Here is a 115,343-nt window from a genome sequence, read left to right as displayed (position 1 = left end):
CCACTTTCTTGATGCCTGTGATGAGCTGGGTCTCATGGTGCTCGAGGAGATTACCGGCTGGCAGCACATCGGCGACGAGTCCTGGCAGGATATAGCCGTCGACAATGTCTCTCGCATGATTCGTCGCGACTGGAACCACCCGTCGATCATCCTCTGGGGTGTGCGTATTAACGAGTCGAAGGATGATCACGACTTTTACGTGCGCACCAACGCGGCTGCACACGCCCTCGATAAAACGCGTCAGACCGGTGGCATCCGTTCCAACCTGAACTCCGAGCTTCTCGAAGAGGTCTACACGAATAACGACTTCGGTTATCCGCTGCACGCGCCCGTTGCACCGCTCTATCTCAACACTGAGTTTGTCGGCCACACCTTTCCCACGCGCTCGACCGATAACTCTGCGCGTCAGCGTGAGCACACCCTGCGGCACGCGAGAATTCACGACCAGATCGCATCCGATCCCAAATTCTCCGGGGGCATTGGCTGGTGCGCCTTCGACTACAACACGCACTTCAACTTCGGCAGCGGAGATCGCATCTGCTATCACGGTGTCTCCGACATCTTCCGCCTCCCCAAGCCCGCGGCTGGTTTCTATAAGTCCCAGTGCGATCCCGAAGAAGAGATCGTGCTTGAGCCTGCCTTCCACTGGGCACGCAACGACGAGGACACGGGATTCACCGTAGCGCTCATCTGCTCCAACTGCGATCACCTGAAGCTCTTCCTCGATAGTGGCAAAGGCTTCCAGCAGTTGGCAGAAGCCAACCCGGACCGCGATCAGTTCCCGCATCTGCGCTATGCGCCCTTCTCGATACTGCTCGACAAGAAGGCGATCCGCGATTGGGGTGATCTCCGCATCGATGGTTTCATCCAGAGCAAGCAGGTTGTCTCGAAGAGCTTCTCCGGACGCGGTGTCGATCGTCGCTTCGAACTTCTCGGCGACGATCACGAACTCATCGCTGACGGTGCCGATTGCACACGCGTTGTCCTGCGCGTCACCGACGAGTATGGCCGCATCCGTCCCATCGCCAACGATCCTATCCAGTTCGAACTCTCCGGCCCCGCCGATCTTATCGGCGACAATCCCATCTCGCTGGTCGGCGGCACAGGTGCTGTCTGGATTCGGGCGCAACAACGTTCCGGCATCGTTGTTCTCAAGGCGAAGCACCCTCGTCTCGGCACGCGCCAACTCGTGCTGACCCTGCGCGCCACTGCACCGGAGCTGGTATGAGGGAAGCCAGGCACGGTAACGAATCTCAAGGCTAAGACGATTCCATGCGACTCAATAACCCCATCCCACGCCGCGACTTCCTCCAGCTCTCTGCTGGTGCCTTCGCGTACTCCGGGCTTGCTCAGAGATTCATCGATCCTCGAGACACCGGGGCTCAAGGTGACGGTCACACCCTCAACACCAACGCTCTACAGAAAGCGATCGATCAAGCCGCTACAGCCGGAGGAGGTGTGGTCGTGATTCCTCCTGGCGACTTCCTCTCTGGTGGCCTTGTCCTTCGCAGCCACGTGACTCTTCACCTTGAGGCCGGAGCCATTCTCCGCGGCAGCCCACGCGTCGAAGACTACGAGTACAGACCCGGCCCTCCCGTCGAAGGCGACTCCAATGGCCACCACCTTCTTTTCGCTCTCGACGCCGAGGACATCGCCATCACCGGCCACGGCACCATCGACGGAGGCGGTTCTGCCTTCTGGCATCGCAAGGGCCGTCCCACTCCGCGCCCTGAAGATCTCTGGGGCGACGTCCTCGCCTGGGACTATGAGCCCGCTACTCAACGCCGGCCGTCGCCGATGATCGAACTGGCCCGCTGCCGCAATGTTCGCATCGAAGGCGTAACCCTGACGAGCGCTCCCGGCTGGACTCTTCGCCCCGTCGCCTGTGAGACCGTTCTTATCCGCGGTATCCGCGTCCGAAACCCCATCTACGCGCCTAACACCGACGGCATGGACATTACGGCCTGTCGCAACGTCTTTGTCTCCGACTGCGACATCGCTACTGGGGACGACGCCATCTGCATCAAGAGCGAGAACCCCTACGGCGAGCTGCTTCCGACAAAGAACATCACCATCACGAACTGCGTGCTCTCTACCTGCTGTAATGGCTTCAAGGTTGGCACCTCAACCCACGGCCGTGTCGAAAACATCGTCTTCAGCAACTCGGTAATCTACAACGAATCCGCTACTCCGCTCAACGAACGTGCCACGTCGGGCATCGCGCTCGAGGTCGTCGACGGCGGCAGCATGAGCGGCATCCTGATCTCGAACATCCAGATAGAGAACGCTCGTACGCCCCTATTTGTGCGCCTCGGACGCCGCAAGCCCGCGCAAGGGTCCTTTCTTCGGGGCATTCGCTTTGAGCAGATCCACGCAACCGGTGCGCTGCTCACCACCTCCATCACAGGCCTGCCCGACATGCCTGTCGAAGATGTGGTCATTGCGAACTCCAGCTTCCGCATGTCCGAACACGGAAGCGCTGCCTGGACACACGCCGAGATTCCTGAGTACGCCGAACGATATCCCGAAGCTCGCATGTTCGGACGGCTTCCCGCCTCCGGAGTCTACGTCCGCCACGCGCGGGAGGTCCGCATTAAGAACACCGAAATCAGAACTGACTTGCCAGAGGAGCGTCCCGCCATCGTCTGTGATGACGTGCACGACCTCGAGCTTTGCGGAGTTACCATGTCCGCCCCATCCTCAACGGAAGCCGTCCTTGCATTGCGCAATACGTCCGATGCCTTCATCCAGGGAGCCCGTGTCACTCAGCAGGCGGCCTCCATGCTCCATGTCTCCGGCGCGTCCTCGCGCCACATTGTCCTCTCAGCGAACGATCTTTCCCGCGTGAGTACGCCCTCGGTTTTTTCGGACGGAGCCTCCGCCGAAGCCATCGTATCGCTCTAGTTCCAGGAGATGAATCCATGCCTCGTCTGTTTGTGAAACGTCTAGCCGCTCTCGCCTCCGTGCTTCTCTGCGCGCACGTCGCCATCGCACAGTCCAGCCTCTCGCCCACGCCACCGATGGGATGGAACAGCTGGAATCATTTCTTTCAGCATGTGACCGACGCCGATGTGCGCGCCTCGGCCGACGCTATGGTCGCCAATGGTATGGGCGATGCCGGTTATGTCTACGTCAACATCGATGACGGCTGGCAGGGGACTCGCCGTCCGGACGGCACTATTCAGAGCAATGATCGCTTTCCCGATATGAAGGCGCTTGCCGACTACGTCCACGCGCGCGGTCTCAAGCTCGGTATCTACTCCTCACCTGGACCCAAGACCTGTGCGAAGTTCGAAGGCAGCTATGGTCACGAGGCCCAGGATGCGAAAACATACGCCGCCTGGGGCATCGACTACCTCAAGTACGATCTCTGCAGTTTCGGTGACAAGCTCACCGTGGCTGGTAACGGTGACCAGGCCGCCCCTGCTGCTTTCGCCGCGCAGCAGGAGGCGTACCGCAAGATGCATGACGCTCTGGTTGCGGCTGGCCGTCCCATCGTCTTCAGCCTCTGCCAGTACGGCATGAGTAACGTCTGGGAGTGGGGGCCGGAGGTCGGCGGCCACCTCTGGCGGACTACCGGCGACATCTCCGATAAGTACGATCGCATGGCTCTGATCGGCTTCTCGCAGGCCGGTCTCTCCCGCTACGCAGGCCCCGGACACTGGAACGATCCCGACATGCTTGAGGTCGGCAACGGCGGAATGACGCTCGACGAGTACAGAACCCACATGAGCCTCTGGGCTATCCTTGCCGCTCCGCTGCTCGCCGGCAACGACCTTAGCCATATGAAGCCCGAGCATCTCGCTATCCTCGAGAACAAAGACGTCATCGCAATCGACCAGGACAGCCTCGGCAAACAGGGCGATCGTGTGTCCGCGCTCGGCCCCTATGAGCTCTGGACGAAGCCCCTGTCCCACGGTCGCACGGCCATTGCACTCTTCAATCGAGGCGAGCTCGCTCACACGATGCGCGTCAATCTGCGCGAACTCGGGGTGCCACCCGGCGCACACATCCGCAACGTCTGGGGCAATGCCGATCTGCCGTTCAGCGATATCATCAACCCCATCATCCCGAAGCACGGTGTCGTGCTGCTTCTGGTTACCCGCTGACGCCTCAACATGGCCAACGAGCGATCCATCCTCAAGCAATCCTTGCGAAAGGCAGTTGTAGTGAAAACATCGATGTCGGCAGCACATCCACGCGTCCCAGGAATCCTCCTCCTTGCGCTCTCATGGAGTATTCTCCATGGCTCGTCGGCCGCTGCTCAGCAAAGCACCATCCCCCTGTGGCCCGTATCCGCGCCTCTCTCGCACGGAACTACTGCCGAAGACCAGCCTTCGATCGACGTCTATCTCCCCTCCGACAACCCTACCGCCACGGGAGTTCTCGTCATTCCTGGCGGCGGCTATCACTACCTCGCTGCGCCTGAAGGCAAGCCCGTCGCGCTCTGGCTTCAATCGCACGGCATCGCCGCCTTCGTTCTGCACTATCGCGTGGACCCCTATCGCTACCCGGCTGAGATGCTCGATGGCCTGCGTGCTGTTCGCCTGGTGCGATCCAAAGCGAAGGAGTTCGGCATCGCAGACACAAAGATCGGTGTCTGGGGCTTCTCCGCCGGTGGCCATCTCGCCTCCTACGTCATGACGCAGTCCCAGCGGACGCTCCTTCCTCCACAGGACGCGATCGACAATATCAGCGCGCGCCCGGACTTCGGCATCCTCGCTTATCCTGTCATCTCGATGCGCCCCGGCGTTACGCACCACGGCTCGCACGAGAGCCTCCTCGGCCCAGACGCCACGCCCGATTTAGAGACCCTGCTCTCGAACGAGCTGCACGTTACTGCCGACACTCCACCCGCATTCCTCTTCGCCACTACCGACGACGGTGTCGTTCCCGTACAAAACAGCGTCGCCTTTTACCAGGCTTGCATCGACCATCATGTCTCCGCGGAGATGCACCTGTTCGAGCACGGTCCTCACGGAGTTGTCCTCGCGCAGAACCTTCCTGGCCCTGACGCATGGCCCAATCTGCTGGCAACGTGGATGACCCGGCATGGCTGGATGAAGCAGTAAACATTGTTCTTGAACTCGAAAGTCTCAGAACAAAGCGATAGCTCGAGGTCTCTCTCGGGCTATCGCCTTCTATAAGGCTAAATTTATATGGCGTTGATGTTTTCAGATGTTTTGCGCTGCTCGATTGAATAAACTACATTCAGGCTCAGTCTTTCGGAGAGGTCATCTGTAGCCGAAGGAAGACATCGGCGAAACTTCATTCCCGATCTCCTCATCCTCTGTTCACGCAGAGGCAGCACCATGAGGAAATGTATGAGACGCGCCCTCAATCTGCTCTTATCTGGAATGCTACTCTCCTGTTGCAGCTTCAGTATTCTCTTTGCTCAAGTTAATACCGCTGGATTGAGTGGTCATGTTGCGGATACATCGGGCGCGGCGATGGCGGGCATCCATGTGAAGACGTTGAACCGTGCGACCGGCTATCTCCGAGAGATGAGTACAGATCGCTCTGGCTACTACACGTTTCTGAATATGCCAATTGGCAGCTACACCGTCACCGTCGAAGAAAACGGGTTTGCCACTGCTGTCGATAGCGTTGAGTTGAATGTGGGAGGGAAGTCCAGACGAGACTTCACGCTGCGACTGCAAACCGTTAACCAGGTGATCGAGGTTCGCGAAGACAACAGCAGTCTATCCCCGGATGATGGGTCCATCAGCACTCTGGTCAATCAGGATGTCATCGCCAATACACCCCTTTATCTCCGGAACTGGGACGATCTGTTGCGCGCAGTCCCAGGGGTGCAGATCAGCCGTTATACGGAGCAGGCGGGGAGCAGCGCTCCTGGACGCACCGGCGACTTCAATGTGAATGGTGTTCACTCCCTGCAGAACAACTTTATTCTTGACGGCATCGATAACAATACGTTCTCGGAGAATGTTCAGGAACTGAGCACGGAGGTCGCGCATCCATCGGTGGATGTGATCCAGCAATTCAACATCATCACGAACCCCTATTCGGCGGAGTATGGGCGGAGTCCGGGGGCAGTGGTATCGATCAATACCAAGGGCGGAACGAATGCTGTTCATGGTGCATTGTATGAATACATCCGCAATAGCTACTTCGATGCCAATGATTTTTTCTCTAACCTCTATGGGTTTAGAAGGCCGGAAAATAATCAGAACCAATTTGGGGCAAGTATCGGCGGCCCGTTTCGGCACGATAAGTTGTTCTACTTTTCGAATTATGAGGGGACACGTATCCGGGAAGGCGTCTCCCGTACGTCGACTGTCCCACTGCCCAATGAACGGATTGGAGACTTCAGCCCGGCAACGGCTGCCAGGGTAGGGGTAACCTATCCGATTATCGTCAATCCCTCTACGGGGCAGCCGTTTGCGAACAACCAGATTCCCTCAGCCGATCTCGATCCTGCGATCCAGGCGATCATGGCGCTTTTCCCTCAACCCAATGTGCCGCATCCGCAAGGGCAGAGCGATTTGAATAACTATGCGCGGAACGCTCTCACGATCGATAACAACGATAGCTACGATGAGCGCGTCGACTGGACGCCTTCTACGAACAATGTGATCTTTGGGCGCTACAACTATGCGAATCGCAGCCGCATGGTTCCGGGCTATCTCGGAGGCCTGGCGGATGGCTCAACGAATTCAGCGTGGGGACATCTATTTCTCGAATCCAACAGCTTTGTGATCGGTTGGACGCACGTCTTTCGTCCCTCTGTCCTGAACGATCTTCGCTTTGGATTTATCCGGGACCATGTCCTGAGCGAACAGCTTCCCTTCTCGCTGCCACAGACCGCGGGTGACTATATTCCCGGCATTCCTGATGTTGCTGCGGCGGGAGGCGGTTTGCCGCTGATCAAGTTCAGCAGCTCTTATGCTTTTATCGGCTCCCCGATCTATCTGCCCAAGGAGCAGGCTCCTCAACAATTTCAATATAACGACACCCTTGCAGTCGCCACGGGCAAGCATAATTTGAAATTCGGAGCGACCCTGTCAGCTCCGATGCGCAACATCTTCCAGGATGAAGCCGCAGTGCGTGGTTCGTTGGATTTTGAATCTACCTTCACTCATTTCGCTTACGCCGACGGATTGCTCGGATTAGTCAACCAGGTTCAGCTAACCAATAACGACGTCGTCGATCAGCGGCTCTGGATGGCCGCAGGATTTCTACAGGACGACTGGAAGATCCTGCCGCAGCTTACGCTGAACCTCGGTCTGCGATACGAGTTTGCAACGCCTCCTGTGGAGGGCAAGAACCGCCTTGCCAACTTTAATCCCAGCGGGGCAGGATCGCTCGTATTTGCGCACTCCGGGTCCCTTGCCGATCGCGCGCTCGTTGATCCCAATAAAAAGGACTTTGCTCCGAGGGTGGCTCTCGCCTACTCGCCTGACACGAAGACCGTGCTTCGGGTAGGGTACGGCACGTATTACACCTCGTTTGAACGTTTTGGGAGCGAAGATGAACTGGCGTTGAATCCGCCTTTTCTGCTCAACAAGGAAATCACTGCGGCGGCTGGAGTTCCAGCTCTTATTGCCAGACAGGGATTTCCCAATAACTTTCTCGATCCGAACAGCGTCAGCAACGGTAACCTGCAGAGCTTTCACATCCGCGCGGTAAGTCAGCATACGCCATCGCCTACGGTGCAGCAGTGGAGTCTTGGGTTTCAGCGCGCGATCGCCTCTTTCTGGACGTTGCAGCTTGATTACGTGGGGACAAAGTCCACTCATCTGGACCTGATCTATGACTACAATCAGCCACTGATCGTGGGTAACCACTCCACCGGAGTGGTGCCGTATCCGAACTTCGGCTACATCGAATACACGACGCCCATCGGTTATGGAAATTACAACGGTCTGCAGGGCAGTTTGGTCCGGCGGATGCAGAACGGCCTTACGCTGCGGGCCTCTTTTACCTATTCTCGAAGTCTCGACAATAGTCCGGAAGAGTTGGAGGACGACTCGGGAGGCGCTCCGAACGGGCGTGCTCCAGGCGCCTGGTATGGACCGAGCGATTTCGATGTGCCTCACCGGGTCTCCGTCAATTACATCTACGAGCCTCACTTCGGCTATATCAAGGCACCGTTTTTAAGAGGCATCCTCGAAGGCTTCCGTACCTCGGGCGTGTACACCTTCTACAGCGGAATCCCTTACCAGGTGAACGCGGGCAGCACTCTCGGCAACTCGCTCGATCCCTACGGAGCAGCGACGAATGTCCCCAACCTGATCGGCAAGCCGCATACCGTCGGGAAGGTCGATTGCTGGTTCTATGCCAGTCAAAACCAGGCGTGTCGAATCGATGCGCCTCACCTGACGGACAGCTATAGCCTTCCGAATCCCGGCTATGTTGGAGATCTTGCCAGAAATACGATGCGTGGCCCGCATACCAGTGTCTTCGACGCGGCGCTGTTGCGAGAGTTCCCGCTGGAGCGTGCCAATCTGGAGTTTCGCTGGGAAGTCTTCAATGTGGCCAATACGCCCCTCTTTGGGCAGCCAAACGGCGATTTCAGCAGCGGCGCAGCCGGTCAGATCACCACTCTCTCCGGCGATCAAAGAACGATGCAGTTCGCGCTGCGGCTTTCTTTTTGAACTGAATCTTCGAGCTGCGGAACAATTCATCCTGTGTTGACAAACTCCCCTCCTCCTTCCTGTCATTCCCAGTAAGCGTCACTCAATCGGAAATATCCGAATCACGCTGTGTACGCTGTCGATCACGTTTAGGGGCGCCTCCCAGGCTTGTCTCAAGCCTGCGCGGCTTCCTGTGTCCGCGGCGGAAAAAGATTTTCAACTAGAGGGGTCAATGGTTCAACATCGTGTAAGAAGTTTCATCCTGTCGTTTGCTTGTCTTCTTCTGCTGGCGCTCTTCGCCACGGAAGGTGCGATGGCTCAGATCGATGCAGGCGGAGTTGCGGGTACCGTTAAAGATGCATCGGGTGCAGTGGTCGGAGGCACAACGATTGTTTTGAAGAACGATCTCACCGGGGTCAGCTCCAGCGTAACCTCCACCTCTGCCGGAACCTACATCTTCACTGGAGTGAATCCTGGAACGTACAGCGCTACAGCTACACACGAAGGATTTGAAGCCCGCGTGGTTCACGGAATCGAGGTGCACGTTCAGCAGACCGACGCCATCGATATTCTCCTGGCGACCGGTAACGTGCAGCAGCAAGTGACTGTCACGGCAGCATCCCCTCTGCTGCAGACCGAAGATGCAGCCATCGGACAGACCATCGGGCACCAGACCATCAACAATCTACCGCTCGAATCCCGCAACTGGGGCTCTCTGGGCCAGTTGGCTGCCGGTGTAGCGACAGCTCCGATCGGGCAGAACGGCGGAACCCCGGAAAATGCCTTCTTCTCGGTTAACGGCGTTCAGCTCTATCAGAACGACTTCCGCCTGGACGGCATTAACAACAATATTGAATTCTTCGGCGGATCTTCAGTAGGCACCGATGCGACGGTAACTCCTCCCCCTGACGCCATCCAGGAATTCAAGATGCAGACCGGCGACTATAGCGCCGAGTTCGGGCACTCGACCGGCGGCGTCATCAATGCGGTTGTGCGCTCCGGAACCAATCAGCTCCATGGCAACCTCTGGGAGTATGTGCGGAACACTGCATTCGACGCCAATGACTACTTCTCCAACCAGCAAGGCAAGCCGAGGGCTGAGTATCACCAGAACCAGTTTGGCGGAACCGTGGGCGGGCCTGTTCTCATCCCCAAGCTCTACAACGGAAAAGACAAGACATTTTTCTTCTTCGATTACCAGGGCACGCGGGTCGTTCAGCCCACGCCGACAACTAGCACCGTCCCGACGGCCAGCATGGTGAACAGCGGTTTTACCAACCTGCAGGACCTGATCTCATTCAACAGTAAAAGTTCAACCGATGGTCTGGGGAGAGTGTTCTCCCATGGCACGGTGCTTGATCCTGCGACAACGCGCCAGGTCCAGCCCGGCCAGATAGACACCATCTCCGGCTTGCGGAACACGTCGCCCAATGCCGTTTATGTTCGCGACCCTTTTTATTCCGGGGGCAGTGTTGCAGGCATTACAAACTTCACCGGCCTGACCTCTCAGCTCAACCAGATCCCCGCGAGCCGGCTTGACCCCAATGCGGTGAAGTTGCTCAAGTTATATCCCGCGCCGACCAAGGCAGGGGCGCTTGCAAACAACTATTTCGACAACCCGAAGTTGACCGAGACCATTAACCAGTACGACCTTCGTATCGATGAAACCTTTGGTTCCAAAGACACGCTCTTTGGAGTCTTTGACGAGAGCTACTTCACCGAATTTGCTCAGGGAGCTCTGCCGGGCCAGAATGACCAGAATGAGGCTTTTCCGTCTTATGCTTTCGCTACCGGTTACACGCATATCTTTACACCTACACTCTCCAATGAGCTTCACGTAGGCTTTGGGCACAGCGAAAAAGAGCAGCTGTTGTCCAATGCAAACGTGATGGGAATTCCCGCTCAGTATGGTATTCAGGGCATTCCTCAGGTGGCGGGAAATGGCGGTCTTTCCTCCTTCAATATCAGCGGCTTGACAGGCTTAGGGCCGACCGACGATCGACCGACGATCCAGACCGTCTGGGACCTGGAGGTCACGGATAATGTGATTAAGGAACTCGGACGTCACACGATTAAGACCGGAGTCCAGGTTGACGATCTGCAGGGCAACATCATGCAGCCTCCGGCTCCAAGAGGTTTGTTCACCTTCAATGGACAATTCACTGATATTCCGAACCAGAATCAGAGCCTGAACGGCATCTCCGATATGCTGTTGACGCCAACAGCATCAACGGTTGGCGGTGTAAATAATGTAGGTGGCCTGCAAAGCTTCTCCGGCTCGAACTTCGCCGGTACGCAGTACCACCGGTGGTATACCGGAGCTTACTTCCAGGATGACTGGAGAGCTACGTCGGCACTTACCTTGAACCTTGGTGTGCGCTGGGACTACTTCACTCCCTATGCGGAGACGAACGGACGGCAAGCTAACTTTGTCCCGGTGGGTGGCAACGGAAACACGGGCACGTTCTACATCTCACAACAGGGTTGCAGTGTTCCCAGGTCGTCCACCTTCGACGCTTTATTGGCATCGAGCAACATCAATCTTGACTGCGTTTCAAGCAAGACACTTGGGGTTGCGCAAAAGACCAACTTCTCGCCTCGATTCGGTTTTGCCTATCGTGCTACTAGAACCCTCGTTGTTCGCGGAGGCTTTGGCATCTCGTATGGCGCTCTCGGTAACCTCGGTTACGGAGGAACTCTAGGCACCAACTACCCCTTCATCTATACGATTACGCAGAACGCTCCAAACTCTCAGGCTCCAATCCTGCTTTCCAACGGGCAAGCGGCCACGATAGAGAATACTTTCTCCACCATCAATCTCTCTGACCCGACCCAGGTCAATGGCGCTAACGTCAATCTTTATGGCCGTCAATATAACTACCAGACGCCCTATGTCCAGACCTTCAACCTGACTGTTCAGGATCAATTTACTAATCACGACTCCTTGCAGATCGCTTATGTAGGCACCTTAGGGCGTCATCTGGACGTGCTGGGCAACAATAACTCGCCCTCCGAGATCCTGCCGGTCGGCACCAACATCTCGCAGATACCTTCTGCCGCTAATAACAACCAGAGCTTTATTCCTTTCCCCAACTTTGCTCCCAACGCAATCTACGAAACGACGAATGCGGGCAGCGAATATAACTCGATGCAGACTACCTTCGAGCACCAGACCAGCTTCGGTCTCCAGCTTCTGGCCAACTACACGTACAGCAAGTGCTTCAGCAATCAGAGAACGCAAGGCACGGCGACCTCGGCGTATCGTGCACAGTGGCTTCCAGGATTCGGAATCTCGGGGGACTTCGGCCTCTGCGATACGGATGCTACCAATGTGGCCCACGTCTCAGGCACCTACGCTCTGCCCATCGGGCGTGACAAGACTTACCTTGGCAGCATCAACCGCATTGCCGATGCGTTTATTGGAGGATGGTCCGCGAACTACATCTATACCTACCAAAGCGGCCAGCCTCTAACGGTTAGCTGTGCTACGGCGACTACGTCCGGTTTTGGTTGCTTTGCTCCCGTAAACCCAGGAGTCAACTTGTACGCGGGACCGCACAATCCAACCCAATGGCTCAATCCGAGTGCTTTTGCCCAGCCGGCTGCCGCCACGCAGATCGGACAAACTGACTACTCCGTGCTTGGTGGAAGTCCGCAGCAGGCACGGGGCCCAAGTTGGTACAACCTCGATGCCTCGATCTTCAAGGAGTTTCAGATCTATCACGAGACCAGACTGCAGTTCCGGGCGGAATCCTTCAACACCCTCAACAATCCGCAGTTCGGGCAGCCTGGCAATCTGAACTACCTGAATCCTGTCAACTTTGCTTCCATTACAACCTTGCGCAATAGTCCGCGTGAGCTGCAATTCGCTCTGAAGCTCTCGTTCTAGAGCTGGACACTCCTGGACAAGCCGGGTCGTGTCCCCGAGTATTTCGGAGACACGACCCGGCCAATTCCATCTTGAATTCCTTGTCAGGGCTCAGGATGTACGAAATTAAAGTTCCGTAAACAATACTTCTCGTTAGAGGGCCACATCGGATGGCCGATATGATGTTAAAAGAGCTTATTTCAGAGATACTCTCAATCTTTTGAACTCTCCTGTACCGTGCCGGCTCAACCGGCAGAGACACTCTGGCTGATGGAATCCCGAATCGCGAAAAACTCCAGTAACCTCCCTCAAGGGACAGAATGTGCGTCTTCGGATGAGCACTCTGGAGTACTCGTTCTGGAGGACGTAGCCGAGTTTTATAGCGCCCGCCGGCAGAGCTTGTTTGGACAGGCTTTTGCCATGGTCCGGAATCGAGCTCTCGCCGAAGACCTCACCCAGGAGACCTTCGCCCGGCTGGTTGTCGAAGTCAAAAGCGGGAGTGCCATTCAGAGCGCGGCGAGATGGACAAGCACTGTCCTGCGCAACCTGGCACTCAATTACATCGAGCATCGCAAGGTCGCTTCCAGTATCGTGGAGCCTGATTCCCAGTCCCATGTAGAGACAGCTCCAGACGGCACTCCATCTGCTGAAGAAGCGTATATGGCTAAGGAATCCAGAAAGCGTCTCAAGAGCAGCCTGCTGCAACTTGCTCCTCTTGAGAGACAATGCGTTCTAATGTTTGCTGAAGGCTGCAGCTACAAAGAAATCGCTCTAAAAAAAGATTTGACCTATAGGGTCGCAGTTGATGTTGTTCGCCGTTCTCTTCGGAAACTTCGTAAAGGGATTCCGGCGAAACAAGGATAAAGACCCATGCTTTTCAAACACCACCCCTCGGAAGCACTGATCCTTTCGGTTCTCAACGGCACGGCCCCCGCAGCCGAACAGAAGCTTGTCTCGGACCATGTTGCCCGTTGCCCTCGTTGCCAAAGTGTCTCAGCGCACAAGAGGGTGCTTCTCCAGGAGCTGGGCGAACTCAGCCGCTCCTCTTCCCGCAACCGGGAAACTCTTTCACCTTCCAACACGCTTGTCTTCCCCCAGCGCAGGAGCTCGAAAATCTTTGCTCCCCGAATCGTCTGGGGAGCGATCGCGGCCGCACTCGTCATTGGGATCTTTGCCTGGCCCAGGCATATACAGTCGGTCAGTGCGGCGGAACTCCTCTCACGCGCGGAGGCGACAGAGGTCGACGCCGCCGCCAGCCAGCACTTCTATCGTCTGCATGTCGGCACAGCCACATGCGAAACGTCCGATCCCTATTGGGAGCAGCCCTCCGGTCCGGGTGACAGCCCCTGTGAGCGCGTGCATGGACAGCTCCTGCAGGCTCGCTGGGATGACCGCCAGATGCTGTCTGCGCACAGCTACCGGCAGTGGCATGACGGGCTTTTGAGTCATCGTGACTCCGTTCTGCACGAGGAGCCCTATTGGACGATCAAAACGGATACCGATCAGGGGCTGCTTCGGTCTGCGAGCCTTCGTGTTCGTTCTTCGGATTACCGTCCGGTCGAGCTTACGTTGATCTTTGCAGCATTGGAACCTGTCTCTGTGATGGAGGACATTCCTCAGAAGCGGCGTATCTCTGTACCGTCGGCAGCCTCGGAAAAGCTGACGAAGGACGAAGATCTCCAGCATGTCGATGAGCCCGGAGACGCGATCGAAGTGCAGGCCTGGAATCTTCTGCGCACGCTGGGCGCCGACTCCGGATGGGAAGCTACGATCACCCGTAAGGGCGGGGAAGTGCGCGTGGTCGGTCTCATCAGGGATAAAGCCCGGCAGGAGAAGTTCGACACCGCCTTCTCAAATCTCCAGGGAGTAACCACGGCTCTCGATCAGCCTGCATTGCTGCCGCAGCGCGGTGGCGATGGAGAGGGACAGCCCCTGGCCGAGAACCTGCTGGAGACGCTGATTCCCGATGCGCACGAACGCGGAGAGCGGGTCACTGAGATCTCCGATGCTTCGCGGGCCGTCGTAGGCAAAGCCTATCTGCATGACCTTTTGGTCGGCCGCCGCCATGCCTTACAGGGCAGCCCTTCCGCCTCTGGGCTGAACACTCTGATCGACGAGGAACAAGGCGATCTCCTCGCAGCCACGGCACGATTGTCCGATCTCCTCGACCCACTGATTGAGACGAAGGCCAGCCACGGCCTCCATGAACCGCTTAGCTATGCTCAGGCCCGTAAACTCGATGCAGCGGTTCTCTTGCTCGTCAATGCGGCTCCAAGGCAGTCGGCGAGCCTTGAGGAGACCAGGGGGATTGTGCGCACTCTGTTATCGAAGAACTAATTCATTGCACATTGACACAATCGGCGCGGCTGCTCTGTCTTGCAATATACGGAGTAGTTCGCGCCGGTGTGCACTTGATTAAAGCATTCTGAGCCATCCTGCATCAGGATGCCCGTGCTGACAGGCTGCTGCGAAGTACTTAGGAAGAATTGGCAAGTTCAAACGAGTGGAGAAAAAGAATGCGCAGTATGTTGGTCAGGTTATTTGCTGTAGGTCCTAAGCTCACCAGAGCCTTTGGAGTAGTTGTAAGTACTGTCTTGCTCGCGTGTTTCTGTGCCGGAAGCTGTGTCTATGCGCAGCAGGGAAAGCCCGATCTGGTATTGCGCGGAACAGTTACTTACGCAGATCGCCAGACGTATCTCGAACTGCCATTCACCGTAGGACCGGATGTGACTCGGGTAGCAGTAGAACTTTCCTACACGGAGCACGACAAGCACACCAACATCGATCTTGGTGTCTTCGATAGCGAGCGATTCCGCGGCTGGAGCGGAGGCAACAAAAACTACTTCACGATCTCGGAGACGGACGCCACCCCTTCCTATCTTCCCGGCGTCATCGTGCCGGGCCAGTGGAAGCTTATCCTCGGCGTCCCCAATATCGAGGAGGGCGTGAGCTCCAACTACGAAGCAAATATTTATTTCTCGCATCGGGCGGATCTTCTCGAGACTTCAACCTTTAGCCAGAAGCCGCTGCGTGATGGCGCTGCCTGGTATAGAGGAGACCTGCACATGCATAATGCGCATAGTGACGGCTCCTGTCTCAGCCAGTCGGGAGCAAAGGTGCCTTGCCCGCTCTATAAGACGGTCGAGGCAGCCGTAGCCAGGAAACTGGATTTCATTGCCATTACGGATCACAACACGATCTCGCAATATAACGACATGCGGGAGCTCCAGCCGTACTTCGACCATCTTCTTCTGATGCCCGGCCGCGAAATTACGACCTTTCAGGGCCATGCCAACGTCTTTGGCACGACGGCCTTCATTGACTTCAGGCTGACCAGCCCCCATGTTCCACATATCAATGATCTGTTGCAACAGGTGCAGGACCTGCATGGTCTCATCTCCATCAACCATCCGGGCTCGCCGTCCGGCGCTGCCTGTATGGGTTGTGGATGGACCGTTCCCGACACTGACTATAGCCGCGTGAATGCGATCGAAGCGATTAATGGTGGTTCCCTTGATGGTCCCCGATCCGGCATTCCCTTCTGGCAGGACAAGCTGAACAAAGGCTATCGGCTCACCGGAGTTGGCGGAAGCGACAACCACGACGCTGACTACCCTCCGCAGACACGGTCGGCGGTCGGGCATCCGACCACGGTCGTCTATGCTCAGAACCTCTCTGAAGTTGAGATCCTGAAAGCTATTCGCGCTGGTCATGTCTTCATCGATCTTGAAGGCACAGCCGACCGCACGCTCGAATTCTCTGCTCATGCAGGCGCAAACATCGCGTCGATGGGAGACGATATCTCTTCCCCTGCAGGACAGGTTGTGCACTTCACCCTCAGGATGCTCGCTTTGCAAAATGCGCACCCTGAGATCATTCGCGATGGTGAACTAACCACTCTCGTTGAGGCCGCCCCGATACAAAATAAAGAGGAAGTGCGCAGCTTCGATTATCCCAGCGACGGAAAGCGGCATTGGCTTCGCGTCAATCTCCGATCTGCCGATGGAACATTGTTGGTCGCAGGCAATCCCATTTATTTGAACTTCTAGGGACGATCTCTGGGCTCAGTCCTTCGGTCTCTTTGAAGGAACCTCACTGCCAGCAATTCGGCGATGATCCAACTCTCGGATCATCGCCGAATGCTGGCACATCTACTGCAGTTCCGCTGTCCTTAAAAAGTTGAAGCTCCCCCCGGGATCCAGTTTCACGTTTGTCAGCCGGGCTGAATGGACGACCTCGTTGTTCGGATACCACAGCGGAATTCCCGGCAGATCGTTCGCGAGGATCTGTTGCACCTCAACATAAGCGCGCCGTTGTGCGGCTTGATCGGTTTCGGCGCTGGCTGCTTGTAGAAGAGCGTCTATGCGCGGATTGGAGTAGCGTCCGCGGTTGCCGCCCTTTGGTGGGAAGCTGGCTGTTGCATACGCATAGCGGAAGATGTCCGGGTCTTCGTTCGAGCCGATCCAGCGCAGGATGTACATCTGGAATGCGCCCTTGGTGATGTCCGAATAGAAGGTGCCGAACTCCGCCGAACGCAGTGTCAATTCGATGCCTGCTTCGTGCAACTCCTGCTGGATGGCCTGAGATACAAGCCGCGTAGTCTCGTCAGTGGAGGTCTTCAGTGTGAAGCGCAGGCGGATGCCGTTCTTGTCCGGCTTCAGTCCGGCTTCGTCCAGCAGTCGCACAGCCCGCGCAACATCGTGCGGATACAGCGGTAGTTGCGAGTCGCTCGCCTGGGCCCAGTGATCCGTCGGCAAAAATGTATTGGCGGGGCGGGCTTCACCACGCCACAAGGCAGCAATCAGAGCAGGGCGGTCGAGGGCGCAGGCGATGGCCTGGCGTACGCGCCGATCACGCAGCGCGGGGTCGTTCACGTTGAAGTTGGCATAGATGACGATCGAGCCCGGTCCGGATTCTGTGCGCAGGTTGGGGAGTCCGCGCAGCGCGTGCACCATGTCCAGCGTGATGTCGCTGCTCTCGGCGTCGCCGGAGCCCTTCTTCATCTCGAGTGCCATGGTGATAGCGTCGGGGACGACGTCGAAGCGTATGTGTTCGATCTTAGGAGCGCCGGCCCAATAGCTGGGATTGCGTTCGACAACAACTTCCTTGTCCTGCAACTGGCTGACGAATTTGAATGGTCCGGTGCCGATGGGATGCAGCCCTTCTTCACGTCCCGCGCCTTTTTCAACGACACCGAAGAGACCGTCGCTGAGGTTGAAGAGCAGGCTTGCATTCGCTTGATGCGTGTGAACGACCAGGGTCAGGGGATCGCGCACTTCGATGGAGACTATATCGGCAAACGCTCCGCCTTTTGCGGTGATCAAAGCCCCATTCGTCATGCTGCGGATCGACCATGCGACGTCGTCGGCGGTGAGCGGCTTGCCATCGTGAAAGCGAACGCCGCTGCGCAGATGAAAGATCCAGGTCAGCGGATCGGGGCGCTCCCAGCTTGTGGCGAGCCATGGCTGCAGGTTGAAGTGGTCGTCTTTTTCCACGAGGGCATCATAGATCAGCGCGCCGACACGCTCGGACTGTGCGTCGGTGCCCTGGCGCAGATCGAGATTGTTTGGTGAGCTTGCGATGAGGAAGTGCAGGATGCCGCGCTCTGTGGCCGTAGGTTGGTTGCAGGCGGCCAGAGGTAGCAGTGCGCCTAATGCCAACAGACAGCCAAGCCTTCTCATGCGAGCGAGATCTTTCCCAGCACCACGGGACGTGTTGCCCCTGTGGCTGAAGGCACATTGCCCGGCAGGCCATGCCATGTAAGCCAGCCCATCAGCGCGAAGGCAGCAGCCTCTTTCGCTTCGGTCGCAACGCCTGCTTCTTCGGTGGTGGTGACACGTACGCCGAGCGTGGAGAAGCCCTCGTGCAGTCGTTGCATCAGGGTCGCGTTGCGTGTGCCGCCACCTGCGGCGAACAACTCTGTCGTGCGTGCACGCTGTCCGAGATGCGGCAGGCAGAAGCGCCGGTACGCGTCGAGGATCGTCTCCGTTGTGAAGGCTATCGCGGTTGCGAGGATGTCCTGCTTGCGTGCACCTTCTCCCTCGCACAGCGCGATAAAGCGTGTGACGAAGGCTTCTCCGAATTCTTCGCGGCCGCAGGACTTTGGCGGCAGGGCGGAGAAGTAGCTCGACTGCATCAGCTTTGCGACTACGCCGTCGAGCACCTTGCCGCGTGCCGCGATGGCACCGTCTTGATCGAAGCGACGACCGTAGAGCCGCTTCATGCAGACGTCGGCGATCATATTTGCCGGGCCGGTGTCGAAGGCCAGCACTTCGTCTACAGAACAACCTGCCGGGAGCACCGCAACGTTTGCAATGCCGCCGAGGTTCAGCAGCAGCCGATTCTTCGTTGCGTGGCGAAACAGGCAGAAATCGAGCATCGGCACTAGCGGTGCGGCCTGACCACCAGCAGCCATGTCGGCTGGACGGAGGTCGCTGATGACGGGGACACGCAGGCGCTCTGCGATCAACGCAGCCTCGCCGATCTGCCACGTGCAGCGCACCGGCTGGCCAAGGTAGGGTAGTGCCGTTGCCTGGTGATAGATCGTCTGTCCGTGGCAGGCGACAAGCTGCGGCTTCAACTTCAGTTCGTGCGCCGTGATCTCGACGCACTCTGCGTATACCGCGCCCAGTCGCCAGGAGAGCCGTGCGAGTTCGGCTGTGCTGGTTTGTTTGGCATCCATCGAAGCGAGTACGGCAGCACGCAGTTTGGAATCGTAAGCGAACGAGCGATACCCGAGCACCTTGACGCGCGGCGCGCCCTTGGGCAGAGCAGGAGACACGCGACAGATTGCGACATCCACGCCATCGGCGGAGGTGCCGCTCATCACGCCTGCAACGAGCATCGGTTTTGGCTTGCCGGTATTCATGCGCTCCCTTTCAGCTCGCGTTGCAGCTCTGCCAGCAATTGCAACGCCTCACGCGGTGTCAGGCCATCGACATCCGTTTGTTCGATGCGATCGACGATGCGCTGCGAGAGTGGCGTGAACATCGTCATCTGCATTGAGGCTTCACGCTCCGCGACGGGAGCCGCTTCGCGTATCTGCTGCGACTCGGCTCGCTCATGCACTCGCAGTACGGCGCGTGCTCGTTCGATGACAGCCCCGGGAAGCCCTGCCAGCCGTGCGACTTCGATGCCGTAGCTCTTGTTGGCGGCGCCTGCTTCGACCGTATGCAGAAAGACGATGCCGCCGCCGCTCTCCCGCACGGTGACGCGAACGTTCTGAAGGCGTGCCAGCCGATCGGCCAGCAGGGTGAGCTCGTGATAGTGCGTGGCGAACAGTGTGCGTGCACCGATGTCGTTGTGCAGATGCTCGACCGTCGCCCAGGCGAGCGAGAGGCCGTCGTAGGTGGCGGTGCCGCGCCCCATCTCGTCCAGCAGCACGAGCGACCGGGCTGTGGCCGTGTTCAGGATGGCGGCGGTTTCGGTCATCTCGACCATGAAGGTCGAACGCCCGCGCGCCACATTATCGCTGGCGCCGATGCGGGTATAGACGCGATCGACCAACCCCAGCCGCATGCGCTCTGCGGGTACAAAGCAGCCGCACTGCGCCATGATGACCAGCAGCGCGGCCTGGCGGAGGTAGGTGCTCTTACCGCCCATGTTGGGGCCGGTGATGAGCAGCAGGGAAGGGCCGTTGGCCTCTCCGCCTGCGGCTTCGAGATACAGCGAGTTGGGGATAAAACGTCCGCCGCCGCTCTCTTCGAGACGCTGTTCGACGACCGGATGACGTGCGGAGACGAACTCCAGCACCTCGCTGGCATCGACCTGCGGCTTTACCCAGCCCCGCATCGCAGCGAGATGCGCGAAGCAGCCGAGGAGATCGATCTCGGCTACGCGGCGTGCGGTCTCGCGCACTCGTACAGCATTGGTCAGCAACTGGCGGCGGAGTTCGGAGAAGATTCTGCGCTCGATCTCGCCGGAGCGCTCCTGCGCGGTGAGGATCTTTGTCTCCAGTTCTTTCAGCTCAGGTGTAGTGAAACGTTCAGCATTCACCAGTGTTTGTTTACGCTCGTAGTCGGCGGGCACAGACTTCGCGTTGGCCTTGGTGACTTCGAGGTAGTAGCCGAAGACCGAGTTGAATCGCACCTTCAGCGAGCCGATGCCGGTGCGTGCCCGCTCGCGTTCTTCGATGGCGGCGATGCGTTGCCGGCCGCTGGTCGAGAGACCGCGCAGTTCGTCCAGTTCGGCGTCGATGCCCTCGCGAATCGCTCCACTGTCGCTCAGTGAGATCGGCGGCTCTTCAACCAGGGTGCGTGCAATCATCTCGTTCAAATCGTCAAGCGTATCGAGCTTGGTTGCGAGGAAAGCCCATCGGCCCGAAGGAGAGGTCGCGGCAAACTCCGCGACCGCGACGCGCAGCCCAGGCAGACGTGCCAGCGTGGCTCCAAGCCCGACCACCTCACGCGGTCCGGCAGAGTCAAGCGAGACCCGGCCCAGCAGACGCTCCAGGTCGAGCAAGCTATCCATCGCGCGGCGCAGGCCCTCGCGGCGGCGGATGTCCCCGGCGGCTTCCCCAACTGCGGCAAGCCGTTCGTTGATCTCGGCGAGCGACTGCATGGGACGCAGCAACTGTGCGCGCAGCAGGCGCTTGCCCATGGGGGTGCAGCAGGCGTCGAGCGTGTAGAAGAGCGTAGTCTTCGGGCCTTCGCTGCTGAAGAGCGGGTCGACGAGTTCGAGGTTGCGCACGCTGACGGCGTCGAGTTCCAGACTGTCGCGCTTCTCGTAGTAGCGCAGGGTATCGAGATGCTCGAGCGCGCCCTGCTTGGTCGTGCGCAGATAATGCACGATCGCGCCCGCGGCGACTGCTGCGGCGGCGTGGTTGCCGAGTCCCAGGCCATCGAGGGAGTGCACTCGAAGCTGCTGCCGCAGCAGGGGAACGGCATACTCTTCGTTGAAGACCCACTCTTCAACTTCGGTCCGTGCGCCGCCGATGTCCGCTGGCGCCGACTCCTCTTTGGTCTCGGTCTCGTCGGGGGCATCGGATTCCCGTAGCGACGTCTGACGGACGCTCTGCGTGGTCTTTGCGCCAAAGCCTCCGGGGCCTCGGGAGAAGATCAACTCTGCGGGCCGCAGCCGTGCGAGTTCGTCGAGCGCTAACGCCCAGGCGTTTGCGCCGGTGAACTCGGTCGCGCGAAACTCGCCGGTCGAGAGGTCGATGGCTGCCACTCCTACGCAGGCCGCCGCAGCCGCGCCGACTCCGGCGACGCTCGCCAGCCATTGGCTCTCGCTGGCGGCTAGTGACGGGTCGAGTGCCGTGCCGGGGGTGAGCACGCGGGTGACCTCGCGGCGCACGATGGTCTTGGTGGCCTTCGGGTCCTCCATCTGCTCGCACAGCGCCACGCGATAGCCCAGCCGCAGCAGGCGTTGCAGGTACGGTCCCGCCGAGTGGTACGGCACGCCGCACATGGGCACGGATTTGCTCTTGTCGCGCGCGGTCAGGGTGAGCTGAAGTTCGCGCGCGGCGACAATGGCGTCGTCGTAGAAGAGTTCGTAGAAGTCGCCCATCCGGAAGAAGAGCAGGGCGTCGGGGTGGGCATCCTTAGCGGTGCGGAACTGCCGCATTACGGGAGTCAGTCCTGCTTCGTTCGTGATTTCGTTTGTCGTTGCCATCGTTTAATGCAAGAAAGGTCAGGATACCGGATACGGGGCCATTGCAAATCCTCACCTGATCCGGCCCGCAAGAATTCAAAGAGCAAAAGGAGGGTGCCCATTTCGCTCTTTGCGTCTACACTGGCAAGAATGATCCAGATTCCCATGTCCGACGCGCAATATGCCGCCGCCACCGTACGCCTCCGTGATAACGACATTGAGCTGACGGGAACGTCCGGCACCCTCACCAAAGACGGCATTACCGCGACGTATGCCCATGAGGATGGCGTGTTGACCATCGAGATCATCGACCGGCCAAGCCTGCTGCCGCTCAGCCTCATCGAGGGCAAGCTGCAGTCCTATCTGGACCAGAGTGTGGCGTACGACAATAGCCGATCGAACGGTTGAGCCGGGCCCGGCTCGATTCCTGGCCATGAGCGCAGGATGATACTGAAAGACCAAACGAAGACATAGGACGCGTTCCTGCCAGCTATACTGGATCATTGTGGCGAATCCTTCGCCGTGCATGGTCGAATGTCCCTTCTCTGGCTCCGAGTCGCGGTTCTTCTCTACGGCATTGCCGCGCTCGCGGTGCTGCCCGCGGCCCTCTATAGTCGTCCGCGCTGGCGGCATGTTGCTGTTCCTGCGGCACTTGCAGGAGTTTTCTTCCATTTTGTAGCCCTTGTCGAGATCCTCTACGCCGCCCACCGTGCCCTGCCGGTCGACACCCACGAGACGCTCTCGATGCTTGGCTTGCTGCTGGCCGCCGCGTTCCTGGTGCTGGCCGCGAAGTACCGGACGGTCTCCTTCGGTATCTTCCTGCTCCCCATCGCAGTGTTGCTGACGATTGTGCCCGCCTTCCGGCCCGGACACGAGACGATCGCCTACCCCTTCGTCGGCACCCTCTGGCTGTTCCTGCATGTGGCGCTGCTGCTGGCGGCGTATGCGGCGCTGTTTCTCTCCCTGATTGCGAGCCTGCTCTACCTCATTCAGGAGCGCCGGTTGAAGCAGAAGCGTGCCGGGCAGCCCCGTACGTGGTTGCCGCCGCTTGAAACCACCGACCAGATCGCGCTGAGGTCGCTGCTCTTTGGCTTGCCGTGCATGACGGCCGGCCTGCTGATCGGTTCGGTCATCGCTCTGCAGACCATCGGCCCCGCGTTCTTTGCCGACCCCAAGGTGCTGCTCTCCTTCGCGATGTGGATCGCGTACATGTTGATGATCTTTATCCGCCGCCACAGCGGTCTGCGTGGACGCAGGGCGGTCTATCTTTCCAGCTTCGTCTTCCTGGTGGTGCTTGCGGTATGGGCGGCCAACCAGCTCTCTGCCGTGCACAGGTTCAAGGCCCCATGAGCGAACTCAAGACAAACTCGGGGTCCATTCTGCTGCTCGGTGTGAATCACACGACCGCGCCGCTCGATGTGCGCGAACGGCTTGCGATTCCCGTCTCGCGGCTGGCCGATGCCACGCGGACGCTGGCCCATCAGCCCGGTGTGCGCGAGGCGCTGATTCTTTCTACCTGCAACCGTGTCGAGCTGCTGACCGTGCAGGACGCTCCGCAGTCGTCGTCCGTGCCGCCCATGGGCATGCTGCGTTTTCTGCACGACTACCTGAATTTGCCTGCCAATGAGATCGAGCCGCATGTCTACGAGTTCCGCGAACGCGAGGCGATCCGGCACCTGTTTCGCGTGGCCAGCTCATTGGACTCGATGGTGGTGGGGGAGCCGCAGATTCTTGGCCAGGTCAAGCAGTCCTGGACCGTGGCTCGTGAGGTTGGCGCGGTCCGCTCGACGCTCGACCCCTTGTTGCAGCGTGCGTTCTCCGTCGCGAAGAAAGTGCGCACCGAGACGCAGATCGGAAGCTCCACGGTCTCCATCGCTTCGGTCGCAGCCGAGCTGGCTCGTAAAATCTTCGGCTCACTGAACGGCAAGACGGTGCTGATCGTCGGTGCAGGGAAGATGAGTGACCTCGCCGCGCGGCACCTGATCCAGCAGGGCGCCACGACGCTGTTGGTTTCGAACCGCACCGAGGCCCGGGCTGAGAAGATCGCCGACTCGTTGCGTACGCCCTCGATTACAACCGGGGTGATTCCGTTCGACCAGCTCCACGAGCAGTCGCACCGCGCCGATATCGTGATTACGAGCACGGGAGCCGGGCATGTCTTTACCCCGGACCGTGCGCGGGCGCTGCTGCAACGCCGTCGCAACCGGCCTGTGTTCTTTATCGATATCGCCGTGCCGCGCGATGTTGCGCCTGAGATCAACAAGCTCGAAGGCTGCTTCGTCTACGACATGGACGATTTACAGCAGGTCGCTGCGCAGAACCAGGCAGTTCGCAGCCGCGAGGCCGAGGCTGCGGAGTCCATCGTGAGCCGCGAGGTTGAGCTTTACGGAGAGCGTCTAGCCCAGGAGCCCGCGGCTCAGGCCATCAAGCAGCTCATGCTTGAAGCCGAAGCACTGCGCCAACAGGAGCTTGCTCGTACCGCACAGCGGTTATCTCCCCAGCCGCTTACGCCGGAACAGCAGGCTGCGATTGAGGCGTTGACGAAGTCGTTGACCGCCAAGCTGTTGCATCCGCAGATTGCGGCCCTGCGTGGAGCAGCGAACCCCTCTGAGTCCGACGAGTAGACGATTCTCCTCTGTGTGCAGCGTCGTTGCCTGTTTTTCGTCGTCATCCTGAAGCGCAGCTGAAGGACCCCGCATTCGGACCATCTAAGGTGCAAGCACCCACCAAAGTCGCTCGCGCACGATCTCGTGGTTTTCCCCTGTGCTTCGGTGCCACCACCAATGCGGGGGTCCTTCGCCTACGGCTCAGGATGACGACGAAAAACAAACAACGACATCGCTCATCTCTGTAGTGCAGCGGCCTGAATATCCCGCGTCTCCAGCACTTTCTTCGGATATCCGCTCCGAGCCACGCCGATCATGGCGCAGCCGAGCTCTTCTGTGCTCGTCACCAGGCCTGCAGCGACGCGCCGCAGCAGGGGATAGGTCCACGACAGCGTCGTATAGATCGCGTTGTACCAACCGACCTTTGAGCGGATGCCGTGCAGGGGCTGGATGTATCCGGGGCGGAAGCAGAAGACGTTCGGCAGGGGGAGACGCATCAGGGCGTTTTCGGTGGCGCCTTTTACGCGTGCCCACATGCTGCTGCCCTTCTCTGTGCTGTCGGTACCCGAGCCTGAGACATAGACGAAGGTCTTCAGGCTCCCGCGTGAGATCAGCATCTCCGCGACACTTAGTGTGAGATCGTACGTAATTCGGCTGTAGCTGGCCGCGCTCATGCCGACGGATGAAACTCCCAGGCAGAAGAAGCAGGTATCGTAGCCATCGAAATGCTCTTCAGCGCCGGTCCAGTCGAAGAAGTTGTCGTGTACCAGTTCCTCGACTTTGGGTGAGACCAGGCCAGTGGACTTGCGCACCACAAGCAGTACTCGTTCGACTTCGGCATCCTCGATGCACTGGCGCAAAACGCCCTGACCCACCATGCCGGTACCGCCGAAAAGAATTACACGCATGCATGTATCGTATTCCACTGCACTGATGCGGCGTATCCTAGACCTGTGACTACACCCACCATTCGAATAGGCTCGCGCGGCTCGCAGCTCGCGCTCTGGCAGGCAAACCATATCGCTGCGCAGCTTCGTGAACGCGGCCACGCGGTTGAGATCGAAGTCATCCGCACGGTTGGGGATCGCATGCAGGACCCCGGCTTCGTCGCTCCGGCCACCTTTCCCGACGGCACCTCGCTCGACGCCAAAGGCATCTTCATCAAGGAGATCGAAGACGCGCTTGCCGTGGGCAAGATCGATCTCGCCGTCCATTCGCTCAAGGACCTCCCCACCACGCTCGACCCGCGCTTTACCCTGGCGGCGATTCCTGTCCGTGCCGACGCTCGCGACGCCTTCGTCTGCGAGAGCTACTGGGGCTTGCACATGCTGCCCTCAGGGGCTCGCATCGGCACGACCAGCCCGCGTCGCCAGGCGATGCTGCTGGCCCTGCGTCCCGATCTGGAGTTCGTCGAGATGCGCGGCAATATCGATACGCGCCTGCGCAAGTGGAGCGAAGGCCAGGCCGAAGCCCTGGTGCTCGCCAGCGCCGGGCTCGACCGCATCGGCCGTGCCGAAAATGTGCATCAGCGCTTCTCGGTCGATGAGTTGACCCCGGCCCCCGGCCAGGGAGCGCTTGCGCTCGAAACCCGATGTCCGCGTCACCCGCTGGATACCGAAGATCCCAGCCGCGATCCCGCTATCTATGCGGCTATCCGCGAGCTCAACGATTCCGCGGCAGAATATGCTGTTCAGGCCGAACGTACGGTGCTCGCCGTTCTGGGGGGAGGCTGCCAGCTTCCGCTGGGCGCCTTCTGTCATGCCGTGGACGACCAGTGGCACCTGCATGCGATGGTCGTCTCGCCGGACGGAGAGCAAGTGGCGCATGTCGTGCAGAAAGTTCCGTTTGGCACGCCAGCCTGCGAGCTCGGATCTGCCGTTGCCTCTGAGCTGACGGCTCGCGGTGCGTTGGAACTTCTTCAAGTTCAGCCTGTTGCGTAATTCTTTTGTAATGCCGTTGCCATGATTGCGTGAAGGCCGCGTCCATTCAGAGGCAACGCCTTTGGGGCCGTAGCGTCCAATGGACTACGAGTTAACCCGGAGAGCAAACATGGCAGACAAGAACAGCATCAACGGCAGCAGCCCGAAGCCCAGCACCCCAAAACCGAGTACCCAGGTTCTAACCACGAATCAGGGTCGTCCCGTCGGAGACAATCAGAACTCTGTCACCGCCGGCCGGCGTGGGCCCATCACACTTGACGACTTCCAGCTCTTCGAGAAGATGGCACAGTTCAACCGCGAACGCATCCCCGAGCGCGTGGTGCATGCCAAGGGCTCCGGCGCGCACGGTAACTTCCTCGTGACACACGACATCACCAGGTACACCTCCGCCAGGCTCTTTTCGAAGATCGGCAACACCTGCCCTTTGTTCATCCGCTTCTCGACCGTTGGTGGAGAGAAGGGCTCGGCCGATACCGCTCGCGACCCGCGCGGTTTTGCGATCAAGTTTTACACCGAGGAGGGGAACTGGGACATGGTCGGCAACAATACGCCGGTGTTTTTTATCCGTGATCCTCTCAAGTTCGGCGACTTCATCCACACGCAGAAGCGTGAGCCGGGTTCGAACCTGAAGTCCGCCACGATGATGTGGGACTTCTGGAGCCTGTCTCCCGAGAGCCTGCATCAGGTTACGATCCTGTTCTCCGACCGCGGCATTCCTGATGGCTATCGCCACATGAACGGCTATTCGTCGCACACCTTCTCGCTGATCAATGCGGCGGGCGAACTGCACTACGTCAAGTGGCACTTCAAGACCATCCAGGGCATCAAGAACCTGCCGGTGGAAGAAGCCGAGAAGCTTGCCGGTAGCGATCCCGACTACTCTCAGCGTGACCTGCACCACGCCATTGAGCGCGGCGAGTTCCCGTCGTGGAGCGTGCAGATCCAGGTGATGCCGGAGAGTGAGATCGACAAATTCAAGTACAACCCCTTCGACCTCACCAAGGTCTGGCCGCACGCGGACTATCCGATGATCGACGTCGGGGTGATGACGCTCGACCGCATGCCCGGCAATTACTTTGCCGAGACCGAGCAGGCTGCCTTCAACCCGTCTAACATCGTGCCGGGCATGGGCTACTCGCCGGACAAGATGTTGCAGGGCCGTTTGCTCAGCTATCCTGACGCGCATCGCTATCGTATCGGCACGAACTATGACCTGCTGCCGATTAATGCCCGCAAGAACGCTGGCGCCAACTACAACCGCGATGGCGCGATGCGCTTCGACGGCAACTACGGTTCACTGCCGAACTACGAGCCCAACAGCTTCGGCGGTCCCGCACAGGACCCCCGGTACACCGAGCGTCCCTACACCACCAGCACGACGTTGGAGAAGATCGCTCGCTACGACCATCACGAGAACAACGACGACTACACGCAGGCAGGCGATCTCTGGCGGCTGTTCGACGAAGGTCAGAAGAACCGCACGGCGAAGGCCATCGCGGACTCGCTGGGCCAGACGCCGCTGCACATCCAGAGGCTGCAGCTCTCGCACTTCAAGAAGGCCGACCCCGAGTACGCCTCGAAGGTCGCCTCCCTGCTGGGCAAGGATCAGCACCCTGAGTATCTCCACGGGCCGGATGCGGCGGAACTTCCGGCTGCCGCGCGACTGCCGGAGAAATAGGCTCGAAACTCGCGTCTCGAAGCTGGACGCAAACACACGAAGGGCTGCCATGAGGCAGCCCTTCGTGGTTGATTTATCTAAGGTCCCCACCTATGCCGTGGTCTTCGGGCATTATGGCGGGCCGTTTTTATTTGGCAGCAGGTAGCCAGAAGTTTGGCGTGCTGTGCGCGATGGCGATCTCTTCTTCCGTCATATCGACCGAAATGTCCGCGAAGAGCGGGGTACTGAGGTAGCGTTCGCCGGTATCGGGCAGCATGCAGAGGATTGTCGATCCCTTCGGCGCCTTTTCCGCAATGCGCAGAGCTGCGGCGAACGTTCCACCGGAAGAGATGCCGACGAAGATGCCTTCCTGCGTGGCGAGTTCGCGGCTCCGCTTCATCGCTTCAGCGCCGGGTACCCGGACAACCTCACGAATGAAGTTCATGCCTTGTGCCTCGCCCATGAGTCTGGAGAGAAAGTTGGGATTCCAGCCCTGGAAGGGATGAGGGTTCCACGCGGGGTGACCTGCCGATGCGATCCCTTCGGCGTCTCGTTCCTGCGGGAGTCCGCTGGAGAGCATGGGGGCTTCGTCGGGTTCAGCGACGATGACCTGCGTCTCAGGGCGTTGCTTTGCGAGCACGCGGCCGACGCCGTTGAGGGTGCCGCCGGTTCCATAGCCTGTGACAAAGTAGTCGAGACGTTCTCCGGCGAAGTCTTCGAGGATTTCAACGGCGGTGGTACGCTCGTGCATCTCAGCGTTGGCTTCGTTATCGAACTGGCGAGTCATAAACCAGCCGTGCTTTTCGGCGAGTTCCTTTGCTTTCTCTCCTGCGCCGGTGGCGCGGCTCGATGAGGGCGTGAGAATGACCTTTGCGCCAAGGAAACGCATGAGCTTGCGGCGCTCGACGCTGAAGTTTTCACCGAGCACAAGGACGAGCGGGTAGCCTTTCTGCGCGCAGACCATGGCGAGTCCGATGCCAGTGTTGCCGCTGGTCGACTCGATGACGGTCTGTCCTGGCTTCAGTTCTCCGCGACGCTCGGCATCTTCGATCACTCCGAGGGCCAGGCGATCCTTTACGGAGCCGAGTGGGTTGAAGGCTTCGACCTTGACGTAAAGATTGATATCCGGCGGCGCGAGTTTGTTGATTCGTACGACCGGAGTGTGGCCGACTGTCTCGAGGATATTGTTGTAGCGATGTCCCACGGAACTGGTGCTCCTTTAAGCGCACGGGCGCTGTACCTAGATCTTAGACACAGTGGGATGGAGTTTCGTTGCGAGACGATGGGTGGAACATCGTGAGTCTCATGAGCACCTACAGTTTGGCTGCCTGTTTCGATGTTAGATCTTCCCAGAGTCTGAAGCCGCCTTTGACAGCGTTTTCGTTGGAGCCCACTACGATATGCGGTGGAAGCTTCTTCATGAGCTTCGCGTTGCCTCCGCCTAGCAGGACGTTGTCGCAGACCATGGCCTTTTGCAGGCGCTCGATAATATCGAGCACTGATCTGCGCCAACGCTTCTCTCCGCGATGCTCCAGGCCGGCGACGCCGATGTACTCCTCGTAGGTGAGGCCCTTTTTGTAGGGAAGGTGCGCCAACTCCAGCGGCACGACAAAGCCATCCAGGATCATGGCCGATCCCAGCCCTGTTCCGGTGCCGAGAAACAGCATGCGTCCGCTCTTGTAGCCACCCAGAGCCTGCATCGCTGCGTCGTTGATAAAGCGGAGCGGTTTGCCGAAGGCCTTGTCGTAGTTGAAGCCTACCCATCCCTCGCCAAGGTTGTGCGGCTCGGCGATAGGGCGATGGTTCACCACAGGGCCGGGGTAGCCGATCGAGATGCGGTCATAGCGCCAGCCCTTTGTCGCGGCGAGCACCTGGGTGCACATGCTCTTCGCTGTCATCGTTGGCCCGGAGGGGATCTTGATGGGGACCGGGGTGTCGGTGGATGCCACCTTTACGTTTGTGCCGCCTATATCGATTACCAAAACTCTCATGTGGGGGAAATGTTACCAGCTACCAGAGCAAGTCTTCTGTTGTTGGGAGGCCGAATTGGGCGCGAAGTGTTGTTTTTGGGGGAAGAATGGCCTTTAGATACCGTGGGTTCGCTATACATTTAAAGAAAAGTTGCTTTAGCGTTGGTCAAACTGTGTCCGAGCTTCCTGAAACCTTCCTACACTTTTTGCCACCCAGGTCCATAGCGGCTCGACGTGGTCCAGCATTTCGATAGCAATCGGCGTGATCGCGTACTCGACGCGGGGCGGCACCTCGGCGAACATCTTTCGCGTCACCAGGCCATCGCGCTCGAGCTGTCGCAGCGTCTTGGTCAGCGACTTCTGGCTGATCCCCTCTACCTGCTCCATTACGCGTGAGAAGCGCAGCGGCTCGCCGGCTTCCGCCAGTACGCTCATCACCCACAGCGTCCACTTGTCGGCGAGACCGGTTACGATCTCCCGCGTCAGTGTGTCCTGGTCTTCGGAGAGTCCATCGCAGAGTGCCGTAGCCTCTTCCCATTTTGTTTTTGTGGTTTTCTTCATTTGTTACCTCAAGGTAAGTACGCGCAAGAAAGGTGCCTTATTGCCAAAAGAAACTAATGGAAGAATACTGCATTTATGACGACGAAACGGAACACCCCATGGACGGCAGACAAGGTTGGCTCGCAGCAGGGAAGGCGGGTTGTGATCACGGGAGCGAACAGCGGCATCGGCTGGGAGGCGGCGCTGGAGCTCGCCCGCAACGGGGCTGAGATCGTTCTACCTGCCCGCACACAGGCCAAGGCCGAGGATGCCATTGCGCGCATTCGCCGCATCGTGCCGCAGGCGAAGCTCATCCCTGAGATTCTCGACCTTGCCGACCTGAGTTCGGTGCGAGCCTTTGCGGGGCGCTATGTCGAGCGCTTTCCGGGAGCGTCGCTCGATCTGTTGATTAACAACGCCGGGGTGATGGGTTTGCCCACGCGTGAGCTGACCGTTGACGGCTTTGAGCGCCAGTTCGGTACGAACTATCTGGGGCCCTTCGCGCTGACGGCGTTGCTGCTGCCGTCGATCAAGCCGCAGCACGGCTCACGGGTGGTGACGGTCTCCAGTTCCGCCAGCAAATGGGGCAAGATCGACTTCAGCAACCTGCAGGGTGAACGTGTGTATAAACCGATGCTTCAGGCCTATGGTCAGTCCAAGCTGGCGGACTCGGTCTTTGCGCTTGAACTCCAGCGGCGGCTTACGGCGATTGGTTCGCCGATCCTCAGTACGGCTGCGCATCCGGGATATGCTCTTACGAACCTGCAGACGAGTGGGCCGGGCGATTCTAGCGGTCTGGTTCTACGAATGCTCTCGGCAATCCTCAAGCCGATTGCTTCGCAGGACTCCGCGCATGGTGCGCTGCCTACGCTCTTTGCGGCTGTCGCTCCGGAGGCTACGCCGGGCGGATATTACGGTCCCGATCGCTTCTCGGAGATGAAGGGGCATCCGGTGGCTGTCCCGATCGCGAAGGCGGCGAAGGATGTTGCGGTGGCTAAGCGTCTGTGGGAGGAGTCCGAGCGGCTTACCGGGGTTAGCTTTGGGGTGCTGTCGGCGGTGGGGTAGTTATAGGGTGGGGTTATTACGAGCGCTACTACGAGGGAGAATGATTCGGCTTTCAGAGGAGTCTGTGGCCAGATGAAGGAGAGCGGTCGTGCTTCGCACGATACCCCACCCTGCCGCGCAAAAAACGCGCGTCGAGGATGGGGCACCCGGTCTGGGGATGGGGCACCCGGTCTGGGGATGGGGTGTCCGGTTGGCGGTTTATTCTCCGTACGGTACCCAGATGTTCTTGATCTGTGTGGCGTGGCGCAGGAAGTAGCGGCCCTCGGCCTTGGTGGTATCGAACCAATCGATGCTGCGGCCTTCGTTGGTCCACACCTGCTTGAGATTGCCGATGGAGCCTAGCTTCACCATCGCGCTTGCGGCCTCATCGCGGAAGCTCCAGATGGCGTCGATGTCGTCGTGCTCGGCGAGCGTCTTGCCTAGTTCGCTGGCTTTGCCCGCTACGATGTTGACGACTCCTCCGGGCAGGTCGCTGGTGTCGAAGACCTGGTATAGGTCGCTCATCAGCGTGGCGCAGCGCTCGCTTGGCACGGCAACGACGGCGTTCCCCATGGCGATGGCGGGAAGCACGAGCGAGAGGAAGCCGAGCAGCGGCGCGTCGTCGGGGCAGAGGATTCCTACCGTGCCGATGGCCTCCTTCATAGCGAGCGTCACCATCCGCATGGGCGGATTGTGCACGGAGCCCTCGAACTTGTCGGCCCAGGCCGCATAGGCGAAGGTGCGCTCCACACCGTAGTCGAGTTCAATCGCTGCCTGTTCCGGGCCGACGAACGCGGCTAGCTTGGCGACGATCTCTGCACGGCGCTGCACCATGTTTTCGGCGATGTAGTAGAGGATCTGCGCGCGGCCATGGGCGGTGGTCTTGGCCCACTTTGCCGAGATATTGCGCGCGGCTTCGACGGCGTTGCGAATGTCCTTGCGATTGCCGAGAGGTGCCTCGCCGACAAGCTGGCCGTCACGGTCATAGACGGGATAGCTATAGCCCGAGTCCGGCCGCGCCTGCTTGCCGCCGATGTACAGCTTCACTGTGCGGTCGATGCCGAACTCGACGGCCGCGCTGCGTTCTTCATCGAAGCCCTCCGGCTGGTCGATCACCGGTTCCGGCAGTGTCTTCGCGGCGGTTTTTCGTTCAGCGTGCACGGGGACGAGGTACTCGTACATCCCTTCCTTGCCGCCCTCGCGGCCATAGCCACTCTCGCGGTAGCCGCCGAAGCCGCATGCTGCGTCGAAGAGGTTGGTCGCGTTCACCCAGACCACGCCGGCCTTTACCTGTGCGGCCACATCGAGCGCGACGTTGATGTTCTCGCTCCAAATGCACGCTGCCAGGCCATAGGTGGTGTTGTTGGCGAGCTCCACGGCCTCAGCAGGAGTGCGGAAGGTCATGGAGACGAGTACCGGGCCAAAGATCTCCTCCTGGGCCACGGTCGAGGAGGGGTGCACGTTGGTCAGGAGTGTCGGCTTGAAGAAGAGGCCCTTCTCCGGCATGGTGACCTCGGGCTGCCAGCAGGTGGCGCCCTCTTTCACGCCTGTCTCGACGAGGCCCTTGATGCGGTCGTACTGGACCTGGTCGACGATGGCGCCGATGTCGATGGCTTTATCCAGCGGCGAGCCGACGCGCAGGGTTTCCATGCGGGCGCGAATCTTGTCGTAGAGCTTTTCGGCGACGCGCTCCTGCACCAACAGCCGCGATCCCGCGCAGCAGACCTGTCCCTGGTTGAACCAGATGCCATCGACGAGACCTTCGACTGCGGAGTCGAGATCGGCATCGTCGAAGACGATGAAGGGGCTCTTGCCGCCGAGTTCGAGGCTCAGCTTCTTGCTGGTCTTTGCGGTGGCCTTGCGGATGATGCGGCCTACCTCGGTCGATCCGGTGAAGGCGATCTTGTCGATGTCTGCGTGCTCCACGATCGCCGCTCCGGTCTTGCCGTCGCCGTTGATGACGTTGAGCACACCTTTGGGCAGGCCGATCTCATGGGCGATCTCAGCCAAGGCCAGCGCGCTGAGCGGGGTAAACTCGGCCGGTTTGATGACGACGGTATTGCCCGCGGCCAGTGCCGGTGCGACTTTCCAGGCGAACATCAGCAGTGGGAAGTTCCAGGGGATGATCTGGCCGACGACGCCTACGCTTGTGTAACCGGGGAACTCCTCATCGAGCAGTTGTGCCCAGCCAGCGTGGTGGTAGAAGTGCCGCGCAACCAGCGGGATATCAATGTCGCGCGACTCGCGGATTGACTTGCCGTTATCCAGCGTCTCCAGCACGGCGAGCCTGCGCGCGTGCTTCTGTACCTGCCGGGCAAACGCGTAGAGATAGCGCGCGCGCTGATGTCCCGTGAGCGCCTGCCATCCTGGCAGGGCAGCGCGGGCGGCCTTTACGGCGCGGTCTACGTCGCTGGCATCGGCGGTTGCGATCTTTGCCAGCACCTCGCCGGTTGCGGGGTTCCTGGTCTCGAAGCTGGAGCCGCTGACCTGCGTCCACGCGCCGTCGATGTAGTGTCCGAAGCTGCGCTTGTGGGCGTCGAGCCACTTGTTTACTTCGCTCGCGTCTTCGGGCGCCGGACCGTATTCCATGCTGTAGAACTTCTCCACAATGCTGCTTGCCATGCTGAACTCTCCTTGCGGCTGAGGCGGTTGAGGAAATGGTCCCTCAGGGGCTAAAGCCCATCTCTTGCCTGACCTGAACGGCACGGCTGAAGCCGTGCCCTTAACGAAACAACTTGTGCAGTAGAGGACCTTTACGCAATCGGATGCCGGTACGCCGCCGAGTACCTGCCGTTCACGTGGTGCTCCAACTGTCGTTCAATGTCCCCGAGCATCGAGCTCGCGCCATAGCGGAATAGCGTCGGCTCAAGCCATGGACGCCCAAGCTCATCCTTCATGGTCGCCATCCAGTCCAGCGCCTGCTTTGCGGTTTTGATGCCGCCCGCCGGTTTGAATCCGACGGCCATGCCGGTGCGTTCGGCGTAATCGCGGATTGCCCGCACCATGACCAGCGAGACGGGGAGGGTAGCGTTCACGGCTTCCTTGCCGGTGCTGGTTTTGATGAAGTCCGCGCCGGCCATCATGGCAACCCAGCTTGCGCGGGCGACATTGCGCAGGGTTAGCAGATCGCCGGTGCCGAGGATCGCCTTCATGTGGGCCTGCCCGCAGGCTTCTTTGAAGGCCGCGACCTCGTCGTACAGGGCGTTCCATTCTCCGTTGAAGACATGGGCGCGCGTGATAACGATGTCGATTTCGCTGGCGCCTGCTTCCACGCTGCGCCGAATCTCCTCGACGCGCTCGGCCAGAGGCGAAAGTCCGGCGGGGAAGCCGGTCGACACGGCGGCGACGGGAATGTTCGTGCCTTCGAGCGCCTTGACGGCCGTCTCGACGAACGCGTGGTACACGCAGACAGCGCCCGTGGTCAGGTGCAGCTCCTCAATGCCGAGCGCCTTCACCAGGTGGTCCTGGAGGGGACGCCGGGCCTTCGCGCACAGCCGTTTGACCCTCTCCGCGCTGTCGTCGCCGCTGAGCGTCGTCAGGTCCATGCAGGCGATGGCGCGCAGCAGCCATGCGGCCTGCCAGTCCTTTTTGACCGAACGCCGGGCGGGGATGGTCGCGGCACGCCGCTCGACGGCGCTGGTGTTCACCCGCACCTCCTCGACCCAGTCCAGGTTGAGCGGAATGCGCTGGTTCGGAACCAGCTCCCGCCCATGCAGCGTGACGGGAACGTTCGCGTGTCCTTCAGATTTTTTTTGTAGCTCTTCCTGCTTCACAGCCATGTCTCTGCTCCACTCGAATTCAAGCAATCAGGCCCGCCAATATGGTCCGGCAGGCCTGAAACGAGATGCGAATAGGAAGTGTATACCCAGCGCGGCAGGGAATACACTTCGGACCGGCGAGCCGGGAGGCTTTGTGAAGATCGTTCCCATTTGCTAATCTCCCCCCATGCGTCTTTGTGTTTTTCCGCTCGCCGTTCTGCTTTCCGCCGCGCTGCTTCCAGCCCAGTCCTTCACCCCGATCAGGGAGCTGAAGAACCTTTCTCCTGGTGCGCTCGACAAGCTGCACACCCTCGAAACCCTGGACGCATTGCCTCCCGGCGATTGGCGTTTCCATGCCGGTGACCTCCCGCACGGAGAGTCTCCAACCCTCGACGACTCCTCCTGGCCACTGGTTCACGGCCACAGCAAGGCCCCCAAGGACGCGGTCTGGTATCGCCGCGAGATCGAGGTCCCCAAGACCCTCAACGGCTATGACATTACCGGCGCACGTGTCTGGTTCCAGTTCCAGGCCGATGCCAACGGTCCCATGCCTCAGATCATCTACTTCAACGGCAAGCGTGTCGCGCTTGGCGATGACCTCGAGCCTATCGTCCTCTTTGAGCCTGCCAAGCCTGGCGACAAGATTCTCGTTGCGGTGAAGCTTCTCCACACCGTCGACGATAAGACTTTCCGTGGTGTGACCCTGCGCGTCGAACCCAGCTCCTCAGGCCAGCGCCCCGATCCGGACGATATTCGCGTGCAGTGCATTGCTGCCTCCAACCTTCTGCCGGAGCTCAAGACCCCCCGCCCGGACCTGCTGCCCAAAGTCGAGGCCGCTGTTGCTGCGATTGATATGAAGGCCCTTGCTGCCGCCGATCAGACCGCCTTCGACGCTTCGCTGCGCAAGGCTCAGGGCATTCTCAGCGAACTGCACCCGATGCTTTCGGAGGCGAAGGTCGATCTCGCCGGCAACGCGCACATCGACGCTGCCTGGCTCTGGCCTCGCACTGAGACCGTCGATGCCGTAAAGCGTACCTTCTCGACCGCGCTGCAGTTGATGAACGAGTATCCCGACTACACCTACAGCCAGTCCGCCGCACAGTACACCGAGTGGATGGCCGAGAAGTACCCCGACCTCAATGCGCAGATCAAGCAGCGCGTCAAAGAGGGCCGCTGGGAGATCGTCGGCGGTATGTGGGTCGAGCCTGATCTGAACATGCCGGATGGAGAGTCGCTGGTGCGCCAGCTGCTCGTTGGCCAGCGCTACTTCCAGGAGCAGTATGGCGTGACCGCGCGCATCGGCTGGAATCCCGATTCTTTCGGCTACAACTGGCAGCTGCCGCAGATCTACAAGCGCTCCGGCCTGGATTACTTCGTCACGCAGAAGATGCACTGGAACGATACCAACCAGCTTCCGTTCCGGCTCTTCTGGTGGGAGTCGCCCGATGGCAGCAAGGTTCTCACGTACTTCCCAACCGACTATGTCCACGACAACGTAAACCCCACGCGCATCTCGGCTGATTTTGCCGAATCCGCCCAGCGCAACCCCGGCACCTCTGAGATGCTCGACCTCTATGGCATCGGCGACCACGGCGGCGGACCCACGCGCTCCATGCTCGACCAGGCCGATCATTGGATCGCGGGAGGGAAGACTGACGCTGTGCCGACGATGCGCTACAGCACCGCACAGAAGTACTTCGACAACGTCGAGAAGAACCTGAACCCGGACTCTCCCACCTGGAACTACGACAGCATTGCCAAGGGCTATACGGCGCCTCCGGCCACTGCTGCCGGTGCAGTTGGTCTGCCTACCTGGAAGGATGAGCTTTATCTCGAGTTCCACCGCGGCGTCTTCACCACCCAGGCCCAGCACAAGGCCAATATGAGGAACAGCGAAGTCGCGACTCTCGATGCTGAGAAGCTCGCGTCGTTCGCCTGGCTGGATGGCAAGACCTATCCTGCCGCCGAGCTTACCGAAGACTGGAAGAAGATCACCTTCAACCAGTTCCACGATCTCGCAGCGGGATCGGGCATCGGCATCATCTACAAGGACGCGCAGCGCGACTACACGGAGGTCTTCCACTCCGACCGCGAGATCAGCGATGCTGCGATCAACACGCTCTCGGCCACGGTTGATACCCACGTAACCTCGGGTGTTCCGGTCATGGTCTTCAACGCGATGGCCTGGCCGCGCAGTGAGACCGTCAACCTCAACGTGCAGCTGCCCGAGGACGCGAAGTCCGTTCGCCTGCTCGATGCGCACGGCCAGCTGGTTCCTTCGCAGGTCGTCTCTCAGGATGCCGCGACGCACCAGTTCACGCTGATCGCTCGCGTCAAGGATGTGCCCTCGCTGGGCTACACCGTGCTGCACGCTGAAGCTGTTACCGGCAACGCCAAGGCTTCAGCAGAGAACGATCTTCGCCTCGACGAGAAGTCGGACGCGATTACTCTCTCGAATGCTCACCTGAAGCTCGTTCTCGACCGCAAGACAGGCTGCATTACCAGCCTGGTCTCGCTGCCCGCGAACACGGAGTTCCTCGCTCCCAAGGCCTGCGGCAACGAGTTCCAGACCTTCAAGGACACGCCAAAGCAGTATGACGCCTGGAACGTTGATCCCGGCACCTTCGATCACTACACGCCCATCTCATCGGTGGATGCGGTAACCGTGCTTACGCATGGTTCGCTGCGCGACACGATCCGGGTTACCCGCACGTGGCAGAAGTCGCACTTTACGCAGGACATCTCGCTCGATGCCGGAGCAGACCAGGTCGAAGTCGCCAACGACATCGACTGGCAGGAGCAGCACGTGCTCCTGAAGGCTGCCTTCCCCCTGGCGGCTTCCAGCGCCAAGGCTACGTACGAGATTCCGTATGGCTCCATCGAGCGGCCTACTACCCGCAGCAACTCGTGGGAGAAGGCGCGGTTTGAAGTTCCTGCGATGCGCTGGGCCGATCTTGGCGACGCACATCAGGGCGTCTCTCTGATCAACGACTCCAAGTATGGCTACGATGCCGTGGACAACATGCTGCGCCTCACGCTGCTGCGTTCGGCCACTTGGCCCGATCCCGATGCTGACCGTGGCCGCCAGCGCTTTACCTATGCAATCTATCCGCACGCTGGGGACTGGAAGCAGGCACTTACCGTTCATCGCGGCTTTGAGCTGAACGACCCGCTCAAGGCTCAGCAGGTCTTCAGCCACACCGGCGCGCTACCCACAGAGCACTCCTGGGGTGCGGTGGACAACGCGAACGTCACGCTCACGGCTGTGAAGAAGGCCGAGGACTCCAACGCCCTCGTCTTCCGCATGTACGAGTGGGCAGGGAAGGCGAGCGAGGTGAAGCTGCACGTGCCGCGCGGCGCGCAGTACGCGGTGGAGAGCAACCTGATGGAGAAGGTCGAAGGCTCGCATCTGGTACTCACGGGAGATGTCGTGACGGTGCCGATCAAGCCTTACGAGATTCTTACCGTGCAGGTCTTCTACCCAGCCGCGAAGTAGCGCCGACCTCAACAACCGTTGGCGGTATGTATTTTCGTCGACATCCTGAGCTAACGACGAAGGACCCCGCATTGGTGGAGACACCAATGCGGGCTTTTGTTTTAAGCCGATCCCAAAATATCTGCCGAAGGTTGAAGCGGAGGCGTAGCCAGAGCGACTGAATTGTTTTTTAGTGCGGCCAAGACTGTGCGAGGCACGCCAGGGATGCGTGGCTCGTGTGGGCAGTTTCGCCACGACCAAAGAAGGCAATTCAGTCGTTGCGGCTACGCCTTCACTGGGGCCTTCGGCAGAGCGGAAAGGGATTTAAACGCTGCCTTTGCGGCATGGCTGAAGCCATGCCCTTCCGATCCTTGCCGTAACCCATTGTTTGCACAGTTCGACTTTGTTCCAGAAGCAATTGGATGGCACGCCCTGGTAGCATCCAGGTCGGCAGGCCGTTGATCTTTCCCTTGGTGATGGCGCCCGGCCATCTGATTCCTTCTGCTGACCGTGCGAAACGCTCCCGTGCAGTCTTGCGGCTTGTGGTTGACTGCTGCTGCCTCACGCGGTTTCAAGAGAACCTCTACCCCTGACATCTTCCCCTTTCGCCCCACACGTCTGCGGCTTGAAAGATGAGTTTCCTCTGTAACCTTGCCGAGGGGAAAGCGTCTAAAATTTCAATCAATTCAAATCGTATAAAAACGTTAAGGTGAAACCGTGACCATCATGAAAGCAACTTGCCTCGTTCTTCCTGCTCGCCTCCGCCAGTGTGTGATTGCTCTAGCTATTGCGCTTGCCGCGCCACTCGTCGCTCATGCTCAGCAGTCGGCTGTGGACAGGTTTATTGCGAACTATCAGGCCCGCGTCACCGCCACCCAGAATGAGCAGCCACACTGGGTCACGCCTCTGGTCACCGTCACTCCGCGCCTTGAGCAGGAGTTCCGTACCGATTTCGTCCACCAGTACAACCCCGCGGGCAAGGATGTGTGGAACTACGGCAACGGCAAGGGATTGGAGTTGATCCCTGAGCGCCACACCGAGATCATCGTCAACCTTCCGCCCTTCTTCGACCGCAGCAATGGCGAGGCGGATGGCTTCGGCGACATCTCGTTTCTGGCCAAGGAGCGCCTCTTCTCCCGCAATGAAGAGCACGGCAATGCCATCGTCACAGTCTTCCTGGCCGGCTCCATTCCAACGGGCAAGAACGCCAATGGAAGCTGCTGCGCCGTGGTCACGCCGACGCTGGCTGTAGGCAAAGGCTTTGGTCAGCTCGCCCTCACATCCACCGCCGGGGGCACGCTGCCTGTGTCCAACGTCAAAGGCCTGGGGCGCACTATTGTGTGGAATAACACCTTCCAATATCGCGCTGCAAAAACCGGGGTAGCGCGCCTCTTCTGGCCGGAGCTCGAGTTCAACTCCACGTTCTACAAGGGCGGTGCCAACGACGGTAAGGTCGCAACCTTTGCCACCCCCGGCATGATCATCGGCCGCATTCCTCTCACGCACAAGCCGGATGGAACCCCCGGACGCCTCGGCCTGACCTTCGGCGCCGGACAGCAGATCGCCGTCACCCACTTTCACACCTTCAATCACGCCACGGTCATCACGGCACGACTGCCGTTCTAGGGTGTGTCATCCAATTACTATTTCGGGTTGAAAATTGAGCCGTGCAAATCGCATCGCGAGGCACGACCCAAGACTGTGCAGGGCTCACGAAGGCTGTATCAGTGGGTTGGGGCGCAGCTTCGCAGCTTGTTTCGCCACGACAAAAGAAAGCAATTCAGTCGTTCCGGCTGCGCCTCCACTCCGGCGTTACCACCCAGCGAGCAAAAGCGACTCGCCGGGGCCCGGTTCTTCGGCAGAGAGGTAGGCTCCTGCGGAGCGTCTTTTGCGGCAGGGTTGAAACCCTGCCCTTCCGCTCCGTGCCTCAACGAACTATTTGCACCGTTCGATTTCGCTCAAGAGGTAAAGGGTGCAGAGGGAAGCGGCCACGTACTTCAGGACAGGCAGGCAAGTCCTCTTTGACAGAAGATGAAATACTCACAGGGCATCCTAGAGAAAGTCGCCGTATCTCGATGACTCACCCCCGCGTCCTCATCACCCGTGCTCCCCATCAGGTCTCGGAACTCGCCGAGAGCCTCCGTGCGGCTGGGATCGAGCCCATCCTCATCCCCGCCATTGAGACCGTTGAGCCCACCAGCTTTGCTCCGCTCGATGCTGCGCTCTCGGGCATCGATACCTTCCACTGGCTGCTCTTCACCAGCGCCAATGCCGTGGAAGCCTTCAATCGACGCCTCGGTGTTTTGAAGGGGGTGGGCAGACCTTCCGTTCATAGTTTCCACGCAGGAACGACTGGCTTGAAGGTGGCCGCTATCGGCCCAGCCACTGCCCGTGCCGTCGAGGTGGCCGGCCTTCAGGTCGATCTCACGCCCACCCAGGCCGTCGCCGAGTCCCTGGCTGCCGCGCTCCTGCCCCACGCTCGCCAGCCCGACGGCACTCCCACACGCTTCCTGCTCGTCCGCGCCGAGCAGGCTCGTGATCATCTCCCCGATACCCTTTGTGCGGCCGGAGCTGAGGTAACCATCGCTCCGGCCTATCGAACCGTTATTCCTGAAAGCTCAATCCCCACAATCCGGGAGCTGTTCGTCCGTCCTGAGAATTATCCGGAGGCCATTACGTTTACGAGTTCGTCCACGGCGCACAACTTAGTAGCGCTGCTGGAGGCTGCGGGGCTGGTTCTTCCGCCGGATATCCTGCGAGCTTCCATTGGGCCGATTACTTCGCAGACGCTAGTCCAGCTAGGCTTTCCGCCTCACGTCGAGGCGAAAGAGCCGAGTGTGCCTTCGCTGGTTGCGGCCATTGTTGGGCACTTTAAATCGGCCCGCAGATAGAGGCGCGCCATGATGGTGGTTCTGGACCAGTTTTAGTGCGAACTCCACGTTTTATCCGCAGAGTTACACAGCTTTTCCAGACTGCAATCCACACATTTGGGCTTGCGTGCGATGCAGACCTGACGTCCGTGATGGATCAGTTCGTGCGAGAACTGAATCCAGCGATCCTGTGGAATGACCTTTTGCAGGTCCTGTTCGACCTTGACCGGTTCGGTCGCCTGTGTGAGCTCCAGGCGCCGCGAGATGCGCAGCACGTGCGTATCGACCACGACTCCTGAGGGTATTCCGAACCAGGAGCCCAGGACGACGTTCGCCGTCTTCCGTGCGACGCCGGGGAGCTGGATCATCTCCTCGATGGTCTTCGGGACCTGGCTGTTGAACTTCTCCACGAGCACCTGTGCGGCGCCCTTGATGTTCCTGGCCTTCGCCCGGTAGAAGCCGGTTGTGTGGATGATCCGCTCGATCTCCAGCAGGGGAGCTTCGGCCAAAGCCTTCGGTGTCGGAAACATCTTGAACAGCTCTGGGGTGACCTTGTTCACAGTCACATCGGTGGTCTGGGCCGAGAGTGCGGTGGCGATGGTGAGCTCGAAGGCGTTGCGATGTGTCAGAGCGCAGACCACGTTCGGGTAGGTCTTCCGCAGAGCGTCGAGGATCTCGGCAACGCGCTCCGGCGCCAGTGGCTTCGCGGTCTTGCCGCGTTTGGCCTTTGGCGCAACCGGTTCTTTGGCCGCAATCTTCCGAGCTTTTGCTGCCGGAACGCCTTCAATGGCAGCCTTCCGCGCAGCGGGTTTTAACCGCTGCGGCGGAGGCAGAGGCTTCGTTAGCTTGCTGCCCTGGGCTCGCTTCGCTTTGACGGAGATTGCTTTCGCGGTTGTCATGTGTCGTCGCTTTTGCCTTTCTGGTTGTCATTCCGAGCGGAGCGAGCGAACCTGCTGCCTCCTGCTTTTCGTCAGTGCCGCAACAAACGTTATGAGCTGGCACAAAGCAGGTTCTTCCCGTTCGGAGCTATATGCTTTCTGGGTAGTACGAGCGAAGAACGGGAGAAAGCAGGTTCGCTCGCTGCGCTCGGAATGACAACCAGAAAAGCAAAAGCAAAAGCAGCAGATAGCTGCTGACTCGCTGACTTGCTCATCCCAACCGGTCCAGCATCTCCATCGGCTTCAGGCGCACGCAGCTGAAGATCGGAGTGTCCTTGAGGGTGTACAGGCTGGCCTCGGTCTCACGAAGCTGCTGCACGAGGTCGAGGAAGTCCTCGGGGAAGTTGGTCTCGAAGGCGACGACGAACTCCTGGTCGTCGATGCCGAACGAGTAGGTGGTGTTCAGCTTGACGCGCGGGTAGAGCAGGCCGACGCGGATGTGCTCGTCCATCAGGCGCTTGCGCTCGGTCAGGGAGAGCAGGTACCAGGGCCGTGTCTTCCAGAACGGATAGATGAAGATGTACTTCTGTCCGCCGGGACGAATCGCTCCGCGGCCTTCGCCTTCGCTCTCGTCTTCGCGGTCGATCTGGTACTGCGAGCGCTTGGTCATGGCGAGGAAGTTGTGCGGCGATTCGAGATAGCCGCCAAGCGGGGTAGCCATCAGCTCCGAGCGCATCTTGTTCAACTCGTCGATGGCATAGCCGATCGACCAGACGCACATATCGACGTCTCCGCGCGTTCCGATGGTCGAGTAGGTGAGGGAAAGGAACTCGCCGGGCTTGTTCCAACGGGCCAGTACATCGGCGAACGCAGTCTTGTGTGCGGCCTTTTCGGCGGCGGGAAGTCTGCGCCACTCGGGCAGCAGCTTGTAGAAGCTGAAGCAGACGATCTGACGTTTGACCGGAGGTCCGCCATGAGCGGGGGGAGCGCCATAGCCGCCGGTCTGGGGCTTGGCGGGGGCGGAGTTTTCGGGAGTGCTGGGGGTGACTGCTTCGGGTGCTTTTACGACTTCGGACATAGGGCAATCGTAGCAAATGTGGTTGGCTCGACCTAGAAATTGATCAGCCCCTGTAAGTTGGGTGCCCCATCCTCGACGCGCGGTTTTATCGTGCGGCAGGGTGGGGTATAGACGGCAAGCGAGCCCCACTGATCTTCGAAGCGCGCTCTGCGTCGGGGGTATCGTTTGTGGTAGCAAACGACCGCACTCCTCCATTCAGGCATCGTTTCCACTACGAGCAAAAGACGGTCGTGCTTTGCACGATACCCCACCCTGCCGCGCAAAATCGCGCGTCGAGGATGGGGCACCCGGTCGCGATATACTGCACAGGAATGTCAGAGAAACTCATTGCAATCCTGGTGGCCTTCATCAGCGCGGGAGGTTATGCCGGCGTTGTCCTGCTCATGGCGATTCAATCAGCCTGCATTCCCATTCCGTCTGAGGTCATCATGCCCTTCGCGGGGTATGCGCTGGCCCACTCGCAGATGCAGCTCATCCTCCTGGCGACCCTTGCATCCCTGGCTTCCAATCTGGGGTCGATTCCGGCTTACTGGATCGGCGCTAAGGGCGGCCGTCCGATGGTCGAGCGTTTTGGCCGGTACCTGCTGCTCAGCAAGCGCGATCTGGACATGGCCGAGCACTTCTTCGCCCGCTTCGGCTCCATCACCGTGCTGATCGGCAGGATGCTGCCGATCGTTCGGACGTTCATTGCGTTCCCGGCGGGAATGGCGAAGATGAACCAGTTCCGCTTTCATCTCTACACGTTTATTGGTTCCTGGCCCTGGTGCTATGTCCTGGCCTATGTGGGTATGAAGCTGGGCAAACGCTTCCAGACTGATCCGCGTTTCAAGGCGGTCTTCGATAAGTTCCACCATGGCGTGGAGTTGGTTCTGCTCGTTGGAGTCGTGTGGTTTGTCTGGACCCATTGGAAGAATCGCATGGGTGCCTCTGAAGCTGAAACCGCCTCCTAAAAAGGAGAGCCGGGTGGTAATGACTCATCCCTCCGTTTTTCTTGTGCAACCCCGGTATGGCTGTATCCCATCTGACTGTCCTGAGGCGGCAGAAATTATAAATAGCCGCAAACTCGCTATTGAAAGGCAATGCGATGAAGAAAGTTAGCGTAGTCCTTTGTGCCCTGGTGATGTCGGCTGGTTTGATTCCTGTACATGCACATGCGCAGGATGCGAAGTTGACGGATCGTTTGAACGCGGCGGCAGACGTAATCGATGAAGTGATGGCGACGCCGGATCGGGGAATTCCTCAGTCCATTCTGGCGGGTGCTCATTGTGTGGTGGTCATTCCGGCCTATAAAAAAGGTGCTTTCATTGTGGGCGGTCAGTACGGTCAGGGGGCGGCAACGTGCCGCACGCCGCGTGGCTGGAGCGCTCCGGTGTTCGTACAGTTGGCTGGTGGCAGCTTCGGCTGGCAGATCGGTGGACAGTCCACGGATCTCATACTGGTCGCGATGAATAAGAATGGTCTTCAGGACATGCTGAAGTCCAAGTTCAAGATCGGCGGCGATGCTGCTGCCACAGCCGGTCCCGTGGGCCGCAATGCACAGGCAGGTACGGACTGGAAGCTGAATGCTGAATTCCTGACCTACTCGCGCAGCAAGGGACTCTTTGCCGGTATCGATCTGGACGGCACGGTGCTCTCGCAAAATGGCGATGACACTCGCGCTGAATATGGCGCAGACATCCCTTTCGAGGGTGTGCTGCACGGCAACTCGCCGACACCCCAGAACGCACGTCGCTTTGTCCACACCGTTGCGAAGTACTTCATCGTCTCGCAGGACAACCACTAAACCAACCAGGCAGTATGCAGGCAAAGAAGGGCGGCTCCGGCCGCCCTTTCTGCTTGTCTGGAGAGACTGGAATCTCTGCATTGCGTACACTGAGTTCTTGGCCGCTATCTCGCAGACCTCATTGCCGGTGACACCCTCCTTTCGGGAGAACGTGGAGTATTGGGCTCTGCGCGGATTGGTAGGAGCCATAGGCCTGCTGCCAAGATCGATAGCCCGGGGAACGGGTGCGGCGATTGGCTGGGTGTGCTGGAAAGGACTTGGTGGCCTGCGGCGGACAGGCCTGCGAAATCTCAAGCTGGCCTTTCCGGAGAAGACCGAAGAAGAGCGCCGCGAGATTCTTCACAAGCTCTACATCCGGCTGGGCTGGCAGATAGCGGAGTTCTGCAAGATGCGCGGCTACACGCTGGAGAGCGCCTCAAAGTTTGTTCGCTATGAAGGGCTGGAGAATTACCTCCAGGCTCGTGAGAAGGGCCGGGGCGTGCTGGTCCTGACTGGACACCTGGGCGCGTGGGAGCTGTCGAGCTTTTATCACTCGCTGCGGGGCTATCCCATGTCTCTGGTCATCCGCAGACTCGATAACCCAAGGGTGGACGCGTTCGTCAACGAAATACGCTGCCTGCATGGCAATCGCGTCGTTCATAAAGACGACTTCGCCCGCGGCTTGCTGTCGGCGATGCAGCGCGGCGAGACGGTCGGCATCCTGATGGATACGAATATGACTCCGCCACAAGGGGTCTTCGTGCCGTTCTTCGGCGTTGAGGCCTGTACGGCGTCCGGACTGGCGCGGGTCGCGCTGAAGACCGGCGCGGCGGTGCTACCGGGATTTCTCCTATGGGAGGAGAGCGAAAGACGCTACGTGCTGCACTTCGGTGAAGAGCTCAACCTGGTGCGCACGGAAGATACGCAGGCGGACATCCTGGCGAATACGGCACTCTTCACGTCAACGATCGAATCCTATGTTCGCCGCTATCCGGAGCAGTGGCTCTGGGTGCATCGCCGCTGGAAGACCAGGCCCGAAGGCGAAGGGAGCCTTTACAGATGAGTGCGATTCGCAGAACGGCAACGGAGATTGCCGCGCTTTTGGGGGTTGAAACGGCATCACAGGCCATTCTCTCGCATGTCGCGGAGATCGAGGGCGCAGAGGCGGAGGCCCTGGTCTTTGCCCAGGACGAAACGACGCTGCGAGCGGCACTGGCATCGCAGGCTGGATTGATCCTTGCGCGGCGCGGTGCCCTGGAGAGCGACGACACTCGTGTGCTCTGGGTGCGCGACCCGAAGTATGCGTTCGCCGTAGTCGCGAAAGAGCTCGTGGTACCTGACGAGAGCCCGCTCCATCATCCGGCTGCCATCATCGATGCCTCTGCTGTTCTGGGTACGCGGACGCGGGTGGGAGCGGGTGCGGTGATCGAAGCGAATGTTGTGATCGGAGCGGACTGCAATATCGGCAGCCGAGCGACGATCTGCAAGGGGGCGACGCTCGGGGATCGCGTCGTCGTGCAGTCCGGGGCGGTGCTGGGTGCGACAGGGTTCGGCTATGTACGCAACTCCGGGACTGGCGAGTACCTTTTGTTCCCTCAGCAAGGCCGTCTGGTCGTCGAGGATGACGTAGAGATCGGCGCGAACACCACCATCGATCGTGGAGCGCTGGGCGAGACGCGGATCGGCCGGGGCGCGAAGATCGACAACCTGGTGCACATTGGGCACAACTGCAACATCGGCCGCCATGTGGTGATCGCCGCCCAAGTGGGTATCTCCGGCTCAACGACAGTAGGGGATGGGGCTGTGCTGGCCGGTCAGGTAGGGCTTGGCGACCACGTCAATGTGGGCCCGGGGGTCATTCTTGGGGGGCAGGGAGGCATCTTTCCGGGCAAGACGGTGACAGGGCCCGGTGAGATGTTTGCGGGAACTCCTGCCGAGCCTGTGAAGGATTATTTGAAGTCTCTGGCGCGGGTGCGGCGGCTCAAATAGGGTTCGAGTTTAGGGTGTGTCATCCAATCCCCCTAGAGCGTGTCATCAAATTGCTGTTTTGGGGTTGAAACTTGAGGCGTGCAAATCGCATCGTGAGGCAAGCCCCGGAAGGGCCTGGCTTCAGCCAGGCCGCAAAAGCTGTGCAACTATTACCACTCTGCCGAAGGCCGGAGTGAAGGCGTAGCCGGAGCGACTGAATTGCTTTTTTTGGTACAGCCAAGACTGTGCAGGGCTGGCCAGGGAGGGATTCGTGGCTCGGGTGGGCGGTTTCGCCACAACCAAAGAAGGCAATTCAGTCGTTATGCCCTACGGGCTTCACTCCGGCCTTCGGCAGAGCGGTACGTGCCTTTGGCCCGGCGTATTACGGCACGGTTGAAACCGTGCCCTTCCGATTTGTGGCTCAGCAAAATGTTTACACCGTTCGATAGGGGGTTCTTTTCAACGTTACTCTAGATGCTTTGTACCGGCAGCATCATCAGGTCCTGCACTGCGCCGACTTCCTTCTGCACAAAGGGTTCAGCGTAGCGAACCCCGGCGAGAAGACCATAGTGGCGCGCTGTCGCAAACATGCGTTCGCGGATATCGCTTTCGGGAACAAAGAGGCCCGCTCCTGCGTGCTGCTCGCCATACTGGGAGCGATAGGCCAGCAACGATTGCAACCGAGTCTCGATGTGCTCCGTGATGTCGACGACGAACGTAGGGCGCACATCGGAGTACAGCGAGGCGTAGAGGATCTTGTAGGGCCGATGCGGCGCGCCGTGTTCCGCAGGCAGGTCGAGCCGCGACAGGCCTGCGGCAAAGCAGGCCTCGTAGCCAAGGGTCGCTGAGGTGTAGTGGTCCGGATGGCGGCCCTGCCAGTAGGGAAGGATCACTACGCGTGGCCGCAGACGGCGCAGGACCGCGGCGATCTTCAGACGGTTTTCGAGGGTGTTCTGCACGTTGCCATCGGGCAGATCGAGCGCCTCACGGTGTGAGACATGCAGAATGCGTGCGGCGGCTTCGGCTTCCGCGGCTCGTTCGGCGGCAGTGCCGCGGGTGCCGCTCTCTCCTCGTGTGAGATCGAGGATGCCCGTACGCCAGCCTAACGAGTGCTGCACAAGCAGCGTGCCACCACAGGTCTGCTCTACGTCATCGCGATGAGCTGCGATGGCGAGTACATCGACCTGTGGTGGCGTAGAGCTTGTGCCAGGCATAGAAGAGATGATTAGTTGGCGGAGTTGGTCAACGCGTCCATATAGGCAACGTCGAGTACGGTGCCCTGAACGGTGATGAGGGAGTTGTCGATTTCACTGTCATCTACGGTTGAGAAGGCGTGAATCTGGCCGCCGTAGGCCGAATAGACCTTGTTGTAGTTCTGAACCCAGCAGATGCCGTTCAGATCGCCGTAGTACATCTCGTTCAGGTTGGTATTGACGTACTGAACGGTGATATTCGTGTTGGTTTTGTTGTTGGGGGTGACTGCGGGAACGATCTCCACCGGGCTGACAGCGCCCAGATTGACCCAGGTAACGCCACCATCGGTGGTTCCCTGATCGATTCCTGTTTGCCAGGTGGGAGCGCTTCCACCCGACGTGCCGGCCGTCAGTGCGTACTCGACGTTCGTGCCATCGGAGACCTTCTGGCCGATCGTATAGTTGGTGCCGGCAGTCCATGAAGGAAGAACAGTGTTGCCGCCTGTGACGAAGCGCGTGAGGCAGTTGTAATTGGCTGCCTGGGTGAGGCCCCCACTAGTGGCAAGTGCCGCACGAGGTCCGTTGGCACAGCTTTGCGATCCGATCCACAGCGTGTTGTTATCGGCAAACAACATCCTCGAGTGGGTGCCGTCGGAGATGCTGTAGGTGGTCGGCTGCAGGGTGTAGTTGGCCAGGTTCAGAAGCGAAAGATTTCCGCCGAAAAGACCGTTGCCCTGGAGACTCTGTCCCGCAAGATAAAGAGTTGTGCCGTCGGAGAGTGCTGTCGTGACCCCGCCTGGAACAGGGATGGGATTCGGCACGGAGATGTTCTGCAGCGGAGACGGGTAAGTTGAGCTCGTTGGGGGAGTGTCGGCGGCGAGGGCAGCAGCAGATAGAACCGTAACGCTCGACTGCTGGCCGCCGCATTCGGGGCCGCAGTTCAGGATGTAGACGCTGCTCGCATCGAGCGAGAAGGAGGCATCTACAGGACGATCATAGGTTCCCGGTACGGGTACGACACAGTACACCGGGAGCAACAGCGGCTGGCAGTCGATGGCGCCGGGAGGGTTGACGGGGTTCACAGACGCAGCCAGCTTGACCACGCGATAGAGCGAGTTGGAGTTGCGAACCATCGCCAGAATAATTGTGTTGCCTGGATCGATCGCTACTTTATCGACGTTTGGAAGGTTGAGGTTGTAAGTTGCGCCACTGTCGGAGACCTGCAGGATTCCGATGGTCTCCGCAGCTTCGGCAAAACGTGTACCCGCAGTGGTCGCCGCTGCGGAAGGGGAGTTGGCAAATCCGAAACTCGACGGGAAAGCGCCATTGCTCTTTTCGGCGCCATAGTTGATCTGCTGGAGTGTGCCATCGGTAAACGAACGGACGTATCCAGTGAGTTGTTCCGGGTAGTTGATGATCTGTACCGGTTCTGCGGCAGAGAAGCCGGAGATGGTGAAGGCTGGGATCGTGTCCTGAATATTCGTACGAATGTCGCGCAGACCATCCAGAATCTCGAGGCCGCCCTGCGCGCCGTTGACGGTGTAAGCCGCCAGAACACGCTGCAGAATCTGGCTTGGAGGGATGGGGCGGCCAGCGAAGTTGTTGGCTGGAAATACGTAGAGGCGATTGCACGCGGTAAGCGCGAGCGTGACAACTGCAAGGAGCAAGCCCGAAACGACCTGTGCGGGGAGACTTCTATTCTTCAACGTAAACTACTCCAAACCGTCGCGAGACCACAGCAATTTGCTGCATTTATTAGTTCCGAGTATAGCAAAGGGGAACGCCGCCTCACGCGTTTTGCTTCCTTCGTGACGTTATACGATGGAGGATGCACGAGGAACACGGGAGACGAATGGCGGTTGGGATCGATAGGCTTTTTGCCGGCGGCACGATATTGTGCGACGGTGCGATGGGCACCATGCTTTATAGCTGTGGTGTTTTTATCAACCGTTGCTACGACGAATTGAATCTGTCACAGCCCGAAATGGTCCGCTCCGTGCATCAGCAGTATCTGCAGGCGGGTGCAGAGGTCATTGAAACCAACACCTTCGGCGCGAATTCCTTCCGGCTGGAGCGCTTCGCGCTGCGCGAGAAGGTGCGGGAGTTCAACCTGGCCGGGGCTGCGATTGCCCGCCAGAGCGTCGATGCGATTCGCGAAAAACAGGGCACGGAAGCCTTTGTCGCCGGCGCCGTAGGGCCTCTGGGGGTGCGGCTGGAGCCTCTGGGCAAGCTCAGCCTGGAGGAGGCTCGCGAGGCCTTTGCCGAGCAGATCTCCGCCCTGGCCGAGGGGGGCGTCGACCTGATCATCATTGAGACGATGATGTCGATCGACGAGGCAGAGCAGGCCGTGCTGGCAGCTCGCCAGGTAGCTCCGCACCTGAAGGTCGCCGTGATGGTGACGGTCGACGAGGACGGCAACTGTCTTGACGGAACCAGTCCTGAGATCGCTGCCGAGCGATTGACCGCCGTTGGTGCGGACGCTATTGGCTGCAACTGTAGCTCAGGGCCGGCAACGGTGCTCACCGTGATCGAGCGCATGCGCGAGGCGACCGCGCTGCCGCTGCTGGCGATGCCCAATGCGGGTATGCCGCGCAACGTGGAAGGCCGCAACATCTATCTCACCTCGCCGGAGTACATGGCCAGCTTTGTGCGTAAGGCGGTGCGGGCAGGAGCGTCCTGGGTCGGTGGATGCTGCGGCACGACCCCGGCACACATTCGTGCGATGCGCAGCGCCCTACGCGCGATGGGTGCGCAGGAGTCTGGCGAGAAGTCTACCGAACATACGCCGCATGTCGTGCACGCCAGCGAGAGCGAGCATCGTGTGGAGCCGCGGCCGCTCGGCGAGCGTTCGCGTATCGGCCGGATGATTGCGGACGGTGAGTTTGTCACGATGGTGGAGATCGTTCCGCCGAAGGGCTTCGACTGCTCGAAGGAGCTTGCCGGCGCGCTGCTGATGAAGAAGCGGGGCGTGCATGTGATCAACGTGCCGGACTCTCCGAGAGCCAGCGCGCGCATGGGAGCGCAGAGTCTCTGCGTGCAGATTCAGCAGCAGGTCGGTATCGAGACGATCCTGCACTACACGTGCCGCGATCGCAATGTGCTGAGCATGCAGAGTGACTTGCTGGGAGCGTCGTCGATTGGGCTGAAGAACATCCTGTGTCTCACGGGCGACCCGCCGAAGATGGGCAACTATCCCGATGCGACCGCGGTGTTCGACGTGGATGCTATTGGCCTGGTGAATATCGTCCATGGCCTTAATCAGGGCCTGGATATCGGGCGCAATCCGATCGGGGGATCGGCTGGTTTTACGATCTCTGTTGCCGCGAACCCAGGGGTGCCCGATATCGAGCACGAGGTACGGCGCTTTGCCTACAAGGTTGAGGCTGGAGCAGAGTTCTGCATTACGCAGCCGGTCTTCGACCTGCGTTTGCTGGAGGACTTCCTGCGCCGCATTGAGGGCTTCCGCATTCCTGTGATTGCGGGCATCTGGCCGCTCACCAGCCTGCGCAACGCGGAGTTCATGAAAAACGATCTGCGGGTTGCGATGCCGGACGAGATCTTTGTGCGCATGGCCGCGGCTGGCGGTAAAGAGGAAGCACTGGCGGAAGGTCTCAAGATCGCTCAGGAGATGCTGGCGAGTGTGCGTGGTTCAGTACAGGGCGTGCAGGTGAGCGCTCCCTTCGGCAAGTACACGGCCGCAGCCGAGGTTCTTGGACTGACAGAGGAGATTGCATGATGGCGAGCTTTGAGGATCAGTTAGCGGAGTTGGAGAAGGTCGTCGAGCAGCTTGAGCGCGGCGACTTGTCGCTGGATGAGAGCGTCAGCCTGTTCGAGCGCGGCGTGCATCTGTCGAACGCCTGCAAGTCCCAGCTCTCGAGTGCGGAGAGCCGGATTCAGGTGCTGCTGGAGCCGTCGGAATCAGGACCGGTACGGGTGGAGGAGTTGGCCCTGGCGGTGGCGGATGAAGAGGGCGATGAGGATGACGAGGAAGTGGACGAGGAGTAGAGTAAAGCCGCTATGGATCCGGACGTAGATATTCAGAAGTTCGCTGAGAAGCTTGTAAAAGCCGGCCGTGAGGGTGTGGCCTGGGAACGAAAGAAGCTCGAGTGGATTCTTGAAGAGAAAGAAAAGCAACAGTCTGAAGAGAAGACACAGCCTGCTAAAGGCTAGGGCGTGTCATCAGACTTTATTTCAGATTTAGCTAGATCTCTTGCTTTGAAGGAACGGGACTTCACAGGCCACGGAGAAGTCTCCATTTGATCTTTAGGGCCAAGGGCCCGTTTCATACCAGCCTGGGGCAAAGCGAATCCGGGGCAACACGCGATAGCGTGGTGGCTCGGGGAGCGACGCCCCAGGTTAGCGCAGGAGTAAAAGTTGAGGGCTGTAAGCCCGACTCATCGTGCAGCACGATGAATCGGGCTTACAGCCCTCTGCTTTCGAGGTGATCCTGTACTTGGGGCTACGCTTGCAGCGAGCTATAAACCGCTCGCTGCTGCGCTCCACCCCAGGCTGGGATGAAACGGGCCCTTGGCCCTAAAGATCAAGACGCTCTTCACTATCAGGAGCTTTTCGCAGCCTGTGAACACCTGCCCCTTCAACGCAAAACTTGCGCTTTGACCTCACCCTTGATTCATGGCTTGAACATGTGAGTTTGACGACAGGCCTTCGGTCTCGGCAACTGTTGCAGGATCGAAGGCCTGGGGAAAGACACCACGGAAGTTTTCAAAAGCCTGGCAGCGAAATTGTTCTATCGAATGTAAAGAAAGCTGCGCCGGGCTTCGGCCAGCTTTTGTAGGTTGCGCTTTGCTTTGTGTTGCAGCCGAAGGGTTTCGAATCGAGTTTCAAATTCCTGGCTTCTGCCCAGAGAGTGCATCAAGGCTGCTGCTTTTTCCAGCAAATGAATTGCTGGTTCGTAGCGACTGTTGTCTACTCTGGCAACAGCTTTCTCCCCATGGCTTAGATAGATTGCCGCGGAGTCTGCGGGATGTGTCTTTTCGCGCTGCTCTGCCAACTGCAGCCAGAGCTTATTGCGGCATCCGCCAGCCTGGGCCTCCTGCCAGGCTTCTTCAATCTTGTGCTCATACAGAAAGACTTCGACGAGCAAAGAATGGCCGTACTTCCAATCCCACAAAGATTCGAACTCGGCTGTGGAACCGCTCTTTGTCGAGGATTGCTCCGCAGCCACGCGGCGAAGATGTCTAAGCGCCCGATCGCGCCAGTCTTCCCAGTCATCGGCTGAACGGGCAAAGCCCTCCAGCAGTTTGTAGTTTTCCAGACCTGGATTTGCCCGAAATTCAGACCATAAAAGGTGCAAGGCGTCGGCATGGCGTTCAGCGTGCTGGTATTCTTCGGCTGCGAATAATCTGAGAGGTACGCCTTGAAAGTCGGGATAGCATGCCATGCCGCGTTCAACCCACTGGAGCGCTTTCTCTCGATTGCCCGCTTCACGATAGATGCCGGCGATGCGGAGATATTGATTGGGAAAAGAGAGATCTCGTTCGAAGATAGCGACGAGTTGTTCTATATCGCCTGATTGGCGAGCGAGCGACTCCATCATGTGTGTAAGGGAGTAGTAATTTTCAGTGCTGTCATGGCCGCCTCTCGATGTTCGCGTCGGGACGTTTTCCCACTCCTTGAGGGCTGCCTCACGGAATGCGGCCAGACCTTTGTCTCCAAGAAGGTGGGCATACCTTTCAGCCACACCGCTCCACTGGCTGTATCCGCCGTCTAGTTCCAGGATGAAGAGCCGGGCACCCAGCGATTCAGGATCGGGTTTCGCCTGTTCGCACGCAAGCAGATGCAACTCTGCGACACGCCCCATCAAATGCATGCCTTCACCGTTGGAGTCGTCGATCTTTTCAACGGCAATTTCGAGCCACTGCATAGCGTCTTCGCACAGATCGATGGCCGCTGTGGCCTGTTTCATCTGCAGGAGAGTTTCAATCCCTTCAAGAGCCGATGAAACCTGGGCTGCATAGACAGGCGCTTGATCGTAATCCCGATAACCGCGAATTTTGATGGCCTTTTCAAGATCCTTGCGAACCTGGGCGACCAGGGTTTCTGAACCCTTCTCGAGACTGGCAAGCCGATTGAGTCTCTGTCTAAGGCTCTTATCCTGCTCCGACCACTCGATTAGCCAGTTGATGAGGGTCTCCTTATCCTGAGCGTTGAGCGCTTCCTGAATGTCTTTTGTCGTGATGGGCGCAGATCGTCCGCTCTTCTGGTCGACGAAGGTGACGGTCTGGCCGGTGAGCCATGTGAGGGCGGTGGCGACACAATGTTTACAGAACCCGCCGCCTTCGCCGATGGGGCATTCGCAGGTGTATTTGAACTTCTGCCCATTGGCAGAAAGCCTTACCGCATACTGTTCGGTTCCGTGCGCTATGGCTTCTATGCTGTCGCCGGACTGCAGAAGGGAGTCGACCAATCCACGTCGAAAGTAATCGACACCACGCTCGTAATAGCGGTCGCCGGCCAGGGTTCGAATGAAGGAGTCCGAGAGAATGGCATGAAGATGGCCAGGAGCGTTCATAGGGGATGATCGGCGCTCTTCGAAGAGAGACGGCTCAGCGGGTTACCGGTCGCGTGTCGTAACGAACCCTGGAACCCACAGCAGAGCGCGCTTGTAGTCGCTCTCCGGCAGGTCCGCGATGGATTGCCGTGCTGCCTCAGCGTAGGCGCAGGCGGTGTCCATGGCATAGGCCAGCGACTCGTGGCGTTGCAGAATCTCAAGGATGTCCGCGTGCGCGACGCGGGCGAAGCTACGGTCGGCGAGCACCGTGCGGATGGCCTCGCGGTCGGCTCCCGTGCCGCGTTCCAGCGCGTGAATGACGGCCAGGGTCGCCTTGCCTTCGCGCAGGTCGGAGGCGGTGGGCTTGCCGAGGACGTCGTCCTGCGCCGTGAGATCCAGCACATCGTCGACGATCTGGAAGGCCAGGCCAAGGTTGCGGCCATACTCGCCCAGTGCTTCTTCAAAGGGAGCGGCATTGGGCGTGGTTGGAGGCACCGCTATCACCGCGCCGAGCTGCATCGATACCTTGAACAGGCAGGCGGTCTTGCGATAGATCAGGTCGAAGTACTCTTCTTCGTTGATGAGATGGCCGAGTTTCTCCATCTGCAGCAGCTCGCCTTCGACCATCTGCTGGGTGAGCGAGATGAGCAGGTCGAGGATGCGGAAGTTGCGCTCGGCCAGTGCCGTCTGGAACGACTGCATGTAGAGCCAGTCACCCGCGAGCACGCACTTGGCATTGCCCCAGGTGGTGTTCGACGAAGGCCGCCCGCGGCGCGTGCTGGCCTCGTCGATGATGTCATCGTGCACCAGCGTCGCCGTGTGCAGCATCTCCACGACGGCGCCCAGGCGAATACGTGCCTCCGACTCGCAACCGACGGCCCTTGCGGAGAGCAGCAGCATCATCGGCCGGATACGTTTACCGCCGCCGGCGATCAGGTACTGCGCAATGTCGGTAACGACTTCGACGGGAGAGTCGGACTGGTGGGCGAACTCGCTCTCGATGGCAGCAAGGTCGTCACGCAGGAGGTCGAATACCTCGGTAGCGGTCGCGATGGAAAGGGAACTCACGCTGGAATTAAGAGTAGCAGGAACATGGACTTCCGGTTGTTGAACTTATTTTTAGTTTGAGCGGAAGTTGGTGAACTGCAGATCGACTCCGAAGTCCTTGCCGCGCAGCATACCCATGATTTCCTGAAGAGTATCGCGATCTTTGCTGGTCACACGGACGGTATCGCCCTGGATGGAGGCCTGCGCTTTTTTCTTCGATTCCTTGATCAGGGCGACGATTTTCTTGGCCGGCTCGGACGCGATGCCCTGCTTCAGCTTGATCTTCTGGCGCACGGAGGAGTTCGAGGCGGGCTCAATCTTCTCGTATTCGAGGTTCTTGAGCGAGACGCCGCGCTTGACCAGCTTCTGCGAGAGGATCTCGATGACGGCCTTGATGGTGTACTCGTCCTGGCTGGCGAGCTGGACGGTCTCGTCGCCTTCGAGGGCGATGGTGGACTTCGAGTTCTTGAGGTCGAAGCGGGCGTTTACTTCTTTGGTCGCCTGGTCGATGGCGTTCTTTACTTCCTGGATCTCTACTTTGCTGACGACGTCGAAACTTTGATCTGCTGGCATGTTGGTGTCCTGTTCGCTTGTTGCGAAGCTATGTCTATGATGCGGTGTTTATTCTATGCCGCGCGTTGGCGGGAAGAGTTCGTAAAAGTTTTTAGTGGTCTGTGCGGCCACTTCTTCATAAGATGCGCCGCGCAGACCGGCGAGATACCGGGCCGTGTGGGCGACGTTAGCGGGCTCGTTGGTCTGGCCGCGGAGGGGAATCGGCGCGAGAAACGGCGCGTCCGTCTCGACCAGGATGCGGTCGGCGGGGGCGGACTTTGCGACGGCCTGGATCGTCGTCGACTTCGGGTAGGTGAGGTTTCCGGCGAAGGAGAGATAGAAGCCCGCCGTGAGCGAACGCGCGGCCTGGTCCTCGTTGCCGGAGAAGCAGTGCATGATGCCGGGCAGACCGCTGGGCGTCCAGTGCTCGGCGATGAGGGAGAGCAGGTCCTCCCAGGCGTCGGCGGGCTCGTACTTCTGCCTGGCCGCGGGGATGGCCAGTTCGGACGTCCGGCAGTGGATGAGGATCGGTTTGCGTGCGGCCACGGCGATCTTCATCTGGGCGACGAAGGCGGCCTGCTGCGTGGCGATATCCGGATTGTCGAGGTGGTAGTAGTCGAGGCCGATCTCGCCCACGGCGATGCAGCGCGGGTCCTCGACGAGGCTGGAGAGCTTCGCGAGGTGCTCGGGCGTCGCCTGGTGGGCCTCCTGCGGATGGATGCCGGCGGAGGCGAAGATGTGCTCGTGCTCACGTGCCAGATTGAGCGCGCGGTGCATCGTGTCGGGGCCATTGCCTATCCCGATGGCCAGCAACTTCGCCACGCCCGCTTCCCGCGCGTTGGCGAGCACCTGGGGAAGGTTGTCGTAGTCGTCGAGATGGCAGTGTGAGTCGATCAGGTACATGGTCTCTTCCAGATTACAGGCTTGCGCCTTGTGGCGAGTGTGTGGACGCGAAGGATAGTATGTCTGGCATGGCGGTGAGTCTGTCTTGAGGTCTTTCGGAGAGCCATTGAAGAGCGATGAGATAAAAGCTGTTGGCCTGGGCAGTGAGTCACGGGTGTTCTCGTTTGGAAGCCTGCCGGTCCGCACAGGAGCCAACGGTAGCGAGGGGCGCGACGTGCTTCATGGCGCGGTCGTTACCGGGGAGCCTGTGGCCTTGCACGAGTCCATGCAGCCTGCCGGGGCGAAGCCCAATCCGGAGCACCGGATCGAGCACACCGAGGTGATCTGCGTTCGCGAAGGCACCCTGGAGTTCGATCACGATGGCCGTACCGAGCGCGTGGACGCTGGTGGCGTGATCTTTGTTGCCAAAGGAACGATGCATACCCTTCGCAATGTCGGCGACGGGGCGGCGGCATACTTTGTCTTCGCGATCGGTGGGGACATCAACACGTAAGGGGAGAAACCTATGGAAACGATGAATCGCAGGGATCTGTGTGCGGCCATGGCTGCGTTCGCCTTTTTGGGGTGCGGGTTTTCGGAGGCCCAATCGGCGGTAGCGAGTGAGGATAGTGCCCTGGCGCAATCCAAGGTCTTTCGCTTCAGCGATCTGCCCGTCAAGCAGAACGAGAATGGCGGCTGGGGGCGCCAGGTCATGCAGGGAACGCTGCCGACCGGCGAGTTTGTAGAGGTGCATGAAACGATGCTGCCCCCTGGCAAGATGCCGCACCCGCCGCATAAGCACCGGAACACGGAGTTTGTGCTCATCCGTCAGGGCAAGCTGGAGTTCCTGAATGAAGGCAAGCCGGAACCGGTGGGCGTGGGGGATGTGATCTATACGGCATCGAACAGGATGCACGGCCTGACCAATGTCGGTGACTCACCGGCGCTGTACTTTGTCGTCTCGGTGAGCCACGGACAGGCGTAGCGGTCTTTATTTCAGTCTTGAGCCCAGAGCAATCTCTTCCCCGAACGTAGCCAGCACAGGCTTGCCGCCCTCGCCTTCGGAGGCTGCGAGCAGCATGCCGTGCGACTCCAGCCCACGCATCTTGCGCGGAGCGAGGTTGGTGATGACCACGATGCGGCGGCCGATGAGGTCTTCGGGCGTGTACCACTCGGCGATGCCGGAGAGAATCTGCCGCTTCTCGTGGCCGAGATCGACTTCGAGGCGGAGGAGCTTGTCGGCCTTGGGAATGCGCTCGGCGACGAGGATCTGCGCGACGCGGAGCTCGATCTTCGCGAAGTCGTCGATGGTGATGGTAGGCGCGGCATCGGCTGGGCCGGCGGTGATGGGCGTCTGGGAGGCGACCGAGGCGAAGGGGCCGCTGGCGGGAGCGTCAGTGTGCGAGGGTGTTGGCCCGTTGTGGGTCGTCGTGGAGCCGCTGCCGCCGACTGGCAGGGAGCCGGAGGGTTCGCCGAGTGAGCTGGTACGCGGGGCTGCGGCGGGATGGGTGCTGTCAGTCGGTACAGGCTGGGCGGGCGCAGGAGTGGCGGCGGCCTTAAGTGGAGCCTCGGGGCGGGTCTCGGTGGGCGTGGGGTTTTCCATGTCGGTCATGATCTGTACGAGTCCTTTGTCGGCGCGGGGGAAGATGGGGGCCAGCGGGCCGAGTTTTGTTCCGGGTTTAAGTCCGCCACGTTGCAGGTTATTCAGTTCACCGTCTGCAGCCGCTTGTTCTATCGATTTCTCGAAGCCAAATTGTTTCCATACTTTGGCGGTGGTGCTTGGGAGGATGGGATAGAGCTGAGCTGTTATGACGCGAATACTGTCAGCGACAGCATAAAGAAACTGCTGTAAGAATCGTATGTCATCGTTGCTGTCGGACTTAGCGAGCTTCCATGGCGCGTTAGAGGTGAGTAGTCCGTCCAGTGCGGCGATTTTGCGGGCGGCCCGATTTAAGCCGGAAGCAAAGTCGAAGGATTCTAGTTCGTCTTCATTTTGTAGAATCAGATTCCACGTGTCGCTGAAGTCGCTCGGAAACTCGGTGTTTTCAGGCTGCGGAATCCGCGCATCACAAAATTGGCCGATCATGTTCAGCGTTCGGCTGACAAGATTTCCATACCCATTCGCGAGATCGGCGTTGTAGCGCGTGATGAGCGCATCGAAGCTGAAACTGCCATCCTGCCCAAACGGAATCTCGCGCAGCAGGAAATAGCGCAGAACATCGGAAGCAAACAGATCACGCTCGGCCTTGGTGCTGTCGGGGAACTGCTTGCCGTAGACCTCATCGCCAAACGCATCGAGGATTGTCTCTGTGCGGACGATATTGCCCTTGGACTTCGACATCTTGGAATTGTCGAAGAGCAGCCAGCCGTGGGCGGTGACGGCCTTGGGCAGCGGCAGATCGGCTGCCAGTAGGAAAGCGGGCCAGTAGATGCAGTGCTGGCGCGTGATCTCCTTGGCCATGATGTGCACATCGGCGGGCCAGTAGTGGTTGAACTCGGTGATGTCTTTCGGATCGTCGCTGCCATAGCCGATGGCGGTCATGTAGTTGGCCAGGGCGTCGAGCCAGACGTACATCACGTGCTTCTTGTCGGTGGCGCTGGCGGCGGGTTCGGGGACCGGGATGCCCCAGGTGAAGCTCGAACGCGAGACGGAGAGGTCGCGCAATGCGCCCTTTACATAGGGTGCGCCAGCGTTGGAGTTTTCGATCTCCAGACCGGCTGCGCGACCTTCGACTACGTTGCCGCGCAGGAAGCTCAGGACCTCGTTCTTGCGGGCTTCGGGTGTGATCGCCAGCGTGTCGGACTCGATGAGGTCGAGCAGCGGACGCTGGTACTCGCTCAGGCGGAAGAAGAAGTTTTCTTCGGTAACGGTCTCGGTCGGTTTGCCGTCGGGGCCGATGGTGCCGGGAGGGCCTTCGACGAAGATCTCTTCTCCGACGCTGTACTGTCCGGTGTAGGAACTGAGGTAGATCTGGCCGCGCTCGTAGAGGTCCGCGAAGAGCTTCTGCGCGCCGCGCTTGTGCTTCGCGTCGGTGGTGCGGATGTAGCGATCGTAGGTGAGCCCCATGCGGTCCCAGAGGTTGCGGAACTGGATGGAGACCTGGTCGGCGAACTGCTGCGGTGCTATGCCCGCGACGGCGGCGGAGCGCTCGATCTTCTGGCCGTGCTCGTCGGTGCCGGTGAGGAAGAAGGTGTCGTCGCCCAGCAGGCGGTGGCGGCGGGCGAGAACGTCGGCGACGATGGTCGTGTAGGCATGGCCAATGTGCGGTCGTGCGTTGACGTAGTAGATCGGAGTTGTGAGATAGAACTTTTTGCGATTGGCTGACATCGGTTAACTGCCAGTTTACAGTTAGTTGCGGTTGGAGAACATCGCGGCGGCGGGGCACTCGCAGCTGCAATTGAGGCAGCCGTGCGTGGCGCAGGCGCCGCAGGTGCGCAGCAGGGCGCGTTTCAGGGCGGCGCGGGCGCGGTGGGCTCGGACGGCGGCGTTGCCGGCGGTGATGCCGTGGCGATGAGCGAAGTCGGTGAGCGAAGCCTCGTCCAGATCGACCTCGCGGATGAGCTGGGCGTAGTTCGGAGTCAGAGACGGCAGCACGGCTTCAATGCAGTGACAGACGAAGCTGAAGGTTGCCGGATCGTGCGGAGCCAGGGCCGAGGCCTCTTCGGGGCCGGCTCCCAGCTCTGTTGCCCAGCGGTCGAGGGTGGCGTTTTCGGAGCCGCGATGACGGTAGTGGTCGATGACCGCGTTGCGCAGGATGCGATAAAACCAGGCCACGATGGACTCGTCCTGCCGCAGACCGCTGGAGTGCTCGACCGCACGCAGGTAGGCCGATTGCAGGATGTCTTCGGCGATAGCGGGATCGGACACACGGCGGCGGACGAAGCCGAGGAAGTCGCGGCGACGGTCCAGCAGTGCGGAGATGGTCTCGGTGGGCATAGAAGAACAACGCAACTCTGAAGAGATAGATGCCGGGGGAGGAAGGTTCGCTTCATCCCCCGGCTGGTATTAGCAGGAGCAGTTGCATCCACAGTCTTTGCAGTCCGGGCAGGTGCAGAGCGGGCCACAGGGGCAGGTGCATTTGGTCGTCATGGTGTCGTTTCCTTTCCGGCCGTTTGTAGCGGCTACACATGCTGACGGAAGGACAAGAAAAGTATTACACCCAAAGTTCAAAGGACATGATCGCAGTCATGTCCCTTGAAATGGCGCTCTCTGGTGATCAGGCGGCGCTGAGGGGAAGCTCCGGCTCGGAAGGAGCTCCGAGGCGTGGAACGAGGACCTGGAAGATCAGCAGGGAGACGAGGTAGGCTCCGGCTGCCATCTCGAAGACCAGTAGCGGGTGCAGCGAGAGATTGTGTTTGACGACCCAGGTAAAGCCCGCGCCACCAGCGGCTCCGGCAGCTCCACCGATGCCGACGACCGTGGAGACGGCTGTCGAGGGAAACATGTCCGTGGGGGTAGAGAAGAGGTTTGCCGACCAGCCCTGATGGGCCGCCGCAGCCAGCGCAATCAACAGCGTGGCAGGCCACGGGTTGTTGGGAAAGAGTGTGCCCATGTGCGGGACGAAGACCAGGGGGAGCACGCAGACGGCCATCAGCAGCATGGCGATCTTGCGGCCGCTGTTGACGGAGTGTCCCCGGCCCATCAGCCAGCCGGAGAGAGTGCCTCCGCCGATGGAACCGACCGACGAGATGACGTAGACGGTGACGATAAACCAGTAGGCATGGGACAGATCAAGGCCGTAGTTGCGATTGAGAAACTGGGGAAGATAGAAGAGGTAGAACCACCAGACGCCGTCTGTAAGTCCCTTGCCGATAGCGAAGGCGTAGGTTCCCCGGTTGGTGAGGATCTTGCCGAGGACGGAGCCGCCGGCAACGACGGGTTCGAGATTGCGCTGCGTGGTGGTGGAACCACGGCGGAGCTTGTTGTAGGGAAAGCTCAGCCAGAGGACCAGCCAGACCATTCCCATGGAGCCGGTGGCGAGGAAGGCCGAACGCCAGCCCCAGCGCGAGGTGACGAAGGTGATGAGCAGCGGCGCGATGAAGAACGAGACGTTGGAGCCGGAGTTGAAGATGCCGACGGCCTTGGCGCGCTCTTTGGCGGGAAACCACTCGGTGGTGGCCTTGATGGCGGCAGGGAAGTTGCCGCACTCGCCGAGGCCGAGAAAGACACGAGCGATGCAGAAACCCATGACCGAGGTGACCAGCGAGTGGCTCATGGAGGCCGCGCCCCAGATGAGAATGGCGAGGGCATAACCGGTCTTGGTGCCGAGTTTGTCGATGATGCGGCCGGCGAGAAGGAAGCCGATGCCGTAGGCGATCTGGAAGTAGATGATGACGTTGCCGAAGTTGTTATCGAAGACGGGCTGGTGATGCGCGTCCGCGGCGAAGTTCCAGCCCATGAAGGGGGCGTTGTGCAGCAACGGCTCGATAAAGGAGAAGACCGAACGGTCCATGTAGTTGATCGTCGTCGCCATGAACAGCAGGGCGCAGACGAACCAGCGTACGTTGGAGCCGGTAGGAGCTTCTGAGGTAAAGCCGGAGTCGTAGGACTCGGAGGTTGCTGCGGACATAGGTCGGGCTCCTGAGGGATCGAGTGCGGCGCAAAATGTGGGTTTTTCGTTGTGCGCCCGCCGATGTCGGACAAAACGCGTCGCCACTGAGCATAGCTTGGCGATAGCGGTAAGTGTCAAGAAAGCGGCCAGACAGGTTTTCTGGAAATCTTAGCGGGCAGTGCTGAACCACAGAAAATAGGGGTACAGCAGGAAGAAGAGCAGCAGCGCAAGTGCCATGAGATCCATATAGATACAGAGCAGAACGCCGCCGTGATACAGGCTCCAGCGGCGCTGAATACAGCGCACGGTTTCGGCTGTTCCGACCATCGCGACGAGTGCCGGAAAAATGAGCAGCAGCGTCGGGCGAATGTGGGGGAAGTGCGATATCGGGATGGCGGCGAACACGCTGCCCAGCACCAGAACATTGCCTCGTGCGAGGGAGCGGGTGCGCGGGTTGAAGAATCTATGGGGCAAGGTTTAATGGGGGGCCGGTGTTGCTGATGGGGTTATAGGGGCACTGTGCGCGGGAGCCGTGGTGGGGGCCGCTGCGGGTTGTGGGTATACGGGCGGAGCGAGGAGGCTGACGCTCGAAAGGGGGAACTCCACGACGCCAATCCGGTTCGAGGGCACGTCCCGGATGCCGATTCGCAGGTAGGCCTCCCGCCCGGCTTGCGAACTCACCTCAAGATGGGCCGCAAGGGGTTCCTGCATGAACCGGTTATAGGTCTCCGGCTTCAGCTCTAAGTGGAGGAGGCTGCCGGCGGCGTTCAGCAGCTTTCCATCAGGATCATATACGTAGGCTTTGAACTCGATCGAACCGCTATAGAGGCCGTTGCTCAGCTTCGTGAACTGGAAGTCGTTCGGCAGCGCGACGAAATCCACGTCGAAGCGCTGGAAGGGGCCTTTCATGGGGATGTAAGGATCGAGCTGGTTGCCCTTGGCTACGGTATCTTCGGTAGCGGTGGACGCGGGCAGCACCCGTACTTTGAAGAGGATTCCTACAGGGGCCGGAGATCCCCGGCGCATTGCGGCGACGATAGAGGCCGTATCCGGATTTGTGGCGGGGGCAGCAGGGGAAGGGGTAGCGGTTGCCACCGCGCGGGTGGGATCTGCCGCCTTGCCTGGCTGGTTCGGATCGTCCGCGTAGTAACCCTGACGGTAGGAGAGCTTAAGCCCCTGAGAGGCCGGAGCTCCGGCCAGGCTGACGCGGATATCGCGATGCTCTCCCTGTCCTTTGGGATTCGACGGGATGTAGGCCAGGGTGTAGTAGTCCGATCCCGCCGCCATGATTTTGGATACGGTGTCGAAGAGCCCGTTGGTGTTCTCGAAGACGCGGCCTCCGGTACTGTCTGCCAGGTGGTTCATCGCTGTGCGATCGGCGGACGGTGTGCTGCCTGGGGTTGGCGCACTAATGGCCACAGGGTAAACAGCTACCTGTGCCTGTGTGAGCAGGTCTGCTGTCTCGTGCAGTTCCTTGCTGTCCAGTTCCGTACCGGCGGCGGTGTTTTTGCGCGTGGGATCGGGAAAAAGATCCAGGGGAAAAGCGCCGGAGAACCAGATCAGGTTTTTGCGGCCGGGAAAGCCTGCAAGATAGTGCGCCAGTTGGTTGAAGGCGTCCAGGGTGTATTGCGGATGGAGCCGCATCTGGAGGGACTTCTGTTCGGCTTCGAACTCCTGCAGGTTGGTGGCTGTCTGCTCCATTCCTTGATTGACCGCGTTCTCCATGGGATGGTCCAGCAGGATAGCGGCACGCGGGATGAGTTTGTGCTCAACCGCGTCTTTCAGTGTCTCCGGATCGGAGGTGAAGCCCTGCAGGATGGTGAGATGATTCGCGAGTCCGAGGATGGCGATATGCGTACCGGGAGCGACGTTCTTCACGTACTGCTGCAGTTGCGTGCGGAGGAGGGGCAAGTCCTTCGTCGGTGTGTTGAGAGCATCCAGCAATAGGATGTTCAGCGTTCCATGGGGAGGCACGGGCGTGTAGTTGGTGAACGTGCCGGGAGGCATTTTGCCAAACTCAAGGGCGCGTCCCTGGGGGGCCGAGGCGACATGCTCCTCGAAGAGGCGGAGCTGCTGGGGAGTCTTGCTCTCGAGTAGTTGGAAGTTTTCTTTGGTGAGGCCGTGGACCGGATGGCCGTTCGGGTCCTGGACGACGACATCGACTGCGACTGGCTGCAGGCTGCTGGTGTTGCCTGGGTGGGGTTGCGCGCCGGCGCTTTGCGCGACGGCACACCCGCCCAGGCAACAGGAAAGGAGAACTCCCAGCAAGAATTGGCGCATCATCTGACTCCGAGTCTTCAGTGGAGATACTAGCCATTAGACGCGGGCTGTCGCCAGCAAGTTCCTTTGCTTGTTTTTGCCAGCGTGATGAGCCGTTAGTTCGTGTAAGAAGCCGTGTGGCTACTCATAGCGCGAAGCGCATTTCCTGATGCTTTAGCGTCAGGGAGTCGGAGGGAGCCGTAGCCTTCAGGCTATGGAAATAGAGGCTTAGGAAAGAGGTGGCCTTTAGGCCCGGGCCTTCTTTCGGCTGCGAACAAAAGGCCCGGGGCCAGGTAGTGTCTGACGAATCGGAGATAGTGATTTAGAGCGAAATCAAGATCGCTGCATTGATACGCTTTTGTTTTATGCTTCCCCACGGAAGCGTCATCCTGAGCGGAGCGTCCCAGCTTTTGGGGACGCTCCGCTCAGGATGACGTCTCTGTGGGAAGAACAAAATAGGTGATGTGTTGTTGTCCCCGATTCGTCAGACACGAACTAAAAGGCCAAGCGATGCTAAAGCGTCACGGTTTGCGCTTCGCGCTGTGGTGCACAGGCCGTCATTGTTCAACGAATTTAACTATTCATCACACAAGAAAGAGTGGTGATATCGATGGGTCGCCCCTTCAGGGCTCTACCTTCTCTGGGCGTTAACCCAGGGTTGCGGCGACACGGCGAGCAAAAAACGCTCGCCAGCCGCCTCCACCCTGGGCTGGGATATATCGCCCCTTTGGGGCTTGGGGGAGTCGCCTGTCTCTAACAGAACTACCCTCCATTCGGTGTCTGGAGGGTAGTTCTGTTTTCCGGCTGAGGTCGCCTTCGAGAGAAAGGCCTAATTTACGCCCTTTTGTGCCATTGCCTTGATTGACTCGTTGAAGGGCGCGCGCAGCACACCGCGTTCGGTGATGATCGCGGTGATGTACTTCGCGGGGGTCACGTCGAACGCAGGGTTTTCGATGCCCACGCCGTCCGGGGTCATCTGCTTGCCGTTGGAGTGGGTTACCTCGCGGGCGTCGCGCTGCTCGATAGGAATGTCGTTGCCGTGCGCCGTCGCGAGGTCGATGGTGTTGAACGGCGCCGCTACGTAGAAGGGAATCCCGTGCTCTTTGGCGAGGATGGAGACGCCGTAGGTGCCAATCTTGTTGGCGGTGTCGCCGTTGGCGGCGATGCGGTCCGCACCGACGATGACAGCCTGGATGCGTCCTTTGCTCATCAGGTGCGCGCTCATGTTGTCGCAGAGAACGGTGGTGGGGATGTTGTCCTTCATCAGCTCCCACGCGGTGAGGCGAGCGCCCTGCAGGAAGGGGCGGGTCTCGTCGGCCAACACGTCGATCTTGTGGCCGGCCTCGATGGCACCGCGAATCACGCCGAGTGCCGATCCGTAGCCGCAGGTTGCGAGCGCACCGGCGTTGCAATGCGTCAGCACGGTGCCTTCCTTCGGCATCAGCGCGGCACCGTGGGCTCCCATCCGTTTGCAGGCGGCGATGTCTTCGTCGTACAGCCGCTGGCCCAACGCTACGACGGCGGCCTTGATCTCCGGGATCGGCGTGTTCTTCGCGGCGAGCTCGTTGTAGAGATCGCGCACCTGGGCGATGCCCCAGAAGAGATTGACTGCGGTGGGGCGGGTCTTTGCGAGGGTCTCGCAGATGACGGCGACCTCTTCGTTGAGGGCGGGAATGGTGGTGGCGGTGCTACGGTCGATGCCGATGGCTACGCCCATGGCGGCGGAGACGCCGATGGCAGGAGCGCCGCGCACGATCATGTCGCGGATCACGGTGGCGACTTGCTTGTAGTCGGTGGCGAGAACGTAGGTCTCTTCGAGGGGGAGCTTGGTCTGGTCGAGGAAGTTAACGCCTTCAGGCGTCCATTCAAGGGTAGGAATCATGTCCCTTCCAGTTTATCGCGGACGAGGGTGTGCGGTTGTCGTGCAAGCCGTGAGATAGGTCGTCGAGATGACGGTGTCGGGAGTTGACACCCAAACTCTACATATGTAGAGTTTGGGCTATGCAGCTGCGCCGCACACCTCAGACCGTTCAAGTGCTTCGCGAGTTTCTGGAAACTCCATTGGAGTGGCGGCATGGCTATGATCTCAGCCGTAGTTCTGGCCTCAAGTCCGGAACTCTCTACCCCATCCTGATCCGGCTTACCGAAAATCACCTGCTTGAAACGAGGTGGGAAGCCTCGGAAACCGGGAAGCCGCCACGCCACATGTACCGGCTTACACAGGCAGGCAAGCGTTTTGCTCGTGAGTGTGTGGCGGAAGTGCGAAACACAGCTATCGAAGAACCCGCCTTTGGAGTGTGAAACGCCATGAGCTTCGTTCGTAAAGCGGCAGACAGGATCGCAGGTTTGGTAGTTCGATACGCTTCGCCCGGCTCGAAGGAGTGGGCGCAAGCGATCGAAAGCGAACTCCTCTATATCGAAAGTGACTGGCGAGCACTGGGATGGGCTCTCAGTGGAATGCGGGTGCTGTTTGATACTCAGCCAGCCCCCTTACGCACGCTTGCGGACCTCGACGCTGAAGCCCAGAAGCATGCCGAGCGGCGTCGCCATGCTGTGAATAACGGTTGGCTTGTAACGAACGTGCCTTTATTCGTGCCTTTGGTCTTTGCGCTGGAATCACTCGTTGACATTGCTCTTGGACGCCACATCTTCAGCAATACAGTTCTGTTGTTGGGCTTGCTACTTCTAGCTCCAATGCTTTACCTGCGCAGCCGGGAGCCTAACGTTCCGGACAGGGATGATCCAACCGGACTGGTCCGATTCTATGTCGACGAGCTTTCCGCCACATCCAGCAATTCGCTGACGTTCTGGATGTTTGTTGTGGGCGCCTCGTTCATGGTTGTTGGGTTTGAGCTGGCGACAGGGTTCGGATGGCAAAGCGTGATACCACTTCTTCTGTTGCTTCCGGCGCTGGCGCTATTGCTTGCGAAGCACCGCAAGAACCGCAGGCGGCTCGCTCAGGTGGAAGCGTTGCTCGACACGATGTCTAATTCGTCTTTCTAAGTCGGCTCACCCGACATGTAAAGGATGTCTAGATAACAGGTGTAAAGGATGTCATGGAACTTGGCACCGCTTTTGTTCGCTGGGTGGTAACGCCAGAGTGAAGCCCGCAGGGCGCAACGACTGAATTGCCTTCTTTGGCCGTGGTGAAACAGGCCGTCCCCACCACGAATATCCTTGGTGGACCCTGTATAGGATTGGCGGCAGCAAGGAAAGCAATTCAGTCGTTACGGCTGCGCCTTCACTTCGGCCTTCGGCAGAGTGGTATAAGCCTTCAGTCCGACCCTTGTGCAGCCTGGGAGATAGGTAACAGTTTAGACCTGGGAGATGGGTAACACTTTTGCTTTGGCAGTTATGGTTTTAGACATGGTTTTCAGTCTTATCTAGTAGTGGTGGGGCGGTGGGAATCTGGGAATTCCGGTATTTTGGAATTTCCAGATTTCCATCGTCCTGTTGGGGATCTGGGAGATTTCCGACGTCCAGAGTGGCAGCGTCGAAGTAGGCGATGGGGAAAGCGGCGAAGTAAACGCACCAATAGCGTTCGTCGATCTGTTCGAGCCCGATCCGTTCTCCGGCGAGGACTTTACTGAGGAACACGTTGTGTCCCTTCCAGAAGAACTGTCCATGGGGGTAGACGCTGCGCACCAGAAGGCCGCTGTCGTACTCCGGGTTCGGGAGCCGTTCGGGATAAGGGCGCGGACTGGGGGTGTAGACCGTACCCGGAGGGCGTTGGCCCAGAGCTTCGTGGGGGCGCTGCTGGTTATACTCCTCGCGAAAGCGGTCAAAGGCCTGCTGCTGGCGGCGCCGGTTGGCCTCTGCTGGAGAGGCCGTCTCGGCCTTCAACGTTCGGTGCATCCGTTCATGGCGTCCGTTCTGCTCGGGGTGTCCGGGTTGGATCCGCTCCGGGACAATCCCCAGCTTCATCCAATAGAGCGCCAGCCGTGACAGCCCGGCGATAGCGCAGGAAGCAAACGGAGCTCCGTTGTCGCTGCGTATGGCGTGTGGCAGACCATACTCCCGGAACGCTGCCTCACAGAGGGAAGTCACGGCTGCGGTATCGGTCTTGGCCACGGTCTGGCAGCGCAGCAGGTAACGGCTGTAGGCGTCGGTCATCGTGAAGGGATCAATGCGGTCTCCATCCCGGGTACGGAACCAGCCCTTGAAATCGACACACCAGACCTGGTTGGAACCATCGGCATGCGCAAAGGGCTGGGTGTGCGGCGGGGTACGACGCCGTTGCCGCCGCGGATGCGCCAGCCCTTCCCGTTTCAGCAACTCGCCGATCGTGCTGGCGGCCGGCCACTGCTGTTGAGGTCGATGCGTCATCAGCCAACCGCGCAGCTTGCGCGGCCCCCAGCTCATGTGCGCACGCCGCAACTCCAGCACCTGCTGCTGAAGCCCCTCCGCCGTCTGGTTCGGATGATGCAACGGCGCTTGGCTCTGGTCGGCTAGACCTTTTGCTCCTCGCTCTTGCCACCGCGTCAGGATCTTGTATCCCGTCTTCCGCGCTATCCCGTAATGACGGCACAGTTCCGCCATCGTCCACTCCCCGCTCTCGTACTCCACTACAAATCGAGTCCGCTCTTCCAACACTCCGCTCTCTCTCCAAGGCATGAAAAACTTCTACACGCCTCCGCTAAGCCGCGCGAAAGTGTTACCTATGTCCCCGGTCTAAACTGTTACCCATCCTCCCGGTCTGTACCACTTGTATGGCCCGGCTGAAGCCGTGCCCTTCCGATTCTTGTCACAAGAAGTTATTTGCGCCGCTCGAATAGTAATTCGACGACACGACCTAGTTCTTGCCCTGATCAACGCAAGGATTCACGGCTCCGGGGAGCTGCGTGTCAAAGGTCGCGCGGCCGTGGATGCGGTCAAGGATCAGGGCGAGTGCGGCCTGGAGCTGATCTGCCCACCCGGCGGCTTGCAGTTCGCGCCAGGCATGCTCATTGAGGCCGCCAAGGGTCGAGTAGTCCGCGCTGAGTCTGGTGAAAGATTCTGCCGAACGATTTCTCGCAGCCGAGGCCAGGTTGAAGAACAACTCGCCCACATAGGCGCGTGAGGCTTCCGGCTTGAACCCACGTTCGATCAGCCAATCGTCCACGGTCCCCATCATGCCGAAGTATGTGCCCATGAGCGAGGTGACCGCGCTGATCAGATCGAGGTGGGTCTCATCTTCAATGCGAATCAGGCTTCCCAATCCGTCGAATAGCCGCAGGATCTCCGCGGATTGTGTGTAGAGAGCCAGCGGCCCCTGTCGCTCCGCAATCGGCGGCAGCGGAATAGCGCGGGAGATCTCATTCGCCGGAGCCACCAGCGACGACAACCGCTGGACGCTGAAGGTTGCGATCAGGCTGACGATCTGCTGATCGGGCCGGAAGCGCAGGGCTCCGAGGACCTCTTCGGTCACCTGCGGACGCACGGCGAGCACGACGATTTCGCTCTCGTCCACGACAGCCTGGTTATCGGCGGCGACCTTGACGTTGGGGTACCGGAGTGCAAGCCGGCGCGAGAGGGTGTCGTTTCGAGGAGAGAGAAGTATCTCCGCACGCTGGTCGTCGAACGCGCACAGCCCCATCGTCAGGGCCTCCGCGATGGTACCCACTCCGATGATGCCAACCTTGGGCACCACGTTGAGATCGAGAGGGTCGCCGGTGGGCTGTGAGGGGTGCCTCTGATACATCGGATACCTTTACGCCTTAGATATGTCGGACTTCTTTAGTAAGTAAATCAGTTTTCTGTTGGCTTCGTGATGTGGTCGACCACAAGATTGGGCACGGACTCGTGTACCGCTTCGAGCTTGAGCCCGAGCTGTTCCTGTATCGCGGTGAAGATCGACGGCCAGCTGTCCGGATCGTGCGCGGACCACTCGCGGCCAAACTGAAGCGTGTAATTGTAAGTGCCGAGGAGACCGGTCTTGTCGACGACGGGCGCTTCTACCATCGAACTCAGGGCGCCGGAGATAGCCCGCATGGAGGAATTCGATCCTACGAACTCGAGACCGTGCTGTGATCCATGCGCCTGGACGTTGGCGGGTGGCGGCGTGGCCGGCGTTTCGCCATCAGGCGGCGGGGGCACAACCTGTAGCTTCGATCCGCCTTTACCCAGAACGAGGTTGTAGATGGAGCTATTGCGAGTTTCAAGATGCGTCTTCAGGGCCAGGCGGTCGGTCAACAACACGCGAATCGCGTTCCGCTTTTCCAGCCGGACCTCGTTCGCGGTGAGCTTGGCGAGCCTGGCGTCGGTGGCTTCGTCCGAGCGGGCCTGGATGTTGTAAAACGTGTTCGTGACCCAGTCCGGTGCCCCGACAACCGGGGCATCGAAGCCGTAAGCAATCTGGAGAAGGGTCTTGATCGTGAGGTTCGTGGCTTCGAAACGGCTGGAGTGCGGCGGGCTGGAGACGGATACGTGGAAGTTGGCGTCCGGCGGCGGTGCAAGACGGATGGTGGCCACGTCAAAGGTGAGCGTGGGCGTATAGTTCGGTTCTTCCACGATGGGGGTCTGCGCGTGTGCACAGAGGGCAGGCACGAAGACGAGAAGGGCCGCGAGCAAACCAATATGTCGCTGAATGATGCGGAACATGGGCATAGGACTCCTTGTGGGAATCATACGGGGGAACGAACGGTCCGGTTCCAGGATTTACACGATCACGACGAAACGAAACAACAGATATCGGCGTCTCCGTTGAGAAGGCTTTAGGTAGGTCTGACGAATGGGAGATAGCGGTTTTTGTTTTTGTCTTTGCTTCTGAGATAGGTCCGGGCTTTAGCCCGGACATTCAAGACAGTCGGTATAGGGGGCTTCAGCCCTTGGGATAGGCTCTCCTTTCCATAGGCAGAGATGCCAAGAGATAGGAAGGCTTGTCCCAAGGGCTGAAGCCCCCTTCGTATTGGTTCCGTAATGCCCGGGCTAAAGCCCGGGCCTATCTCAGAGACAACAGCAAGAGCGTAGTCCTCGATTCGTCAGACACTACCTAGCCGTGGAGGGTTCTTGGCCAAGCGAGCATTCCCTCCGTGGCTAAAGCCACACGAACAATCGTGCAGAGACGGAGGGACTGAAGTCCCTCCCCTTCAAAGCAAAGGCACTCGCCGAGGCAAAGGCGACAACAAAAGCAACCATAAGGACAAAAGCCGGTAGTTCCGATTCGCCAGACACGACCTACTGCCACATCGACTTCTTCAGAGCTGAACGCTAAACAAGTTTGCATCGAACCGGGTGACCTATTTGGGGAGTACCGTGCCTGCTGACCAGGGTGGCACGATGCCGTTCATGCGGGCGTAGGCGATCAGCTGGCCCATGTGCTCGTTATCGTGACAGATGATCCGCAGGTACATCCCGTCTACGTTCACGGGTTCGCCATAGATCTTCACTTTGCGTTGTAGATCGCCAGGCTTCAGTTGGGCACGCGCTGCCTTCACTGCCTCAAGAGACCGCCGCAGGTAGGCCACTACCTCCGGCTTGGACACGATCTTTTTCTCTACATCGTTGGACGCAAGCTCGGGCGGCATCTTCGGCCCGGTTACGCTGAGCAGGTAGTAGTTCGATTGGGCGATGTGCATGAGCACTTCACTCACCGAGCGCACTCCCGGCTCCGGCCGCCAGCCATACTTGTCGGCCGGAATCGCCTCTGCCATCGAAACCAGCAGGCGTGAAACGTACCGCCATTCGCCATCGTAGCCTTGCCAGATTCCCTCGTTGGCAGCCGCCTCGGCAGGGGTTTGGGCGTGCAGGGTGTAGGCGCCTAAAAGAAGAGCAACGAAAACCAGTCTCTTGAGCATGCCCACACTTTAGAGCAAACCTCTTGTTATTGCGAAGTGGGATCGGGCGCCGCAGATGCCATAGCTTAGACTCAGACCACATGCTCAACCGGGGCTATGCCTACACGACAATCATCAGCAGGAAATCCCGTGGACAAACCCTGCTCTCCCACCTGGCAAGTCTTTACCCCCACTCAACCCCACAGGCCTGGCAACAAAATCTGGACAACGGCGAAGTCACTCTCAACGGCATCACCGCTACCGGAAGCGAATCGATCACTTTAGGCCAGACCCTTGTCTGGGAGCGTCCACCCTGGATCGAACCAGACTCTCCTCAGCACTTCGAAGTCCTGTGGGATGACCCCCATCTGTTGGCCGTCAACAAACCTGGCGGGCTACCCACCCTCCCGGGCGGCGGCTTCCTGGAAAACACACTCCTGCGCCTGGTGCAAAAGCAAATCCCCAATGCAAACCCTGTCCACCGGTTGGGTCGCGCTACTACCGGCATCGTCCTCTTCGCCAAAACACCGCAGGCGGCCTCTCAACTATCCTCAAACTGGAACACACCCAGAATTCAAAAGATCTACCGAGCGCTGGCTCAAGGCGTTGCACAGCATGACGCCTACGAGATTCTCACCCCCATCGGCCTTGTACCGCACCCGCTCATCGGTTCCGTGTGGGCCGCCAACCCCAGCGGCAAACCGTCGAAGTCATTGGCAAAGGTGATCTCACGCACTACGAGCACCACAACCTTTGAGGTAAGCCTGCATTCGGGCCGCCCTCATCAAATCAGAATCCATCTGGCCTCCATCGGCCATCCCCTGGTAGGCGATCCTCTGTATGGCTTAACCGGCCAACCTCTTGAAGATCTCCCCGGCCTCCCAGGCGATGGAGGATATTTCCTGCACGCCCAATTTCTGAGATTCCACCACCCTATCACCGGAGAACAAATCAATCTTGAGGCAGCTTTGCCGTCTGGATTCTGATTGCATCAGTAGGTTGCGGCGGGACTCAAATCGGGGTGGCCGTTGAATCTGCGCGATCCCGCCATTCCGAATCTGAACGAAACGTGGTGAATAACACTTCGATATTGCTGGTTAAGTAAACACGCGCGCCGATCTTTTCCACGCTGCACGGATAGATTCCCTGAAGTTGGCTTCTCGTCGGGCAATGATCACTGACGGGAATCGCATTCAGGGGAACTAATCGACCTGAGGAGAGCTTGCATTCGCGACCTCAAGAGTCTGCTGTGACGAAAGCTACTTGAAGTGGCAGTCCTTCACAATCGGAATATCGAGGTTCTTCGTCTTGCGTGCGTCTTCAACAGCTTTTTTCTGCTCCGCGAGGCTGGCGATACAGAAGGCATGTCGCAGGCTGTCCGGCACCAGAGAATCGTCATACGGCTGCAATGTATCTCCCTCACCCTTCGCTGCAGCCTTTACGCGTAACTCTCCGTCAGGTACTGCGAGCCGAAGATCTGGCCACGCCCAATGGATTGTAGATAGCGATCCAGCGTCAGTGTGGCCAAGTTCTGCGACGACAGATCGCCCAAGCCGACAGCGCGAATCGCGAGCACGTGAGCCATCAAATAGTCGTCAGATTGCTGCCCATGCTGGAACAAGATGGCTGCATAGCGGAAGTCATGCGCAGTCTGAAGGCTGCCGTTTTCCAGAAGCGTTTTCACCTGCTTCAACCGCCCTACATCGCGCAAGCCAAAATCCTGAGAGTGGTCCGGAAGCTTATCTGCTTCAGCTTTCGGCAGCATGTGCACAGCGTCGTCCGCGTATGGGAGGCCACGGTCGCGCTGATCTTCGACAAAGAGCGCACGAATTGAGGAGTTGTCCTGCGCCTGAACGGCGCGGGTCGCAAAGAGGCAGCAGAGTATCACGAGAAATATCCGCATAAAATTATCGTAATGTGAGCTTTATCGGGGAGTAGTCCTAATAAGTAAGCTTTTCGTGATTGATCCGGTGCATGACGGATGATGGTCCACGGATTTCGTAATATCTCGTAATTTTGCGTGCTTAATCTACTGCCGGTTTCTGCGCCGCATCCACGACCAGTGTCTCCACCGGCCCCTTGTTTGGAAGCAGCTTCAGCCCCAACTGCTCCTGCACCGCAGAGAAGACCGACGGCGCATCGGCGTTATCGTCGTTGCCAGCCTCTGCCTCTTCCGGGCGAAAGTGGAGTTCGATGTCATACAGACCTGTAAGTCCCGTTGCGTCGTGCACCGGCTTACCCAGCACGTTCCCCAATTGGCCTGCCAGTGCTCGCACCTGCACGCCCGAGCCCTCGTACGTTCCGGGACCCATCATCATGGAGCCCTTCTTGTACTTCTCAGGATTCGCCTTCCTCTCTTCGTCCGAAGGCGCCTCGATGGCCGTCGACACCTTCAGCTTTGACCCGCTCTTGTCGACAACGAGGTCATAGATCGGCAGCGTCTTCGTCTCCATGTGGACCTTCAATTGAAAGCGCTCCGTCAGCAGCTTCTGCAGCATCTTCTGGCGCTGCGCCGTGTTCAGCTTTTTGTAGGCGGCTACGTCGTCTCCACTCACCTTGGCGGTCAGGTCAAACGTGCTACTTTTCATCCATCCGCTTAACCCGGACATCTGATACGGCTTCACGTCCCACGCGCTGCAGATCATCATCTCCAGCGGCAGGTTTATCAAGCTCAGTCCATCCGCCGTCATCTGCCACATCATCGAGTGATCCTCGGCAGGATGCGGTTTTATTACAGCCACGTCCCACTCCGGTAGCGGGCCCGCTGCTGGAGTGTCGGTACCTCGGTCCACGTCCGACATCGTCGGTAACTGCGCCCGTATCGGCAGCGCCAGCAACATAAGAGCCACCACGATTGCAGCGGCAGGTCCCCAGGGACACTTCGTCATATCCTCACTCCTAAACAACGCCGTTCGTTATCGGAAATCCAGGTTGACCCTTGTACACGCCGTATCTTCCGGCGCGAAACGAAACTGTCTTCGTGAGATTCCATAGTAACTGGTCGCATGCGGAGGACCGCTATCGATAGGTTGGCTGCTCGTGACTGATCTCGCCGGCACGATCTACACTTGTAGGCCAAAGGGATGCTCATGATCTACCTTGAACGTCGGCCGGTTCTCCCGCTTGCGTATTTTGTAGATCGCCTCTGGTACTGCCGGGCGCCTGACCTGCCTCATGCCCGGGAGCGGGTGCTTCCTACGGGAAGGATGCAGATTCTCTTCAACCTGGCATCGGATGCACTCACCGACTGCTGTGCGCAGACCGGCGAGGAGATCGGCAGGCTTTCTCCCTCATTACTGGTGGGCCCACGGAGTCAATACGAGTTGATTGATTCTCGAGACCTGCTGGAATTGGTCGGTATCCTGTTTCATCCGGGGGGTGCCGCACCTCTCCTGCGGGAGGATGCCGGAGCTCTCTTTGAGCGGTTCATTCCCCTGAAGGATTTGTATTCAGGGACGGATCTGCGAGACCGCCTGCGCGAGTTGCCCGATCCTGTTGAGAAGCTGGCGGCTGTTGAGCAGTGGCTGCTCTCACTTACGAGCCACGGGAGCGCTACGCGAAAGCCTGTGGTCGTTGAGGGACTGAAGCTGCTTCGCCAGCACAGCGTACAGCAGGTGGCGTGCTCGCTGGGCGTTAGTGAGCGGCGACTACATCAAGTATTCAAGACGGAGGTCGGTCTGTCGCCCAAGCAGTGGGCCAGCACGGCACGTTTCCAGAGAGCGATTCGGCTTCTGCACGCTGGACAAATCCCACGCTGGGACAAACTCGCGCTGGACTGCGGTTATTACGACCAGTCGCATTTTTGCAGAGAGTTCAAGGCGTTCTCCGGTATCGACCCGTCAACCTATGTAGTGTCCGTTGGTGAGTGGGCGAACCATGTTCGGCAGGGCTAGAGGATTTTTCTGTTTTGCGTCTCCGTGGACTTCCGATTTTTACAAGACTTTGGAGCGCTGTAGATGGAGGATGAAGCTATGAAAAGCCTTGGCAACATACGCGTGACTACTATCCCGGCCATTCGATACGTGGACCCCGACCAGGCGATTCAATGGCTCAAGACAGCGCTTGGTTTTACCGAGAAGGCGGTATACCGAAGCCCGGCCGGCATCGTCGAACATGCTGAACTCGTTCTGGGCAACGGCATGGTCATGATCGGAACGGCCGGGCACAACCAGCAATCCGCGCACTGGTTTGTTCAGCCGCACTCGGTGGGCGCTGTTACCTCTTCGGTGTACCTGATCGTGCCGGACTGCGGTCCCGTCTATGCCTCGGCAAAGGCAGCGGGAGCCGAGTTTCTGCAGGAGATGGAAACCAAGGGCTATGGCGGAAGCTCTTTTATTGTCCGTGATCCCGAAGGACAGATATGGTCGCTGGGCGAGTACGATCCGTGGTCGAAGGAAACTACCTCTGAGTGAGTTCAATCTTCAGAGACTCGCCTTCGCGTCGAATCGAGACATCGCGAAAATCACGGATGAGAGGCTGGTAGCGCAACTCCTGGGCTGAGAACGTCGTCAAGAGACCCACTACCTGCATGCCGGCGCTCAGGCCCGCATCGATACCGGGGCGTGTGTCTTCAAAGACGATGCACTCTTCCGGTGCTACGCCCAACTGTTCAGCCGCGAGAAGAAAGCCTTCCGGATCGGGTTTGCCGTTGCGGATCTCATCCGCAGGAACGATCACTCTGGGCAGAGGCAGGCCTGCGCCGACGACACGGGCCTCAGCCAGCGTCCTCCAGGCGGAGGTCACGATCGCCCAGGGGTGGTTCTGTTTCTGGAGCGCCTGCACAACCTCTGCGGCTCCTGGCACCGCCAGGATTCCTTCCGTCTGTGTCTCTTCGGAATGCTCAAGCTCCGCCAGTTCCTCCGCATGGTCTCGTCCGGGGAGAAACTGCTCAAGAGTGGCTATCCCCGGACGCCCGTGGGAGAACAACAGCACCTCTTCAAGAGAGAGGTTGTGTCGCGCCGCCCACCATTTCCATGTGCGTTCCACGACCTGTGTGGAATCGACGAGCGTTCCATCCATATCGAACAGCACGGCTTTGCCTTTTAGGCTGACTAGTTCACTCATGCTGTTTATCGTCGCATAGGTGTTATGGGATGGCTTATGTAACTACGATCTGATCGGTGTAAATTTCGGCTACGTGGCCGGCAAGGATATGCCAGGAAGGCATGTGGAGCATACTTTCGCCGTGGACTTTTATGTAGCGAGCTTTGACAGGCGCCGTTAGGGCGGCTCGGAATGATTGGAGCGGAACCTTGGCAATATCCGGATTTTCCTTGGGGTTTGGATTATTCGGGTTGACGATCTTGATCTCGTTGTCGAAGTCTTTTCCATTGGCCGACAGGGCGTAGGTGACATAGGTAGGCAGCACCATGATGTTCCATTCAGGCTGGGCCTGGGCATTGAGAAAGTCCATGCTGATGGATTGAACATCCGTGACCTCTCCAAGATCCAGGACGAAATCCATGTGTTTCCCCTTGTAATACACCCAATGAACATCGGGCGAGCTCCAGGACTCCCAGGACCCGAAGATGCCGTCCGTCAGCTTTGGCAAGGCAGCCTCTCCCCCTTCAGGAAGAGTTACAGGAGTGATTGTTTTCTTGAAAGATTTGTTCTGAGAGATCTCGTCCATCTTGCGGAAGACCCGGTCATAGGAGGCCTGGTAGTCATCCGGCGTTGTGCTTCTTTCTCGTACCTTCGTCACTCCATCTTCTTTGCACAAGCTTACAAAGGGATAGACCAGTACCTTCATCGCTGGCTTTACGAACGGCCTGCCATCCGCGGTATGCGCGAACATGCTTCGCGGCGTATCGACTTCGTTGCGGCCGATCTGGATCTCCGCATAGACGATAGGCAGTCGCGCGATCTTTACCCGCGTAAGTAGCTCCGAGTTTGTTTGAACGGCCTTTTCTGCCTGGTCAAATAACGACTGATACACCTTCAGCATGTCCACGGACAGATAAGCGTCTTTCGCAGCTTCCGGGCTGCCGAAGATGTCGAGCTTGAAGCCGGTGGCAAGCAGCGACTCGCGCATCCTGTCGATGTACTGACGAATGTAAGGCCCGGCCGCGCCGTAGTAGCCCTTCAGGAATTCATCGATAATCGCGTTGTCATCCGCGTCCGGGTTCCACATCAATTCGGCGATGAGATAGGCTCTCAGCACGGCCATCTCGCCGCCAACCTGGCCGTTCGTCTGCATGTAGAGCGAATTTACGTGGTGCTCGGTAAAAAACTTGATGTTGGGTTTGATGGTGTGGAGATTTGGAAAGGGACTTACCAGATTCGTGAACTGGATATCGTAATCCCAGATAAGAATATTGCTGGCGATCTTATTCCAGGCCAGGAACTCCTGGGTAAAGCGAGGATCTGTCTCGTAGACCGGAGCGTGCCGTCGGCTTTCGATATTGCACAGCATGATGTTGACGTTGGGCTCGGCCTGTATGTTCTGAGGCGGAGTCCTGGAGTACCAGTAAGCCAGGGTTGAAATTGTTTTGTCAGGAAAGGCTTTGGCTACATCGTTGACGAAGTACAGGATCGATCCGCTGGGTACATTGCCATACTGGGTATTGAGCGTCGTGCAGGGGCCGCAGCGGCAGTACTGATCGTTGTCGTTCTGACTGACCGACCAATAGGTGGCGCTGGGGTTCGCGGCGATCTTCGCTCGTAAGTTGGTAATCACGATCTGGAGAACTTCGGGATTGGAAAGGCATAGCTGCGCGCCCGGCTGTCGATGGCCGTCGATCAGAGAAAAGTATTCGGGATGCGTCTTGCCGTACTGGTCCGGGGGAAGGAGTTCGTTGAAGGTGTGAACGAACAATCCCCATGCGTCTCGTGAAGAGAGCCTGTGCCAGTCTGTATATTCCGGGGTGAGAGTATCCGGGTAAGAGGTGGTGCGGTATCCCACCACCGGAACGACCACTACGTCATGGATCGGAAGGCTTACCGAGGTTACGTTAGGAACCTGGATCACCGTGGACTTGTACATCCTGAAGCCCCAGAGCTCCAGCAGGCCATAGATGCCGTACAGCGCTCCCTTGCCTGAGCCGCCGGCAACGATCAGTTTTTTCCCGGCAGGGTAATACGCAAATCCATCTTCTTTGAGTTGCTTGAGGTCGACCTTCTGTGCCTTTGCATAGCGTGTTTGACCGATAAAGAAGGCGGGGCCGCTCCGATAGTCGCCTTCCTGCCTGATCGCTGGGCTCTGCTGCGCGATCTCACCCAGATAGTGTTGCAGCTTCTCGGCGGCTTGCTGTTCTACAGCGCTTGCCTGGCTGGGCACAACAATCTGATACTCGGCCAGCTCTCCCGTGCTCACCTGCTTGCTGCCCTGGGGTTTGTTGATCGTCGCCCATGTGGTGTGCGGCAGAAAGGTAAAGCCTGCTGCGATCAAGCCTGAATTTCTTAGGAAGTCGAACCGGGTCATTGTTGTGTGCAATTTCATAACTTTGTGGGTTGATGCTAGCAGATAGACATTCATCAGCGGTAATAATGTTTCATTACCGAATCTGTTAGCCTGCAATCAGAAGTTTCGAAAGAGGAGAATGCGAGCGAGATGGATCACATCAGTCGTCGGAGTATGCTGGTTGGCACTGGGGCTGCGTTAGCGAGCGCAGTGATGGGCGTGGACGCTCAGACGAAAGCAACGAGTGCGCCTCAAGCATGCCCGGCACCCCCTGCGCACGCCTCTTCTCCTGCACCGACGGCCGACCAGATTCGCCGGTTGAAGTGGTGGAAGGAGGCGCGGTATGGACTCTTTATTCACTACGGTCTCTATAGCCTTCACGGCCGCCAGGAGTGGGCGGTAGAGAAAGAAGCGATTCCGTGGTCTGAGTATGAGAGCCTGGCTCGCAGATTTTCACCCAAGCCTGGGGTCGCCAAAGAGTGGGTCAGGATTGCGCAAGCAGCCGGCGCCCGATACATGGTGGTCACGGCAAAGCATCACGAAGGCTTCTGTAACTTCGATACGAAGCTCACTGACTTCAACTCCATGAAGCAGGGGCCTAAACGAGATCTCGTTCGCGAGTATGTAGAAGCTGCTCGCGCAGCGGGGATGCCGGTAGGCATCTATTACTCCCTGATGGATTGGCATCATCCTGACGGGGAACGAAGCTCTGTGGATGAAGCCGCGCGAAAGCGCTTCATCGAATACACCTTCGGTCTGATTCGGGAGCTGCTCACGAACTACGGCAAGATCGACATCCTCTGGTACGACGGTGGAATGCCTCTGGAGGCCGAGGGTTGGGAAGCCGAGCGCATGAACAAGATGGTCTTTGCGCTGCAACCGGATATCGTGGTGAACGGACGCAATCATGCGGCTGGGGACTTCTCCACTCCAGAGCAGAGCATTATCGCAGCCAACAATGGACGAGCCTGGGAGAGCTGCATGACCCTGAATGAAAGCTGGGGTTACGATGCGGCGGATGATGAGTGGAAGTCGCCCCGCACGCACCTGCGGAATCTGATTACCTGCGCTCGGGATCAGGGCAATTTTCTGATCAACGTCGGTCCTAGGGCAGACGGCACGTTTCCAGAACCGGCGGTGCGGATCCTGACCGAGGTTGGAGATTGGCTGAAGGGCAACGGGGAAGCGATCTTCAACACCGACCCTTGCCAGCCGTGGCGGCCTTCGTATGCGATGTTTACGCGACGCGCGAACACGCTTTATATGCACGTTCACTTCTGGCCGGGCAGCGATGTTTCGCTTTCGGGGCTGCAGACGAAGGTGAAGTCGGTGCGTCTGCTGAAGAGCTCTACCTCCCTTGCGTTCACACAGGATGCCTGGAGGGTGCATATCACAGGGCTCCCGGTGGAGGTTCCGGACCATCCGATAACGACGCTCGTTCTGGAATGTGAGAGTGAGCCGCGGATGAACCTGGATCACGAGCTGCGTCTCGCGAAACCCCGGCTCGGCGTAAACGTGACGCTTTAGTTCATGTGGTGAGTTTTTAGTTCATTGAAGAACCAGGGTTATCCCTATAGCGCGAAGTGCAAACCGCGACGCTTCAGCGTCGCAGGACGGAGGGGGCCGTACGGAAACAAGGGGCAGGCAAGAATTGGGCTTTCGGTCGTGTCTGACGAATCGGGGACAACAACGAATCACATATCTTGTTCCCCACAGAGACGTCATCCTGAGCGTAGCGCCTCGCGTTTTTTGCGAGGTGCGGAGTCGAAGGACCCCGAAGGACTTGATGTCGCCCAGAGGGTCGGGACCTTTTCCCGCACGAGAGTCCAGGCTCGGGGGCGAAAAGGGACGAAGAGTATCGGCGAGAGGTCAACCCTCGGGGTCCTTCGACTCCGTGTCCCCAAAGGCTGGGACACTCCGCTCAGGATGACGATTCTGTGGGGAAACGCAAGATAAAAGCTATGCGTGCAGAGAGCTTAATTCGCTCTAAGGTCGTATCGGACGTACATCACATCCTTCATTGGGCTGGTGAAGCGTATAGCCGTGTTTGAACAGCTATGCATCCAATTTGAGTGAGGTTGCTTATGAAAACTCCTGTCACACTCTTATTTCTATTGCCACTGGCTTTTAGTCTTGTTGCCGTCGGCCAGAACTCCCCTCAGCCTCAGACTCCGCAATCTCAACCTGCTCCCGCGGCCCAGCCACAAAAACATAAACGTAGCGCTGGAGGGGATATTGGCAGCGGCAGCGGCGACATTGGCAAAGGCGCAGGCAAGGGGGCCGAGGGCGTCGGCAAGGGAGCCGGCGACCTGGTCACGCTGCATCCTGTGGGGGCGGTCGGGAATGTCGGTAAAGGTGCTGGAGAGGCTGGCGTAGGCGCTGCCAAGGGAGCCGGCAAGATCGGCAAAGGCACCGGACGGTTGATCGCGAAGCCGTTCCACCATTCAAAGAAGGCTGGAAGCACGGACACGCCTCAACCCTAAGGGTGTTCATGCCAGGGCAACAAAGTACAGGAATTGAACCCTGCCGCTTTTCAGCGGGACAGATTTTAGGAAGCCTTGCCTGGCGGCACAATCGGCAGACCTGCTGCGTGCCATGCATGGAATCCGCCCACCATATCCGTCGCACGCCAGAGCCCGAGATCCTGCAGAGACGCGGCCGCGAGGCTTGAGGTATAGCCTTCGGAGCAGAACACAATTACCTGAAGATCATGATCGGTTGCGACCGGCAGCCGAGCGCTGGATGCAGGGTCGAACCGCCACTCGAGCACGTTACGCTCGACGATCAACGCCCCCGGAATAATACCCTCGATCGCGCGCTGGCCTTCGGGCCGGATATCGACGAGGATTGCCCCTGTTCTGGCCACCGCCTCATGGGCCTCCCCCGGAGATAGCCGTCGGAATCGAGCACGTGCTGCTGCAAGCATCTGCTCAATGCTCAAGGCGCCAGCTGGTTTTGTGGGTTTCGGGTTCTGCACGTGTCGCTCCTGAGTCAGTGTCTCAGCCCGTTCTGAGGCGCTTTCGCGCGGAACCAGCTGATTCCCATCCAGCTCGTACTCGTTCATATCCGTAAGCGGAGGCGAATAGGCGTGAATACTGATGGCCGGCGCGAGGGAGGCATTACGGACATCATGCGCGTACTCGGAACCGAAGGCGCGCGGCTGGCCCGGATATATCACGCGGGATTGCTCACCAGGACGATGCTCCTCAAGAACGCCGGTCGCTACGACGAAGGCTCCCGCGGACTCACCGTGGTCGTGGAAGCCGGTGGATTGCCCGGGCATCCAGCTGATCACCCAGATGTCGTGGTCGGAGCCGTGGTATAGCCGCTCATACCAGCGATCGCCGGCGCGCAGCCGCACACGGTCTAGCCAGCCATCTGACGATGCGAACTGCGAGACGATGCCGGCGAGTTCTTCGGGCGTTCTCGGCACTGCGTAGCTTTGGCTTTCCGCTGTCCATGAAGTGATGATGTCGTGTGCGAATTGTTCCTGTGCTGCGAGTTGCATGGGATATCTCCAGAGCTGAACCGTCGCCATCGAGCCCAGGCATGGATGCCGGCTTGTGGACGGAACTATTGAACCAAGGATGAGTTCTGGATGAGCTTTGGAGAGGGAATTTCAGGAGTCTCTGAGACTGTCGCAGCTCACCCAGCGAGGGGCTGGTGGCAGCGACAACAAGGATGCAGAGGAAACGCCATGTTCTGACGCTAGCATGGGCTGGAGAATTGGGTCAATGCAAACGGTTTGTTGAAGGACGAACCGGAAGGGCCGCAAAAGCGGCTCCGCAGGAGCGTAGTCGAAGGACCCGGAGTGGAGGAGCAGCCGGAACAACTAAACTGCTTTCTTTGGTTGCTGCGAGACGCGTAGCAACATCCACGAAGGTGTCCAGGTTGTTCCTTATGCCATCTGGGCGACACGAAGGAAGGCAATTTAGTCGTTCCGGCTGCGCCTCCACTCCGGCCTTCGGCAGAAAGGTATGGCCTTTGGCCTGTTATTTACGGCATGGCTGAAGCCATGCCCTTAACGAAACCGTGCCGCCGCTTGCTATTTACACAGTCCGGCTTCACTCCAAAAGCAATTGGGTGACACACCCTAAGCAAAAGCTGCCGTCCGCGATAATGCAGCTCAGATCGTCGGACGGCAGGTGATGGCCCACGAGTTTAGTAGCGGTCTCGTAATCGGGCCGCAGGGTGTTTTAAGACGGCTTAGAGGCCATCCGGTAGATGAAGGTGCGCCTGGATGAAGCTGCGCTATTTCTTTTCGCTCAACCCCACGAAGGAAAAGAACCGATACTGACAATCTGTACAGCGATAGGGCCTATACAGGAACAGAAGGTGCTCAATTGGTCTTCTGCGGGACCGGAGTACTTCTTTTGAACCACAACGGGGGCACGTACGCAAAACTGCCATGCGAAGTACCTCCGCCCCAGTGTAGGCTATCGCGGCGTGAAAACTTTATAAAACCGCTATGAATTCAATCGTTCGAGGTGGCGATAACCGCCTGTAGAGAAAAGAGCTATGGCGAAGATCGTCAGATTGTAGGTGGCGTGCATGAGAGTCGAGCAGGCCACGGAGTGTGTCCGGACGCGTACGTACGAGAAGATCAGGCTCACGGTATAGATCACGCCGACCGCGCCCCAGTTGTGCGAGAGCTGTCCTGCGTGCAGCAGCGCGAACGGGATGCTGGAAAAGATGGCCGCGAAGATCACGGCGGAGCGGGTGTGACCGGAGGAGTTTTCCCAGCGGCTCAGGCCCGCAGGAGTGCGCTCCAGGGAGAGCCAGTCGTACGCCGTGGCGAAGGCGGGAAGCAGGAAGCCACGGAAGGCGATCTCTTCTCCCAGCGGTGCGAGCAGAACCCCGAAGATCGTGACGGCCCACGCGCCGAGGGAGGTGTGCATGATCTCGGTGATGGGGTCGCTGATTGGGGAGGGCGGCAGAAAGCGATCCATGCCCTGCGAGGCAAAGCTCACCGCGATGGCTGCCGGAACGATCCACATCCAGCGCCGGTGGGCGGCGAGGACGTTCCACTGAATGCCGTGCAGAAAGGAGCGCTCCCACAGGCGGGGGAAGAGCCAGAAGGAGGTGAGCAGCGTAAGCAGGTAGCCCAGGGCCTGGGCGGCGAGTCCGAGGGCGGGGTGCTGGCGCGCAGCCTCATCCGTCTGGATGTGTGCGGCGGCGGCAAAGCCAAGGGCGCAGAAGGCCAGCCAGGTCGAGGCGAGCGAGAAGAACAGGAGGGCGTGTCCAAGGTGCGGAATCCGCTTCGCCGGCCCGTGGTCCTTCGCGGGATCGGTGTCGTGCTGGATGTCGAGCGCTTCGTCGCGTACAGGTTCGATGATGGGAGAGTTGTTCATGGAAGACAGTCGGTAATGGGCCGTGCGGTGTAGCGGCGTTGAGTTTAGCCCTGGGAAGCTCTTAAGTGGGGGGCGGTATTCCCTCCGCGGCTAAAGCCGCACGAATTTCAGGAGTCTTACGGCGGTACTAAAATACCGCCCTTTCAAAGCCAGACACTTGTTCAGAGGTTACTTAGAGCCTTTTTTTATTGCGGTCTTCTTGGTGGCGGTTTTCTTTGCGGACAGTTTCTTCTGCGCGTCCGACTCCGGTTTTGTCTTCGAGGCTGTCGGTACGCCGGTCTTTTTCTCCGGCGCGATCCACTTCGGTTTGGCTGGCTTCTTCTGCAGGTCGGGCAGCTCTATCGGCGGCAGATGTTTGCTGGCCGTAAGAGTTCCTGCGCTCTCATAATAGCGCGCAAGAAACTGTCCGGTGTAAGAGCGCGGTTCGCGGGCGACCAGTTCGGGCGGTCCCTGTGCGACGATGGTGCCGCCGCCCTCGCCGCCCTCCGGGCCCATGTCGATGAGGTAGTCGGCGTTGCGGATGATGTCGAGGTTGTGCTCGATGATCATGACGGTGTTGCCGAGGTCGGTGAGGCGATGCAGCACTTCGAGCAGGCGGCGCACGTCGTCGAAGTGGAGGCCGGTGGTGGGCTCGTCGAGCAGGTAAAGGGTGCGTCCGGTCTGGCGTTTGCTGAGTTCGCGCGCGAGCTTCATGCGCTGCGCCTCGCCGCCGGAGAGCGTGGTCGCCGACTGGCCGAGGTGGATGTAGCCGAGGCCGACGTCTACCAGCGTTTGTAGCTTCTGGTTGACCGCCGGAATGTCTTTCAGGACAGGCAGGGCCTCTTCGATGGGCAGGTCGAGGATGTCGGCAATGGAGTAGCCGTTGAACTTTACGGCGAGCGTCTCCTGGTTGTAGCGGCGTCCGTTGCAGACGTCGCACAGGACGTAGACGTCGGGCAGGAAGTTCATCTCGATGCGGCGCTGGCCTTCGCCCTGGCAGGCCTCGCAACGGCCACCCATCACGTTGAAGCTGAAGCGACCGGGCTTGTAGCCGCGCTCGCGCGAGTCCGGCAGCATGGCGAAGAGGTCGCGGATGGCGGTAAAGACGCCGGTGTAGGTGGCGGGGTTGGAGCGTGGCGTGCGGCCGATGGGGGACTGGTCGATCTGGATGACCTTGTCGAGCTGCGCCGCGCCGTGGATGGCCTTGTGTTCGCCGGGCTCTTCGCGCGAGCCGTAGAGCTCCTTGGCCAGCGAGCGGTACAGGATGTCGTTGACCAGCGTGCTCTTGCCCGAGCCGCTGACGCCGGTGATGACGGTCATCACGCCGAGAGGGAAGTGAGCCGTGACGTTCTGCAGATTGTGGGAGCGAGCGTCCTCGACCGAGAGCCACTTGCCGGTGACGGGGCGCGGAGCCTTGTCCGGCGTGGGTCGGGTGATGATGTCGATCTTGCCGCTGAGGTACAGGCCGGTAACGGAGTTGGGATTCGCCATGATCTCGGCGGGCGTGCCCGAGGCCATGAGAAAGCCGCCGTTCTTACCCGCGCCGGGACCGAGGTCGAGGATGTAGTCGGCCTTGCGCATGGTGTCTTCGTCGTGCTCGACGACGAGGACGGTGTTGCCGATGTCGCGCAGGTTTTCAAGCGCGGAGATGAGCCGCTGGTTGTCGCGCTGGTGCAGCCCGATTGAGGGTTCGTCGAGCACGTAGAGCACACCGCGAAGCCGCGAGCCGATCTGTGTGGCGAGGCGGATGCGCTGGCCTTCTCCGCCGGAGAGCGTTGCGGCGGAACGGCTGAGAGAGAGATAGCCCAGGCCTACGGCATTGAGGAACTCGAGGCGCTCGATGATCTCGCGCTGCAAGCGGTCGGCGATGAGGCGGTCGCGCCCACTGAAGTGCATGGACCGTGCGCCGAGCAGAGCCCGTTCAAGCGAGAGCGAGGTGAAGTCGGCGATGGAGGCATCGCGCCGCGCGTCGGAGCTTTCGAGGGGCTCGGTCTCGTCCTTCGTTGAGGGCGGATGGGCCGCGGCGTCGGCCAAGGGGATGGTGACGGCGAGAGATTCGGGGCGAAGGCGTTTGCCGTGGCACTGAGGGCACTCGGTCGCGGACATGTACTGCATCATGTAGTCGCGATAGCCCTCGGATTTGGTGTCTTCGAGGGTGTCGCGCAGCCAGGCGAAGATGCCGTGGAAGCCGGTGCGGCCGGCCTCATTGCGTGGCGGGCCGTAGAGCAGCAGGTCCTGGTGCTCCTTGCTCAGATCGGAGAAGGGCTGCTTCAGGTTGATCTTGTATTTGTCGGCGGCCAGTTTGATGAGCTTGAGCAGGTATTGCGAGGCTGAGCCGGGGCCCATGGCACCGTCGAGCAGCGGCTTCGACCAGTCGGTGATGGTCTTGGCGGGATCGAAGTCGTAGATGGAGCCGAGGCCGTGGCACTCCGGGCAGGCGCCGTAGGTGGAGTTGAACGAGAAGCTGCGCGGCTCGAGCTTGGGGACGTTGATGCCGCAGTCGGGGCAGGCCATCGAGGAGCTGTAGAGCGTCTCGTTGTAGGTGCCGCCGGGGGCCTGCAGGCCGATGAGCACGAGCCCGTTGGCCAGTTGCAGCGCGGTGGTTACGGCGACGGCGAGGCGGCGGGTGTCGAAGGTGGTTTGGCCTTCTTCATCGACGGTTGGCTTCAGGATGATGCGGTCGACGATGGCTTCGACGGTGTGGTTCTTGCGCTTTTCGAGGCGCATGCCCTCTTCGACTTCGGTCATCTCGCCGTCGATGCGGACGCGGTAGCCCTTTTTGTCCAGCGCTTCGAGCTCTTCGCGGAACTCACCCTTGCGTCCGCGCACGACCGGCGCCAGGACGGTGATGCGCTCGCCGGGGGAGTCGGTGCGGTTGCGCTCGACGATCTGGGCGACGATCTGCTCGGCGGACTGGCGCGAGATGGGCCGGTGGCAGTTGGGGCAGTGGGGCTGGCCTACGGAGGCGTAGAGCAGGCGCAGATAGTCGTAGATCTCGGTGATGGTGCCGACGGTGGAGCGCGGCGAGCGGGAGGTGGTCTTCTGCTCGATCGAGATGGCGGGGGAGAGGCCGTCGATGGAGTCGACGTCGGGGCGCTCCATCTGGTCGAGGAACTGGCGGGCGTAGGCCGAAAGGGTTTCGACGTAGCGGCGCTGGCCCTCGGCGTAGATGGTGTCGAAGGCGAGCGAGCTCTTGCCGGAACCGGACAGGCCGGTGACAACCGTCAGAGTGTTGCGCGGGATGGAGACAGAGACGTCCCGCAGGTTGTGCTGGCGGGCGCCGCGGACGTTGATGTGAGTAAGGCTCATGCGATGTCAAATACCGAAAGCGGCCAAAACTTTAGGATACAAGGTTCTGGGCCGGAAGGGGTTTCAGGCGCGGACAGGGAAATGTTCCCTGATGGTCAACAGTTCTTAAAATTTTCACCGTGCAGGGACTAAAAGTTGCATCAGAATGGCATGGGGCGGAGAAATCCGTGTCCATTCATCCTTTATTGAGGACTTCGGGATTAATCTTTTCGGGAGTCGTGTTTAGGATTGTCAGTTTCAACTCTGCTGGAGGCGGATGTGATCAGTTCCCTGATGTTGGTGTGTGCCGTGGCTGCGTCGTTGGCGTTGGGTGTCCTTTTGACCTACGGCATCTGCCAGATCATGTTTCGCATCTTCCGCATGCACGCGATGGCGGCTGCGAAGGAACGCGTATCGAGTCCTGCCGTGCATGTTGCGATTGAAGGGTAGAACGATCATCCACGTCATGTGACCGTTGGAGCTTCGTCCAGATTACTTGCCTGCCTTAACAAAGAGCCCGGGCCTAAAGGCCAATTCTCGTGGAGCCCTTATTCCGTAGCCTGAAGGCTACGGCTCCCTCCGTCTCCGCGACGCTAAAGCGTCACGGAACGCGCTTCGTGCTGTGACCCATCATTCAAGCTGCGACGACCATCCCAGCTATGACGGCGATTCAAGCTATGACGACCGTTCAAATGCTTATTGCGGGGTTGCCGGCGGCGTAGTCGGTGCAGGCGTTGTGTTCTGCTGTTGCTTCTGCAGTTGTTGCAACTGCTGGTAGATCTGTTCCGGTGTCTTGGCACCGTTGGAAGACGTGCCTGTCGTGCTGTCGGGGGGCGGCGGATTGGGGGCGTCTACGATGCCGGAGGTGGACGGCGTAGTCGACGGAGTGGGGACGGCGTCGGTTGGCACAGAGTTCGTTACAGGCAAGGTCGAGGCGGTCGGGGAGGTGTTCGAGGGACTCCCATTCACATTGTTTGCAGGTTGGGGAATGCTCTGCGGGCCGCTGGCTGGCTGCGTGGCTTGTGGCTGAGAGCCAGCCTGCGGGAAGCCGGGCCGCGTTGGCAGAAGCCTGGGTGGCACGGGTTGCGAGACGTTCTGGGTCTCACCGCCGTCGGCACCGTCGTCAAAACCAGGAGCGTTTGGGTTCGGAGGGGTTGGGCCTCCGTTGCGCGGGGTAAGGACCAGCTCCGTTGGTGAGTTGGTGTCGGACTCGCGTAACAGGATGTTGCTTCCCGTGCCGCCCAGAAGCGTTGCCAGAATCGTTGAGGGCTCTGCCGGGCCGTAGTTGCCGAAGACCCGTTCGTCGACCACGCCGCCGGTAATCTTCATCCCGGTGAGGCGGCTGATCTCGCGCAGAATCTGGTTCAGGCTGGAGTTGTCTGCCCGTACATTGAGCATGCCGGCGGCGTAGGTGACGGTCGCGCGATGGGCAGGTGTGGTGGGTGTGACCGGGTTTGCCGCGATCGGCGTGGGCAGCGCTGTAGGGGAGTTTGCCGGCAGCGTAGAGGCTTGAGGCGTTGCCCCAGGGAGTGCCTGCGCGCTGAGGCTGCCTGCGGCAAAGCTGAAGGCGGCGAACGCAGACACTGCAATCTGCCGGAGGCGCGAGTTGGAATAGGAAGTCATCTCTTTAGGGTGGGACGTGTGTGCTCGCAGGAAGGTAGCCTTGCAGATCAAGAATACGCTGTGCCTCTTTATGGCGAGCTTGATAAGCTCGCTTTGACGGTCGAAGGCCGTGCCACTGGACTCGGAGCGTCCACCTTCGTATGCTGTGCGGGGAGCGCCATTCAGACGCGGGCTCCCAGAGCGGTATCCAGAACGGTGTCAAGAGAGGTATTTTGAGACGTATCCGAACCATTACCGGGTCGACCGTAAAACGTGCTTTGCCGGTTGCGATCGCTCTTGCGTTGCTGCCGGTTGCCAGTGTGCCGGTTTTCGCCCAGAGCTGCACGACCCAGGCCGCGCTACAGCCTGCTTTACGCGACACACTCGCGGGCGCTGCCCATACGCTGGGGACGGCGGTCAAGGCCGGCGATATCGCCGCACTCAAGGCCATCACGATCCCGGAGTACGCCAATAACTTCGCCCCGACCGAATACCTGGTGCGGACGACGAGCGAGAAGCTCGCGGGCAACAACCTGAGCGTGACTCAGCTCTATGTGCTTGATGCAACTGCGCGCAAGGCCGGCGATACGAGCGAGGCCGACTTTAGCTGCCCGCTGAAGGGCACTACCTCCGAGGTGGATTTTTCCATCGCGGCGCTGCCTCCCGGACGCTATGCTTTTGCGATGGTTGAGGCCACAGGTGGCGCTCATCCCTGGCTGCTGTCGTTCCTGTTGCAGGATGCCGGCGGATGGAAGATGGCCGGGTTTTATCCGCACGCGCGTTCCGCCGCCGGGCACGACGGTCTCTGGTACTGGACTGCCGCACGCGAGCATGCAAGGACGAAGCAGTCCTGGCTGGCGTGGCTGTACTTCCGCCAGGCGGATGAACTTCTGAGTCCGGCGAGCTTTGTCACGAGCACGCTGCTGGATAAGCTGCATTCGGAGCAGAGGATAGCCGCTCCCCCCGAACTTGCCGATATGCCAGAGGGGCCGAGCACTACGACACCGCTCGTCCTCAAGGCTGCTAATGACGTAGAGTTCCGGTTCACCTCGCTCAGCAGCGAGAGCGCGCCTGACGATAAGAGTCTTCACCTGGTGCTGCACTACGCGGCGGATGCCAACGCTACTGCGGAGGCGCTTCACACGCACGGCGAGGCTGTCGCCAAGGCCCTGATCGATGCCCATCCGGAGTTGCGACAGGGTTATAGCGCTGTGCTTGTCTTTGGAGATATCCCGCAACAGAACCCCGTGGTTCTTTCTCTGGACATGGATAAGATTCCCTGAGCTGTAACAGGGATCGATTCAAATGACGGACAGCGTCTTTAAAGATAAAAACAAACGATAAAGATCGTAAAGATAGAACAACTGAAAGATCTAGCTGCATTTGGAGGACGATGATGCCAAAAACACAAAAGTCACTGGCCCAGGCGATTCGCGACCGGCGTGCTACCCCGAGTTTCGATGGGGAGCCGATTCCCGCCAGCGACCTGCGACAGATTCTGGATGCGGGATTGCATGCTCCAAGCGGGTACAACATGCAGCCGTGGCGCTTTATCGTGGTGCAGCAGCCGGAGCAGCGCAAGCGGTTGCGCGCGGCAAGCTACAACCAGGCCAAGATCGAGGAGGCCTCCGCAGTGATCGTTGCCTGTGGCGACCGCGATGGCTGGCGCAAGGATCTGGACGAGATGCTGCGGATGGGTCGTGCCGCGGGGATGCCGGAGAGTTATGCCGCGCAGGCCGCCAATAGTGTCCCGTCCTATCTGTCGGGCTTTACCGACGAACAGATGCGCGGATGGCTGAACAAGCATGTGATGATGGCCCTTACCTCGATGATGTTGATGGCCGAGGTGATGGGCTATGACACCGCACCGATGGAAGGGTTTGAGCAGGCCAAGGTCTGCGAGACGCTGCGGCTGCCGATGAGCTATTGGGTCGTCGGCCTGCTGGCCGTTGGGCAGCTTCGTGGGCCTGACAAGTACGATGGCGGACGCTTCGATATCTCACACACGGTGTTCGGTGAGGAGTATGGCAAGCCTCTGAAATAAAGCTTGGTGTGGTGAGTCATTTCGTTCATTGAAGAAGGATGGTTTGTTCAGCGAGGACGGAGGGAGCCGTAGCCTTTAGGCTACGGAAATAGAGGCATAGCAAAGATGTGGCCTTTAGGCCCGGGCCTTCTTTCGGCTGCGAACAAAAGGCCCGGGGCTAAAGCCCGATTCTTGCCTGGCCCTTATTCCGTAGCCTAAAGGCTACGGCTCCCTCCGCCTCGGTAACGCTGAAGCGTCACGGAACGCGCTTCGCGCTATGGGGAATCCGGGTTATTCAGCGAATGAATGACTCACCACGCTAGTAGAGTGGATAGCAGTTGTTGTAAAACGAGGATCTGCGATGAGAACGCTGCTACGCCTGTTCCTGTTGGTCATTGTGCTCGGACTGCTGGGCGGCCTTGCTTTCTATGAGCGGCCACTCTGGGTCCAGAGGCAGAGCATCCACCTTGGCCTGTTCCTGGCGCATGTTCATAGCAACTACGTTATGACTCCCGAAGGCCGTGTGCACTACTACGAAGCGGAGCCGCCTATCTCCGGTGGCGGAGTGCCCCTGGTGCTGGTACATGGCCTTGGCGATAGCTCCGAGAGCTGGGCTCCGATGCTCAAGCGGCTGAAAAAGGCCGGTTTCCACGTCTATGCACCGGACCTTCTCGGCTATGGCCGTTCTCCCAGGCCCGCAGACAGCGACTATTCCATGGATACGCAGGCGAAGTTCGTGGTGGACTTTATCCAGGCGCTTGGCTTGCAGAAGACGGATATCGGCGGATGGTCGATGGGGGGCTGGGTCACGCTGAAGGTCGCGCTGGATCATCCTGAGTTGGTGGATCGCGTGGTCCTGTACGACAGTGCCGGTCTGGCGTATGAGCCGCAGGATATCTCGGTACTGTTTCATCCTGCCGATGGCGCAGCGCTGCAACGGCTTGCTGACCTTCTGGAGCCCCACGGTGGCACGGTGCCTGCGTTTGTTCGGCGGGATGCCTTGCGAGCCTTTGCCGCGAACCAATGGGTCGTCGACCGCAGCATGCAATCCATGCGGTCGGGCAAAGACGTGGTGGATGCGAGGCTGAGCACGCTTGTACCGCCGTTGTTGATTGTGTGGGGCTCGGACGACCAGTTACTGCCACTGTCGGTCGGACGGCAGTTTCACGATCTCGATCCACGGTCTGAGCTGGATATTGTCGAAGGGTGTGGACATCTGGCTCCGAAGACCTGCCCGTCAAAGGTGGCTTCGGCTACGGCGGACTTCCTGAAGACGAATCCTGCACCTTCGGGGAGTGTGCGTACGCTTGCGCGGATGCATTGAGTTTTTAGGGGCGGGTCGTTAGAGTGAAGTGGGTTTCACCTTGGGCCTCTTGCCTGCATCGGCAAACGGCCCGGGGCTAAAGCCCAATTTATTGCCTAGCCATATTCCGTAGCCTAAAGGCTACGGCTCCCTCCGTCTCCCCGATGCTGAAGCATCGGGGAACGCGCTGCGCGCAATTGGATTACACGCTCTAAGGCTCTGAATCGGCGGCCGGGTTCCATTGGAACGCGTTGGGTTGTGGCAGGCCCATATGCTGCAGCACGCGGTGGACATAGTTGTGCGCGATGTCTTCGACCGTCTGGGGATGGTTGTAGAAGGTGGGAATCACGGGAAAGATCGTGGCTCCTGCCTCGGAGGCTGCGGCCATGTTGCGGATGTGGATGAGGTTCAGCGGCGTTTCGCGTACGCACAGGATGAGCCGCCGCCGCTCTTTGAGGCAAACGTCGGCGGCCCGTTCGATCAGGTTTCCCGCCAGTCCATGGGCGATGCCGGCGAGCGTTCCCATGGAACAGGGGAGCACGATCATGCCGTTGCAGGGGTAAGATCCGCTGGCGATGGGGGCGCCGATATCTTCATAGGCGAGTTGCACGATCTTTGTGGAGCTTCGGCCAAGTAGCTTTTCTACCATGGAGTTACGGCCGTTAATACCGGATTCCTCTGCCAATACCCGCAGTGCACTCGGCGAGACCACCAGGTGGACGTGTGCCACGCGCTCGTCTGCATCTAACAAACGAAGCATTTCGCGCGCGAAGAGCGAACCACTCGCTCCCGTAATGGCCAGCGTCAGATTTCGGACGGCTGCGTTTGAGAAAGGCATCTAGGTCGATTATCTCGCAAATATTCAATGCTTTTGCGCGCGACATTTTTTGTAAAGGCGACGTTTAATTAAAGTGAGTGGTAGTGCAATCCGGCAAAACGGGGTGTCCGGAGCTGTTACGCCCAGGAGGACCTCGATGAGAGCCCAGGAAAGGCATCTACGACAATCCGGTAGCATTCCGGGCTTTTGTGGCGTGACCTCAGCTCTCTTTTGCCTGGTTCTGTTGTTCGGTCTACCGGTGCACGCTTCGGTGGCGGTGCTGGTCGAGCAACCCTATGGCGGATTGTCCAGAATCAATCCTGCCGGCCACTCGGCCGTTTACCTGGATCACGTGTGCGCGGAGTCGCCGACGAAGCTGCGGGCTTGCCGGGAGGGCGAGCTGGGTGTGGTCCTCAGTCGCTACGACGGCATCGACCAATATGACTGGCTTGCGATGCCGCTGGTTTCTTACCTGTACGCGGTGGACTCTCCGGAGCAGATTCCCGAGACGATGGATCGTGCGGGCGAGATTCTGATACGCGACGCCTATCGCCGGGCTCATCTTGAGGCGATTGCACCTGATCTCGAGGATGGAAAAGCGCCTCCGGGCAACTGGTATCAACTGGTCGGCTCGTCGTATGACCGTACGATCTACGGCTTCAGTGTGAAGACCACTCCCGAGCAGGATGCGGGACTGATTGCCGCGTTCAATGACCGCAAGAACGTCGAGCGCTATAACGGAGCGTTTATCAACTGTGCGGACTTTGTACGGGTGACGATCAATCGCTTCTATCCTCACGCTATTCATCGCAATTTTATTGGGGATTTCGGTATCACCTCGCCGAAGTCCGTGGCACGCGGATTGGCGCACTATTCGGTCAAGCATCCGGAGACCGGGTTGCAGGTGTTCGTGATTCCGCAGGTGAAGGGGGAGATTCCCCGAAGCCATGCCATTCAGGGTGTGTCTGAGAGCCTGTTGAAGAAGTATGGTGTGCCGTTGATCGTGCTTTCGCCCACGACCACCGCCGCGATCTTTGTGGCGTATATCAGCCATGATCGTTTTGCGATGCCAAAGAATGCTCCCACGCTGGACCTCCGCGAGGCGGAGGCGAAGAATGTGGCGGTTGCCAAGCCGGTTGTGCCTTCCGGAAGGACGGTGTTGACGAAGGGAGGCGCGGTTGTGCCTGCTGCTACGGCGACGCCGGGTACGGTAGCGTCGCCAGCTACAGCCAATGGGGTGACGGAGGAGTAGGTTTCTTCTAGTGGTGAGTTGTTTTCGTCCGGTTCTAGCCCCTTCGGGGCTAAGCTTGGCCCGAATCTCATTTTGTACGATTCCCGAATTGCCAGAGTGTGTCCCCAAGGCCCTTGTTCCGTGGTGATCAGTCCGTCATTAACGAGCTACGAGCTACGAGTTACGAGCTACGAGTTGAGAGTTGAGCTAGTGCGAAGGCGATGATTGTTGGTCCTTGCAGGCCGGTGCGTTGTTCGGCTTCGGAGCTCAGTTTCTCTTCCAGGGGACGCCAGCTCTGATCCATCTCGCAACGAGCGACTTCGCTGGCGGGGGCGTCGATGAAACATAGTTCGCAGACGCCGAGGCCGTCGTCTTCATTGCGCACAGGAGGCCCGAAGGTGCGGCATTGCACGGGTCGGAAGGCGTACAGGTCGCAGGTGCCGGTGACTGGGTCGAGCACAGGGCAGGGCTCTTCGTTCGCGAAGTCGTCGAAGGCCTCTTCGTGATGGGGTTCGGTGAAGAGCAGGCCGGTGGCAGGGTCTCCGGGGAAGTCGCGGCTGAGCCGGCTTCGCGCTGCTTCGACGCGAATCCCGATGCGATGGGCGACAGCAGGATCGGCGGCGGCCAGGCCTGTGCGCAGCGTTTCGGCGTCGAGCTGCGAGATCGGGAAGACGCCGATGCAGCACTGATGGCAACCGGGTTTGCAGGCGAGCCACTCCCCAGAGCGGATGGTGGTGTCGGCAAGGGCGGCGTCCAGGATGGGAAAAAGCTCGGTGATGGGAGGACTCCTATTCGTTAGCGCCTGGCTGGGAGCACCCAGCGGTTCCAGACGATCAGCCCGATGCATGGCACGAGGAATACGGTCAGTTCGTCGAAGACACGGATTTCAACGACCACGCCGACGAGCAGCATCGCCAAGGCCCATAGCGGCAGCAGGATGGCGACGGAGCGTGCCAGCGCGCGGTCGCTGATCCAGCGATAGCTGTGGATCAGCAAGGGCAGGGTGAATCCGAAGAGCCCGAGGAGCAGCGGCCACTGGAAGGGGTTCAGCAGAGATTTGAGGTTGTGCAGGAGATGGAGGTCGAAGAAGCCTCCTCCTTGCTGCCCGGCTTCGAAGCCATTCTGCAGAAAGTGATGATGCAGCCAGAGACGAAGCGCGACCCACACAATCGCCTGGATCACGACGTGCGGGACGATGCGGCGCATGGCTGCCGCCCGCGATTCGGAGGTGTTGGCGCCGAACCAGGCATAGAGCACGAGAAAGACCGTGATGAAGCAGAAGGTCTCGCGGTTGAGCGTGCCGACGAGGAAGACTGGCAGTAGCAGCCAGTAGCGCTGCGTGAAGACCAGCCATACTGCGAGGCTGAAGAGTGCGAGGGAGGGGACGTCGTAGGGCAGGGAGTAGCTCAGGCCGTAGACATCAACCAGGTTGAAGTACGCCATGTAGAGCGTCAGGAGCGCGGCCCAGGAGGCAAACTGATGGTCATGAGTGAGGTGTAGAAGGCTGGCTCGTGCTGCCAGGATGGCGGCCAGCATCGAGAAGAAGGCTGTAAACAGGAGAACGACCAGATAGGGGTTGTGAAATTCCAGTGGCAGGTGGGAGGCGAGCCGGAGCAGCAGCGGAGCAAGATGGCTGTTGCCGGCGGTCAGGCCCAGCACCCAGGCCATCAGGACGCGGCCCTGGTAGGGAAGCTGTTCCTCTCCGTGGGAGTAGCGCACCAAGTTCAGGAATTGGGGGCTCCTCCAGACGTACAGCACGGAGAAGTGTGCGCAGGCGAGCACCACGAAGGCCAGCCAGCCCAGGCGTGCTCTGGAGTTGGGCGTGACGGGGGTGGAGACGGCTTCCATGCCGCCATCGTCTCATGGCACGGCACGGGGCGGAAGCAAAGAATTACAACGGGTACGATACCGGCGATACGCAGGTTTGCCTAAGGCTTCCGCCATGGGCGATACTATCGGGGCCGCTATAAGGAAATATTTCCCACGACGGACATCTCGGACGGAAGGTAACACCATTTCATGTCAACATCTGGCACCGCCAGCCCACAGGCAGCGGATATTACGCCTGCCAAAGGAAAACTAGGAATTATGATCCCCGGAATGGGAGCGGTTGCGACCACTCTCATCGCCGGCGTGGAAGCGGTTCGCCGCGGCTTTGCCAAGCCCATCGGGTCGATGTCGCAGATGGGTACCATTCGTCTGGGCAAGCGCACCGATGACAACACCCCGCTGATCCGGAACTGGGCTCCCCTTGCAGACCTGAACGACATCGTCTTTACCGGCTGGGATATCTTCGGCGGCAATCTGTATGACGCTGCGAAGACCGCCGGTGTGCTCGACCGCGACCAGCTCGAGAGCATGCGGCCCTTCCTCGAATCCATCGAGCCGATGCCTGCTGTGTTCGACCAGCGCTGGGTCAAGCGTCTCGACCCGAAGGTGCAGAAGATCGGCAAGAACAAGTGCGACCTCGCGAACCAGATTCGCAATGATATTGCGGAGTTCAAGTCGAAGACCGATCGCCAGGTGATGATCTGGTGCGGTTCGACGGAGATCTATATCGAGCCCAAGCCCGTCCACATGACGCTGGAGGCCTTCGAGAAGGGTCTTGTCGAAGACGATCCGGATATTGCTCCCTCGATGCTCTATGCGTGGGCCTGCCTGAAGGAAGGCATTCCTTTTGCGAACGGTGCACCGAATCTCACGGTCGATATTCCTGCGCTGCAGGAGCTGTCGAAGAAGATGAACGCGCCGATCTGCGGCAAGGACTTCAAGACCGGCCAGACGTTCATCAAGACCGTCCTCGCGCCTGCCTTCAAGACCCGCCAGCTCGGCGTCAGCGGCTGGTACTCGACGAACATCCTCGGCAATCGCGATGGCGAGGTTCTCGACGATCCGGACAACTTCAAGACCAAGGAAGTCTCCAAGCTCGGGGTCCTCGAGCACATCTTCCAGCCGGAGAAGAACCCGGAACTCTATGGCGATATCTTCCACAAGGTTCGCATTAACTATTATCCGCCACGTGGTGATAACAAAGAGGGTTGGGATAACATCGACATCTTTGGCTGGCTCGGTTATCCGATGCAGATCAAGGTCGATTTCCTCTGCCGCGATTCGATCCTGGCGGCTCCGCTGGCGCTTGATCTTTGCCTGTTTATGGATCTTGCCGCTCGCACGCCGACGTTGCGCGGGCTTGGGATTCAGGAGTGGCTGAGCTTCTACTTCAAGGACCCGGATACGGCTCCTGGGGTCTATCCCGAGCACGATCTGTTTATCCAGTCGATGAAGCTGAAGAACACGCTGCGGCACATTATGGGCGAGGATCTGATTACGCACCTTGGCCTGGAGTACTACGGCGACTAGTTGGTTTTTTAGGAAGATGAAAGGCCCTGCTGATGCAGGGCCTTTTGTTTTGTGGCTGAGCGGGGCATTTGTGCCGCTGCGGGCGGGAAGCAGGTTCGCTCGCTGCGCTCGGAATGACAACCAGAAAGGCAAGAGCAAAGGCAAAGGCGGAAGCGGATTCCCTGCGGGAATGACAGCAAGAAAAGCAAAAGTTTATCTAATCCTGAATCAGGTTTGTGATCTCCGGCCAGAGGGTTTTTACGCCGGCTTCGGTCTTGGAGGAGACCGGGAGGATGCGATCGACGTTGTGGGCCTTTTTGAGGGCTGTGAGCGACTTCGTCAGCTGGTTGCCGCCGAGGCGGTCGGACTTGGTGGCAACGACCAGGTAGGGTCGCTGCATCTGCTGCAGCGCGTTGATCAGCATCGTGTCGCTCTCCTGCGGGGGGATGTTGGAGTCGACCAGGCAGATGCAGAGGGAGAGCTGTTCGCGCTCGTTCAGGTAGGGTTCGATGAAGGTGGGCCACTCCGCGGAGATCGACTTCGAGATCTTGGCGTAGCCGTAGCCGGGCAGATCGGCGAAGATGAGCGAGGGGCGGGCCGCAAACTTCTGGGGTGTTCCGTCGTGGAGCGCGAAGAAGTTGATGGCGCGCGTGCGGCCGGGTGTGGACGAGACCTTCGCTTCCTTGGAGCCGAGCAGTTTGTTGATGAGCGAGGACTTGCCGACGTTGGAGCGGCCCAGGAAGGCGACCTCGGGGGCGTCGCCGGTGCGGACGCTGTCCGGGAAGTGGTCGGGGCTCATCGCGGAGAGAAGGAACTTCGGAACGAAACGCATAAGTTTGAGCTTACCTGCTTCCGTGGATGTTTCGGGATTGCCCCGTTCGATGAAATGGCGATCGTATGAAATTGAGAGACCTAAGGTTGGAGTTTGGCACGAAACCAAGCCCCGAAGGGGCGACGCTATACCAGCCCAGGGTGAAGCCCTGGGTTTTGGTATCCCACGGAATTCAGAGCCCTGAAAGGGCGACCTATCGTGGTTGGCATCGATAGGTCGCCCCTTCAGGGCTCGACATTTTATTGGCGTCAAACCCAGGGCTTCGCCCTGGGCTGGGATATATCGCCCCTTTGGGGCTTGGTTTCGTGCCAGGTTCTGATTGCCAATGCTCAATGTTGATTTTTGATTCTGAGACGCGCCGTTTCATGTTCATACGATTGGCCTAGTCTGATGGAGCACCCTTACGGCTTGCGCGGCGCATCTATCGAGTTGCGGCTATGCGCGAGTTGCGCCTGTTGCGCGCAGAGTTACCGATTACGGTGGGCCAAGGCTCTACTACTTCACGTTCAAGTTCGAACACAGATTGAGGACAAATGGAACGCACATTGTTGCCGGGAAAACCCTATCCGTTGGGCGCTACGTCCAGCCCGCAGGGAACGAATTTTGCTCTGTACTCGGAGAATGCCACCGCTGTGAAGGTATGTTTCTTCGATGAAGCCGGCAAGCAGGTAGATTGCATCGCCCTGAAGGAGCGGACAGCCTTCGTCTGGCATGGCCTGGTTCGTCACATCAAGCCCGGGCAGCGGTATGGCTTTCGCGTCGACGGCCCCTGGGAGCCGGAAAAGGGGCTGCGCTTCAACGCCTCCAAGCTGCTCGTCGATCCCTATGCCAAGGCACTCGCAGGCGAGGTGGACTGGAAAGCCCCCATCTTTCCTTACGATATCGAGTCTGGGGACGATACGAAGAAGTGCGGCAAGGACAGTGCGGACGGCGTGCCCAAGAGCATCGTGATCGACAGTACGTTCGACTGGGGTAGCGATTGTCCTCCGCAGACGCCGATCGCCGATTCGATCATCTACGAGATGCATGTCCGGGGTTTTTCGAAGAACAATCCCGAGGTGCCGGAGAATCTGCGCGGCACGTATGCCGGCCTCGCGCACGATGCGAGTATCGGGTACTTGAAGAAGCTGGGGATTACCGCTGTTGAGTTGCTGCCGGTGCATCACTTCATCGATGAGGGCGACCTGATCGATAAGGGCCTGCGCGATTACTGGGGCTACAACACGCTGGGCTATTTCGCGCCGATGTCGCGCTACAGCTCCAGCGGCGACGACGGCGAACAGGTACTCGAGTTCAAGCAGATGGTGAAGCGGCTGCACCAGGAGGGCATCGAGGTCATTCTTGACGTGGTTTACAACCACACGTGCGAAGGCAACGAGAAGGGCCCAATGCTTTCGATGAAGGGCGTCGACAACACGACGTACTATCGCACCCTGCAGGACAATCCGCGCTATTACATGGACTACACCGGCACGGGCAATACGCTCAATGCCTATAATCCCCAGGTGTTGAAGCTGATCATGGACAGCCTGCGCTACTGGGTGTCGGAGATGCACGTCGACGGCTTCCGCTTCGATCTGGCCTCCACTTTGGCGCGCGAGCTGCACGATGTGAACAAGCTCGGCGCGTTCTTCGATACGATCCACCAGGATCCGACGCTGGCCGATGTGAAGCTGATCGCCGAGCCGTGGGACGTTGGCGATGGCGGCTACCAGGTGGGCAACTTCCCGGTGTTGTGGGGCGAGTGGAACGGCAAGTATCGCGACACCGTGCGACGCTTCTGGAAGGGCGATAGCGGACAGCTCTCGGAGTTCGCGTATCGCTTTACAGGGTCCAGCGATTTGTACCAGGGAGACGGCCGTACTCCGGCGGCTTCGATCAACTTCATCACGGCGCACGATGGCTTCACGCTATGCGACCTGGTCAGCTACAACGAGAAGCACAACGAGGCCAACGGCGATAACAACCAGGACGGTGCGAACGATAACGATAGCTGGAACATGGGCGCGGAAGGGCCGACCGACGATGCGAACATCAACAATCTTCGCGAGCGCCAGACGAGAAACTTCCTGGCGACGTTGATGCTCAGCCAGGGCGTGCCCATGCTTGCGGGCGGTGACGAGTTCTCTCGTTCGCAGCGCGGCAATAACAACTGCTACTGCCAGGACAATGAACTGACCTGGTACGACTGGAAGTTGGATGATTCGAGAAAGCGTCTGCTGGAGTTCACGGCAAAGCTCATCGCTCTGCGCAAGGAGCATCCGAACCTGCATCGGCGCAGGTTCTTTCAGGACCGCCAGATTCGCGGCTCGGTGGTGCGGGATGTCGCCTGGTATGGCACGGATGGAAACGAGCTTTCAGACGAGACATGGGGTGAGGGCTGGAACAGGTCGCTGGCTGTGATGCTCAACGGCAAGACGCTGGGTGTGATGGATGAAGATGGCCATCAGGTCTTCGACGATAGCTTTTTGATCATCGTGAATGCCGCGGACCAGGGAGTGGAGTATATGCTGCCGGAGCCACCGAATGGGGTTCCGTGGAAGCAGGTGCTCGATACGGAGAATATCGACGATCCCTTTAGTGAGGCCGAGGTTGCGGAGAAGGTGATCGTTGGTGGGCGTGCGGTGCGAGTCTATAGCGATTGCGGCGAGCATGTGGGTCAGGCGGAGAAGCATCGGCCGGCAAAGACGCTGTAAGGTTTGTGCGTTCAGTTGCGAGTAGCGAGATTCGAGTTGCGAGTCTCGTTGCTCGCGGCTCGGATCTCGCTGCCGATTGTTTTGAAGGTGTGAGCCGCAGGATTAGCGGGCTGGGCTCAATTTCTCGTAGGCCGAGATTTGGTCGAGGGTGAAGCGGTGCATGTCTTCGCCTGACTGCCAGGCTTTGTACCAGTCGACCAGCCAATGCAATGTGGTTTCGAGTCGCAGGCGAGGGTGCCAGGCGAGCTCCGCGCGGGCGCGGCTGGCGTCGAGCTTCAGGTAACCGGCCTCGTGGACACCGGGGTCTTCGTCGAGCTTCCAGCTGGCGTTGCCGCCCCAGAACTGTGTCATGCGCTCGACGATCCAGCCGACCTCCTGCGCGTCGTCGTCGGAGGGGCCGAAGTTGAACGCGGTGGCGTAGCGGGGATCGTGGGTCAGCAGGTGCTCGGCGAGCAGGATGTAGCCCAGCAGGGGCTCCAGCACGTGCTGCCACGGACGGATTGCGTGCGGACGGCGGATGAGTACAGGCTCGCCGACGAGGAAGCCGCGAACGAGATCGGGGATGAGGCGGTCGAGCGACCAGTCGCCTCCGCCGATGACGTTGCCGGCGCGACCGGTGGCGAGGGCGCACTGGTGCTCGGCAAGTTTGCTGACGGGGAAGTAGCTCTGGCGATAGGCCGCGGAGACGATCTCGGCGCAGGCCTTGGAGCTGGAGTAGGGGTCGTAGCCGCCGAGGGGATCGGTCTCGCGATAGCCCCAGAGCCACTCCTTGTTTTCGTAGCACTTGTCGGTGGTGACGCTGACGACGGCGCGAACGCTGGGTGTGCGGCGTACGGTATCGAGCACGCGTGCCGTGCCGATGACATTGGTCTCGTAGGTGCCGATGGGGTCTTCGTAGCTGTAGCGCACGAGCGGCTGCGCGGCGAGATGGAAGACGACCTCGGGAGCGAAGTCGCGCAGGGCCGGCTCGAGCTTCGACGAATCGCGAATGTCGCCGCGAATGTCTTCGATCACGCTGCCGATTTTGGCCGCCGTGAAGAGGTTGGGTTCGGTGCTGGGATCGAGCGCGTAGCCGCGCACGATGGCGCCTTTAGAGGCGAGCCAGAGGGCCAGCCATCCGCCTTTGAAGCCGGTGTGGCCGGTGAGGAAGACGCGCTTGCCTTGCCAGAGATTAGGCCGGGCCGTGGACGTTGGCGTTGCGTTTTGCGTCGAGCTCAAAGGTCGTTCCCTCAAGGGCCAAAGCCCGATGGTTACAGTATGGCTTGTGGCGCGATTACCAGATCTTCCAGGGAGCCTTGCCTTTGCTCCAGAGATCTTCGAGTTGATGTTTGTCGCGCAGCGTATCCATGGCCTGCCAGAAGCCGTGATGGAAGAAGGCGTGGACTTCGCCCTCTGCGACGAGCTTCTCGATGGGCTCGCGTTCGAACATCTGCGCATCGTCGGTGACGGCCTCGATGGCCTCGGGAGAGAGTACGAAGAAGCCGCCGTTGATCCAGCCGCCTTCGTCCTGCGGCTTCTCCTGGAAGGAGTAGATCTGCGTGTCCTTGAGTCCGAGGGCTCCGAAGCGGGCTACTGGCTGCACGCTGGTAAGCGTGACCTTCTTGCCGTGCTTCTTGTGGAAGGCGATGGAGGCGGGAATGTCTACGTCGGCCACGCCGTCGCCGTAGGTCATGCAGAAGGCCTCTTCGCCTTCGAGATACTTTGCGACACGGTGCAGGCGTCCGCCGGTGCCGGTGTTTTCGCCGGTGTCCACGAGGGTGACACGCCAGGGCTCGGCGTCGGTGTTATGCACGATCATCTTGTTCTCCTTCATGTCGAAGGTGACGTCGGAGGTGTGCAGGAAGTAGTTCGCGAAGAACTCCTTGATGATGTAGCCCTTGTAGCCGCAACAGATGATGAAGTCGTTAATGCCGTACTGCGAATAGATCTTGAGGATGTGCCAGAGGATGGGACGTCCGCCGATTTCCACCATCGGCTTGGGACGGAGGCTGGTCTCTTCAGAGATGCGAGTACCGAGGCCGCCGGCAAGAATGACTGCTTTCATGTGTTTGCGTCCTTTGTGAGGCTCCCTCTATGGTATCGCGCGGTGAGAGGGCAGTTTGCTGTCTATTGCTATGACTGTATTTCGGGGAGTTCAGTTGTCAGTTGTTAGCCCCTTTGGGGCTAGGGTGGTGACACTCCGCAAATTTTGCGTATGTCCTGACTTTTAATTTGCGTAAATCTTCGTTGTTCTGAGAACGGACAACAGGCAACCGTTTCTCTTGCTTTGCTATCCTTGCAAGTATCTATGAGTGAGCGGTCTGAGCAACTACGTCAACAAATTCTCCAACTTACTGCCGAGTTTCATGCCGAGGCCTTTGCCAGGCGTGATTTCGTGCCGGGCAGCTCGGTGGTTCCGGTTTCAGGCAAGGTGATCGATGCCGCCGATATGAGCGCCGTGGTGGACTCCGCGCTCGATGGCTGGTTTACGACAGGCCGCTGGGCCAAGGACTTCGAGCGCAAGCTGGCGCGGTTCTTTGGGCTGCGGTCGGCGTCGCTGGTGAACTCGGGCTCGTCGGCCAACCTGGTGGCGCTGTCGGCTTTGACCTCGCCGAAGCTCGGCGACCGGCAGTTGAAGCCGGGAGACGAGGTGATTACGGTCGCTGCGGGCTTTCCGACGACGGTGAATCCGATCTTCCAGAACCGGCTGGTGCCCGTGTTTATCGACGTGACGCTGCCGACCTACGAGATCGATGTGACGAAGCTCGAAGACGCGCGCAGTGAGAAGACCAAGGCGGTGATGGTCGCGCATACGCTGGGCAATGTGTTCGATCTCGATGCGGTGGTTGCGTTCTGCAAAAAATACAACCTGTGGCTTGTGGAAGACTGCTGCGACGCGCTGGGTTCGACGTACAACGGCCAGAAGGTAGGCACGTTCGGCGATATCGCCACGGTGAGCTTTTATCCGGCGCACCACATCACGATGGGCGAGGGCGGAGCGGTCTTGACCGACAAGCCCGCGTTGCAGGTGTTGATCGACAGCTTCCGCGACTGGGGTCGTGATTGCTGGTGTGAACCGGGTGTGGATAATACCTGTGGAAAACGATTCGACTGGCAGTTGGGCACGCTGCCCTGCGGGTATGACCACAAGTACACGTACTCGCACGTGGGCTACAACCTGAAGGCGACCGATATGCAAGCCGCGCTGGGTGTCAGCCAGATTGCGAAGCTGCCGGAGTTCATCGAACGGCGCAAGGCGAACTTTGCGTATCTGAAGAATGCCTTGAAGCCTCTGGAGCAGTATGTAGTTCTGCCGGAGGCGACGCCGAAGAGCGATCCGAGCTGGTTTGGATTTCCTATCGGCGTGAAGGCGGATGCTCCTTTCAAGCGCGATCAATTGACCAAGGCTCTGGAGGCTCAGAAGATCGGCACGCGTCTTTTGTTTGCGGGCAATCTGCTGCGCCAGCCTGCGTATGAGGGGTGGGAGTATCGCGTGGTCGGCGAGATGACCAATACCGATTACGTGATGAACCATGTGTTCTGGATTGGGGTCTTTCCGGGGCTTACGAACGAGATGCTCGATTTCATTGCGAAGACGGCGATTGAGTTTGTGGAGCAGGCGAAGGCCGGGTTGCTGGTGGTTTAGGTTTTGTTCGTTTGATGTGAAGGTGCACCTACGGCAGAGATAACAATCTCTGCCGTAGGTGTTTTTGTCTTTGCTTTTCTGGTTGTCATTCCGAGCGCAGTGAGCGAACCTGCTGTCTCCCGCTCTTGGCTCGGGTCGCCCAAAAGATATTGGGCAGAACTGGAAGGCCAACTCTTATCCCAGCGCATAGCGTTTTCGGAGTTCTTGGCAAAGAACGGGAGACAGCAGGTTCGCTCGCTGCGCTCGGAATGACAAGCAAGAAAAGCAAAGACAAAAGCGAAAGCAAAAGCAGATTCCCTACGGGAATGACAACCAGAAAAGCAAGAGCAAAGGCATTCTGTTCGGTTGCATGACGAGGTTGAAGGTCAGTTAGATGTCGCCTTTGACTGCGTATCCATGCCAGGCGGCGGTGCGTCGCAGCGCTTCGTCCAGCGGGATGGTGACCTTCAGCCCGAGTTCGTCGCGGGCGCGTTCGATGCTGGGGACGTAGCTGTTGAGCGGGGCGGCGGGGTTGGGTGTGCCGTCGATCTGGAGGGGCAGGCCGGGCCGCAGGAGGGCCGCGGTGAGACGTGCTGCTTCCGCGATGGTGTGGCCCTTGTCGGAGCCTACGTTGTAGGCGCGGTTGGCTTGTCCGCGCGTCAGCATCGTCCAGAGCCAGAGGCTGAGATCGGCCATGTATAGCCAGGAGCGGCGAGGTGTGCCGTCTCCCTTGATGTGGATCGGCGTGCCGGCGATGGCCGCTCCGAGGAAGTTGCCGATGGCGAAGTGCTGATCGAGAGGAAGGTGCGGGCCGACGAAGGCGAAGCAGCGGGCGATGACTGCCTGGAGGTCGGTTCCGTGCGAGTAGGCCACGCAGAGGTGCTCGGCCATGCGCTTGGCTTCGTCGTAGGAGCTTTGCAGCAGTAGAGGGTCGGGTGCGCCGGTGTAGGTCTCAGGCGTGTGTTGCAGCGTTGTAGAGCGGCCGTAGACCGCGCCTGTGCTGGTGTAGAGCAGGCGGGTAGCCCCGGTCTCCCGTGCGAACTGGAGGACGCGGCGGGTGCCTTCGAGGATGGACTCGGCGAGTTCGTAGGCGGGACGAGCGGCTTGTTGGCCGCCGGAATCCGTCGCGGCGTGCAGAATGTGCGTGTGCGGTTCGGTGGGGAAGGGAAAGGTGCGGATATCACCTTCGAGGAGGGTGATCGCTGGGGCATTTGCAATGTGCGGCGCTTTGCTCTGGAAGGAGGCGGCGTTGCGGGTGAGGACCGTCGCGCGGACGTTCAAGGAAAGCTCACGATTGGCATGGAGCAGCGACTCCAGCAGCCAGTGCCCGAAGAAGCCAGTGCAGCCGGTGATGAAGAGGCGGGCGTCCTGCAGTGCGGTAAACGATTCGCGCGCATGCTTGAGGATGTGGGCGAGGTCTTCGGCGGGCAGGGGGCGAGGTGCCATCTTTCCAGTATGCCTCTTGTGAGATTGTGAGAGTGCAATTCACACGATTCATTGATGAGTCTATGGCGGTCTGTCGCGCGTCTCATCCGAAGACCATGAATCAGAAAATAGCCTCCACGGATCAACTATCGGGTGTCGAGTCGCGCGGGCGCTTCTCGCATGCGTGGCGGGCGTTGCGGCACCGCAACTTCAAGCTCTACTTCGCGGGGCAGAGCATCTCGCTGATTGGCACCTGGATGACGCGGGTGGCGACGAGCTGGCTGGTCTATCGGCTGACGAAGTCGGCGCTGCTGCTGGGAGTTGTCGGATTTGCGGGGCAGATCCTGGCGTTTGTGCTGGCTCCGGTGGCGGGCGTGATCGTGGAGCGGCTCGACCGGCGCAAGCTGCTGGTATGGACGCAGGTGCTCGCGGCAGTACAGTCGCTGGCGATGGCCGCGTTGACGCTGGCGAAGATCATTACGATCAACGAGATTATTGCCCTCAGCGCGTTGCAGGGACTTATCAATGCGTTTGATATGCCGGGGCGGCAGGCGTTTACCGTGCAGATGGTCGAGGACAAGAAGGACCTCAGCAATGCGATTGCGCTGAACTCGTCCATCGTGAACCTGGCTCGGCTGATAGGACCGGCGCTGGCGGGCATTGTGATCGGTGCGGTGGGCGAGGGCTGGTGCTTCCTGATTGATGGCGTGAGCTACTTCGCGGTCATAGCCTCACTGCTGGCAATGCGGGTGAAGCCGCTGGCCATGCGCCGCGCGACGACGTCGATGCTGGAACAGTTGCAGGAGGGCTGGTCGTATGTGAGTACCTTTCGGCCGATCCGCACGATCCTGCTGTTGTTCGCTCTGCTGAGCCTGATGGGCTGGCCGTTCATGGTGCTGCTGCCGATCTTTGCGGGCCAAGTGCTGCATGGCGGTCCGCACACGCTGGGGTTCCTGACGGGGGCTTCGGGTATCGGCGCGCTGGTCTCGGCGATATCGCTGGCGATGCGCAAGAGCGTGGTGGGTCTGACGCGGATGATCCAGATTGCCGCTGCGATGTTCGGCGGAGGATTGATCCTGTTTGGGCTGTCGCATGTGTTGTGGCTTTCGCTGCTGCTAATGCTGTTCGTCGGCTTTGGCATGATGCAGGGACTGGCGGCGAGCAATACGGTGATCCAGACGCTGGTGCCGGAGGACAAGCGCGGGCGCGTGATGAGTTACTACACGATGGCGTTTGTGGGGATGTCGCCGTTCGGCAGCCTGCTGGCGGGCGGATTGGCGCATCGATATGGAGCGCCGCATACGGTGATCCTGACCGGGGCGTGCTGCGTGTTGGGGGCGGCTTGGTTCACGGTCGAGCTGCCGGCGGTGCGGAAGATTATGCGGCCGATCTACCGGGAGATGGGATTGCTGAGTGATCGTGAATCTAATCTGGAAGAGGGTGTAGGAACGTAGTAGTAAACGCAAAGAGACGCGCCATGGTGGCGCGTCTCTTTGTAAGGTTGACAGCCGTTAGCGTACGACGACGGATGAGATGCGGTCGTTCCAGCCGCGAAAGGGGCCGTTGCTGGTGTATCCCAAATCGGGAACGGTGCCAAAGTTGACGCTTGGGCCGCTAAAGTTGCGGGCTGCGAAGGCAGTTACGCGAACGCGCCCAAAGGTCCGGATGGACGAGATGCTGTGACCATAGCCCCCCGGGAGAAATGGCAGACGGTCGCCGGCGCGAACGCAGAAGCGACGGCCACGGAAGTTTGCATCGGTAAAGAAGCAGGCTCCACGGTCAGGCGTGGGGTAGCGGTCCCACTCGGGACGATAGGTGCCAGGCTGGCCGTTATAGTTCCATGGGCGGTTTTGGGGTTGTGGGTACTGCGCTTTGGCCACGCCGGATGCGCCGAGGACGATGAGAGCAGCGAATGCGAGAACGATAGGCTTCATGACAGACTCTCCAGATTATTGAGTTCAGAAGCGACGATTCACGATATGGAAGAGCGGCGAAGGATAGACGCTCTCGTATAGCGTGAATATCGTCTCAGGAAAGGTACCACTCAAAACCTGGTTTGGGCTGTATTTCTATGGTTCGCGTAAGGTCCTTAGGCTCCGTGCCCGTGGAGAAGCTCGACGAAAGCGGTGTGGCCTTTTTGGGTAGCGATGCTGAGCGGGGTATCGCCCTTGCCGTTGAGGGCGACGAGGTTTGCACCCTTTTCGATGAGGAGCTGGCCCAGCGGGACGGAGCCTTCTACAGCGGCGAGCATGAGGAGCGACCAGCCGTTCTGGTTGGTGAGGTTGGGGTCGAGGTGCTGATCGAGCGCGGTGCGAAGGGCTTCTTCGTCGCCACGCTTGATCACGGTTTGGGCTGCGCGATAGGAAAGGGGCATGATTATTCCGCCAACTGCTGCGGCTTCTTGCCGAAGTTTGCGCCGAAGTAATAGCGCTCCACCACCATGCAGTAGATGTGTTCGAGCGCGAGGTGCGACTCCTGGATGTTCATTGTCACGTCCGAGGGGATGATGACGTTGATGTCGGCGAGCTCTGCCATCGCTCCACCCTTGTTGCCGGTGTAGGCGACGGTGTGGATGCCCAGCTTCTTCGCGAGCTTCAGGGCCTTGACGCAATTCTTCGAGTTGCCGCTGGTGGAGATCGCGAGCAGCACGTCTCCTTCGAGGCCCAGGGCTTCTACCTGGCGCTCGAAGACGTTGTCGTAGCTGTAGTCGTTGCCGATGGCGGTGAGGATGCTCGAGTCGGTGGTGAGGGCGACTGCGCGCAGGGCAGGGCGGTCGATGGTGAGGCGTGAGACGAACTCGGCGACCAGGTGCTGGGAGTCGGCGGCGGAGCCACCGTTGCCGCAGACCATTAGCTTCTTGCCTGACTTCATAGCTTCGGCGGTGATGCGGCCGGCTTCGACGACGGCGGTGTGGATAGCCTCGTCGTTTAGGACTTTAGTCATGGTCTCGATGGACTGGGCGAGTTGTTTGCGGATGAGATCTTGCATGGGACTCCTGGGGTGGGGCTGGCGAAGAACGGGAGGAAGCAGGTTCCTCGCGATGCTCGGAATGACAACTAGAAAGGCAACAGCAGAGACAAATGCAGAAGCAGATTCCCTGCGGGAATGACAACTAGAAAAGCAACGTCAAAGGATTAAGACGGCGATGGGACGTTGGCGGTTGCCGCGACGAGTGGGTTGCCGGAGGTGATGCCGTTCAACGCTACGGGGTTGGGCTTGGGATAGCCGAAGCCTGAATCGAAGTTGAGTCGTTCGAGCTCGACGGCGTAGGGGCGATGCTGTAGCTGTGTGTAGATCGCACCGACGTACTCACCCATGATGCCGAGGAAGACCAGCATCAGCGACTGGATGAAGAAGAGGCCGATGATCATGGGTGCGACGCCGACTGTGAAGGTCGACCAGAAGAGCAGCTTGGCGAGCAAGTAGCCGAGGGCGATGACGAAGCTGAGCCCCGCACCGAGGAAACCCGCAAAGGTAGCCAGGCGCAATGGCACCTTCGAGTGGTTGATGATGCCCAGCATGCCGATGTCGTACAGCGTGTACCAGTTGTTCTTGGTGATGCCGAACTTGCGGGCGGGCTGGTCGTAGAGCAGCTTGACGGTGGGCAGGCCGATCTCGGCGATCATGCCGCGAAAGTAAGGGTACGGGTCGTCGAAGGAGCGCACCAGCTCCACTACCTTGCGGTCGTAGAGGCCGAAGCCGGTGTAGTTCTGGATGGTCTCGATGGAGCTGAGGCGCTCGGCGAGCCTGTAGTACTGTTTGCGCAGCCAGAACATCAGCGAGTTTTCCTCGCTGGTGCGCTTGATGCCGAGCACGCAGTACGCGCCGTTCTCCCACTCGCGAATCATGTCGGCGATCATCGGCGGCGGGTCTTGCAGGTCGGCTACGATGGAGATCACGCAGTCGCCGCGGGACTGAAAGAGCGCGTGGATCGGCGAACGGATGTGGCCGAAGTTGCGCGAGTTCACGATGATTTTGACGTTGGGGTCATCGGCGGCGATCATCTTCAGGATGGCGACGGTGTTGTCCTGCGACGAGTTGTCGATGAAGAGATGCTCGTACTCGTACTTGCCGATGCCGACCATGACCTCGCGCACCTGGTTGTAGACGTTGAGGACGTTTTCTTCCTCGTTGTAGCAGGGCGTCATGATGGTGATGGTCTTTTGGCTCACTGAGATAAGACTCCTGAAGGGTTGGGTCAAGTTTATCTGATGCGAAAATTGTCGTCCGCGTGGGACAGAAACTAGGCGGCGGGTTTGACCTTGAAGGTCACCTTCTTGTGCCCGATGAAGCTGTAGATCGTGGTGAAGCCCATGACGATCGCGATGGCGAGGTAGCCGGCCATGGCCCTGCCGGTGGCGACGTGCTGCAGGAGTGCCAGCGGTTTGCCTCCGAGATGGCTTTCGACAGCGCTCAGGAAGGAGTGAAGTGAGACCGCATGGCGATGGATGACGGACTGCAGGAGACGCGTGATCGCCGCCAGTGCGATCAGGCCTGGAATCATGCTGGTGCCGTAGACGGCGAAGCACTTGAGCCACTCGCTCAGATAGTTGCCCTTTGTGCGGAAGACGAAGAACTTGTAGCCGAAGTAGGCGACAGTGATGTTGAGCGGAGTTGAGATGATCGAGGCCAACACGGCCTTCAGAGAAAGAAGCTGTTCCGGGTGAAACAGGTTTAACAGGGTCAGCGCTACGACCGAGGTGGTGTATCCGAACACTGAGTTGAAGACGCCGACACAGAGATAGCGCACGAACTGGCCGCCGGGAAAGAGGCTGGCGAAACCACGCTTCTGCGGTGCGTCGACTTCCGGAATCGCCGGAACTCCGACGACGGGCAGGGGCTCGCGGGACTGAGTGGTTTCGGGGTTCAATAGGAGCTCTCCTGTGGGTTGAGGGCCTTGCCCCTGAAGCAGGTTATAGGACGCTGCGGCCGCCATCGACGATGAGGTTCTGGCCCGTCATGTAGGAGCTGGCGTCCGAGCAGAGGAAGAGGACAGCGCCCTGGTACTCGTCCTTGTGGGCCATGCGTCCCATGGGGATGAGCTGGTGGAGCTTGGTGGTGAACTCGTCGGGCTGATCGGCGAAGACGCCGCCGGGGGAGATCGCGTTCACCCGGATGTTGTGCGCGGTCCAATAGGTGGAGAGATAGCGTGTGAGTCCGATCAAGGCGGTCTTTACGACCGAATAGGTCACCGGCTTTACGGGCTGCTGATCTTCGGGGAGACCTTCTTTGCGATAGAGACGCTGGTCGGGCGCGATGACGCCGAGGTCGCTGGCGACGTTGAGGATGACACCGGTGTTGCGCTTCACCATCTCCTGGCCGAAGATGCGCGAGCAGAGGAAGGCTCCGGTGAGGCCGACGGCGATGTCGTCGTTCCAGATCTTGAGCGGGAAGTTCTCCAGGCGCGACCACTGCTTTGGCTCGGCGTGGGGATGGGATTCAACCTTCGGATTGTTGGCGGCGTTGTTGATGAGGATGTCGATGCGGCCGAACTTGGCGAGGATGGCGTCGCGGGCCTCTTCGAGCGAGGCCTCCGAGGTGATGTCCGCGGCGAGACCGAGGCACTCGGGGCCGTGGGCCAGGGTGAGCTGCTCGGCGCGCAGTGCAGGGTTGGCGCCTGCGAGGTCGAGCAGTACGACGTGGGCGCCGGCAGCGGAGAGAATCGCTCCGTGGTGATAGCCCAGTAAGCCTGCTCCGCCGGTGATGATGGCGACGCGGCCGGTGAGATCGAAGAGGGTCTGTGCGCGGTTGGGGACGGTCGTCATAGTGGTGTGTCTAGTATCGCAGGTGGTCGGTAGTAGAGGAGTCACGATATGAAGAGGAAATGCTTGCGCGGCCACGGGTCAGAGCCCCGAAGGGGCGACCTATCCCACCCTGGGTTATGTGGTCAAAGAAAGTTGAGCGCTGTAAGCGCGACCTATCGTGCAGCCGCGATGGATCGCCCCTCCAGGGCTCTACCTTCTCTGGGGTCGTAACCCAGGGTTCCGGCGACACGGCGAGCAAAGAACGCTCGCCAGCCGCCTCCACCCTGGGCTGGGATAGGTCGCCCCTTTGGGGCTTGTACCCGTGGCCGGTTGTTAAAGACTGCGTGTCTGGCCGCCGTCCATGACGTAGCAGGACCCGGTGGCGAAGGCTGCCTGCGGCGAGCAGAGGTAGACAGCCAGGGAGGCAATCTCTTCCGGAGTGCCAAAACGCTGCTGGGGGACTTCGTTGTGCAGCATGGCCTCGACGGACTCGCGGCGGGTATTCAGGTGGCGCTCCCACGAGCCGCCGGGGAAGTAGATGTTGCCGGGAGCGATGGTGTTGACCCTGATCTTCTTCGAGCCTAGCTGGCGCGCGAGGTTCTTGGAGTAGTTCACCAGCGCGGCTTTGGCGGCGGAGTAGGGCAGAGGGGCGGGTGTGGCCTCGATGGCCACGATGGACGAGATGTAGAGTATGCTGCCGCCGTTGGGGTTGGAGAGCAGGTCGGGAAGGACGGCCTGGGTCAGGCGCGTCGAGGCGAAGAAGTTCAGCTCGAAGAGGCGCTCCCACTCTTCCTCGGGCTGGTCCCATCCGGGCTTGCCGCTGCCGGTGCCGAGGTTGGCGATGAGGTGGTCGATGCGGCCGAAGTGATGGACGGTGCGCTCCAGCGCGCGGGAGATCGTGGCGGCATCGGCGAAGTCGCCGCGAATGGCGAGGATGCGGTCCTGGTTGATCGGTGTAGTGAGTTCGATCTGAGTACTGCGCAGCGAAGTCTCGTCGCGCCCCGTGAGCACGACACGCGCACCTTCCTCGAGCAGCGCGGCAGCGATGGCACGGCCGATTCCACGGGAGGAGCCGGCGACGAAGACGACCTGATTGTCGAGACGAAGATCCATGCGGGTAGTTTAGAACGATGGAGCTGCGAATGTGTCTCTGGTTGTCCCTGTGTTGTCTGGGGTGCACGAAGGAAGGCAATTCAGTCGTTGCGGCTACGCCTTCACTCCGGCCTGCGGCAGCGAGGTACGGGCCTTCGGCCCGGCGTTATTGGCATGGCTGAAGCCATGCCCTTGTATCTTGCGATGTGAGGCGTAACGATGGGTTACGTTTTGGCGGAGAGGCCGTCATGCCCTGAGGCCAGCGA

The 115,343-nt window shown here is 59.5% G+C and carries 92 protein-coding genes and 1 pseudogene (1 of these 93 running past the window's edge); 43 read left to right on the top strand and 50 right to left on the bottom strand.

The annotated features are described in order from the left end of the window. From HDF15_RS00470 to HDF15_RS00430, 9 genes are all read left to right on the top strand, one after another. Nucleotides 1–1,228 carry the 3' portion of a glycoside hydrolase family 2 TIM barrel-domain containing protein gene (locus tag HDF15_RS00470; RefSeq protein WP_184252319.1) on the top strand. It extends 1,097 nt beyond the left edge of the window, so 1,228 of the gene's 2,325 nt are visible here — the last part of the coding sequence; its start codon lies beyond the left edge, outside the window; its stop codon occupies nt 1,226–1,228. Between the two features lie 44 nt (nt 1,229–1,272). Then, the gene (locus HDF15_RS00465; RefSeq protein WP_184252318.1) at nt 1,273–2,904 is read left to right on the top strand and encodes a glycoside hydrolase family 28 protein; all 1,632 of its coding nucleotides are present in this window, start codon (nt 1,273–1,275) and stop codon (nt 2,902–2,904) included. A gap of 17 nt (nt 2,905–2,921) precedes the next feature. Continuing rightward, nucleotides 2,922–4,109, top strand: a complete 1,188-nt coding sequence (locus HDF15_RS00460) for a glycoside hydrolase family 27 protein (protein WP_184252317.1) — start codon at nt 2,922–2,924, stop codon at nt 4,107–4,109. A gap of 72 nt (nt 4,110–4,181) precedes the next feature. Next, nucleotides 4,182–5,072, top strand: coding sequence for an alpha/beta hydrolase (locus HDF15_RS00455; protein WP_184252316.1), 891 nt, complete (start codon nt 4,182–4,184; stop codon nt 5,070–5,072). A 252-nt stretch (nt 5,073–5,324) separates the two neighbouring features. After that, complete coding sequence (locus HDF15_RS00450; RefSeq protein ID WP_184252315.1) at nt 5,325–8,618, top strand: TonB-dependent receptor domain-containing protein; 3,294 nt, start codon at nt 5,325–5,327, stop codon at nt 8,616–8,618. A 211-nt stretch (nt 8,619–8,829) separates the two neighbouring features. Then, a complete protein-coding gene (locus tag HDF15_RS00445) occupies nt 8,830–12,486 on the top strand; it encodes a carboxypeptidase-like regulatory domain-containing protein (protein WP_184252314.1) in 3,657 nt (1,218 codons plus the stop codon). A 249-nt stretch (nt 12,487–12,735) separates the two neighbouring features. Next, nucleotides 12,736–13,329, top strand: a complete 594-nt coding sequence (locus HDF15_RS00440; protein WP_184252313.1) for an RNA polymerase sigma factor — start codon at nt 12,736–12,738, stop codon at nt 13,327–13,329. 6 nt (nt 13,330–13,335) lie between these two features. Further along, on the top strand, nt 13,336–14,802 hold the full coding sequence (locus tag HDF15_RS00435) for a hypothetical protein (RefSeq protein WP_184252312.1): 1,467 nt from the start codon (nt 13,336–13,338) through the stop codon (nt 14,800–14,802). Between the two features lie 179 nt (nt 14,803–14,981). Further along, nucleotides 14,982–16,514 carry a CehA/McbA family metallohydrolase gene (locus HDF15_RS00430; protein WP_184252311.1) on the top strand — a complete coding sequence of 511 codons (1,533 nt, stop codon included), beginning with the start codon at nt 14,982–14,984 and terminating at the stop codon, nt 16,512–16,514. Nucleotides 16,515–16,616: 102 nt separating this feature from the next. Here the strand turns inward: HDF15_RS00430 and HDF15_RS00425 are convergent, their stop codons facing one another. From HDF15_RS00425 to mutS, 3 genes are read right to left on the bottom strand one after another with little or no spacing between them, the layout of a single operon-like run. Next, on the bottom strand, nt 16,617–18,125 hold the full coding sequence (locus HDF15_RS00425) for an ABC transporter substrate-binding protein (protein ID WP_260330739.1): 1,509 nt from the start codon (nt 18,123–18,125) through the stop codon (nt 16,617–16,619). A gap of 17 nt (nt 18,126–18,142) precedes the next feature. Next, nucleotides 18,143–19,333, bottom strand: a complete 1,191-nt coding sequence (locus tag HDF15_RS00420; protein WP_184252309.1) for an anhydro-N-acetylmuramic acid kinase — start codon at nt 19,331–19,333, stop codon at nt 18,143–18,145. Then, complete coding sequence (gene mutS, locus HDF15_RS00415) at nt 19,330–22,077, bottom strand: DNA mismatch repair protein MutS (RefSeq protein ID WP_184252308.1); 2,748 nt, start codon at nt 22,075–22,077, stop codon at nt 19,330–19,332. Before mutS ends, HDF15_RS00420 begins: the two co-directional genes overlap by 4 nt. A 144-nt stretch (nt 22,078–22,221) precedes the next feature. On the opposite strand from mutS, the gene HDF15_RS00410 reads away from it, so the two are divergent. The 3 genes from HDF15_RS00410 to hemA all read left to right on the top strand — a co-directional run bounded on the left by HDF15_RS00410 (nt 22,222) and on the right by hemA (nt 24,680). Further along, a complete protein-coding gene (locus tag HDF15_RS00410) occupies nt 22,222–22,464 on the top strand; it encodes a hypothetical protein (RefSeq protein ID WP_221314214.1) in 243 nt (80 codons plus the stop codon). A gap of 126 nt (nt 22,465–22,590) precedes the next feature. Then, nucleotides 22,591–23,406, top strand: coding sequence for a cytochrome c biogenesis protein CcsA (gene ccsA / locus HDF15_RS00405; protein WP_184252306.1), 816 nt, complete (start codon nt 22,591–22,593; stop codon nt 23,404–23,406). Further along, nucleotides 23,403–24,680: a glutamyl-tRNA reductase gene (gene hemA / locus HDF15_RS00400; RefSeq protein ID WP_184252305.1), complete on the top strand. Its 1,278-nt coding sequence runs from the start codon at nt 23,403–23,405 to the stop codon at nt 24,678–24,680. The genes ccsA and hemA overlap by 4 nt, the downstream gene beginning before the upstream one ends. A gap of 218 nt (nt 24,681–24,898) precedes the next feature. On the opposite strand, the gene HDF15_RS00395 is transcribed toward hemA, so the two are convergent. Continuing rightward, on the bottom strand, nt 24,899–25,570 hold the full coding sequence (locus HDF15_RS00395) for an epimerase (RefSeq protein WP_184252304.1): 672 nt from the start codon (nt 25,568–25,570) through the stop codon (nt 24,899–24,901). A 45-nt stretch (nt 25,571–25,615) separates the two neighbouring features. Here HDF15_RS00395 and hemC point away from each other — a divergent pair, with 45 nt between their 5' ends. Together hemC and HDF15_RS00385 are read left to right on the top strand one after the other, a co-directional pair. Beyond that, on the top strand, nt 25,616–26,602 hold the full coding sequence (gene hemC / locus HDF15_RS00390) for a hydroxymethylbilane synthase (RefSeq protein WP_184252303.1): 987 nt from the start codon (nt 25,616–25,618) through the stop codon (nt 26,600–26,602). Nucleotides 26,603–26,711: 109 nt separating this feature from the next. Then, nucleotides 26,712–28,280 carry a catalase gene (locus HDF15_RS00385; RefSeq protein ID WP_184252302.1) on the top strand — a complete coding sequence of 523 codons (1,569 nt, stop codon included), beginning with the start codon at nt 26,712–26,714 and terminating at the stop codon, nt 28,278–28,280. Between the two features lie 127 nt (nt 28,281–28,407). Here the strand turns inward: HDF15_RS00385 and HDF15_RS00380 are convergent, their stop codons facing one another. The 3 genes from HDF15_RS00380 to HDF15_RS00370 all read right to left on the bottom strand — a co-directional run bounded on the left by HDF15_RS00380 (nt 28,408) and on the right by HDF15_RS00370 (nt 30,790). Next, entirely contained in the window at nt 28,408–29,463 is a 1,056-nt protein-coding gene (locus HDF15_RS00380) for a PLP-dependent cysteine synthase family protein (RefSeq protein ID WP_184252301.1), read from the bottom strand. Between the two features lie 109 nt (nt 29,464–29,572). Continuing rightward, the gene (locus tag HDF15_RS00375) at nt 29,573–30,250 is read right to left on the bottom strand and encodes an ROK family protein (RefSeq protein ID WP_184252300.1); all 678 of its coding nucleotides are present in this window, start codon (nt 30,248–30,250) and stop codon (nt 29,573–29,575) included. Nucleotides 30,251–30,385: 135 nt separating this feature from the next. Continuing rightward, the gene (locus HDF15_RS00370) at nt 30,386–30,790 is read right to left on the bottom strand and encodes a helix-turn-helix domain-containing protein (protein ID WP_184252299.1); all 405 of its coding nucleotides are present in this window, start codon (nt 30,788–30,790) and stop codon (nt 30,386–30,388) included. 75 nt (nt 30,791–30,865) lie between these two features. On the opposite strand from HDF15_RS00370, the gene HDF15_RS00365 reads away from it, so the two are divergent. After that, on the top strand, nt 30,866–31,834 hold the full coding sequence (locus HDF15_RS00365; protein WP_184252298.1) for an oxidoreductase: 969 nt from the start codon (nt 30,866–30,868) through the stop codon (nt 31,832–31,834). Nucleotides 31,835–32,032: 198 nt separating this feature from the next. On the opposite strand, the gene HDF15_RS00360 is transcribed toward HDF15_RS00365, so the two are convergent. Beyond that, the gene (locus HDF15_RS00360) at nt 32,033–34,435 is read right to left on the bottom strand and encodes an aldehyde dehydrogenase family protein (RefSeq protein WP_184252297.1); all 2,403 of its coding nucleotides are present in this window, start codon (nt 34,433–34,435) and stop codon (nt 32,033–32,035) included. Nucleotides 34,436–34,566: 131 nt separating this feature from the next. Next, nucleotides 34,567–35,592 (bottom strand): deoxyribose-phosphate aldolase, encoded by a 1,026-nt coding sequence (gene deoC, locus HDF15_RS00355; RefSeq protein ID WP_014266579.1) that lies wholly within the window; start codon nt 35,590–35,592, stop codon nt 34,567–34,569. A gap of 166 nt (nt 35,593–35,758) precedes the next feature. On the opposite strand from deoC, the gene HDF15_RS00350 reads away from it, so the two are divergent. From HDF15_RS00350 to HDF15_RS00340, 3 genes are all read left to right on the top strand, one after another. Next, on the top strand, nt 35,759–39,067 hold the full coding sequence (locus HDF15_RS00350; protein ID WP_184252296.1) for a glycoside hydrolase family 38 C-terminal domain-containing protein: 3,309 nt from the start codon (nt 35,759–35,761) through the stop codon (nt 39,065–39,067). Nucleotides 39,068–39,763: 696 nt separating this feature from the next. Continuing rightward, complete coding sequence (locus HDF15_RS00345) at nt 39,764–40,672, top strand: hypothetical protein (protein ID WP_184252295.1); 909 nt, start codon at nt 39,764–39,766, stop codon at nt 40,670–40,672. A 449-nt stretch (nt 40,673–41,121) separates the two neighbouring features. Next, nucleotides 41,122–41,937: a uroporphyrinogen-III synthase gene (locus tag HDF15_RS00340; protein ID WP_184252294.1), complete on the top strand. Its 816-nt coding sequence runs from the start codon at nt 41,122–41,124 to the stop codon at nt 41,935–41,937. Nucleotides 41,938–41,969: 32 nt separating this feature from the next. Here HDF15_RS00340 and nth read toward each other — a convergent pair whose 3' ends face one another. Further along, on the bottom strand, nt 41,970–42,815 hold the full coding sequence (nth, locus tag HDF15_RS00335) for an endonuclease III (protein WP_260330738.1): 846 nt from the start codon (nt 42,813–42,815) through the stop codon (nt 41,970–41,972). Between the two features lie 250 nt (nt 42,816–43,065). Continuing rightward, a complete protein-coding gene (locus HDF15_RS00330; RefSeq protein WP_184252293.1) occupies nt 43,066–43,872 on the bottom strand; it encodes a chlorite dismutase family protein in 807 nt (268 codons plus the stop codon). 311 nt (nt 43,873–44,183) lie between these two features. Here HDF15_RS00330 and HDF15_RS00325 point away from each other — a divergent pair, with 311 nt between their 5' ends. The 4 genes from HDF15_RS00325 to lpxD all read left to right on the top strand — a co-directional run bounded on the left by HDF15_RS00325 (nt 44,184) and on the right by lpxD (nt 47,623). Further along, nucleotides 44,184–44,822, top strand: coding sequence for a DedA family protein (locus HDF15_RS00325; protein ID WP_184252292.1), 639 nt, complete (start codon nt 44,184–44,186; stop codon nt 44,820–44,822). A 134-nt stretch (nt 44,823–44,956) separates the two neighbouring features. Continuing rightward, nucleotides 44,957–45,655: a lipid-binding SYLF domain-containing protein gene (locus HDF15_RS00320; protein WP_184252291.1), complete on the top strand. Its 699-nt coding sequence runs from the start codon at nt 44,957–44,959 to the stop codon at nt 45,653–45,655. A gap of 97 nt (nt 45,656–45,752) precedes the next feature. Continuing rightward, nucleotides 45,753–46,697 carry a lysophospholipid acyltransferase family protein gene (locus HDF15_RS00315; RefSeq protein WP_184252290.1) on the top strand — a complete coding sequence of 315 codons (945 nt, stop codon included), beginning with the start codon at nt 45,753–45,755 and terminating at the stop codon, nt 46,695–46,697. After that, a complete protein-coding gene (gene lpxD / locus HDF15_RS00310; RefSeq protein WP_184252289.1) occupies nt 46,694–47,623 on the top strand; it encodes a UDP-3-O-(3-hydroxymyristoyl)glucosamine N-acyltransferase in 930 nt (309 codons plus the stop codon). Before HDF15_RS00315 ends, lpxD begins: the two co-directional genes overlap by 4 nt. Before the next feature lie 449 nt (nt 47,624–48,072). Here lpxD and bshB1 read toward each other — a convergent pair whose 3' ends face one another. Together bshB1 and HDF15_RS00300 are read right to left on the bottom strand one after the other, a co-directional pair. Beyond that, a complete protein-coding gene (gene bshB1, locus HDF15_RS00305; protein WP_184252288.1) occupies nt 48,073–48,816 on the bottom strand; it encodes a bacillithiol biosynthesis deacetylase BshB1 in 744 nt (247 codons plus the stop codon). An 11-nt stretch (nt 48,817–48,827) separates the two neighbouring features. Further along, nucleotides 48,828–50,501 (bottom strand): hypothetical protein, encoded by a 1,674-nt coding sequence (locus HDF15_RS00300; protein ID WP_184252287.1) that lies wholly within the window; start codon nt 50,499–50,501, stop codon nt 48,828–48,830. Between the two features lie 146 nt (nt 50,502–50,647). Between HDF15_RS00300 and HDF15_RS00295 the strand changes: the two genes are divergently transcribed. The 3 genes from HDF15_RS00295 to HDF15_RS00285 are packed head-to-tail and all read left to right on the top strand — an operon-like array spanning nt 50,648 to nt 52,965. Continuing rightward, complete coding sequence (locus HDF15_RS00295; protein WP_184252286.1) at nt 50,648–52,531, top strand: bifunctional homocysteine S-methyltransferase/methylenetetrahydrofolate reductase; 1,884 nt, start codon at nt 50,648–50,650, stop codon at nt 52,529–52,531. Continuing rightward, nucleotides 52,528–52,800, top strand: coding sequence for an exodeoxyribonuclease VII small subunit (locus tag HDF15_RS00290; protein ID WP_409254851.1), 273 nt, complete (start codon nt 52,528–52,530; stop codon nt 52,798–52,800). Before HDF15_RS00295 ends, HDF15_RS00290 begins: the two co-directional genes overlap by 4 nt. A gap of 12 nt (nt 52,801–52,812) precedes the next feature. After that, nucleotides 52,813–52,965 carry a hypothetical protein gene (locus tag HDF15_RS00285; protein ID WP_184252285.1) on the top strand — a complete coding sequence of 51 codons (153 nt, stop codon included), beginning with the start codon at nt 52,813–52,815 and terminating at the stop codon, nt 52,963–52,965. 577 nt (nt 52,966–53,542) lie between these two features. Here the strand turns inward: HDF15_RS00285 and HDF15_RS00280 are convergent. The 4 genes from HDF15_RS00280 to HDF15_RS00265 are packed head-to-tail and all read right to left on the bottom strand — an operon-like array spanning nt 53,543 to nt 57,808. Beyond that, nucleotides 53,543–55,327 carry a DUF6880 family protein gene (locus HDF15_RS00280; protein WP_184252284.1) on the bottom strand — a complete coding sequence of 595 codons (1,785 nt, stop codon included), beginning with the start codon at nt 55,325–55,327 and terminating at the stop codon, nt 53,543–53,545. Between the two features lie 42 nt (nt 55,328–55,369). Further along, the gene (locus tag HDF15_RS00275; RefSeq protein WP_014266563.1) at nt 55,370–56,374 is read right to left on the bottom strand and encodes a polyprenyl synthetase family protein; all 1,005 of its coding nucleotides are present in this window, start codon (nt 56,372–56,374) and stop codon (nt 55,370–55,372) included. A 51-nt stretch (nt 56,375–56,425) separates the two neighbouring features. Next, complete coding sequence (locus HDF15_RS00270) at nt 56,426–56,926, bottom strand: YajQ family cyclic di-GMP-binding protein (RefSeq protein WP_014266562.1); 501 nt, start codon at nt 56,924–56,926, stop codon at nt 56,426–56,428. Nucleotides 56,927–56,974: 48 nt separating this feature from the next. Continuing rightward, on the bottom strand, nt 56,975–57,808 hold the full coding sequence (locus HDF15_RS00265; RefSeq protein ID WP_184252283.1) for a TatD family hydrolase: 834 nt from the start codon (nt 57,806–57,808) through the stop codon (nt 56,975–56,977). A 154-nt stretch (nt 57,809–57,962) separates the two neighbouring features. On the opposite strand from HDF15_RS00265, the gene HDF15_RS00260 reads away from it, so the two are divergent. Next, nucleotides 57,963–58,301 carry a cupin domain-containing protein gene (locus HDF15_RS00260; protein ID WP_311733002.1) on the top strand — a complete coding sequence of 113 codons (339 nt, stop codon included), beginning with the start codon at nt 57,963–57,965 and terminating at the stop codon, nt 58,299–58,301. Between the two features lie 12 nt (nt 58,302–58,313). Further along, complete coding sequence (locus tag HDF15_RS00255; RefSeq protein WP_184252281.1) at nt 58,314–58,772, top strand: cupin domain-containing protein; 459 nt, start codon at nt 58,314–58,316, stop codon at nt 58,770–58,772. A 6-nt stretch (nt 58,773–58,778) separates the two neighbouring features. Here the strand turns inward: HDF15_RS00255 and metG are convergent, their stop codons facing one another. From metG to mtnA, 6 genes are all read right to left on the bottom strand, one after another. After that, the gene (gene metG / locus HDF15_RS00250; protein WP_184252280.1) at nt 58,779–61,115 is read right to left on the bottom strand and encodes a methionine--tRNA ligase subunit beta; all 2,337 of its coding nucleotides are present in this window, start codon (nt 61,113–61,115) and stop codon (nt 58,779–58,781) included. 21 nt (nt 61,116–61,136) lie between these two features. Next, on the bottom strand, nt 61,137–61,739 hold the full coding sequence (locus tag HDF15_RS00245; protein ID WP_260330737.1) for an RNA polymerase sigma factor: 603 nt from the start codon (nt 61,737–61,739) through the stop codon (nt 61,137–61,139). Nucleotides 61,740–62,004: 265 nt separating this feature from the next. Beyond that, nucleotides 62,005–63,357 (bottom strand): MFS transporter, encoded by a 1,353-nt coding sequence (locus HDF15_RS00240; protein WP_184252279.1) that lies wholly within the window; start codon nt 63,355–63,357, stop codon nt 62,005–62,007. A 150-nt stretch (nt 63,358–63,507) separates the two neighbouring features. After that, nucleotides 63,508–63,813, bottom strand: a complete 306-nt coding sequence (locus tag HDF15_RS00235; RefSeq protein WP_221314213.1) for a permease — start codon at nt 63,811–63,813, stop codon at nt 63,508–63,510. A 3-nt stretch (nt 63,814–63,816) separates the two neighbouring features. Continuing rightward, nucleotides 63,817–65,622 (bottom strand): VWA domain-containing protein, encoded by a 1,806-nt coding sequence (locus HDF15_RS00230; RefSeq protein ID WP_184252278.1) that lies wholly within the window; start codon nt 65,620–65,622, stop codon nt 63,817–63,819. A gap of 805 nt (nt 65,623–66,427) precedes the next feature. Then, complete coding sequence (gene mtnA / locus HDF15_RS00225) at nt 66,428–67,480, bottom strand: S-methyl-5-thioribose-1-phosphate isomerase (RefSeq protein ID WP_184252277.1); 1,053 nt, start codon at nt 67,478–67,480, stop codon at nt 66,428–66,430. Nucleotides 67,481–67,599: 119 nt separating this feature from the next. Here mtnA and HDF15_RS00220 point away from each other — a divergent pair, with 119 nt between their 5' ends. Continuing rightward, entirely contained in the window at nt 67,600–67,899 is a 300-nt protein-coding gene (locus tag HDF15_RS00220; protein ID WP_184252276.1) for a PadR family transcriptional regulator, read from the top strand. Nucleotides 67,900–67,905: 6 nt separating this feature from the next. Further along, complete coding sequence (locus tag HDF15_RS00215) at nt 67,906–68,601, top strand: hypothetical protein (RefSeq protein ID WP_184252275.1); 696 nt, start codon at nt 67,906–67,908, stop codon at nt 68,599–68,601. A gap of 489 nt (nt 68,602–69,090) precedes the next feature. On the opposite strand, the pseudogene HDF15_RS00210 reads toward HDF15_RS00215, so the two are convergent. The 4 genes and pseudogenes from HDF15_RS00210 to HDF15_RS00195 all read right to left on the bottom strand — a co-directional run. Further along, nucleotides 69,091–70,212: pseudogene (locus HDF15_RS00210) on the bottom strand (integrase core domain-containing protein); the annotation flags it as partial. 178 nt (nt 70,213–70,390) lie between these two features. Then, the gene (locus HDF15_RS00205) at nt 70,391–71,278 is read right to left on the bottom strand and encodes a pyrroline-5-carboxylate reductase (protein ID WP_184252273.1); all 888 of its coding nucleotides are present in this window, start codon (nt 71,276–71,278) and stop codon (nt 70,391–70,393) included. 47 nt (nt 71,279–71,325) lie between these two features. Then, nucleotides 71,326–72,177, bottom strand: a complete 852-nt coding sequence (locus tag HDF15_RS00200; protein WP_184252272.1) for a TIGR03435 family protein — start codon at nt 72,175–72,177, stop codon at nt 71,326–71,328. Between the two features lie 638 nt (nt 72,178–72,815). After that, nucleotides 72,816–73,373 carry a DinB family protein gene (locus HDF15_RS00195; protein WP_184252271.1) on the bottom strand — a complete coding sequence of 186 codons (558 nt, stop codon included), beginning with the start codon at nt 73,371–73,373 and terminating at the stop codon, nt 72,816–72,818. A gap of 80 nt (nt 73,374–73,453) precedes the next feature. Between HDF15_RS00195 and HDF15_RS00190 the strand changes: the two genes are divergently transcribed. Then, on the top strand, nt 73,454–74,338 hold the full coding sequence (locus HDF15_RS00190; protein WP_184252270.1) for an RluA family pseudouridine synthase: 885 nt from the start codon (nt 73,454–73,456) through the stop codon (nt 74,336–74,338). Nucleotides 74,339–74,611: 273 nt separating this feature from the next. On the opposite strand, the gene HDF15_RS00185 is transcribed toward HDF15_RS00190, so the two are convergent. From HDF15_RS00185 to HDF15_RS00175, 3 genes are all read right to left on the bottom strand, one after another. Continuing rightward, nucleotides 74,612–74,761 (bottom strand): hypothetical protein, encoded by a 150-nt coding sequence (locus tag HDF15_RS00185; RefSeq protein WP_184252269.1) that lies wholly within the window; start codon nt 74,759–74,761, stop codon nt 74,612–74,614. A gap of 29 nt (nt 74,762–74,790) precedes the next feature. Then, the gene (locus HDF15_RS00180; RefSeq protein ID WP_184252268.1) at nt 74,791–75,255 is read right to left on the bottom strand and encodes a hypothetical protein; all 465 of its coding nucleotides are present in this window, start codon (nt 75,253–75,255) and stop codon (nt 74,791–74,793) included. 121 nt (nt 75,256–75,376) lie between these two features. Beyond that, the gene (locus tag HDF15_RS00175) at nt 75,377–76,240 is read right to left on the bottom strand and encodes a TIGR03435 family protein (protein ID WP_184252267.1); all 864 of its coding nucleotides are present in this window, start codon (nt 76,238–76,240) and stop codon (nt 75,377–75,379) included. A gap of 201 nt (nt 76,241–76,441) precedes the next feature. Between HDF15_RS00175 and HDF15_RS00170 the strand changes: the two genes are divergently transcribed. Both HDF15_RS00170 and HDF15_RS00165 read left to right on the top strand, forming a co-directional pair. Then, nucleotides 76,442–77,245 carry an AraC family transcriptional regulator gene (locus HDF15_RS00170; protein WP_184252266.1) on the top strand — a complete coding sequence of 268 codons (804 nt, stop codon included), beginning with the start codon at nt 76,442–76,444 and terminating at the stop codon, nt 77,243–77,245. Nucleotides 77,246–77,323: 78 nt separating this feature from the next. After that, nucleotides 77,324–77,764: a VOC family protein gene (locus HDF15_RS00165; protein ID WP_184252265.1), complete on the top strand. Its 441-nt coding sequence runs from the start codon at nt 77,324–77,326 to the stop codon at nt 77,762–77,764. On the opposite strand, the gene HDF15_RS00160 is transcribed toward HDF15_RS00165, so the two are convergent. Beyond that, nucleotides 77,751–78,416, bottom strand: a complete 666-nt coding sequence (locus HDF15_RS00160) for an HAD-IA family hydrolase (RefSeq protein WP_184252264.1) — start codon at nt 78,414–78,416, stop codon at nt 77,751–77,753. The two genes, HDF15_RS00165 and HDF15_RS00160, sit on opposite strands and share 14 nt — an antisense overlap. Nucleotides 78,417–78,450: 34 nt before the next feature. Then, entirely contained in the window at nt 78,451–80,772 is a 2,322-nt protein-coding gene (locus tag HDF15_RS00155; protein WP_184252263.1) for a DUF4838 domain-containing protein, read from the bottom strand. A gap of 129 nt (nt 80,773–80,901) precedes the next feature. Here HDF15_RS00155 and HDF15_RS00150 point away from each other — a divergent pair, with 129 nt between their 5' ends. Together HDF15_RS00150 and HDF15_RS00145 are read left to right on the top strand one after the other, a co-directional pair. Then, entirely contained in the window at nt 80,902–82,278 is a 1,377-nt protein-coding gene (locus HDF15_RS00150; protein ID WP_184252262.1) for an alpha-L-fucosidase, read from the top strand. Nucleotides 82,279–82,835: 557 nt separating this feature from the next. Then, nucleotides 82,836–83,234 carry a hypothetical protein gene (locus tag HDF15_RS00145; RefSeq protein WP_184252261.1) on the top strand — a complete coding sequence of 133 codons (399 nt, stop codon included), beginning with the start codon at nt 82,836–82,838 and terminating at the stop codon, nt 83,232–83,234. Nucleotides 83,235–83,299: 65 nt separating this feature from the next. Here HDF15_RS00145 and HDF15_RS00140 read toward each other — a convergent pair whose 3' ends face one another. The 3 genes from HDF15_RS00140 to uvrA form a co-directional block, all read right to left on the bottom strand. Continuing rightward, nucleotides 83,300–84,259 (bottom strand): rhodanese-like domain-containing protein, encoded by a 960-nt coding sequence (locus tag HDF15_RS00140; RefSeq protein ID WP_184252260.1) that lies wholly within the window; start codon nt 84,257–84,259, stop codon nt 83,300–83,302. 958 nt (nt 84,260–85,217) lie between these two features. Then, nucleotides 85,218–86,102 carry a CPBP family intramembrane glutamic endopeptidase gene (locus HDF15_RS00135; RefSeq protein ID WP_184252259.1) on the bottom strand — a complete coding sequence of 295 codons (885 nt, stop codon included), beginning with the start codon at nt 86,100–86,102 and terminating at the stop codon, nt 85,218–85,220. Nucleotides 86,103–86,270: 168 nt separating this feature from the next. After that, on the bottom strand, nt 86,271–89,390 hold the full coding sequence (gene uvrA, locus HDF15_RS00130; protein ID WP_184252258.1) for an excinuclease ABC subunit UvrA: 3,120 nt from the start codon (nt 89,388–89,390) through the stop codon (nt 86,271–86,273). 228 nt (nt 89,391–89,618) lie between these two features. Between uvrA and HDF15_RS00125 the strand changes: the two genes are divergently transcribed. Then, nucleotides 89,619–89,819 carry a hypothetical protein gene (locus tag HDF15_RS00125; protein ID WP_184252596.1) on the top strand — a complete coding sequence of 67 codons (201 nt, stop codon included), beginning with the start codon at nt 89,619–89,621 and terminating at the stop codon, nt 89,817–89,819. Nucleotides 89,820–90,065: 246 nt separating this feature from the next. Here the strand turns inward: HDF15_RS00125 and HDF15_RS00120 are convergent, their stop codons facing one another. Further along, nucleotides 90,066–90,953 carry a hypothetical protein gene (locus HDF15_RS00120; RefSeq protein WP_184252257.1) on the bottom strand — a complete coding sequence of 296 codons (888 nt, stop codon included), beginning with the start codon at nt 90,951–90,953 and terminating at the stop codon, nt 90,066–90,068. A 251-nt stretch (nt 90,954–91,204) separates the two neighbouring features. On the opposite strand from HDF15_RS00120, the gene HDF15_RS00115 reads away from it, so the two are divergent. The 3 genes from HDF15_RS00115 to HDF15_RS00105 all read left to right on the top strand — a co-directional run bounded on the left by HDF15_RS00115 (nt 91,205) and on the right by HDF15_RS00105 (nt 94,318). Continuing rightward, complete coding sequence (locus HDF15_RS00115; protein ID WP_184252256.1) at nt 91,205–92,254, top strand: hypothetical protein; 1,050 nt, start codon at nt 91,205–91,207, stop codon at nt 92,252–92,254. Between the two features lie 113 nt (nt 92,255–92,367). After that, entirely contained in the window at nt 92,368–93,015 is a 648-nt protein-coding gene (locus tag HDF15_RS00110; protein WP_184252571.1) for a nitroreductase family protein, read from the top strand. 340 nt (nt 93,016–93,355) lie between these two features. Continuing rightward, complete coding sequence (locus HDF15_RS00105) at nt 93,356–94,318, top strand: alpha/beta fold hydrolase (RefSeq protein WP_184252255.1); 963 nt, start codon at nt 93,356–93,358, stop codon at nt 94,316–94,318. A 190-nt stretch (nt 94,319–94,508) separates the two neighbouring features. Here HDF15_RS00105 and HDF15_RS00100 read toward each other — a convergent pair whose 3' ends face one another. Further along, entirely contained in the window at nt 94,509–95,135 is a 627-nt protein-coding gene (locus HDF15_RS00100) for a UbiX family flavin prenyltransferase (protein ID WP_184252254.1), read from the bottom strand. Nucleotides 95,136–95,271: 136 nt separating this feature from the next. On the opposite strand from HDF15_RS00100, the gene HDF15_RS00095 reads away from it, so the two are divergent. Next, entirely contained in the window at nt 95,272–96,366 is a 1,095-nt protein-coding gene (locus tag HDF15_RS00095; protein WP_184252253.1) for a hypothetical protein, read from the top strand. A gap of 160 nt (nt 96,367–96,526) precedes the next feature. On the opposite strand, the gene HDF15_RS00090 is transcribed toward HDF15_RS00095, so the two are convergent. Together HDF15_RS00090 and HDF15_RS00085 are read right to left on the bottom strand one after the other, a co-directional pair. Beyond that, entirely contained in the window at nt 96,527–97,192 is a 666-nt protein-coding gene (locus HDF15_RS00090; protein WP_260330736.1) for a YkgJ family cysteine cluster protein, read from the bottom strand. Beyond that, the gene (locus HDF15_RS00085; RefSeq protein WP_184252252.1) at nt 97,141–98,193 is read right to left on the bottom strand and encodes a hypothetical protein; all 1,053 of its coding nucleotides are present in this window, start codon (nt 98,191–98,193) and stop codon (nt 97,141–97,143) included. The genes HDF15_RS00090 and HDF15_RS00085 overlap by 52 nt, the downstream gene beginning before the upstream one ends. Nucleotides 98,194–98,364: 171 nt before the next feature. Here HDF15_RS00085 and HDF15_RS00080 point away from each other — a divergent pair, with 171 nt between their 5' ends. Continuing rightward, nucleotides 98,365–99,705, top strand: a complete 1,341-nt coding sequence (locus HDF15_RS00080) for an inositol-3-phosphate synthase (protein WP_184252251.1) — start codon at nt 98,365–98,367, stop codon at nt 99,703–99,705. A gap of 196 nt (nt 99,706–99,901) precedes the next feature. Here HDF15_RS00080 and yihA read toward each other — a convergent pair whose 3' ends face one another. Continuing rightward, entirely contained in the window at nt 99,902–100,516 is a 615-nt protein-coding gene (gene yihA, locus HDF15_RS00075) for a ribosome biogenesis GTP-binding protein YihA/YsxC (RefSeq protein ID WP_184252250.1), read from the bottom strand. 533 nt (nt 100,517–101,049) lie between these two features. Here yihA and glgX point away from each other — a divergent pair. Next, entirely contained in the window at nt 101,050–103,212 is a 2,163-nt protein-coding gene (gene glgX / locus HDF15_RS00070) for a glycogen debranching protein GlgX (protein WP_184252249.1), read from the top strand. 102 nt (nt 103,213–103,314) lie between these two features. Here the strand turns inward: glgX and rfbG are convergent, their stop codons facing one another. Both rfbG and rfbF read right to left on the bottom strand, forming a co-directional pair. Further along, the gene (rfbG, locus tag HDF15_RS00065) at nt 103,315–104,430 is read right to left on the bottom strand and encodes a CDP-glucose 4,6-dehydratase (protein ID WP_184252248.1); all 1,116 of its coding nucleotides are present in this window, start codon (nt 104,428–104,430) and stop codon (nt 103,315–103,317) included. 55 nt (nt 104,431–104,485) lie between these two features. Continuing rightward, nucleotides 104,486–105,256 (bottom strand): glucose-1-phosphate cytidylyltransferase, encoded by a 771-nt coding sequence (rfbF, locus tag HDF15_RS00060; protein WP_184252247.1) that lies wholly within the window; start codon nt 105,254–105,256, stop codon nt 104,486–104,488. Between the two features lie 243 nt (nt 105,257–105,499). On the opposite strand from rfbF, the gene rfbH reads away from it, so the two are divergent. Further along, nucleotides 105,500–106,837, top strand: a complete 1,338-nt coding sequence (rfbH, locus tag HDF15_RS00055) for a lipopolysaccharide biosynthesis protein RfbH (RefSeq protein ID WP_184252246.1) — start codon at nt 105,500–105,502, stop codon at nt 106,835–106,837. A 369-nt stretch (nt 106,838–107,206) separates the two neighbouring features. Here the strand turns inward: rfbH and HDF15_RS00050 are convergent, their stop codons facing one another. After that, nucleotides 107,207–108,262, bottom strand: coding sequence for an NAD(P)-dependent oxidoreductase (locus HDF15_RS00050; RefSeq protein WP_184252245.1), 1,056 nt, complete (start codon nt 108,260–108,262; stop codon nt 107,207–107,209). A gap of 95 nt (nt 108,263–108,357) precedes the next feature. Between HDF15_RS00050 and HDF15_RS00045 the strand changes: the two genes are divergently transcribed. Further along, the gene (locus HDF15_RS00045) at nt 108,358–109,695 is read left to right on the top strand and encodes an MFS transporter (RefSeq protein ID WP_184252244.1); all 1,338 of its coding nucleotides are present in this window, start codon (nt 108,358–108,360) and stop codon (nt 109,693–109,695) included. 57 nt (nt 109,696–109,752) lie between these two features. Here HDF15_RS00045 and HDF15_RS00040 read toward each other — a convergent pair whose 3' ends face one another. The 7 genes from HDF15_RS00040 to HDF15_RS00005 all read right to left on the bottom strand — a co-directional run bounded on the left by HDF15_RS00040 (nt 109,753) and on the right by HDF15_RS00005 (nt 115,098). Next, nucleotides 109,753–110,175, bottom strand: coding sequence for a peptidase inhibitor family I36 protein (locus HDF15_RS00040; protein ID WP_184252243.1), 423 nt, complete (start codon nt 110,173–110,175; stop codon nt 109,753–109,755). A gap of 155 nt (nt 110,176–110,330) precedes the next feature. Beyond that, a complete protein-coding gene (locus HDF15_RS00035) occupies nt 110,331–110,615 on the bottom strand; it encodes an ankyrin repeat domain-containing protein (protein WP_184252242.1) in 285 nt (94 codons plus the stop codon). A 2-nt stretch (nt 110,616–110,617) separates the two neighbouring features. Then, nucleotides 110,618–111,229 carry a D-sedoheptulose 7-phosphate isomerase gene (locus HDF15_RS00030; RefSeq protein WP_184252241.1) on the bottom strand — a complete coding sequence of 204 codons (612 nt, stop codon included), beginning with the start codon at nt 111,227–111,229 and terminating at the stop codon, nt 110,618–110,620. 146 nt (nt 111,230–111,375) lie between these two features. After that, nucleotides 111,376–112,413: a glycosyltransferase family 2 protein gene (locus tag HDF15_RS00025; RefSeq protein WP_184252240.1), complete on the bottom strand. Its 1,038-nt coding sequence runs from the start codon at nt 112,411–112,413 to the stop codon at nt 111,376–111,378. Between the two features lie 71 nt (nt 112,414–112,484). Continuing rightward, a complete protein-coding gene (locus HDF15_RS00020) occupies nt 112,485–113,111 on the bottom strand; it encodes a GtrA family protein (protein ID WP_184252239.1) in 627 nt (208 codons plus the stop codon). A gap of 43 nt (nt 113,112–113,154) precedes the next feature. Beyond that, nucleotides 113,155–114,006: an SDR family oxidoreductase gene (locus HDF15_RS00015; protein WP_184252238.1), complete on the bottom strand. Its 852-nt coding sequence runs from the start codon at nt 114,004–114,006 to the stop codon at nt 113,155–113,157. Nucleotides 114,007–114,318: 312 nt separating this feature from the next. Further along, nucleotides 114,319–115,098, bottom strand: a complete 780-nt coding sequence (locus HDF15_RS00005; protein ID WP_184252236.1) for an SDR family NAD(P)-dependent oxidoreductase — start codon at nt 115,096–115,098, stop codon at nt 114,319–114,321. Between the last annotated feature and the right edge of the window lie 245 nt (nt 115,099–115,343).

The organism is Granulicella mallensis (genome assembly GCF_014203225.1).
Classification (GTDB): domain Bacteria; phylum Acidobacteriota; class Terriglobia; order Terriglobales; family Acidobacteriaceae; genus Granulicella; species Granulicella mallensis_A.
Note: the sequence above shows the minus strand (reverse complement) of the source record. Positions and strands in the feature narration are given on the sequence as shown.

Excerpts from the sequence above, each read along its gene's own strand:
- HDF15_RS00465 (WP_184252318.1), top strand. The coding sequence starts at position 1,273 with ATGCGACTCAATAACCCCATCCCACGCCGCGACTTCCTCCAGCTCTCT.
- HDF15_RS00460 (WP_184252317.1), top strand. The coding sequence starts at position 2,922 with ATGCCTCGTCTGTTTGTGAAACGTCTAGCCGCTCTCGCCTCCGTGCTT.
- HDF15_RS00455 (WP_184252316.1), top strand. The coding sequence starts at position 4,182 with ATGTCGGCAGCACATCCACGCGTCCCAGGAATCCTCCTCCTTGCGCTC.
- HDF15_RS00450 (WP_184252315.1), top strand. The coding sequence starts at position 5,325 with ATGAGACGCGCCCTCAATCTGCTCTTATCTGGAATGCTACTCTCCTGT.
- HDF15_RS00445 (WP_184252314.1), top strand. The coding sequence starts at position 8,830 with ATGGTTCAACATCGTGTAAGAAGTTTCATCCTGTCGTTTGCTTGTCTT.
- HDF15_RS00440 (WP_184252313.1), top strand. The coding sequence starts at position 12,736 with ATGGAATCCCGAATCGCGAAAAACTCCAGTAACCTCCCTCAAGGGACA.
- HDF15_RS00435 (WP_184252312.1), top strand. The coding sequence starts at position 13,336 with ATGCTTTTCAAACACCACCCCTCGGAAGCACTGATCCTTTCGGTTCTC.
- HDF15_RS00430 (WP_184252311.1), top strand. The coding sequence starts at position 14,982 with ATGCGCAGTATGTTGGTCAGGTTATTTGCTGTAGGTCCTAAGCTCACC.
- HDF15_RS00420 (WP_184252309.1), bottom strand. The coding sequence starts at position 19,333 with ATGAATACCGGCAAGCCAAAACCGATGCTCGTTGCAGGCGTGATGAGC.
- mutS (WP_184252308.1), bottom strand. The coding sequence starts at position 22,077 with ATGGCAACGACAAACGAAATCACGAACGAAGCAGGACTGACTCCCGTA.
- HDF15_RS00410 (WP_221314214.1), top strand. The coding sequence starts at position 22,222 with ATGTCCGACGCGCAATATGCCGCCGCCACCGTACGCCTCCGTGATAAC.
- ccsA (WP_184252306.1), top strand. The coding sequence starts at position 22,591 with ATGTCCCTTCTCTGGCTCCGAGTCGCGGTTCTTCTCTACGGCATTGCC.
- hemA (WP_184252305.1), top strand. The coding sequence starts at position 23,403 with ATGAGCGAACTCAAGACAAACTCGGGGTCCATTCTGCTGCTCGGTGTG.
- HDF15_RS00395 (WP_184252304.1), bottom strand. The coding sequence starts at position 25,570 with ATGCGTGTAATTCTTTTCGGCGGTACCGGCATGGTGGGTCAGGGCGTT.
- HDF15_RS00385 (WP_184252302.1), top strand. The coding sequence starts at position 26,712 with ATGGCAGACAAGAACAGCATCAACGGCAGCAGCCCGAAGCCCAGCACC.
- HDF15_RS00375 (WP_184252300.1), bottom strand. The coding sequence starts at position 30,250 with ATGAGAGTTTTGGTAATCGATATAGGCGGCACAAACGTAAAGGTGGCA.
- HDF15_RS00370 (WP_184252299.1), bottom strand. The coding sequence starts at position 30,790 with ATGAAGAAAACCACAAAAACAAAATGGGAAGAGGCTACGGCACTCTGC.
- HDF15_RS00365 (WP_184252298.1), top strand. The coding sequence starts at position 30,866 with ATGACGACGAAACGGAACACCCCATGGACGGCAGACAAGGTTGGCTCG.
- HDF15_RS00360 (WP_184252297.1), bottom strand. The coding sequence starts at position 34,435 with ATGGCAAGCAGCATTGTGGAGAAGTTCTACAGCATGGAATACGGTCCG.
- deoC (WP_014266579.1), bottom strand. The coding sequence starts at position 35,592 with ATGGCTGTGAAGCAGGAAGAGCTACAAAAAAAATCTGAAGGACACGCG.
- HDF15_RS00350 (WP_184252296.1), top strand. The coding sequence starts at position 35,759 with ATGCGTCTTTGTGTTTTTCCGCTCGCCGTTCTGCTTTCCGCCGCGCTG.
- HDF15_RS00340 (WP_184252294.1), top strand. The coding sequence starts at position 41,122 with ATGACTCACCCCCGCGTCCTCATCACCCGTGCTCCCCATCAGGTCTCG.
- nth (WP_260330738.1), bottom strand. The coding sequence starts at position 42,815 with ATGACAACCGCGAAAGCAATCTCCGTCAAAGCGAAGCGAGCCCAGGGC.
- HDF15_RS00330 (WP_184252293.1), bottom strand. The coding sequence starts at position 43,872 with ATGTCCGAAGTCGTAAAAGCACCCGAAGCAGTCACCCCCAGCACTCCC.
- HDF15_RS00325 (WP_184252292.1), top strand. The coding sequence starts at position 44,184 with ATGTCAGAGAAACTCATTGCAATCCTGGTGGCCTTCATCAGCGCGGGA.
- HDF15_RS00320 (WP_184252291.1), top strand. The coding sequence starts at position 44,957 with ATGAAGAAAGTTAGCGTAGTCCTTTGTGCCCTGGTGATGTCGGCTGGT.
- lpxD (WP_184252289.1), top strand. The coding sequence starts at position 46,694 with ATGAGTGCGATTCGCAGAACGGCAACGGAGATTGCCGCGCTTTTGGGG.
- bshB1 (WP_184252288.1), bottom strand. The coding sequence starts at position 48,816 with ATGCCTGGCACAAGCTCTACGCCACCACAGGTCGATGTACTCGCCATC.
- HDF15_RS00295 (WP_184252286.1), top strand. The coding sequence starts at position 50,648 with ATGGCGGTTGGGATCGATAGGCTTTTTGCCGGCGGCACGATATTGTGC.
- HDF15_RS00290 (WP_409254851.1), top strand. The coding sequence starts at position 52,528 with ATGATGGCGAGCTTTGAGGATCAGTTAGCGGAGTTGGAGAAGGTCGTC.
- HDF15_RS00285 (WP_184252285.1), top strand. The coding sequence starts at position 52,813 with ATGGATCCGGACGTAGATATTCAGAAGTTCGCTGAGAAGCTTGTAAAA.
- HDF15_RS00280 (WP_184252284.1), bottom strand. The coding sequence starts at position 55,327 with ATGAACGCTCCTGGCCATCTTCATGCCATTCTCTCGGACTCCTTCATT.
- HDF15_RS00270 (WP_014266562.1), bottom strand. The coding sequence starts at position 56,926 with ATGCCAGCAGATCAAAGTTTCGACGTCGTCAGCAAAGTAGAGATCCAG.
- HDF15_RS00265 (WP_184252283.1), bottom strand. The coding sequence starts at position 57,808 with ATGTACCTGATCGACTCACACTGCCATCTCGACGACTACGACAACCTT.
- HDF15_RS00255 (WP_184252281.1), top strand. The coding sequence starts at position 58,314 with ATGGAAACGATGAATCGCAGGGATCTGTGTGCGGCCATGGCTGCGTTC.
- metG (WP_184252280.1), bottom strand. The coding sequence starts at position 61,115 with ATGTCAGCCAATCGCAAAAAGTTCTATCTCACAACTCCGATCTACTAC.
- HDF15_RS00240 (WP_184252279.1), bottom strand. The coding sequence starts at position 63,357 with ATGTCCGCAGCAACCTCCGAGTCCTACGACTCCGGCTTTACCTCAGAA.
- HDF15_RS00230 (WP_184252278.1), bottom strand. The coding sequence starts at position 65,622 with ATGATGCGCCAATTCTTGCTGGGAGTTCTCCTTTCCTGTTGCCTGGGC.
- mtnA (WP_184252277.1), bottom strand. The coding sequence starts at position 67,480 with ATGATTCCTACCCTTGAATGGACGCCTGAAGGCGTTAACTTCCTCGAC.
- HDF15_RS00220 (WP_184252276.1), top strand. The coding sequence starts at position 67,600 with ATGCAGCTGCGCCGCACACCTCAGACCGTTCAAGTGCTTCGCGAGTTT.
- HDF15_RS00215 (WP_184252275.1), top strand. The coding sequence starts at position 67,906 with ATGAGCTTCGTTCGTAAAGCGGCAGACAGGATCGCAGGTTTGGTAGTT.
- HDF15_RS00205 (WP_184252273.1), bottom strand. The coding sequence starts at position 71,278 with ATGTATCAGAGGCACCCCTCACAGCCCACCGGCGACCCTCTCGATCTC.
- HDF15_RS00200 (WP_184252272.1), bottom strand. The coding sequence starts at position 72,177 with ATGTTCCGCATCATTCAGCGACATATTGGTTTGCTCGCGGCCCTTCTC.
- HDF15_RS00195 (WP_184252271.1), bottom strand. The coding sequence starts at position 73,373 with ATGCTCAAGAGACTGGTTTTCGTTGCTCTTCTTTTAGGCGCCTACACC.
- HDF15_RS00190 (WP_184252270.1), top strand. The coding sequence starts at position 73,454 with ATGCTCAACCGGGGCTATGCCTACACGACAATCATCAGCAGGAAATCC.
- HDF15_RS00180 (WP_184252268.1), bottom strand. The coding sequence starts at position 75,255 with ATGCGGATATTTCTCGTGATACTCTGCTGCCTCTTTGCGACCCGCGCC.
- HDF15_RS00175 (WP_184252267.1), bottom strand. The coding sequence starts at position 76,240 with ATGACGAAGTGTCCCTGGGGACCTGCCGCTGCAATCGTGGTGGCTCTT.
- HDF15_RS00170 (WP_184252266.1), top strand. The coding sequence starts at position 76,442 with ATGATCTACCTTGAACGTCGGCCGGTTCTCCCGCTTGCGTATTTTGTA.
- HDF15_RS00165 (WP_184252265.1), top strand. The coding sequence starts at position 77,324 with ATGAAAAGCCTTGGCAACATACGCGTGACTACTATCCCGGCCATTCGA.
- HDF15_RS00160 (WP_184252264.1), bottom strand. The coding sequence starts at position 78,416 with ATGAGTGAACTAGTCAGCCTAAAAGGCAAAGCCGTGCTGTTCGATATG.
- HDF15_RS00155 (WP_184252263.1), bottom strand. The coding sequence starts at position 80,772 with ATGACCCGGTTCGACTTCCTAAGAAATTCAGGCTTGATCGCAGCAGGC.
- HDF15_RS00150 (WP_184252262.1), top strand. The coding sequence starts at position 80,902 with ATGGATCACATCAGTCGTCGGAGTATGCTGGTTGGCACTGGGGCTGCG.
- HDF15_RS00145 (WP_184252261.1), top strand. The coding sequence starts at position 82,836 with ATGAAAACTCCTGTCACACTCTTATTTCTATTGCCACTGGCTTTTAGT.
- HDF15_RS00140 (WP_184252260.1), bottom strand. The coding sequence starts at position 84,259 with ATGCAACTCGCAGCACAGGAACAATTCGCACACGACATCATCACTTCA.
- HDF15_RS00135 (WP_184252259.1), bottom strand. The coding sequence starts at position 86,102 with ATGAACAACTCTCCCATCATCGAACCTGTACGCGACGAAGCGCTCGAC.
- uvrA (WP_184252258.1), bottom strand. The coding sequence starts at position 89,390 with ATGAGCCTTACTCACATCAACGTCCGCGGCGCCCGCCAGCACAACCTG.
- HDF15_RS00110 (WP_184252571.1), top strand. The coding sequence starts at position 92,368 with ATGCCAAAAACACAAAAGTCACTGGCCCAGGCGATTCGCGACCGGCGT.
- HDF15_RS00105 (WP_184252255.1), top strand. The coding sequence starts at position 93,356 with ATGAGAACGCTGCTACGCCTGTTCCTGTTGGTCATTGTGCTCGGACTG.
- HDF15_RS00100 (WP_184252254.1), bottom strand. The coding sequence starts at position 95,135 with ATGCCTTTCTCAAACGCAGCCGTCCGAAATCTGACGCTGGCCATTACG.
- HDF15_RS00095 (WP_184252253.1), top strand. The coding sequence starts at position 95,272 with ATGAGAGCCCAGGAAAGGCATCTACGACAATCCGGTAGCATTCCGGGC.
- HDF15_RS00090 (WP_260330736.1), bottom strand. The coding sequence starts at position 97,192 with ATGCATCGGGCTGATCGTCTGGAACCGCTGGGTGCTCCCAGCCAGGCG.
- HDF15_RS00085 (WP_184252252.1), bottom strand. The coding sequence starts at position 98,193 with ATGGAAGCCGTCTCCACCCCCGTCACGCCCAACTCCAGAGCACGCCTG.
- HDF15_RS00080 (WP_184252251.1), top strand. The coding sequence starts at position 98,365 with ATGTCAACATCTGGCACCGCCAGCCCACAGGCAGCGGATATTACGCCT.
- yihA (WP_184252250.1), bottom strand. The coding sequence starts at position 100,516 with ATGCGTTTCGTTCCGAAGTTCCTTCTCTCCGCGATGAGCCCCGACCAC.
- glgX (WP_184252249.1), top strand. The coding sequence starts at position 101,050 with ATGGAACGCACATTGTTGCCGGGAAAACCCTATCCGTTGGGCGCTACG.
- rfbF (WP_184252247.1), bottom strand. The coding sequence starts at position 105,256 with ATGAAAGCAGTCATTCTTGCCGGCGGCCTCGGTACTCGCATCTCTGAA.
- rfbH (WP_184252246.1), top strand. The coding sequence starts at position 105,500 with ATGAGTGAGCGGTCTGAGCAACTACGTCAACAAATTCTCCAACTTACT.
- HDF15_RS00050 (WP_184252245.1), bottom strand. The coding sequence starts at position 108,262 with ATGGCACCTCGCCCCCTGCCCGCCGAAGACCTCGCCCACATCCTCAAG.
- HDF15_RS00045 (WP_184252244.1), top strand. The coding sequence starts at position 108,358 with ATGAATCAGAAAATAGCCTCCACGGATCAACTATCGGGTGTCGAGTCG.
- HDF15_RS00040 (WP_184252243.1), bottom strand. The coding sequence starts at position 110,175 with ATGAAGCCTATCGTTCTCGCATTCGCTGCTCTCATCGTCCTCGGCGCA.
- HDF15_RS00035 (WP_184252242.1), bottom strand. The coding sequence starts at position 110,615 with ATGCCCCTTTCCTATCGCGCAGCCCAAACCGTGATCAAGCGTGGCGAC.
- HDF15_RS00030 (WP_184252241.1), bottom strand. The coding sequence starts at position 111,229 with ATGCAAGATCTCATCCGCAAACAACTCGCCCAGTCCATCGAGACCATG.
- HDF15_RS00015 (WP_184252238.1), bottom strand. The coding sequence starts at position 114,006 with ATGACGACCGTCCCCAACCGCGCACAGACCCTCTTCGATCTCACCGGC.
- HDF15_RS00005 (WP_184252236.1), bottom strand. The coding sequence starts at position 115,098 with ATGGATCTTCGTCTCGACAATCAGGTCGTCTTCGTCGCCGGCTCCTCC.